The organism is Streptomyces sp. NPDC058257, assembly GCF_042881845.1.
Taxonomy (GTDB): domain Bacteria; phylum Actinomycetota; class Actinomycetes; order Streptomycetales; family Streptomycetaceae; genus Streptomyces.
Window position 1 is genome coordinate 1 of sequence record NZ_JBHVXJ010000003.1, and the last position, 113556, is coordinate 113556.

At 70.1% G+C, this 113556-nt stretch carries 103 protein-coding genes and 1 tRNA gene (1 of these 104 only partly in view); 45 read left to right on the forward strand and 59 right to left on the reverse strand.

The genetic code is table 11. The features are described from left to right. Positions 1-265 precede the first annotated feature (265 nt). Positions 266-1222 carry a methylmalonyl Co-A mutase-associated GTPase MeaB gene (gene meaB, locus ACFVXC_RS08920; protein ID WP_389903070.1) on the reverse strand — a complete coding sequence of 319 codons (957 nt, stop codon included), beginning with the start codon at positions 1220-1222 and terminating at the stop codon, positions 266-268. A gap of 79 nt (positions 1223-1301) precedes the next feature. After that, on the reverse strand, positions 1302-2504 hold the full coding sequence (locus ACFVXC_RS08925; protein ID WP_389903073.1) for an acetyl-CoA C-acetyltransferase: 1203 nt from the start codon (positions 2502-2504) through the stop codon (positions 1302-1304). A gap of 136 nt (positions 2505-2640) precedes the next feature. Here ACFVXC_RS08925 and mce point away from each other — a divergent pair, with 136 nt between their 5' ends. The 7 genes from mce to ACFVXC_RS08960 all read left to right on the forward strand — a co-directional run bounded on the left by mce (position 2641) and on the right by ACFVXC_RS08960 (position 12580). Further along, complete coding sequence (gene mce, locus ACFVXC_RS08930; RefSeq protein ID WP_389903076.1) at positions 2641-3081, forward strand: methylmalonyl-CoA epimerase; 441 nt, start codon at positions 2641-2643, stop codon at positions 3079-3081. A 305-nt stretch (positions 3082-3386) separates the two neighbouring features. Beyond that, positions 3387-7271, forward strand: coding sequence for a polarized growth protein Scy (gene scy / locus ACFVXC_RS08935; RefSeq protein WP_389904373.1), 3885 nt, complete (start codon positions 3387-3389; stop codon positions 7269-7271). 182 nt (positions 7272-7453) lie between these two features. After that, a complete protein-coding gene (locus tag ACFVXC_RS08940; protein WP_361833664.1) occupies positions 7454-8389 on the forward strand; it encodes a cellulose-binding protein in 936 nt (311 codons plus the stop codon). A gap of 112 nt (positions 8390-8501) precedes the next feature. Continuing rightward, positions 8502-9506, forward strand: a complete 1005-nt coding sequence (locus ACFVXC_RS08945) for an ABC transporter ATP-binding protein (RefSeq protein WP_389903079.1) — start codon at positions 8502-8504, stop codon at positions 9504-9506. 3 nt (positions 9507-9509) lie between these two features. Further along, positions 9510-10280 carry an ABC transporter permease gene (locus tag ACFVXC_RS08950; RefSeq protein ID WP_389903082.1) on the forward strand — a complete coding sequence of 257 codons (771 nt, stop codon included), beginning with the start codon at positions 9510-9512 and terminating at the stop codon, positions 10278-10280. A 141-nt stretch (positions 10281-10421) separates the two neighbouring features. After that, positions 10422-11642: an ABC transporter ATP-binding protein gene (locus tag ACFVXC_RS08955; protein ID WP_389903084.1), complete on the forward strand. Its 1221-nt coding sequence runs from the start codon at positions 10422-10424 to the stop codon at positions 11640-11642. 101 nt (positions 11643-11743) lie between these two features. Beyond that, the gene (locus ACFVXC_RS08960; protein ID WP_389904375.1) at positions 11744-12580 is read left to right on the forward strand and encodes an ABC transporter permease; all 837 of its coding nucleotides are present in this window, start codon (positions 11744-11746) and stop codon (positions 12578-12580) included. Positions 12581-12617: 37 nt separating this feature from the next. Here ACFVXC_RS08960 and ACFVXC_RS08965 read toward each other — a convergent pair whose 3' ends face one another. Continuing rightward, entirely contained in the window at positions 12618-12950 is a 333-nt protein-coding gene (locus ACFVXC_RS08965; RefSeq protein WP_389903087.1) for an ATP/GTP-binding protein, read from the reverse strand. Positions 12951-13160: 210 nt separating this feature from the next. Between ACFVXC_RS08965 and ACFVXC_RS08970 the strand changes: the two genes are divergently transcribed. Further along, positions 13161-14213, forward strand: a complete 1053-nt coding sequence (locus tag ACFVXC_RS08970) for an LLM class flavin-dependent oxidoreductase (protein ID WP_389903089.1) — start codon at positions 13161-13163, stop codon at positions 14211-14213. A gap of 67 nt (positions 14214-14280) precedes the next feature. Here the strand turns inward: ACFVXC_RS08970 and ACFVXC_RS08975 are convergent, their stop codons facing one another. Next, positions 14281-14673, reverse strand: coding sequence for an SCO5389 family protein (locus ACFVXC_RS08975; protein ID WP_361181384.1), 393 nt, complete (start codon positions 14671-14673; stop codon positions 14281-14283). 212 nt (positions 14674-14885) lie between these two features. Between ACFVXC_RS08975 and nucS the strand changes: the two genes are divergently transcribed. Continuing rightward, the gene (nucS, locus tag ACFVXC_RS08980) at positions 14886-15557 is read left to right on the forward strand and encodes an endonuclease NucS (RefSeq protein WP_389903092.1); all 672 of its coding nucleotides are present in this window, start codon (positions 14886-14888) and stop codon (positions 15555-15557) included. Between the two features lie 100 nt (positions 15558-15657). Here the strand turns inward: nucS and ACFVXC_RS08985 are convergent, their stop codons facing one another. The 4 genes from ACFVXC_RS08985 to ACFVXC_RS09000 all read right to left on the reverse strand — a co-directional run bounded on the left by ACFVXC_RS08985 (position 15658) and on the right by ACFVXC_RS09000 (position 20576). Next, positions 15658-18147: an ATP-binding protein gene (locus ACFVXC_RS08985; RefSeq protein ID WP_389903094.1), complete on the reverse strand. Its 2490-nt coding sequence runs from the start codon at positions 18145-18147 to the stop codon at positions 15658-15660. Positions 18148-18452: 305 nt separating this feature from the next. Then, complete coding sequence (locus ACFVXC_RS08990) at positions 18453-18776, reverse strand: STAS domain-containing protein (RefSeq protein WP_160507247.1); 324 nt, start codon at positions 18774-18776, stop codon at positions 18453-18455. A gap of 162 nt (positions 18777-18938) precedes the next feature. Next, a complete protein-coding gene (locus tag ACFVXC_RS08995; protein WP_389903097.1) occupies positions 18939-19787 on the reverse strand; it encodes a 3-hydroxyacyl-CoA dehydrogenase family protein in 849 nt (282 codons plus the stop codon). A gap of 147 nt (positions 19788-19934) precedes the next feature. Continuing rightward, positions 19935-20576, reverse strand: coding sequence for a TetR/AcrR family transcriptional regulator (locus ACFVXC_RS09000; protein WP_389903099.1), 642 nt, complete (start codon positions 20574-20576; stop codon positions 19935-19937). A gap of 102 nt (positions 20577-20678) precedes the next feature. Between ACFVXC_RS09000 and ACFVXC_RS09005 the strand changes: the two genes are divergently transcribed. From ACFVXC_RS09005 to ACFVXC_RS09015, 3 genes are read left to right on the forward strand one after another with little or no spacing between them, the layout of a single operon-like run. Beyond that, positions 20679-21461 carry an ABC transporter ATP-binding protein gene (locus ACFVXC_RS09005; RefSeq protein WP_389903101.1) on the forward strand — a complete coding sequence of 261 codons (783 nt, stop codon included), beginning with the start codon at positions 20679-20681 and terminating at the stop codon, positions 21459-21461. 26 nt (positions 21462-21487) lie between these two features. Next, positions 21488-22243, forward strand: coding sequence for an ABC transporter permease (locus ACFVXC_RS09010; RefSeq protein ID WP_389903103.1), 756 nt, complete (start codon positions 21488-21490; stop codon positions 22241-22243). A gap of 13 nt (positions 22244-22256) precedes the next feature. Continuing rightward, positions 22257-22829 carry a cob(I)yrinic acid a,c-diamide adenosyltransferase gene (locus tag ACFVXC_RS09015; protein ID WP_389903105.1) on the forward strand — a complete coding sequence of 191 codons (573 nt, stop codon included), beginning with the start codon at positions 22257-22259 and terminating at the stop codon, positions 22827-22829. Here ACFVXC_RS09015 and ACFVXC_RS09020 read toward each other — a convergent pair. Next, positions 22826-23380 carry a hypothetical protein gene (locus ACFVXC_RS09020; protein ID WP_389903107.1) on the reverse strand — a complete coding sequence of 185 codons (555 nt, stop codon included), beginning with the start codon at positions 23378-23380 and terminating at the stop codon, positions 22826-22828. The two genes, ACFVXC_RS09015 and ACFVXC_RS09020, sit on opposite strands and share 4 nt — an antisense overlap. A gap of 153 nt (positions 23381-23533) precedes the next feature. Between ACFVXC_RS09020 and ACFVXC_RS09025 the strand changes: the two genes are divergently transcribed. The 3 genes from ACFVXC_RS09025 (at position 23534) to ACFVXC_RS09035 (ending at position 27434) form a co-directional block, all read left to right on the forward strand. Continuing rightward, positions 23534-24754 (forward strand): sensor histidine kinase, encoded by a 1221-nt coding sequence (locus ACFVXC_RS09025; protein WP_389903110.1) that lies wholly within the window; start codon positions 23534-23536, stop codon positions 24752-24754. Further along, on the forward strand, positions 24751-25407 hold the full coding sequence (locus ACFVXC_RS09030) for a response regulator (protein ID WP_389903113.1): 657 nt from the start codon (positions 24751-24753) through the stop codon (positions 25405-25407). The genes ACFVXC_RS09025 and ACFVXC_RS09030 overlap by 4 nt, the downstream gene beginning before the upstream one ends. 191 nt (positions 25408-25598) lie before the next feature. Beyond that, on the forward strand, positions 25599-27434 hold the full coding sequence (locus ACFVXC_RS09035) for a glycosyl hydrolase family 18 protein (protein WP_389904378.1): 1836 nt from the start codon (positions 25599-25601) through the stop codon (positions 27432-27434). A 135-nt stretch (positions 27435-27569) separates the two neighbouring features. Here the strand turns inward: ACFVXC_RS09035 and ACFVXC_RS09040 are convergent, their stop codons facing one another. The 25 genes from ACFVXC_RS09040 to ACFVXC_RS09160 form a co-directional block, all read right to left on the reverse strand. Further along, positions 27570-28019 carry a DUF2550 domain-containing protein gene (locus tag ACFVXC_RS09040; protein WP_389903116.1) on the reverse strand — a complete coding sequence of 150 codons (450 nt, stop codon included), beginning with the start codon at positions 28017-28019 and terminating at the stop codon, positions 27570-27572. A gap of 129 nt (positions 28020-28148) precedes the next feature. After that, positions 28149-28523 (reverse strand): F0F1 ATP synthase subunit epsilon, encoded by a 375-nt coding sequence (locus tag ACFVXC_RS09045; protein WP_389903119.1) that lies wholly within the window; start codon positions 28521-28523, stop codon positions 28149-28151. A gap of 109 nt (positions 28524-28632) precedes the next feature. Next, positions 28633-30075, reverse strand: coding sequence for a F0F1 ATP synthase subunit beta (atpD, locus tag ACFVXC_RS09050; protein ID WP_389903120.1), 1443 nt, complete (start codon positions 30073-30075; stop codon positions 28633-28635). Beyond that, complete coding sequence (locus ACFVXC_RS09055; protein ID WP_389903122.1) at positions 30075-30992, reverse strand: F0F1 ATP synthase subunit gamma; 918 nt, start codon at positions 30990-30992, stop codon at positions 30075-30077. Before ACFVXC_RS09055 ends, atpD begins: the two co-directional genes overlap by 1 nt. A 20-nt stretch (positions 30993-31012) precedes the next feature. Next, positions 31013-32611: a F0F1 ATP synthase subunit alpha gene (gene atpA / locus ACFVXC_RS09060; protein ID WP_389903124.1), complete on the reverse strand. Its 1599-nt coding sequence runs from the start codon at positions 32609-32611 to the stop codon at positions 31013-31015. 127 nt (positions 32612-32738) lie between these two features. Next, positions 32739-33560 carry a F0F1 ATP synthase subunit delta gene (locus ACFVXC_RS09065; RefSeq protein WP_389903127.1) on the reverse strand — a complete coding sequence of 274 codons (822 nt, stop codon included), beginning with the start codon at positions 33558-33560 and terminating at the stop codon, positions 32739-32741. After that, a complete protein-coding gene (locus tag ACFVXC_RS09070) occupies positions 33557-34111 on the reverse strand; it encodes a F0F1 ATP synthase subunit B (protein ID WP_389903130.1) in 555 nt (184 codons plus the stop codon). The genes ACFVXC_RS09065 and ACFVXC_RS09070 overlap by 4 nt, the downstream gene beginning before the upstream one ends. 41 nt (positions 34112-34152) lie before the next feature. Then, positions 34153-34398 carry an ATP synthase F0 subunit C gene (atpE, locus tag ACFVXC_RS09075; RefSeq protein ID WP_190081937.1) on the reverse strand — a complete coding sequence of 82 codons (246 nt, stop codon included), beginning with the start codon at positions 34396-34398 and terminating at the stop codon, positions 34153-34155. Between the two features lie 75 nt (positions 34399-34473). Beyond that, entirely contained in the window at positions 34474-35244 is a 771-nt protein-coding gene (gene atpB, locus ACFVXC_RS09080) for a F0F1 ATP synthase subunit A (protein WP_389904380.1), read from the reverse strand. Between the two features lie 276 nt (positions 35245-35520). After that, on the reverse strand, positions 35521-35958 hold the full coding sequence (locus tag ACFVXC_RS09085; RefSeq protein ID WP_389903133.1) for a hypothetical protein: 438 nt from the start codon (positions 35956-35958) through the stop codon (positions 35521-35523). 260 nt (positions 35959-36218) lie between these two features. Beyond that, complete coding sequence (locus ACFVXC_RS09090; RefSeq protein ID WP_389903135.1) at positions 36219-37553, reverse strand: MraY family glycosyltransferase; 1335 nt, start codon at positions 37551-37553, stop codon at positions 36219-36221. A 130-nt stretch (positions 37554-37683) separates the two neighbouring features. Then, positions 37684-38955, reverse strand: a complete 1272-nt coding sequence (gene glyA / locus ACFVXC_RS09095; protein ID WP_389903138.1) for a serine hydroxymethyltransferase — start codon at positions 38953-38955, stop codon at positions 37684-37686. A gap of 153 nt (positions 38956-39108) precedes the next feature. Further along, on the reverse strand, positions 39109-39750 hold the full coding sequence (locus tag ACFVXC_RS09100) for a protein-tyrosine-phosphatase (RefSeq protein WP_389903140.1): 642 nt from the start codon (positions 39748-39750) through the stop codon (positions 39109-39111). Beyond that, on the reverse strand, positions 39747-40394 hold the full coding sequence (locus ACFVXC_RS09105) for an L-threonylcarbamoyladenylate synthase (protein WP_389903143.1): 648 nt from the start codon (positions 40392-40394) through the stop codon (positions 39747-39749). Before ACFVXC_RS09105 ends, ACFVXC_RS09100 begins: the two co-directional genes overlap by 4 nt. A gap of 47 nt (positions 40395-40441) precedes the next feature. Next, positions 40442-41287, reverse strand: coding sequence for a peptide chain release factor N(5)-glutamine methyltransferase (gene prmC, locus ACFVXC_RS09110; protein WP_383278520.1), 846 nt, complete (start codon positions 41285-41287; stop codon positions 40442-40444). A gap of 48 nt (positions 41288-41335) precedes the next feature. Beyond that, positions 41336-42412: a peptide chain release factor 1 gene (prfA, locus tag ACFVXC_RS09115; RefSeq protein ID WP_389903146.1), complete on the reverse strand. Its 1077-nt coding sequence runs from the start codon at positions 42410-42412 to the stop codon at positions 41336-41338. Between the two features lie 129 nt (positions 42413-42541). Next, on the reverse strand, positions 42542-42763 hold the full coding sequence (gene rpmE, locus ACFVXC_RS09120) for a 50S ribosomal protein L31 (protein WP_389903149.1): 222 nt from the start codon (positions 42761-42763) through the stop codon (positions 42542-42544). 178 nt (positions 42764-42941) lie between these two features. Then, positions 42942-44057: an LCP family protein gene (locus tag ACFVXC_RS09125; RefSeq protein WP_389903151.1), complete on the reverse strand. Its 1116-nt coding sequence runs from the start codon at positions 44055-44057 to the stop codon at positions 42942-42944. A 357-nt stretch (positions 44058-44414) separates the two neighbouring features. Next, a complete protein-coding gene (rho, locus tag ACFVXC_RS09130) occupies positions 44415-46511 on the reverse strand; it encodes a transcription termination factor Rho (RefSeq protein WP_389903154.1) in 2097 nt (698 codons plus the stop codon). A gap of 373 nt (positions 46512-46884) precedes the next feature. Next, positions 46885-47802, reverse strand: coding sequence for a homoserine kinase (gene thrB / locus ACFVXC_RS09135; protein WP_389903156.1), 918 nt, complete (start codon positions 47800-47802; stop codon positions 46885-46887). 260 nt (positions 47803-48062) lie between these two features. Then, a complete protein-coding gene (gene thrC, locus ACFVXC_RS09140; RefSeq protein WP_389903158.1) occupies positions 48063-49121 on the reverse strand; it encodes a threonine synthase in 1059 nt (352 codons plus the stop codon). A 6-nt stretch (positions 49122-49127) separates the two neighbouring features. Continuing rightward, on the reverse strand, positions 49128-50417 hold the full coding sequence (locus tag ACFVXC_RS09145; RefSeq protein ID WP_389904383.1) for a homoserine dehydrogenase: 1290 nt from the start codon (positions 50415-50417) through the stop codon (positions 49128-49130). Positions 50418-50559: 142 nt separating this feature from the next. Then, complete coding sequence (lysA, locus tag ACFVXC_RS09150; RefSeq protein ID WP_389903161.1) at positions 50560-51951, reverse strand: diaminopimelate decarboxylase; 1392 nt, start codon at positions 51949-51951, stop codon at positions 50560-50562. Between the two features lie 44 nt (positions 51952-51995). Further along, positions 51996-53123 (reverse strand): ArgS-related anticodon-binding protein NrtL, encoded by a 1128-nt coding sequence (nrtL, locus tag ACFVXC_RS09155; protein ID WP_389903164.1) that lies wholly within the window; start codon positions 53121-53123, stop codon positions 51996-51998. Positions 53124-53273: 150 nt separating this feature from the next. After that, entirely contained in the window at positions 53274-53738 is a 465-nt protein-coding gene (locus ACFVXC_RS09160) for a response regulator (protein WP_389903166.1), read from the reverse strand. A 263-nt stretch (positions 53739-54001) separates the two neighbouring features. Here ACFVXC_RS09160 and ACFVXC_RS09165 point away from each other — a divergent pair. Beyond that, positions 54002-54073: transfer RNA gene (locus ACFVXC_RS09165), tRNA-Arg, on the forward strand. A gap of 127 nt (positions 54074-54200) precedes the next feature. Here ACFVXC_RS09165 and ACFVXC_RS09170 read toward each other — a convergent pair. Then, positions 54201-54779, reverse strand: a complete 579-nt coding sequence (locus tag ACFVXC_RS09170; protein ID WP_389903169.1) for a TetR/AcrR family transcriptional regulator — start codon at positions 54777-54779, stop codon at positions 54201-54203. Between the two features lie 105 nt (positions 54780-54884). Between ACFVXC_RS09170 and ACFVXC_RS09175 the strand changes: the two genes are divergently transcribed. Together ACFVXC_RS09175 and ACFVXC_RS09180 are read left to right on the forward strand one after the other, a co-directional pair. Beyond that, positions 54885-55472, forward strand: a complete 588-nt coding sequence (locus tag ACFVXC_RS09175; protein WP_389904385.1) for an FAD-dependent monooxygenase — start codon at positions 54885-54887, stop codon at positions 55470-55472. Further along, complete coding sequence (locus tag ACFVXC_RS09180) at positions 55372-56649, forward strand: erythromycin esterase family protein (protein WP_389903172.1); 1278 nt, start codon at positions 55372-55374, stop codon at positions 56647-56649. Before ACFVXC_RS09175 ends, ACFVXC_RS09180 begins: the two co-directional genes overlap by 101 nt. A gap of 132 nt (positions 56650-56781) precedes the next feature. Here ACFVXC_RS09180 and ACFVXC_RS09185 read toward each other — a convergent pair whose 3' ends face one another. After that, on the reverse strand, positions 56782-57459 hold the full coding sequence (locus tag ACFVXC_RS09185) for a response regulator (protein ID WP_389903175.1): 678 nt from the start codon (positions 57457-57459) through the stop codon (positions 56782-56784). After that, complete coding sequence (locus ACFVXC_RS09190) at positions 57459-58454, reverse strand: HAMP domain-containing sensor histidine kinase (protein ID WP_389903177.1); 996 nt, start codon at positions 58452-58454, stop codon at positions 57459-57461. The genes ACFVXC_RS09185 and ACFVXC_RS09190 overlap by 1 nt, the downstream gene beginning before the upstream one ends. 365 nt (positions 58455-58819) lie before the next feature. Between ACFVXC_RS09190 and ACFVXC_RS09195 the strand changes: the two genes are divergently transcribed. From ACFVXC_RS09195 to ACFVXC_RS09210, 4 genes are all read left to right on the forward strand, one after another. Then, positions 58820-59173: a TraR/DksA family transcriptional regulator gene (locus ACFVXC_RS09195; RefSeq protein ID WP_389903179.1), complete on the forward strand. Its 354-nt coding sequence runs from the start codon at positions 58820-58822 to the stop codon at positions 59171-59173. Between the two features lie 84 nt (positions 59174-59257). After that, positions 59258-59614, forward strand: coding sequence for a TraR/DksA family transcriptional regulator (locus ACFVXC_RS09200; RefSeq protein WP_389903181.1), 357 nt, complete (start codon positions 59258-59260; stop codon positions 59612-59614). Further along, positions 59611-60393 (forward strand): rod shape-determining protein, encoded by a 783-nt coding sequence (locus ACFVXC_RS09205; RefSeq protein WP_389903183.1) that lies wholly within the window; start codon positions 59611-59613, stop codon positions 60391-60393. Before ACFVXC_RS09200 ends, ACFVXC_RS09205 begins: the two co-directional genes overlap by 4 nt. Positions 60394-60429: 36 nt before the next feature. Next, the gene (locus ACFVXC_RS09210) at positions 60430-61083 is read left to right on the forward strand and encodes a hypothetical protein (protein WP_389903185.1); all 654 of its coding nucleotides are present in this window, start codon (positions 60430-60432) and stop codon (positions 61081-61083) included. Here ACFVXC_RS09210 and ACFVXC_RS09215 read toward each other — a convergent pair. From ACFVXC_RS09215 to ACFVXC_RS09225, 3 genes are all read right to left on the reverse strand, one after another. Next, complete coding sequence (locus ACFVXC_RS09215; RefSeq protein WP_389903188.1) at positions 61080-62426, reverse strand: DUF1254 domain-containing protein; 1347 nt, start codon at positions 62424-62426, stop codon at positions 61080-61082. The two genes, ACFVXC_RS09210 and ACFVXC_RS09215, sit on opposite strands and share 4 nt — an antisense overlap. Positions 62427-62599: 173 nt before the next feature. Next, positions 62600-62872 carry a type B 50S ribosomal protein L31 gene (locus ACFVXC_RS09220; RefSeq protein WP_389903191.1) on the reverse strand — a complete coding sequence of 91 codons (273 nt, stop codon included), beginning with the start codon at positions 62870-62872 and terminating at the stop codon, positions 62600-62602. A 191-nt stretch (positions 62873-63063) separates the two neighbouring features. Continuing rightward, on the reverse strand, positions 63064-64137 hold the full coding sequence (locus tag ACFVXC_RS09225; protein ID WP_389903194.1) for a Ku protein: 1074 nt from the start codon (positions 64135-64137) through the stop codon (positions 63064-63066). 73 nt (positions 64138-64210) lie between these two features. Here ACFVXC_RS09225 and ligD point away from each other — a divergent pair, with 73 nt between their 5' ends. The 3 genes from ligD to ACFVXC_RS09240 all read left to right on the forward strand — a co-directional run bounded on the left by ligD (position 64211) and on the right by ACFVXC_RS09240 (position 66574). Beyond that, positions 64211-65113: a non-homologous end-joining DNA ligase gene (gene ligD, locus ACFVXC_RS09230; RefSeq protein WP_389903197.1), complete on the forward strand. Its 903-nt coding sequence runs from the start codon at positions 64211-64213 to the stop codon at positions 65111-65113. After that, positions 65110-65991: an ATP-dependent DNA ligase gene (locus tag ACFVXC_RS09235; RefSeq protein ID WP_389903200.1), complete on the forward strand. Its 882-nt coding sequence runs from the start codon at positions 65110-65112 to the stop codon at positions 65989-65991. The genes ligD and ACFVXC_RS09235 overlap by 4 nt, the downstream gene beginning before the upstream one ends. Before the next feature lie 142 nt (positions 65992-66133). Continuing rightward, positions 66134-66574: a nuclear transport factor 2 family protein gene (locus tag ACFVXC_RS09240; protein ID WP_389903203.1), complete on the forward strand. Its 441-nt coding sequence runs from the start codon at positions 66134-66136 to the stop codon at positions 66572-66574. Positions 66575-66601: 27 nt separating this feature from the next. On the opposite strand, the gene ACFVXC_RS09245 is transcribed toward ACFVXC_RS09240, so the two are convergent. Continuing rightward, positions 66602-67405 carry a nuclease-related domain-containing protein gene (locus ACFVXC_RS09245; RefSeq protein ID WP_389903205.1) on the reverse strand — a complete coding sequence of 268 codons (804 nt, stop codon included), beginning with the start codon at positions 67403-67405 and terminating at the stop codon, positions 66602-66604. A 294-nt stretch (positions 67406-67699) separates the two neighbouring features. Between ACFVXC_RS09245 and ACFVXC_RS09250 the strand changes: the two genes are divergently transcribed. The 7 genes from ACFVXC_RS09250 to ACFVXC_RS09280 all read left to right on the forward strand — a co-directional run bounded on the left by ACFVXC_RS09250 (position 67700) and on the right by ACFVXC_RS09280 (position 74366). After that, entirely contained in the window at positions 67700-68059 is a 360-nt protein-coding gene (locus tag ACFVXC_RS09250) for a hypothetical protein (RefSeq protein WP_389903208.1), read from the forward strand. Between the two features lie 57 nt (positions 68060-68116). Then, complete coding sequence (locus tag ACFVXC_RS09255) at positions 68117-68740, forward strand: class F sortase (RefSeq protein ID WP_389903210.1); 624 nt, start codon at positions 68117-68119, stop codon at positions 68738-68740. Positions 68741-68782: 42 nt separating this feature from the next. After that, positions 68783-69610 (forward strand): hypothetical protein, encoded by an 828-nt coding sequence (locus ACFVXC_RS09260; protein WP_389903213.1) that lies wholly within the window; start codon positions 68783-68785, stop codon positions 69608-69610. 16 nt (positions 69611-69626) lie between these two features. Continuing rightward, positions 69627-70928: an ATP-binding protein gene (locus ACFVXC_RS09265; protein ID WP_389903216.1), complete on the forward strand. Its 1302-nt coding sequence runs from the start codon at positions 69627-69629 to the stop codon at positions 70926-70928. A 193-nt stretch (positions 70929-71121) separates the two neighbouring features. Beyond that, positions 71122-71481, forward strand: a complete 360-nt coding sequence (locus ACFVXC_RS09270) for an SH3 domain-containing protein (protein WP_389903218.1) — start codon at positions 71122-71124, stop codon at positions 71479-71481. A gap of 63 nt (positions 71482-71544) precedes the next feature. After that, positions 71545-72909 carry an FtsW/RodA/SpoVE family cell cycle protein gene (locus tag ACFVXC_RS09275; protein ID WP_389903221.1) on the forward strand — a complete coding sequence of 455 codons (1365 nt, stop codon included), beginning with the start codon at positions 71545-71547 and terminating at the stop codon, positions 72907-72909. Further along, positions 72906-74366 carry a penicillin-binding transpeptidase domain-containing protein gene (locus tag ACFVXC_RS09280; protein ID WP_389903224.1) on the forward strand — a complete coding sequence of 487 codons (1461 nt, stop codon included), beginning with the start codon at positions 72906-72908 and terminating at the stop codon, positions 74364-74366. Before ACFVXC_RS09275 ends, ACFVXC_RS09280 begins: the two co-directional genes overlap by 4 nt. Before the next feature lie 197 nt (positions 74367-74563). Here ACFVXC_RS09280 and ACFVXC_RS09285 read toward each other — a convergent pair whose 3' ends face one another. Further along, positions 74564-75676 (reverse strand): ferritin-like domain-containing protein, encoded by a 1113-nt coding sequence (locus ACFVXC_RS09285; protein ID WP_389903227.1) that lies wholly within the window; start codon positions 75674-75676, stop codon positions 74564-74566. A 239-nt stretch (positions 75677-75915) separates the two neighbouring features. On the opposite strand from ACFVXC_RS09285, the gene ACFVXC_RS09290 reads away from it, so the two are divergent. The 4 genes from ACFVXC_RS09290 to ACFVXC_RS09305 all read left to right on the forward strand — a co-directional run bounded on the left by ACFVXC_RS09290 (position 75916) and on the right by ACFVXC_RS09305 (position 79422). Then, the gene (locus ACFVXC_RS09290; RefSeq protein ID WP_389903230.1) at positions 75916-76854 is read left to right on the forward strand and encodes a diiron oxygenase; all 939 of its coding nucleotides are present in this window, start codon (positions 75916-75918) and stop codon (positions 76852-76854) included. A gap of 141 nt (positions 76855-76995) precedes the next feature. Then, entirely contained in the window at positions 76996-77724 is a 729-nt protein-coding gene (locus ACFVXC_RS09295) for a TetR/AcrR family transcriptional regulator (RefSeq protein ID WP_389903232.1), read from the forward strand. Between the two features lie 24 nt (positions 77725-77748). Next, the gene (locus tag ACFVXC_RS09300; RefSeq protein ID WP_389903235.1) at positions 77749-78036 is read left to right on the forward strand and encodes a hypothetical protein; all 288 of its coding nucleotides are present in this window, start codon (positions 77749-77751) and stop codon (positions 78034-78036) included. A gap of 162 nt (positions 78037-78198) precedes the next feature. Then, on the forward strand, positions 78199-79422 hold the full coding sequence (locus ACFVXC_RS09305; RefSeq protein ID WP_389903237.1) for an NlpC/P60 family protein: 1224 nt from the start codon (positions 78199-78201) through the stop codon (positions 79420-79422). Between the two features lie 51 nt (positions 79423-79473). Here ACFVXC_RS09305 and ACFVXC_RS09310 read toward each other — a convergent pair whose 3' ends face one another. From ACFVXC_RS09310 to ACFVXC_RS09330, 5 genes are all read right to left on the reverse strand, one after another. Continuing rightward, positions 79474-80706, reverse strand: a complete 1233-nt coding sequence (locus ACFVXC_RS09310) for a styrene monooxygenase/indole monooxygenase family protein (RefSeq protein WP_389903240.1) — start codon at positions 80704-80706, stop codon at positions 79474-79476. Positions 80707-80780: 74 nt separating this feature from the next. Then, positions 80781-81410: an ATP/GTP-binding protein gene (locus ACFVXC_RS09315; protein ID WP_389903242.1), complete on the reverse strand. Its 630-nt coding sequence runs from the start codon at positions 81408-81410 to the stop codon at positions 80781-80783. Beyond that, positions 81391-81795 carry a DUF742 domain-containing protein gene (locus ACFVXC_RS09320; RefSeq protein ID WP_389903243.1) on the reverse strand — a complete coding sequence of 135 codons (405 nt, stop codon included), beginning with the start codon at positions 81793-81795 and terminating at the stop codon, positions 81391-81393. Before ACFVXC_RS09320 ends, ACFVXC_RS09315 begins: the two co-directional genes overlap by 20 nt. Further along, entirely contained in the window at positions 81792-82328 is a 537-nt protein-coding gene (locus tag ACFVXC_RS09325) for a roadblock/LC7 domain-containing protein (RefSeq protein WP_389903245.1), read from the reverse strand. The genes ACFVXC_RS09320 and ACFVXC_RS09325 overlap by 4 nt, the downstream gene beginning before the upstream one ends. Then, on the reverse strand, positions 82325-85405 hold the full coding sequence (locus tag ACFVXC_RS09330; RefSeq protein ID WP_389903247.1) for a nitrate- and nitrite sensing domain-containing protein: 3081 nt from the start codon (positions 85403-85405) through the stop codon (positions 82325-82327). Before ACFVXC_RS09330 ends, ACFVXC_RS09325 begins: the two co-directional genes overlap by 4 nt. A gap of 357 nt (positions 85406-85762) precedes the next feature. Between ACFVXC_RS09330 and ACFVXC_RS09335 the strand changes: the two genes are divergently transcribed. After that, the gene (locus tag ACFVXC_RS09335; RefSeq protein ID WP_389903249.1) at positions 85763-86608 is read left to right on the forward strand and encodes a protein phosphatase 2C domain-containing protein; all 846 of its coding nucleotides are present in this window, start codon (positions 85763-85765) and stop codon (positions 86606-86608) included. Between the two features lie 44 nt (positions 86609-86652). Here the strand turns inward: ACFVXC_RS09335 and ACFVXC_RS09340 are convergent, their stop codons facing one another. Continuing rightward, a complete protein-coding gene (locus tag ACFVXC_RS09340) occupies positions 86653-87177 on the reverse strand; it encodes a MarR family winged helix-turn-helix transcriptional regulator (protein WP_389903251.1) in 525 nt (174 codons plus the stop codon). Between the two features lie 247 nt (positions 87178-87424). Between ACFVXC_RS09340 and ACFVXC_RS09345 the strand changes: the two genes are divergently transcribed. Beyond that, positions 87425-88267: a lysozyme gene (locus tag ACFVXC_RS09345; RefSeq protein WP_389903253.1), complete on the forward strand. Its 843-nt coding sequence runs from the start codon at positions 87425-87427 to the stop codon at positions 88265-88267. Positions 88268-88371: 104 nt separating this feature from the next. Here ACFVXC_RS09345 and lon read toward each other — a convergent pair whose 3' ends face one another. Then, positions 88372-90792 (reverse strand): endopeptidase La, encoded by a 2421-nt coding sequence (lon, locus tag ACFVXC_RS09350; protein ID WP_389903254.1) that lies wholly within the window; start codon positions 90790-90792, stop codon positions 88372-88374. Positions 90793-90881: 89 nt separating this feature from the next. After that, positions 90882-91682, reverse strand: coding sequence for a rhomboid-like protein (locus ACFVXC_RS09355; protein WP_389903256.1), 801 nt, complete (start codon positions 91680-91682; stop codon positions 90882-90884). Between the two features lie 179 nt (positions 91683-91861). Between ACFVXC_RS09355 and ACFVXC_RS09360 the strand changes: the two genes are divergently transcribed. From ACFVXC_RS09360 to ACFVXC_RS09375, 4 genes are all read left to right on the forward strand, one after another. Continuing rightward, positions 91862-92566 (forward strand): spermidine synthase, encoded by a 705-nt coding sequence (locus tag ACFVXC_RS09360; protein ID WP_389903257.1) that lies wholly within the window; start codon positions 91862-91864, stop codon positions 92564-92566. A 65-nt stretch (positions 92567-92631) separates the two neighbouring features. Then, the gene (locus tag ACFVXC_RS09365) at positions 92632-93372 is read left to right on the forward strand and encodes a response regulator transcription factor (protein WP_383269477.1); all 741 of its coding nucleotides are present in this window, start codon (positions 92632-92634) and stop codon (positions 93370-93372) included. Positions 93373-93385: 13 nt separating this feature from the next. Next, positions 93386-94471 (forward strand): ATP-binding protein, encoded by a 1086-nt coding sequence (locus ACFVXC_RS09370; protein ID WP_389903260.1) that lies wholly within the window; start codon positions 93386-93388, stop codon positions 94469-94471. A 259-nt stretch (positions 94472-94730) separates the two neighbouring features. Then, the gene (locus ACFVXC_RS09375) at positions 94731-98504 is read left to right on the forward strand and encodes a multifunctional oxoglutarate decarboxylase/oxoglutarate dehydrogenase thiamine pyrophosphate-binding subunit/dihydrolipoyllysine-residue succinyltransferase subunit (RefSeq protein ID WP_389903262.1); all 3774 of its coding nucleotides are present in this window, start codon (positions 94731-94733) and stop codon (positions 98502-98504) included. Positions 98505-98598: 94 nt separating this feature from the next. Here ACFVXC_RS09375 and fxsT read toward each other — a convergent pair whose 3' ends face one another. From fxsT to ACFVXC_RS09410, 7 genes are all read right to left on the reverse strand, one after another. Beyond that, positions 98599-101625, reverse strand: coding sequence for an FxSxx-COOH system tetratricopeptide repeat protein (gene fxsT, locus ACFVXC_RS09380; protein ID WP_389903264.1), 3027 nt, complete (start codon positions 101623-101625; stop codon positions 98599-98601). 55 nt (positions 101626-101680) lie between these two features. Next, positions 101681-102958 carry an aKG-HExxH-type peptide beta-hydroxylase gene (locus ACFVXC_RS09385; RefSeq protein WP_389903267.1) on the reverse strand — a complete coding sequence of 426 codons (1278 nt, stop codon included), beginning with the start codon at positions 102956-102958 and terminating at the stop codon, positions 101681-101683. Next, entirely contained in the window at positions 102955-103209 is a 255-nt protein-coding gene (locus ACFVXC_RS09390) for a hypothetical protein (protein ID WP_389903269.1), read from the reverse strand. The genes ACFVXC_RS09385 and ACFVXC_RS09390 overlap by 4 nt, the downstream gene beginning before the upstream one ends. Before the next feature lie 136 nt (positions 103210-103345). Further along, positions 103346-106456 (reverse strand): SAV_2336 N-terminal domain-related protein, encoded by a 3111-nt coding sequence (locus tag ACFVXC_RS09395; RefSeq protein ID WP_389903271.1) that lies wholly within the window; start codon positions 106454-106456, stop codon positions 103346-103348. A 7-nt stretch (positions 106457-106463) separates the two neighbouring features. Continuing rightward, positions 106464-107477, reverse strand: a complete 1014-nt coding sequence (locus tag ACFVXC_RS09400; RefSeq protein ID WP_389903273.1) for an AAA family ATPase — start codon at positions 107475-107477, stop codon at positions 106464-106466. A gap of 120 nt (positions 107478-107597) precedes the next feature. Further along, positions 107598-109685: a trypsin-like peptidase domain-containing protein gene (locus ACFVXC_RS09405; RefSeq protein WP_389903274.1), complete on the reverse strand. Its 2088-nt coding sequence runs from the start codon at positions 109683-109685 to the stop codon at positions 107598-107600. Then, positions 109682-110032 (reverse strand): CU044_2847 family protein, encoded by a 351-nt coding sequence (locus ACFVXC_RS09410; RefSeq protein WP_389903276.1) that lies wholly within the window; start codon positions 110030-110032, stop codon positions 109682-109684. The genes ACFVXC_RS09405 and ACFVXC_RS09410 overlap by 4 nt, the downstream gene beginning before the upstream one ends. Before the next feature lie 123 nt (positions 110033-110155). Here ACFVXC_RS09410 and ACFVXC_RS09415 point away from each other — a divergent pair, with 123 nt between their 5' ends. Next, a complete protein-coding gene (locus tag ACFVXC_RS09415; RefSeq protein WP_003961784.1) occupies positions 110156-110338 on the forward strand; it encodes a DUF6104 family protein in 183 nt (60 codons plus the stop codon). A gap of 9 nt (positions 110339-110347) precedes the next feature. Here the strand turns inward: ACFVXC_RS09415 and ACFVXC_RS09420 are convergent, their stop codons facing one another. Continuing rightward, positions 110348-111250: a TIGR03620 family F420-dependent LLM class oxidoreductase gene (locus ACFVXC_RS09420; RefSeq protein ID WP_389903278.1), complete on the reverse strand. Its 903-nt coding sequence runs from the start codon at positions 111248-111250 to the stop codon at positions 110348-110350. 105 nt (positions 111251-111355) lie between these two features. On the opposite strand from ACFVXC_RS09420, the gene ACFVXC_RS09425 reads away from it, so the two are divergent. Then, positions 111356-111991 carry a TetR/AcrR family transcriptional regulator gene (locus tag ACFVXC_RS09425; protein WP_389903281.1) on the forward strand — a complete coding sequence of 212 codons (636 nt, stop codon included), beginning with the start codon at positions 111356-111358 and terminating at the stop codon, positions 111989-111991. A 151-nt stretch (positions 111992-112142) separates the two neighbouring features. Here the strand turns inward: ACFVXC_RS09425 and ACFVXC_RS09430 are convergent, their stop codons facing one another. Next, on the reverse strand, positions 112143-113000 hold the full coding sequence (locus ACFVXC_RS09430; protein WP_389903284.1) for a hypothetical protein: 858 nt from the start codon (positions 112998-113000) through the stop codon (positions 112143-112145). Positions 113001-113136: 136 nt separating this feature from the next. Here ACFVXC_RS09430 and ACFVXC_RS09435 point away from each other — a divergent pair, with 136 nt between their 5' ends. Continuing rightward, a protein-coding gene (locus ACFVXC_RS09435; RefSeq protein WP_389903286.1) for a DUF4097 domain-containing protein crosses the window boundary here: on the forward strand, positions 113137-113556 show its 5' portion. 483 nt of this gene lie beyond the right edge of the window; the window shows 420 of its 903 coding nt (coding positions 1-420); its start codon is at positions 113137-113139; its stop codon lies beyond the right edge, outside the window.

A 113556-nucleotide genomic window follows, 5' to 3' on the forward strand; every position in this document is an offset into this window, starting at 1 on the left:
GCCCCGCAGGGATCTCCCTGCGGGGCCCGCCCGCGTTGCGGGTGCACACTGAACCGCCGCTTCGCGACGGATATTTTCCCGCCCACCCACCCGAGCACCCCGGGTAATCGGTTGGGTGGGCGGGAGAAAATCTCCGCGAAGCGGCGGCTAGTCCGTCGCCGGAACCAGAGGGCCCCGTAGGGCCAGCCAGGCCCGCCAGGCCTGCGCGCAAGCCGCCGAGCTGCCGAGCCGCCGAGCCGCCTGCGTAACCGAGGTGGCCGCCCCCTCAGCTCGCCGTCAAGTTGTCGATCAGTTCGTCCGCCGCCGAGTACGGGTCGGTCTCCCCCGCCACGATCCGTTCCGCGAGGGCCGAGAGACGTGCGTGGCCGCGCAGGTCCCCGATCCGCTCCCGCAGGGCCGTCACCGCGATCGTCTCCACCTCGTGAGCGGCACGTGCGGCGCGCCGCTCGGCGAGTACGCCCCGCTCCTCCATCCACGCCCGGTGCTTCTCCAAGGCCTCGACGACCTCGTCGATGCCCTCGCCCCGCGCGGCCACCGTCTTCACGATGGGCGGGCGCCAGTCACCGGCCGCGCGGGACTCTCCGAGTCCCAGCATGTGGTTCAGTTCGCGCGCGGTCGCGTCCGCGCCGTCCCGGTCCGCCTTGTTGACGACGTACACATCGCCGATCTCCAGGATCCCGGCCTTCGCCGCCTGGATCCCGTCGCCCATGCCGGGGGCGAGCAGCACCACCGACGTGTCCGCCTGCGATGCGATCTCCACCTCGGACTGGCCCACTCCGACCGTCTCCACGAGGATGACGTCGCAGCCCGCCGCGTCCAGGACCCGGATCGCCTGCGGAGCCGACCACGCGAGGCCGCCGAGGTGGCCGCGCGTCGCCATGGAGCGGATGTAGACCCCGGGGTCGGACGCGTGCTCCGACATCCGGACCCGGTCGCCGAGCAGCGCGCCCCCGGAGAAGGGGGACGAGGGGTCGACGGCCAGGACGCCGACCCGCTTGCCCGTCCTGCGGTACGCGGACACGAGCGCCGACGTCGAAGTCGACTTGCCGACACCGGGGGATCCCGTGAGGCCCACCACGTACGCGTGGCCCGCCAGTGGAGCGAGCGCCGCCATGACTTCGCGGAGCTGCGGTGACGCCCCCTCGACCAGTGAGATCAGCCGGGCCACGGCCCGTGGCCTGCCCTCGCGGGCCTGTGCCACCAGGGAGGGGACGTCCTGCATGTCAGACAGCTCCGTTCCTAGACGTAGACGTAGAGGTAGGTAGACGTACCCGCGCGAAGCGCGTCAGGCCCTCAGGCCCTCAGGCCTTCGCCACCTTCACGATCAGCGCGTCACCCTGCCCGCCGCCACCGCACAGCGCCGCCGCGCCCACGCCGCCGCCCCGCCGCTTCAGTTCGAGGGCGAGGTGCAGCACGACGCGTGCGCCGGACATCCCGATCGGGTGACCCAGGGCGATGGCGCCGCCGTTGACGTTCACCTTCTCCGAGGAGACCCCGAGGTCCTTCATCGACTGCACCGCGACCGCGGCGAAGGCCTCGTTGATCTCGATCAGGTCGAGGTCGGCGACGCCGAGGCCCTCCTTCTTCAGGGCGTGCTGGATCGCGTTCGACGGCTGCGACTGGAGCGAGTTGTCCGGGCCCGCCACGTTGCCGTGTGCCCCGATCTCCGCGAGCCACGTCAGGCCGAGCTCCTCGGCCTTGGCCTTCGACATCACCACGACCGCCGCGGCGCCGTCGGAGATCTGCGAGGACGTGCCCGCCGTGATCGTGCCGTCCTTGGCGAAGGCCGGGCGCAGCTTGGCGAGGGACTCCGTGGTCGTCTCGGCGCGGATGCCCTCGTCCTTGGAGAACAGGACCGGGTCGCCCTTGCGCTGCGGGATCTCGACCGGGGTGATCTCGGCCTCGAAGGTGCCGTTCTTCTGCGCGGCGGCGGCCCGCTGGTGCGAGGCGGCGGCGATCTCGTCCTGCTCGGGGCGTGCGATGCCCAGGCGGGTGTTGTGCTTCTCCGTGGACTCGCCCATGGCGATGTTCTCGATGGAGTCGGTCAGGCCGTCGTACGCCATGGAGTCGAGCATCTCGATGGCGCCGTACTTGAAGCCCTCGCGCGACTTCGGGAGGAGGTGCGGCGCGTTCGTCATCGACTCCTGGCCGCCTGCGACGACGATGTCGAACTCGCCCGCGCGGATCAGCTGGTCGGCGAGCGCGATCGCGTCGAGCCCGGAGAGACACACCTTGTTGACGGTGAGCGCGGGGACGTTCATGGGGATGCCCGCCTTGACGGCGGCCTGACGCGCCGGGATCTGCCCTGCCCCGGCCGTGAGGACCTGCCCCATGATCACGTACTGCACCTGGTCGCCACCGATGCCGGCCCGGTCGAGCGCGGCCTTGATCGCGAACCCGCCCAGGTCCGCGCCGGAGAAGGACTTCAGGGAGCCGAGCAGGCGGCCCATGGGCGTTCGAGCGCCCGCGACGATCACTGAGGTGGTACCGGTCGTTCCAGACATGTGCCACGGCCCCTTGGGAGGAGGAGTTAATGAGGGTTTACTTGAATGTACTGAGCGGTACGCCGCGCGTCACCGGGCGCTCGGTGTGATCGCGCGCACGTTGCGTAATCACCGCCGGAAGGGCTGCACTTAGACCATGCTGACGCGAATCGATCACATCGGGATCGCCTGTTTCGACCTCGACAAGACCGTCGAGTTCTACCGGCAGACGTACGGCTTCACGGTGTTCCACACCGAAGTCAATGAGGAGCAAGGCGTGCGCGAGGCCATGCTCAAGATCAACGAGACGAGTGACGGCGGCGCCTCCTACCTGCAGCTCCTCGAACCCACTCGCGACGACTCCGCCGTGGGCAAGTGGCTGAAGAAGAACGGCGAGGGCGTGCACCACATCGCCTTCGGCACCGCGGACGTGGACGCCGACGCCGCCGCCGTCAAGGAAAAGGGCGTACGCGTCCTTTATGAGGAGCCCAGGATCGGGTCCATGGGATCCCGTATCACCTTCCTGCACCCCAAGGACTGTCACGGTGTACTGACCGAACTGGTCACCTCGGCAGCTCAGGAGTCACCGGAGCACTGACCTCCGCATACTTGGGCCGGTAAGGTTGGGGTCGGCCGTCCGAAGTATGGGCGGCCGGTCGTCCGTACGCTGGGCGACCGTTTGCCGGGGTCCGGGTTTCGGGGGACGAGCGTCAGGGCAGCGGCCCACACTCTGCTGTTGATCTGACACCATTCCCCATGAGCCCCGTTCGGCGGATGGACAGGGCTCTTACGAAGAGGCTTGCGACCAGAGTGGGGTATCCCCTGCTCGATCGAAGTTGAGCTTGGAGTGGGGTATCCCCTGCTCGAACGAAGTTGAGAGCCTGGGGAAGGATGGACCGCGCAGTGCGGGGCTACGAACGCCAAGAGAGCTCGCGGGCTGAGACGGACCATCTTTCGCGGTTCGAGGCCGAGATGGACCGGCTGAAGACCGAGCGAGAGAAGGCTGTTCAGCACGCCGAAGACCTCGGCTACCAGGTCGAGGTGTTGCGCGCCAAGCTTCACGAGGCGCGCCGCAACCTCGCGTCCCGCCCTGCCTACGACGGCGCGGACATCGGCTATCAGGCCGAGCAGTTGCTCCGTAATGCCCAGGTTCAGGCCGACCAGCTGCGCCAGGACGCCGAGCGGGAGCTGCGCGACGCCCGTGCGCAGACCCAGCGCATCCTCCAGGAGCACGCCGAGCAGCAGTCCAGGCTCCAGTCCGAGCTGCACTCCGAGGCGGTGTCACGCCGTCAGCAGCTCGATCAGGAGCTGTCCGAGCGCCGCCAGACCGTCGAGTCGCACGTCAACGAGAACGTGGCATGGGCCGAACAACTCCGTGCGCGTACGGAACAGCAGGCGCGCCGCCTGCTCGACGAGTCGCGCGCCGAGGCCGACCAGGCCCTCGCCGCCGCCCGCGCCGAGGCCGAGCGGGTGGCCGAAGAAGCCCGCCAGCGCCTGGCGAGCGACGCAGAGTCGGCCCGCGCCGAGGCCGAGGCGACCCTGCGCCGTGCCCGCGCGGACGCCGAGCGCCTCCTGAACGCCGCTTCCACGCAGGCGCAGGAGGCCACCGACCACGCGGAGCAGCTGCGCTCCACCACGGCCACCGAGTCCGAGCAGGCGCGCCGCCAGGCGAGCGAGGCGGGCCGGGCCGCCGAGCAGCGCATGGCGGAGGCCGAGACGGCTCTGCGCGAGGCGCGCGCCGAGGCCGACAAGGTCGTCGCCGAGGCGAAGGAAACCGCGTCCAAACAGCTGTCGGCCGCCGAGGGCGCCAACGAACAGCGCACGCGTACGGCCAAGGAGCAGGTCGCGCGCCTGGTCGGCGAGGCGACGAAGGAAGCCGAGGTCACCAAGGCCGAGGCCGAGCAGCTCGTCACCGACGCCAAGGCCGAAGCCGAGCAGCTGATCAAGGACGCCTCCGAGAAGGCGCGCACGATCACCGCCGAGGAGACGGCCGGCCAGCTCGCCAAGGCCGCCCGCACCGCGGAGGACGTACTCGACAAGGCGTCCAAGAACGCCAAGGAGACGACCAAGACCGCCACCGAAGAGGCCGAGCGGATCCGCACCGAGGCCGAGACCGAGGCGGACCGGCTGCGCGCCGAGGCGCACGACATCGCCGAGGAGCTCAAGGGCACGGCGAAGGACGACACCAAGGAGTACCGCGCCAAGACCGTCGAGCTGCAGGAGGAGGCGCGCCGCCTGCGCGGCGAGGCCGAGCAGCTGCGGGCCGACGCGGTCACCGAGGGCGAGCGGATCCGCAGCGAGGCCAGGCGCGAGGCCGTCCAGCAGATCGAGGAGGCGGCCAAGTCCGCCGAGGAGCTGCTCGCCAAGGCGAAGGCCGACGGCGATGAGCTGAAGACGGCGGCGGCCGCCGAGAGCGACCGGGTCCGCTCCGAAGCCGTCGAGCGCGCCACGACCCTGCGCAAACAGGCCGAGGAGACCCTGGAGCGCACCCGCGCGGAGGCCGAGCGGCACCGCGAGGAGGCCGCCGAGCAGGCCGAGACCACGAAGTCCGAGGCGAAGGACGCCGCGCGGGCCCTGCACGAGGAGACCGAGCGGGCCATAGCGGCACGTCAGGCCGAGGCCGCCGACGAGCTGGCCCGCCTGCACACGGAGGCCGAGGAGCGTCTCGCCTCCGCCGAGCAGGCGCTGACCGAAGCCCGCGCCGAGGCCGAGCGGCTGCGCAAGGAGGCGTCGGACGAGACGGACCGCCTCCGCACGGAGTCCACCGAGCGGATCCGCACCCTCCAGTCGCAGGCCGAGACCGAGGCCGAGCGGCTGCGCACCGAGGCCGCAGCCGACGCGTCGCAGGCGCGCGCCGAGGGCGAGAACGTCGCCGTGCGGCTGCGCACGGACGCCGCCGCCGAGGCCGAGCGCCTCAAGACCGAGGCCCAGGAGTCGGCCGACCGCCTGCGCTCCGAGGCCGCAGCCGCCGCCGAGCGTGTGGGCACGGAGGCCGCCGAGGCGCTGTCCGCCGCCCAGGAGGAGGCCGCGAGGCGTCGCAGGGAGGCCGAGGAGACCCTCAGCTCCGCGCGCGGCGAGGCCGACCAGGAGCGCGAGCGGGCCCGCGAGCAGAGCGAGGAACTGCTCGCCACCGCCCGCAAGCGCGTCGAAGAGGCCCAGGCCGAGGCCGTCCGCCTCGTCGAGGAGGCCGACCGCAGGGCGACCGAGATGGTCTCCAGCGCCGAGCAGACCGCGCAGTCCGTACGGGATTCCGTGTCGGGCATGCAGGAGTCGGCGCAGGAGGAGATCGCGGGCCTGCGCAGCGCCGCCGAGCATGCCGCGGGGCGTACGAAGACCGAGGCGCAGGAGGAGGCGGACCGCGTCCGCGCCGACGCCTACGCCGAGCGGGAGCGCGCCGCCGAGGACGCGGGCCGCACCCGGCGCGAGGCCAACGAAGAGGCCGAGGCCGCCAAGTCGCTTGCCGAGCGCACCGTTTCGGAGGCGATCTCGGAGGCCGAGCGGCTGCGCTCGGACGCTTCCGAGTACGCCCAGCGTTCGCGCACGGAGGCCTCGGACACGATCGCGTCGGCCGAGCAGGACGCGTCCCGCACCCGCGCCGACGCCCGCGAGGACGCCAACCGCATCCGCAGCGACGCGGCGAGCCAGGCCGACCAGCTGATCGGCGAGGCGCGCAGCGAGGCGGAGCGGCTGCAGACCGAGACGGTCGCGGAGGCCGACCGGCTGCGGACCGAGACGACCACCGAGGCCGAGCGGGTACGCGCGGAGTCGGTGGCCAAGGCCGAGAAGCTCATCTCGGACGCCACGGGCGACGCCGAGCGGCTTCGCGCGGACGCCGCGGAGACGGTCGGCTCCGCCCAGCAGCACGCCGAGCGCATCCGGTCCGACGCCGAGCGCGTGAAGGCGGAGGCCGCCGCCGAGGCCGAGCGGCTCACGTCGCGGGCGCGGGACGAGGCCGAACACACCCTGGACGAGGCGCGCCAGGCGGCCAACAAGCGCCGCTCCGAGGCGGCCGAGCAGGTCGACACGCTCATCACGGAAGCGGTGTCCGAGGCCGAGAACCTCACCAACGACGCCCAGGAGAAGGCGCTCAAGGCCACCACGGAGGCGGAGGCGCAGGCCGACACGATGGTCGGCGCGGCCCGTACGGAGGCCGAACGGCTTGTCTCCGACGCGACGGTCGAGGGCAACTCCCTGGTGGAGAAGGCCCGTACGGACGCGGACGAACTGCTCATCGGCGCCCGCAGGGACGCGACGGCCATAAGGGAACGCTCCGAGGAGCAGCGCGACCGCCTCACCGCCGAGATCGAGGAGCTGCACGAGCGTGCGCGCCGCGAGTCCGCCGAGGCGATGAAGTCCGCGGGCGAGCGATGTGACGCCTTGGTGAAGGCCGCGGAGGAACAGCGCGCCGAGGCCGAGGCGGCGGCCAAGGAGATGGTGTCGGACGCGAGTTCCGAGGCCGGCAAGGTGCGGATCTCCGCCGTGAAGCGGGCCGAGGCGCTGCTCAAGGAGGCCGAGACGAAGGTGGCCGAGCTGGTGCGCGACGCCGAGCGCGTCAAGGCGGAGGCGGAGGCCGAGGCCGAGCGCACGGTTGACGAGGGCAGACGCGAGCTGGAGGTTCTCGTCCGGCGCCGTGAGGACATCAACGCCGAGATTTCCCGTGTCCAGGACGTGTTGGAGGCGTTGGAGTCTTTTGAGGCCCCACCGATCGCCGGGGCGAAGGACGGTGGCGTCAAGGCCGGTGCGGCGGCGGGGTCAACTCGATCGAGTGGCAAGCCGTCTGAGGGGTAGCCAAAGAACATCCGCCGTGCTTGTAAAGGACCTTCGGCACTGTCGCTGGCAAGTCCTCTGGCGGTTAGCCACTCAAAAGGGGTGTCATTCTCCAGATCAAACGGGCATCCGCTCGATGACACGCCGCTTTGACCCCTAGGATTCCCCCTATCACCTCACCGGTCTCATTCGACAGGAACCCCATGAGCGACACTTCCCCCTACGGCTTCGAGCTTGTGCGGCGTGGGTACGACCGCGCTCAGGTGGACGAACGTATCTCCAAGCTCGTCTCCGACCGTGACAGCGCTCTCGCTCGTATCACTGCTCTGGAAAAGCGCATTGAGGAGCTGCACCTCGAGACGCAGAACGCGCAGGCACAGGTAGCCGACGCCGAACCGTCGTACGCGGGCCTCGGTGCCCGCGTCGAGAAGATCCTCCGCCTCGCCGAGGAGGAGGCGAAGGACCTGCGCGAGGAGGCCCGTCGCGCAGCCGAGCAGCACCGCGAGCTCGCCGAGTCGGCGGCCCAGCAGGTGCGTAACGACGCCGAGTCGTTCGCGGCCGAGCGCAAGGCCAAGGCGGAGGACGAAGGCGTCCGGATCGTCGAGAAGGCCAAGGGCGAGGCCGGCACGCTGCGCAGCGAGGCTCAGAAGGACGCGCAGCAGAAGCGCGAGGAGGCGGACGCCCTCTTCGAGGAGACCCGCGCCAAGGCCGCCCAGGCCGCGGCCGACTTCGAGACGAACCTCGCCAAGCGCCGTGAGCAGTCGGAGCGTGACCTGGCCTCGCGTCAGGCCAAGGCCGAGAAGCGTCTCGCGGAGATCGAGCACCGTGCGGAGCAGCTGCGCCTCGAAGCGGAGAAGCTGCGTACGGACGCCGAGCGTCGCGCCCGTCAGACGGTGGAGACCGCTCAGCGTCAGGCCGAGGACATCGTCGCCGACGCGAACGCCAAGGCCGACCGGATTCGCAGCGAATCCGAGCGGGAGCTCGCGGCGCTGACGAATCGTCGCGACTCGATCAACGCGCAGCTCACCAATGTGCGGGAGATGCTGGCCACGCTCACGGGTGCGGCCGTCGCCGCCGCGGGTACGCCCGCCGACGACGAGCCCGTCTCCCGCGGGGTTCCGGCTCAGCAGACCCGCTGATGTCGTAGGGACCCGCGGACCGGTTGTGGCTGGTCGCGCGGCTCCCCGCGCCCCTTACGGGAAGCCCCCTGCCCAAGTGGCAGGGGGCTCTGTCCCGTTTTAGCGTGGCCGCATGATCGAGCTCGAGGGGCTGACCAAGCGGTACGGCGAGAAACTGGCCGTCAACGACCTCACCTTCACCGTGCACCCTGGTGTCGTCACCGGCTTCCTCGGGCCGAACGGCGCGGGCAAGTCCACGACGATGCGGATGATGCTCGGGCTCGACAACCCCACGGCGGGTGCCGCGCGGATCGACGGCAAGCGGTACGCCCAGCTGAAGGACCCGCTGAAGTACATCGGCGCCCTGCTCGACGCCAAGGCCATGCACGGCGGGCGCAGCGCCTTCAACCACCTCCTCTGCCTCGCGCAGAGCAACGGCATCCCGCGCGCCCGCGTCCACGAGGTCCTCGACACCGTCGGCCTGACGCAGGTCGCCAAGAAGAAGGCCAAGGGCTTCTCGCTCGGCATGGGCCAGCGGCTCGGCATCGCGGGCGCGCTGCTCGGCGACCCCGAGATCCTGATGTTCGACGAGCCGGTCAACGGACTGGACCCCGAGGGCATCCACTGGATCCGGAACCTGATGAAGTCCCTCGCCTCGCAGGGCCGTACGGTCTTCGTCTCCTCCCACCTGATGAGCGAGATGGCGCTGACCGCCGAGCACCTCGTCGTCATCGGACAGGGACGGCTCCTCGCCGACACCTCCATGGCGGACTTCATCCGGCAGAACTCGCGCAGTTACGTCCGACTGCGCTCCCCGCAGCGCGAGCGCCTCTTGGACGTGCTGCACCAAGAGGGCATCACCGCCGTCGAGGCGGGCAACGGCACCCTCGAAGTCGACGGCACCCCCTCGGAGGATCTCGGCGAACTCGCCGCACGCCATCAGCTCGTACTCCATGAGCTCAGCCCCCAGCAGGCCTCGCTCGAAGAGGCCTTCATGCAGCTCACCGCGGAGTCGGTGGAGTACCACGCGCACACCGATCACGCCGACCGCGCGGCCACTGGTGCCGCCCCGCCTCCCCCCGAGCAGGCCGAGGGCTGGGGCGGGAGCTGGCAGCAGCAGCAGAAGAAGGGGGCCTGAGCGATGGCCGCGACGCAGGTACTGAAGTCGGAGTGGACCAAGATCCGCTCGGTCTCGTCGACCGTGTGGACGCTGGGTCTGGCCCTGGTCGTCACGGTCGGGCTCGGCCTGTTGATCAGCATTCTGGCGAAGAACGACTACGACAGCCTCAACGCCCAGGACCGGCAGGTCTTCGACCCCACCTACACCAGTTTCGCCGGTATGAGCCTCGGCCAGCTCGCGATGATCGTCTTCGGTGTGCTCGTCGTCTCGAACGAGTACAGCACCGGCATGATCCGCACCTCGCTCTCCGCGGTCCCGCAGCGTGCGACGTTCATGACCGGCAAGGTCGTGGTCGCCACCGTGCTCTGCCTGGTGGTGGGGCTCGTCACGAGCTTCATCACGTTCTTCCTCGGGCAGGCGATGCTCGGCGAGCACAAGGCCATGATCGGCGATCCGGGAGTGCTGCGTGCGGTGATCGGCGGCGGGCTCTACATGACGCTGATCGCGATGTTCTCGATGGGCGTCGCCACGATGCTGCGCAGTCCCATGCTGTCGCTCGGCATCCTGATGCCGTTCTTCTTCCTGATCTCCAGCATCCTGGGCAACGTCTCGGCGACGAAGAAGATCGGCCGGTTCCTCCCCGACCAGGCGGGCAACAGGATCATGCAGGTGAAGACGCCGCTTGACGACGACATCCCGTACGGGCCCTGGGGCGGGCTCGCCATCATGGTGGTATGGGTCGCTGTCGCGCTGATCGGCGGCTATGTGCTGCTGAAGAAGCGAGACGCGTGACGCTCCGCTGAGGTCGGAGACGGATCCGTACGCGCGAAGAGTTTGCCTGCTCTTGGCTGGAACCGTCAGCTCCCCGTTATCCTCCTAACCCTTACGGGGGCGTGTGCCCCGACGTCCTGAACCATTCGATGGGTGCGGAGAATGATCGAGGCAGTCGGCCTGACGAAGCGCTACGGCGCCAAGACAGCCGTGTACAACCTTTCCTTTCAGGTGCGACCCGGCACGGTCACCGGCTTCCTGGGCCCGAACGGCTCCGGCAAGTCGACGACCATGCGCATGATCCTCGGGCTCGACCAACCCACCACGGGCCAGGTGACGATCGGCGGCTACCCGTACCGCAAGCTCCCCAACGCTCCCCGCCAGGTCGGCGCGCTGCTCGACGCCAAGGCGGTGCACGGCGGCAGGCACGCCCGCAACCACCTCCTGTGCCTCGCGCAGCTCTCCGGCATCCCCGCCCGCCGGGTCGACGAGGTGCTCGGCGTCGTGGGCCTCCAGGAAGTGGCGAAGAAGCGCTCCAAGGGCTTCTCGCTCGGCATGGGCCAGCGCCTCGGCATCGCCGCCGCGCTGCTCGGCGACCCGCAGGTGCTGCTCTTCGACGAGCCGGTCAACGGTCTCGACCCCGAGGGCATCCTCTGGGTGCGGAACCTGATGAAGTCGCTCGCCGCCGAGGGGCGCACCGTCTTCGTCTCCTCCCACCTGATGAGCGAGATGGCGCTCACCGCGGAGCACCTGATCGTGATCGGCCGCGGGCAGCTGCTCGCGGACATGAGCGTCAAGGACTTCATCTCGAACAACTCCGCCGACTTCGCCCGGGTGCGTACGCCGGACACCGACCCCGGGCAGCGCGAGAAGCTCTCGGCCGCGCTGACCGAGGCCGGCGGCCAGGTCATGCCCGAGCAGGACGGCGCGCTGCGCGTGACCGGCCTTCCGCTCCCCCGCATCAGCGACCTCGCGCACGGCGCGGACGTCCGCGTGTGGGAGCTCTCCCCGCACCAGGCCTCGCTGGAAGAGGCCTACATGCGGATGACGCAGGGCGCCGTCGACTACCGCTCGACGGTCGACCAGCGCGCGGGGCTGCAGCAGCCCGTACAGCAGATGCCGCCCGGTGCGATGCCGCAGCAGCCGATGCCGGTGGCCGGACAGGGCCAGCCCGGGTGGTACGCGCCGCCGCCGCCCCAGCAGGGCGGCCAGCCGTTCGCGATGCCCCAGGGCGCTCCCCAGGGCGCTCCCGGGGCTCCTGGGGCCCCTGCCGCACCGCAGAGCGCGCCCAATCCGTACGCGGCCGCCCCGCAGGCGCCCGCCTCCGCCCCTGCTCCTGAGATGACAAAGCGCGCCACCGACAGCGAGGAAGCCCCCCGATGACCACGCCTCCGACTCCGCAGCCGCAGGCGCAGCCCCAGCAGGCGTACGCACAGGCCGGCGCCCCCATGCCGCAAGGTGGCCCGATGCCCCTGGGCGCCCCGATGGCTCCCCCGCCGATGGCCCCCGCGCCGCCCTCCGCGTGGCAGCAGGCGATGAACAACGCCTACACCTCACCGATCCCGGTCAAGAAGACCCACCTCGGCAACGCCCTGGCCTCCGAGTGGACGAAGATCAAGTCGGTCCGCTCGACGATGTGGACCCTCGGCGTCTTCTTCCTCCTGGTCGTCGGCATCGGCCTGCTCGTGGCCGGGAACACGCAGGACCGGGACTTCGCGGACGTGCCGTTCACGATCCCGGCGTTCTTCGGTCTCATCCTCGGCCAGATCTGCCTGATCACGCTCGGCGTCCTGGTGACGTCGTCCGAGTACGGCACGGGCATGATCCGCACGACGTTCACGGCGTCGCCGCAGCGCTATCGCGTGTTCGCCGCCAAGATCCTGATCTTCTTCGTGATCGCCTTCGTCGTCTCGGCGGGATCCATCCTGCTCGTGGGCCTGATGACATCGGGGATGCACAGCGGCCCCGAGGCGGGCGATGTCGCCTGGTCGGGCACGGTCCTCAAGGGCGGGCTCTACGTCTCGCTCCTTGGCGTCCTCGCACTCGCGGCGGGATCGATGCTGCGCCACTCGGCGGGCGCGATCACCGCGATGCTCGGCGTGGTCCTGGTGCCCGCGATCCTGCCCGTGTTCCTGATGATCTCCGAGGGCACCCGGCCCTTCGGCGAGAAGATGATGGACTACAACGCCATCAACTCCCTCGCCAAGATTTTCGAGATGGACGGGGAGGGCGGCGGCACCTCGCAGCTGCTGCTGCTCGTCGGCGTGACGGTGGCCGCGATCGTCGGCGCCTTCGCCCTTCTGGAGAAGCGCGACGTATAGCTCCGGGAACGGCCTCGGGAGACGTCAGGAACAGCCGTCAATATCTGGGCGCGTTACGGGACCGCTGCACCCGCGAGGTGCGGCGGTCCTTCGCGTTCCAGCAGGCCTTGTGCCAGTGCCTGCGCTCGTCCACGCCCGAGTGTTCGGGCCAGGCCACCACGTGCGCGACGCCGGACGGGATCTCCTGGTCGCAGCCGGGGCAGCGGTAGGTCTTGCCGACCGCGCTCGCGCCCGCGACATGGCGCAGGCTCCACTCCTCGCCCCGCCAGCTCTCGGTGGACTGGAAGCCGCCGTAGCGTCGCGCCGGTTCCCCGTCCATGCGCGGGCTGTCTTCTCCGCCGCCCTTCGGGCGGTTACGACGCGGGGACACGGGACACCTCACGGGATGTACGGGGACCAGGGTGCGGACAGCCTACGCGGCCTGCGCGGGAGCGGGCGCCCGTCACCAATCACCACAGATCCCCCCTGCATTTCGCAGAAAATCCGTCAATCTTCATGCCAAGCCGTGCCTTTGGCACGTGTCATGCGTTGTTGCCCGTAGGGGGAGTGCCTGCGTCGGCGCCAAGGAGGCAGGAGTGCGATGCGTGTAGGTAGTTTTGTTCTGGCCGCCCAGTTCCCGGGACAGGGGCAGGGGGAGGCGCTGCACCGTGCGGTGCGGTCCGCCGAGGTGGCCGAGGAGGCGGGCCTGGACTCCGTCTGGCTCGCCGAGCACCACTTCGTGCCGTACGGCACGTGTCCGTCCGCCGTGACCCTCGCCGCACTGCTCCTCGGGCGCACGCGGCACATCCGCGTCGGCACCGCGGTGAGCGTGCTGCCGACCGTTCATCCTGTCGCCCTGGGCGAGCAGGCCGCGCTGCTGCATCTGACGTCCGGCGGGCGCTTCTCGCTCGGCGTGGGGCGCGGCGGGCCGTGGGTGGACCTCGAAGTCTTCGGGGCCGGTCTCGACGCGTACGAGAAGGGGTTCCCGGAATCGCTCGACCTGCTGCTGCGGTGGCTGAGCGAGCCCCGGGTGGCGAGCGACGCGGACCGCTTCCCCTTCCGCGAGGTCACCGTGGTGCCACGGCCGCAGGAGGCGCTCGCAGGGCCGGTCGATGACACCGGGGAGAGCAGGGACGGCCCGGAGGTGATCGTCGCCTGCACCTCGCCGTCCAGCGTGCGCCTCGCGGCGGAACGCGGTCTGCCGATGCTGCTCGGCATGCATGTCGGCGACGAGGAGAAGGCCGAAATGGTGGCGTTGTGGCGTCGGCACGCGCGCGCCGCGGGGCGTACGCCGGACCAGGTCCACCGCGCCCCGCACGTGTCCGCCGGGGTCGCGCAGATCGCGGACCGGCGCCTGGACGCGGCGGAGACGCTGCAGAAGGCGATGCCGGGGTGGCTGAAGCAGGGTCTTGACGCACATGTCACGGTCGACGGCCGTACGCGGGCGATGCGGGACCCGCTCGCGTACACCGAACTGCTCTGTGGGATGCACCCGGTGGGCACCCCACAGGTGTGCGCAGACCGGATCGCGGCCACATCGGAGCGCACGGGGATCACCCGTTTCGCGCTCCTCGTCGAGGGCTCCGGCGATCTGGCGACGACGGAAGAGAACGTCCGAAGGCTCGGCGCCGAAGTACTGCCCCAGCTCGGCTGAGCCGCTGGGGAGGGCTGCCGCTCCGGTACTAGAACACCTCCCGCGTACGGAGCGGCAGCCCTGAGCGTCAGCAGTCCCGCAGCGTGGGCGACTGATTGAGCAGCTGGCCCCGGATCGAGGTGAACCGGGCGAGCCTGTCGTCCACAGACGCATCCAGCGGGAACACCGCCACACGGTGGCAGTTCTGGAAGGCGAGACGCACTCCGAAGTGGCGCTGCAGAGCGCCGCGAATCGCGTCACTCGCGAGCGCCCGCAGGAGCTGGCCGCGCGCCTGCTCGTTGGGCGGAGGCGTCTGGTTGTCGGCGAACTCGCCGCCGTCAACCTTCAGCTGGGCCACCAGGGAGCTGATCATCTCCCATGCGTAAGGCAGGGAGGTCCGGACGCAGTCGACGAATTCCGCTTCATCGACCTCGCCTCGCTCGGCCTGTTCCAACAGCGCCGGTGAGACGTCGAGCGACATGGGTTCTCCTCTCGCGCCCCCGGGGAGCGGGGGCTCACGGACAGGGAAGGAGTCCGTACACGCAGCGTGCACGCGCGGCGACCTCCTGCTTATACGTTAAGCATCCGACCCGCACTGCACCAGGAGATTGGGAACATAACCGGCCAGGATCGAACAGGCCCATCGATGGAGGAATCGCGCGCACCACCTGGGGTCGAGTAGCGTTGCGCCCCATGCGTCTCGTCATTGCCCGATGCTCCGTGGATTACGCGGGCAGGCTCACAGCCCATCTCCCGTCGGCCCCCCGCCTGATCCTTGTAAAGGCGGACGGCAGTGTCTCGATCCACGCGGACGACCGGGCCTACAAACCTCTCAACTGGATGTCCCCGCCCTGCACCTTGAAGGAGGGGAGCGGGGACGACGCGGGCGTCTGGACCGTCGTGAACAAGGGTGGCGAGAAACTCATCATCACGATGGAAGAGATCCTTCACGACTCCTCGCACGAATTGGGCGTCGATCCCGGCCTCATCAAGGACGGCGTGGAAGCACACCTTCAGGAGCTGCTCGCCGACCGGATCGAGACGCTCGGCGAGGGCTACTCACTCATCCGGCGCGAGTACATGACGGCGATCGGCCCGGTGGACATCCTCTGCCGCGACGCCGACGGGCAGACCGTCGCCGTGGAGATCAAGCGACGCGGCGAGATCGACGGCGTCGAGCAACTCACCCGCTACCTCGACCTGTTGAACCGCGACCCGCACCTGGCCCCCGTCAAGGGCATCTTCGCCGCCCAGGAGATCAAGCCCCAGGCCCGCGTGCTCGCCACGGACCGCGGCATCGGCTGCACCGTCCTGGACTACAACGCGATGCGCGGCATCGAGGACGACAAACTGCGGCTGTTCTAGGGGTTCCCGCACGGGGGTTCCTGCACAGGGGTTCTCGTACGGAGAAGGGGGCCGGGTCCTGGTGGACCCGGCCCCCTTCTCCGTACCTGCGTCAGATCGTCTACGTCGATTCGGACGCGCTGCCGCTCGTCACAGGCCCGCTCGCCGAGTTCGACGCGTCCACGGAGGACGGCGCGGAGTTCGACGACGGCGCGGAGTTCGACGACGGCGGATCCGGTGCGGGGTCCGAGGTCGGCGGCGGGGTCGTCGGCGGCGGGGTCGTCGGCGGCTTCGTCGTGGGCGGCTTGGTCGTGGGCGGCTTCGTCGTCGGGGGCTTCGTGGTCGGCGGCTTGGTCGTGGGCGGCTTCGTCGTCGGCTTGTCGCTCGGCTTGTCCGAGGTGTCGTCGGACGGCTTGCCGCTGTCGCTCGGCTTGTCCGACGGCGTGTCGCTGCCGCTCGGCTTCCCGTCGTCCGCGGTGCCGGGGATGTTGTCCGGGCCGTCGCCGCCCGGGCGGCTGGTCGAGTCCTCCGCCGGCTTGTCGGCGGTCAGGCCGCCGTCGTTCTGGTCCTCGCTCGCCGACTGTTCCGTCTTGACCTTGTCCGGCGGATTGTCGTTGTTGTTGTCGGACGTCGCACCGAGGGTCACCACGGTGCCGAGCACGGCGGCGAGGAGGGCTCCCGCGCCCGCTGCCACGAGGTTGCGCCGGGTGCCGTTGACGATGGAGCGGCGGGTCGGCGCCGGGCCCGCTCCCGCGGCGGGCGAGGCCTTGCGGGTGACCAGGGTCTCCGGCTCCGGGGGCGGTGTGGGCAGCGCGAACGCCGCCGGTACGCCGCCGGGGGGTGACGCCGACTCCTCATAGCGCGCGTCGGGCAGCTCTTCGCCCGCTGCCGGGCTCGCGGCGGGCAGCACGCCGCCCGAGCGGTCGGCGACCAGGGCGAGTGCCCTGCGGCCCGCGATCATGCCCCGCTTGTCGGCGAGCGCGCCGCGCAGGCCCACGGAGGCCTCCAGCTCGACGCGGGCCCGGTCGAGCTGGCCGCCGCAGAGCGCGAGGATGCCGAGCTCGTGGTGGAAGTACGCCTCTTCGGCGACCTCGCCCGCGGTCCGTGCCGCCTCCTGGCCCGAGCGCAGGGCACGCTCCCAGGCGCCCCAGTCGAGCCCTCCCGCGAAGGCCGGGGCGATCGTGCGGGCGAGCAGCACGGCGGCGCTGTCCTGCCCCGCCACAAGGACGCCGAGGGCCGCGAGTACCGCGTCCGCCTCGGCCACGACCCGCTCCGGGCCGACCGAGGGATGCCCCGCCCACCAGGCGTAGTGCTGGGCGGCGCTCCGGGCGCGCTCGGCGGTGTCGTCCGCGTACCCGGACGCCTCCAGCTGCGTACGCACACCGGCGGCGAGCCGGTAGTGCGAGCCGACCGCCGTGACCAGCGCGGTGGAGACCAGCTCGGCGAGGGCCGCGTCCGCGTGGGTGTCGCCCACGAGGGCGGGCAGATGCGCCTGGTGCGGCAGCTCACCGCCGAGCGCGACGGCGAACCGCAGGGTGGTGCGCGCCGACGGGCTCAGCCGCGATGCGAGCAGGGCCGCGGGCGCCGCGCCGTCGGCGAGCGAGGGCAGCGGGACCTCGCCGTCCTCGGCGCCGAAGGGCGCGTCGACAGGGGCGTCGTTGAAGTAGCCGTGCTCGTCGAAGGCGTGCGGGTCGGCGCGCAGCTGGTCGCGCTGGCGCAGCAGGGCGCCGGCCTGGACGAAGCGCAGGGGAAGCCCCTCCGACTCGAACCAGAGGTCGCCCGCCCAGCTCGCCTCGTCGTCGTTGAGGACGCGGCCGACGGCGCGCTCCAGGAGTTCGAGGCTGCCGCCGCGGCCCAGACCGCCGAGGAAGACCTCTTCGAGGTGCGAGTCGGGTGACGGCGCCGCGACGTCGGGGGTCGCGGCGATCAGGAAGGCGCACTCGGGTGTGGCGTCGAGCAGCTCTTCCAGGGCGGCGGCGCCGAACTCCAGGTCGTCGAGGACGACGACCGCGCCGATCTCGTGGACGAGTTCGAGCAGCAGGGCGCGGTCGGGGCGTTGCAGTGGGGCGTTGTAGACCACGCCGAAGAGGTCCTGGAGCACCTCGCCGGGCGTCTTGTGATACCCGGAGAGCCGAATGACGCCGTCCGGTGCGAGGTCGGCGCAGTCCTCGGCGACGGCGTTCAGGAGCGAGGTGCGCCCCGAGCCCGCGGGACCGGTGAGGCGTACCGAGCGCCCGCGTGCGAGCAGGCGCACGAGCCGCTCGCGCTCCTCCTGCCGCTCCAGGAGCGGGGGCCGGGGCAGTACGGGTCCCGGCGGCACGGGCGGCGCCGCGGCACGGCGCAGCTCGGCGCGCTCGGCGGCGGTGCGCTTGACGGGTCGGGCGGGTCGTTCGCCCGGCGGGCAGGGTTCGATCTCGCTGCCGTCGACGGGGTTCACGGTGAGCAGGAAGTCGCCCGACACGAGCTGAACGGTGCGGGCGAGTGTGGGCGCGGGCTGCCCGAAGTCCGGTGTCAGAGGATCACGTGGTGATCGCGCGGGACGCGCCGAATCGTGGTCGTCGATGATGTCGTCCTGGCCGTACTCTTCCGGTCCCCGGTTCATCGGGTCCATGGTCAAAGCCCCCCAGATGCGTCGTGTACACAGCCCCCTCCGGCCTTGTGCACACTGCGCTGTCGCTTCTGGTCCGGTGCCCCCGCTCGGGCGTCTGTCTTCGTCATGACGGTGGGCGACCGAACCCTAGACCTTTGCTCAGTATCTCCGAACGGGCGGGGTACCGCTCCGTCCGAGACGTCACAGTCTCGTGAGGATTGTGCGCGAGATGCGTTTCACACCCAGATCACCCAGATCCACAGAGACGACCCATTTGATCAGCTGTCGATCAGCTGTTGATCACTCATCGATCACACGCGTGTCGATCACACGCGAGGCAGTGATTCGACCCCGATGCCACCTTCGATGGCGAGGATCCGGTGCAGCCTGGTGGCCACGAGCAGACGTTGCATCTGGGGCGGCACACTGCGCAGCACGAGCCGGCGCCCGCACCGTCCCGCGCGTCGGTGGGCGCCCATGATGACGCCGAGTCCCGTGGCGTCCCACGAGTCGAGTTCGGACAGGTCGAGCACCAGGTCACCGGCTCCGTCGTCGACGGCCGAGTGCAGGACCGTTCGGGCGTCCGCCGCGCTGCGTACGTCGAGGCGTCCCCCGACGACCAGCTGGGCCTGGTCGCCCCTGATGTGCATATGCGCTCCCCGAGAGTGCTGAGTTTCGTGTGACGTCTGTTCCGTAAGTCGTCTGCGTATGTCACTGCAACTGACTGCCGCATGGGCAAGGAAGTTGCCGTCTGTAAGCGAACCGATACCGAATTCACTCCCAGGGGTGACCCCGCAGCCGAGGAGGAGTCGTCAGTGCTTGTAGAAGCCCTGCCCGCTCTTGCGGCCGATGTCACCGGCGTCAACCATCCGGCGCATCAGCTCGGGCGGTGCGAACTTCTCGTCCTGGGACTCCGTGTAGATGTTGCTCGTGGCGTGCAGCAGGATGTCGACGCCCGTCAGGTCGGCGGTCGCGAGCGGTCCCATGGCGTGCCCGAAGCCGAGCTTGCAGGCGATGTCGATGTCCTCGGCGGTGGCGACGCCCGACTCGTAGAGCTTCGCGGCCTCGACGACGAGCGCCGAGATCAGACGGGTCGTCACAAAGCCCGCGACGTCGCGGTTCACGACGATGCAGGTCTTGCCGACGGACTCGGCGAACTCGCGCGTGCGCTCAAGGGTCTCGTCGCTCGTCTTGTAGCCGCGCACCAGTTCGCACAGCTGCATCATCGGCACCGGCGAGAAGAAGTGCGCGCCCACGACCCGCTCCGGACGCTCCGTCACGGCCGCGATCTTCGTGATCGGGATGGCAGAGGTGTTCGACGCGAGCACGGCGTCGTCACGCACGATCCTGTCGAGCGTACGGAAGATCTCGTGCTTGACCTCAAGCTTCTCGAAGACGGCCTCGACGACGATGTCCGCGTCGGCGACGGCGTCCATGTCGGTGCTCGTCGTGATGCGCCCGAGCGCCGACTCGGCGTCCTCGGCGGCCAGCTTGCCCTTGCTCACGAACTTGTCGTACGACGCCTTGATCCCGTCGGTGCCACGGGTCAGAGCCTCATCGGTGACGTCGCGCAGAACGACGTCCCAGCCCGCCTGGGCGGAGACCTGAGCGATGCCGGACCCCATGAGTCCGGCTCCGATGACGGCAAGCTTCCGTGCCACTTTTCCGACTCCCCTACCGCTTATCACGCCTGGCTTACACGCTGTTTAGGTTTTTCCTTCCGGCGGACATTAGTCGCCGTGGGCGCGACTGTGTCGGCGAAGAGATGCGCGTCACGTCTCAAATGACGGACATCACACTGGTACGCGTCATTCGGCGTCGCGCACCGCGTAGTTGAGGACCTTCTCGCCGAGCAGGTCCTCCATCTCGTCGAGCAGCACGAGGGCATCACGTGACACTTCTGCGGGTTTACGGCACTTGACCATCTCATCGCCGATCCAGGCCATGAGCGTGCTGTGGATCCAGGAGAGCTGACCTGCCATCAGGCCGGGCAAGGGGTCGCCGTCGGCGGCGTTCGTCTCCTTGGCGAGGGTCTTCGTGAGGTGACCGAGCGCCTCCTGCTGGATCTCCCAGAGCCGGGAGCGCAGGGGGTGGGCGTCGGTGATGACCCTCATGAAGTCGGCCCAGCCCGGAAAGAGGCCGACGTGGGGCGATACGCCCTCGACGTCCGAGCGCAGTTCGCGCAGGACCGCGGCGGCGGCGGACTCCCCCGCGCGACGGCCCCGAACGTAACCGGAGAGCCGTTCGATGACGGCCTCGCCCCGGTCGAGGAAGAGGTCCTCCTTGACCGGGAAGTAGTTGTAGACCGTGTTCACGGAGACATCGGCGGCCTCCGCGACCTCCGCGACGGTCACCGTGACGAAGCCGTGCTCCAGGAAGAGCCCCGTCGCGATGTCCGAGATCCGCTGCTTGGTCTGCCGCTTCTTGCGCTCCCTGAGTCCTTCAGCCATGCGTCCACCCTACGGCCACTGGCTAGGGCGACTGAAAACTTGGAGCGCATTGAAAAATTGGTGTCATTGCAAAATTTAAGAGACTCTGTTTTTGTGGTCGCCATGGCAATCATCAGCACGGCCGGGCTCACCCGGACCTTCCGGACCAAGCGCGGCACCGTCGAGGCCGTGCGCGGCATCGACCTGACCGTCGCGCCCGGCGAGATCCTCGGCTTCCTCGGACCGAACGGCGCGGGCAAGACGACGACGCTGCGCATGCTCACCACGCTCCTGGCGCCCACTGGCGGCGCGGCCACCGTCGCGGGCGCCGACCTGGCCCGCGACCCGGCCGCCGTACGGCGCAGGATCGGTTACGTGGCCCAGTCCGGCGGCGTCGACCTCAACATCTCCCTGCGCGAGGAACTGATCACCCAGGGCCGCCTCTACCGCCTGACGAAGCCGCAGGCCACCGCACGCGCCGAGGAGTTGGCCGCCGACCTGGACCTCACCGACCTCCTCGACCGCACGTGCGCGACCCTCTCCGGCGGCCAGCGGCGGCGGCTCGACATCGCCATGGGCCTGATGCACCGGCCCGATGTGCTCTTCCTCGACGAACCCACCACGGGGCTCGACCCGGGCAGCAGGGCCGACCTGTGGGCGCTGGTGCGGCGGCTGCGCGACGACCACGGCACCACCGTCGTCCTGACCACGCACTACCTCGACGAGGCCGACGCGCTCTGCGATCGGCTCGTCGTCATCGACAAGGGCGTCGTGGTCGCCGAGGGCACGCCCGGCGCGCTCAAGCTCCGGTACGGCGGTTCCATCGACGCCTCGCTCCAGGACGCGTTCCTGGCCGTCACCGGGCGCGACCTCACCCCCAAGGACACGGCGCCGGTCGCCGTCTAAAGCCCTCGACCCCCAGGACCTCACCCATGTCTGCGTTTCTCTCCGACACCGCGCTGATCTTCGGGCGGTACGCCCGGCAGACCCTGCGCTCCAAGTTCCAGATCCTCTTCGGCGTCCTGATGCCGCTGCTCTATCTGCTCTTCTTCGGCCCGCTCCTGACCGACCTGCCGCTCGGCTCGCGCGGCGACTCCTGGCAGGTGCTCGTGCCGGGTCTGCTGCTCCAACTCGGCCTGTTCGGAGCCTCGTACAGCGGATTCGCGATCATCATCGAGAAGCAGTTCGGCGTGGTGGAGCGGATGCGGGTGACGCCGGTCAGCCGGCTCGCGCTGCTTCTGGGGCGGGTGCTCCGCGATGCCGTGCTCTTCGTCTTCCAGTCGGTGCTGCTCGTGCTCGCGGCCGTGGTGATGGGGCTGCGGGCGCCGCTCGCCGGCGTCCTCATCGGCTTCGCGTTCGTGGGCGTCCTGACGGTCGTCCTCGCGTCCCTCTCGTACGCGCTCGCCCTGCTCGTCTCCAAGGCGCACGAGTTCGGCCCCGTCATCAACGCGGTCAGCATGCCCTCGATGCTGCTCTCCGGCCTGATGCTGCCGATGGCGCTCGCGCCGGGCTGGCTGGACGTGCTCTCGCACTTCATGCCGTTCCGCTATCTCGTGGACGCGGTGCGGGCCGCCTACCTGGGCCAGTACGCGAGTACGGCGATGCTGTACGGCGTCCTGATGGCCGCCGCTCTCACGCTCGGGTCCGTGACGGTGGGCACACGTGTCTTCCGGAAGGCGGGCGCGTAACTAGGCTGACCTCATGGTCAATCTGACGCGCATCTACACCAGGACCGGCGACCAGGGCACGACGGCCCTCGGTGACATGAGCCGGACCGCCAAGACCGATCTGCGGATCTCGGCGTACGCCGACGCCAACGAGGCCAACGCGGCCATCGGCACGGCGATCGCCCTCGGTCGGCTCGACGAAGAGGTCGTGAAGGTCCTGGTCCGGGTCCAGAACGATCTCTTCGACGTGGGCGCCGACCTGTCCACGCCTGTCGTCCAGGACCCCAAGTACCCGCCGCTGCGCGTCGAGCAGTCCTACATCGACAAGCTGGAGGCGGACTGCGACAGCTTCCTCGACGATCTTGAGAAGCTGCGCAGCTTCATCCTGCCGGGCGGCACGCCTGGTGCGGCGCTGCTGCACCAGGCGTGCACGGTCGTGCGACGGGCCGAGCGGTCCACGTGGGCCGCGTTCGAGGTGCACGGGGAGGTCATGAACCCCTTGACGGCGACGTACCTGAACCGCCTCTCCGACCTCCTGTTCATCCTGGCCCGTACGGCCAACAAGGAGGTCGGAGACGTGCTGTGGGTCCCGGGCGGGGAGCGCTAGACACCCACCCCGGTCCGGTCGACAGGCGCCTTCTTCGGGAAGAGCGTGTACGTCCCCGCGATGATCACGTTGATGCCGATCAGCCACAGCATCCGCTGCTGCCACATCCGCAGCGAGCCGATGTCCCCGTCACCCCCGACGTACCAGACCGCTCCCTGGAGGAGCGCCATGGCGATCAGGGCGGCAAGCACCCAGCGGGCGGCGATCTTCCACTCGTGGACGGCACGGGCCGTGCCGTACTTGGGGGTGGACGGCGGCGGGCCGCCCGCGAAGCGGTGGGCGACGCGGACGTCCACCCACTTGATCGTGTAGTGGCCCAGTGCGATGGAGTAGCCGATGTAGACGGCGGCGAGGCCGTGCTTCCAGTCGGGCTCCGCGCCGTTCTTCAGGTCGATCGCGGTGACGACGAAGAGGACGACCTCCAGGATCGGCTCGCACAGCAGCACCGCGACACCGGCGCGCGGCATCTTCGCCGCGTAGCGCAGAGCGAGGCCGCCTGCCAGCAGCACCCAGAAGCCGGCCTCGCAGATGACGATCAGTGTGACGATCACGGTTCGCTCCTCTCGGTCACCTCTCCAGGCTCCCGCCGGACCGGCCGCGGATCATCGTCGTCAGTGACGAAGTGGGACTGCATCCTTCGATGTAGGGCGCAGTTCCTCCCCCAGGATCAGGCATCGCCCCGGCGCGCCGTGTTGGATGGACGCATGGCCCTGCCCCTGCCCCGCCCGCACCGCGTCGACGTTCAGATCTCCGTGGGCAGCGTGCTCGCCGGGCTCGCGCTGTGGGGTCTCGGGCTGTACACGCGCACGGACGACGACTGGCTGCTCGGCGGCACCTGGGCGCTGATCCCCCTCTTCGTCCTCGCGGGTCTGGAGCTGCTGCGCAGGAGCAATCCGCAGACCGCCCTGGTCGTCGGCACGCTCGCGCTGATCGCCGACCAGTTCACGGCGGGCAACCTGGCGTCCGTCCTGATGTTCACGGACATCATGTACGCGGCCGTGGTGTACGGGACTCCGGCCGCGGCCCGGCGCATCCCGGTCACCACGGGGCTGATCACGGTGGCGGTCACGATCGGGTTCCTGGCCTGGTTCAGGGATCCGCAGGCGATCCTCATCGGCGTCCTCACCGGCCTGGTCTCCTTCGCTCCCGCGACCACCGGCGTTCTCGTCCGCACCCACCGCGAGGCCGCCGTCGCCGCACGCCTGCGGGCCGAACAGACCGCGCTGCTCGCCGAGATGGACCGCGTGCAGGCCGTCACAGGCGAACGCGCGCGGATGGCCCGTGAGCTGCACGACATGGTCGCCAACCACCTCTCGGCGATCGCCATCCACTCCACGGCCGCGCTCTCCCTCGACGACCCGAAGACCACCAAGGACGCGCTCTGCGTCATCCGCGAGAACAGCGTCGAGGGCCTGGCCGAGATGCGCCGCCTCATCGGGATCCTCCGGGACTCCAGTGACGACCGGGAGCCCGCGGCCTCGCCCACCCTGGACGGCCTCGGCACCCTGGTCGGCAACGCCCGTACCAATGGTCTGGACGTCACCCTCGACGACACCCGCGCCCCGGACGATTCCAAGCTGCCCGCCCCGGTCGAGCTCGCGGCGTACCGCATCATCCAGGAGTCCCTGACCAACGCCCTCAAGCACGCGTCGCCCGGCCCGGTGACGGTGACACTCACCCAGCGGCGGCACGCCCTCGAAGTCCGCGTGACCAGCCCCTACGGCTCCGCCTCCGGCCCCCGCGCGCCGGGTTCCGGAGCCGGTCTCGTCGGCATGCGGGAACGCACCGAACTCCTGGGCGGCACCTTCGAGTCGGGGCCCGAGAGCAGCGACGCCCTCCACGACGGGAAGATCTGGAACGTACGCGCGACCCTGCCCGTGGACCCCTCAGACCTCGATCCCATTGACGAAGGAGTGACCGAATGATCCGAGTGCTCGTCGTCGAGGACCAGTCCGCCGTACGGGCGGGACTCGTCCTGATCCTGCGCAGCGCGCCGGACATCGAGGTGGTCGGCGAGGCGTCGGACGGCGAGGAGGCGGTGGCGCTCGCCCGTGAGCTGCGGCCCGATCTGGTGCTCATGGACATCCAGATGCCCCGCCTCGACGGGGTCTCCGCGACCCGGCAGGTCGTCACCGAGGGGCTCTCGGACGTGCTCGTCCTGACCACCTTCGACCTCGACGAGTACGTCTTCGGCGCGCTGCGCGCGGGCGCCTCCGGGTTCCTCCTGAAGAACACCGAGGCCAAGGACCTGCTCGACGCGGTCCGTACGGTCGGCCGCGGCGAGGGCCTGATCGCCCCGGCCGTCACACGGCGTCTGATCGCCGAGTTCGCGGCCCCGAGGAACACCAGGCCGCCACGCCGCGAGAACGGACCCGATCCCGCCATCCTCGACACCCTCACCCGCCGCGAGCGCGAGGTGCTCGCCTGCCTCGGCGAAGGACTCTCGAACGCGGAGATCGCGGGCCGTCTGGCCATGGCGGAGGCGACGGTGAAGACCCACGTCAGCCGACTCCTCGGGAAGCTGGAGCTGCGCAGCAGGGTGCAAGCCGCGGTTCTCGCTCAGGAGTTGGGCGTGTGAGACCGGATCCGGTGTGCCGGACCGGCGCGATCCGGCCAATGGTTCAGACCTCTTGACCGCTGGTCCAGACCTTTCTATTCTCACCGCACTGCGGTGAGCACTCCCCCACGTGTTCCACGTGCTCACGGGCGGCGCAGGGATCCACCCCTATGACCCCCCGGATCTCACCCGAGGAGCACACCTTGCGCACCTTGCGCTTCAGACACAGAGCCGTGGCAGGCCTCACCACCCTGCTGCTCCCGCTCGCCACCCTCGTCGCACTCGGCGGTCCCGCCGAAGCCGCGCCGGAAGCCGCCCCCGCGGCCACCGCCACGTACGCCAAGACCCAGGACTGGGGCAGCGGCTTCGAAGGCAAGTGGACCGTCAAGAACACCGGTACGACCTCCATCAGTTCCTGGAACGTCGAGTGGGACTTCCCCACCGGCACGAAGGTGACCTCCGCCTGGGACGCCACCGTCACCAACTCCGGCAACCACTGGACCGCCAAGAACCTCGGCTGGAACGGGACGCTCGCCCCCGGCGCCTCGGTCTCCTTCGGGTTCAACGGCTCGGGCCCCGGCTCCCCTGCCAACTGCACGCTCAACGGCGGCAGTTGTGACGGCGGCAGCGTTCCCGGCGACAACCCGCCGTCGGCACCCGGCGCTCCCACCGCGTCCGACATCACCAACACCTCGGTGAAGCTCGCCTGGAAGGCGGCCACCGACGACAAGGGCGTCAAGAACTACGACGTCCTGCGCGACGGCTCCAAGGTCGCGACCGTGACCGGCACCTCGTACGCCGACAGCGGCCTGACCGCCGGCACCGACTACTCGTACACGGTCCAGGCCCGCGACACCGCGGACCAGACGGGACCGGCCTCCGGCGCCGTCAAGGTCCACACGACGGGCGGCGGCGACCCGGGTCCGGGCCCCGGTGACAAGGTCAAGCTCGGCTACTTCGCCCAGTGGGGCGTCTACGGCCGCAACTACCACGTGAAGAACATCGACACGTCGGCCTCCGCCTCCAAGATCACCCACATCAACTACGCCTTCGGCAACGTCCAGGGCGGCAAGTGCACCATCGGCGACTCCTACGCCGACTACGACAAGGCCTACACCGCCGACCAGTCCGTCGACGGCGTCGCCGACACCTGGGACCAGCCCCTGCGCGGCAACTTCAACCAGCTGCGCAAGCTCAAGGCCAAGCACCCGAACCTCAAGGTCCTCTGGTCCTTCGGCGGCTGGACCTGGTCCGGCGGCTTCACCGAAGCGATGAAGAACCCGGCCGCCTTCGCCAAGTCCTGCCACGACCTGGTGGAGGACCCGCGCTGGGCCGACGTCTTCGACGGCATCGACCTGGACTGGGAGTACCCCAACGCCTGCGGCCTGACCTGCGACACCAGCGGCGCGGCCACCATGAAGACCATGGTGCAGGCGTTCCGCACCGAGTTCGGCAAGAACAACCTGGTCACGGCCGCCATCACCGCTGACGGCTCGAACGGCGGCAAGATCGACGCGGCCGACTACGGCGGCGCGTCGCAGTACGCGGACTGGTTCAACGTCATGACGTACGACTTCTTCGGCGGCTGGGACGCCAAGGGCCCGACCGCCCCGCACTCCCCGCTCACCTCCTACTCCGGCATCCCGAAGGAGGGCTTCAACTCCGCCGACGCGATCACGAAGCTGAAGGCCAAGGGCGTCCCCGCCGCCAAGCTCCTGCTCGGCATCGGCTTCTACGGCCGCGGCTGGACGGGCGTGACGCAGAAGGAGCCGGGCGGCACGGCCACCGGCGCGGCGCCCGGCACGTACGAGGCGGGCATCGAGGACTACAAGGTCCTGAAGAACTCCTGCCCCTCCAACGGCACGATCGCCGGTACGGCCTACGCCCACTGCGGAACCAACTGGTGGTCGTACGACACCCCGGCGACGGTCAAGAGCAAGATGGCCTGGTCGAAGCAGCAGGGCCTGGGAGGCGCCTTCTTCTGGGAGTTCAGCGGTGACACCGCCAACGGCGAGTTGGTCTCTGCCATCAACGACGGTCTGAAGTAACAGCCGTCCCGCACAGACGAAGCCGGGAAGACAAGTTCGCCCCTTGTCTTCCCGGCTTCTTCATCTGTCTTCCCGGCGTCTTCGTCTGTCTTCCCGGCGTCTTCATCGCGTGCTGCCGGTATACCGCCATGAGGACTACGCCACGTTGACCCGCTGGCCAGGAGGCGCCGCCTCCAGCCAGGCCAGGAACCCGGTGAGCGCGTCCTCGCCCATCGCCAGCTCAAGGCGCACGCCTCGATGCAGACAGCCGAGCACGATCGCGTCCGAGAGCAGCGCGAGCTCCTCCTCGCCGTCCGGAGCGCGCCGGTCGACGACCTCGATGGCCGAGCGTTCGAGGACCCGGCGCGGCCGGGGGGCGTACGAGAAGACGCGGTACCACTCGATCCGGTCGCCGTTGTAGCGGGCGACGCCGTACCCCCAGCCTTTGCCGGAGGTGTCGCCCTTCTCCGGGGCGTCCCAGCGCAGGCTGCAGTCGAAGGTGCCGCCGGAGCGCTGGATGAGCCGGCGCCTCAGTCCGAAGACGAAGAGCCCCACCAACACCAGAACGACCAACACGAGTCCGCACACGAGCAGAGTGAGGATCATCGGCACCGACCTCCTCGCCTCTTCGAAACGGACCAACAGAATTGCACCCGCATTGCCTCAGCCGCGACCCGGTCCGGATTGCTCCGGACCTGGCCGCGGCTGAGTCACGTCAACGCCGTCGCGCAGGTTTCAGCGCGACGAAACCGCCCGCAGTCGGACGTCCGCACGACGCTCGGCGGAGGCGTCTGCCTCCGACTTCGCGCGCTCGAGCGCCCGCTCCGCACGCTGTACATCGATCTCGTCCGACAGCTCGACGATCTCAGCAAGCAGTGACAGCTTGTTGTCCGCGAAGGAGACAAATCCTCCGTGGACGGCAGCGACGACAGTGTCGCCGTCACTCGTACGAATGGTCACCGGGCCCGACTCCAGCACACCGAGCAGCGGCTGGTGACCGGGCATGACGCCGATGTCGCCGGACGTGGTGCGCGCGACGACCAGGGTGGCCTCGCCGGACCAGACGCTACGGTCCGCGGCGACCAGCTCGACATGCAGCTCAGCAGCCAAGGGTGGCTCCTCGGGTCACCACCCGGCGGCTTCGCCGGGTGTTGGGTCAAATTCTAGTGGGCGTATCGGGAGGGGCGGGACGCGCCCACCCCTCCCGGGAGTCACAGACTCAGGAGACGCCGAGTTCCTTGGCGTTCGCCTTCAGGTCCTCGATGCCACCGCACATGAAGAACGCCTGCTCGGGGAAGTGGTCGTAGTCGCCGTCGATGATCGCGTTGAACGCGGTGATCGACTCCTCCAGCGGCACGTCCGAACCGTCAAGACCGGTGAACTGCTTGGCGGCGTGGGTGTTCTGCGACAGGAAGCGCTCGACGCGACGGGCGCGCTGAACGACCAGCTTGTCCTCTTCGCTGAGCTCGTCGATGCCGAGAATCGCGATGATGTCCTGGAGGTCCTTGTACTTCTGCAGGGTGCCCTTGACACGCATGGCGGTGTCGTAGTGGTCCTGCGCGATGTAGCGCGGGTCCAGGATGCGGGACGTCGAGTCCAGCGGGTCGACCGCCGGGTAGATGCCCTTCTCCGAGATCGGACGCGACAGCACGGTCGTCGCGTCGAGGTGCGCGAAGGTCGTGGCCGGGGCCGGGTCGGTGAGGTCGTCCGCGGGGACGTAGATCGCCTGCATCGAGGTGATCGAGTGACCACGCGTCGAGGTGATGCGCTCCTGGAGGAGGCCCATCTCGTCGGCGAGGTTCGGCTGGTAGCCCACCGCGGAGGGCATACGGCCGAGCAGCGTCGAGACCTCGGAACCGGCCTGCGTGAAGCGGAAGATGTTGTCGATGAAGAACAGCACGTCCTGCTTCTGCACATCGCGGAAGTACTCCGCCATGGTCAGACCGGCGAGGGCCACGCGCAGACGCGTGCCCGGCGGCTCGTCCATCTGGCCGAAGACCAGGGCGGTCTTGTCCAGAACGCCCGACTCCTGCATCTCGTCGATGAGGTCGTTGCCCTCACGGGTGCGCTCGCCGACACCGGCGAACACGGAAACGCCCTCGTGCAGCTTGGCCACACGCATGATCATTTCCTGGATGAGGACGGTCTTGCCGACGCCCGCTCCACCGAACAGACCGATCTTTCCACCCTTGACGTACGGGGTGAGAAGGTCGACGACCTTCAGGCCGGTCTCGAACATCTCGGTCTTGGACTCGAGCTGGTCGAAGGCCGGGGCCTTGCGGTGGATCGGCCAGCGCTCGGTGACCTGAGCCTCCGCCTCCGGCTCGTTCAGGATCGCACCGAGGGTGTTGAACACCTTGCCCTTGGTGATGTCACCGACGGGGACGGTGATGCCCTCGCCCGTGTTGGTCACCGCGGCCTGGCGGACCAGGCCGTCGGTGGGCTGCATGGAGATGGCGCGGACGATGCCGTCGCCGAGGTGCTGGGCGACCTCGAGCGTCAGCGTCTTCTTCTCGCCGTCCTTGGCCGGGTCGGCCACCTCGACGTGAAGCGCGTTGTAGATGTCCGGCATCGCGTCGACGGGGAACTCCACGTCGACGACCGGGCCGATCACCCGGGCGACGCGGCCCGTGGCAACGGCCGTATCAACAGTGGTCGTCATTACTTGTCACTCCCCGCAGAAGCGTCGGCCAGGGCACTGGAGCCACCGACGATCTCGCTGATTTCCTGGGTGATTTCGGCCTGGCGGGCCGCGTTGGCAGAACGGGTGAGAGCGTTGATCAGGTCACCCGCGTTGTCGGTCGCCGACTTCATCGCGCGGCGCGTGGCGGCGTGCTTGGAAGCAGCCGACTGGAGCAGCGCGTTGTAGATACGGCTCTCGACGTAGCGCGGCAGGAGGGCGTCGAGGACGTCCTCCGCCGACGGCTCGAAGTCGTACAGCGGGCGGGCCTGGTCCGTCGTGCCCGCCTCCTCCGCGACCTGCTCGAGGCTGAGCGGGAGCAGCCGGGAACCGGTCGCTTCCTGCGTCATCATCGAGATGAACTCGGTGTAGACGATGTGGAGTTCATCCACGCCGCCCTCGGCCGAGTCCGTCTCGATGGCCTCGATCAGGGGCGCGGCGATCGTCTTGGCATCCGCGTAGGAAGGGGCATCGGTGAAGCCCGTCCACTGCCCGGCGATCTTCCGCTCACGGAAGTTGTAGTGCGCGATGCCACGGCGGCCGACGATGTACGTGTCGACCTCCTTGCCCTCGTCCTGCAACTTCTTGGTGAGCTTCTCCGCGGCCTTGATGGCGTTGGAGTTGAAGGCGCCGGCCAGACCGCGGTCGCTCGAAAGGAGCAGGACAGCGGCCCGGGTCGGAGCCTCGGCCTCGGTGGTCAGCGGGTGCTTGTCGTTGGCACCCGTGGCCACCGCGGTGACCGCGCGGGTCAGCTCGGTCGCGTACGGCATGGAGGCGGTCACCTTGCGCTGTGCCTTGACGACACGCGAGGCGGCGATCATCTCCATCGCCTTGGTGATCTTCTTGGTCGCGGTGACGGATTTGATGCGACGCTTGTAGACCCGGAGCTGGGCTCCCATGAGTCAGGTCCCTTCCGTCGTCACTTGGACGCGTCGACGGCAGCCGGAGCGTCCTCGCCGAGCAGCTTGCCGTCCGAGGTCTCGAACTGCTTCTTGAACTCGGCGACGGCGTCGGCGATGGCCGTGATCGTGTCGTCGGACATCTTGGCGCCCTCCTTGATGGAGGTCATCAGGCCCTGCTCCTTGCGGTGCAGGTAGTCGAGCAGCTCGCGCTCGAAGCGCCGGATGTCGGCGACCGGTACCTCGTCCATGCGGCCCGTGGTGCCGGCCCAGATGGAGATGACCTGGTCCTCGGTGGCCATCGGCTGGTACTGAGCCTGCTTGAGCAGCTCGACCATGCGCGAACCGCGCTCGAGGGAGGCCTTCGACGCGGCGTCCAGGTCGGAACCGAAGGCGGCGAACGCCTCGAGCTCACGGAACTGGGCGAGGTCCACGCGGAGGCGGCCCGACACCTGGCGGATCGCCTTGTGCTGTGCGGAGCCACCGACACGGGAGACGGAGATACCGACGTTCAGCGCGGGGCGCTGACCGGCGTTGAAGAGGTCCGACTCAAGGAAGCACTGGCCGTCGGTGATGGAGATGACGTTGGTCGGAATGAACGCCGACACGTCGTTCGCCTTCGTCTCGACGATCGGCAGACCCGTCATCGAGCCCTTGCCCATCTCGTCCGAGAGCTTCGCGCAGCGCTCGAGCAGACGCGAGTGCAGGTAGAAGACGTCACCCGGGTAGGCCTCGCGCCCCGGCGGGCGGCGGAGCAGCAGGGACACGGCGCGGTAGGCGTCGGCCTGCTTCGAGAGGTCGTCGAAGATGATGAGGACGTGCTTGCCCTCGTACATCCACTGCTGGCCGATGGCCGAACCGGTGTAGGGCGCCAGGTACTTGAAGCCCGCCGGGTCGGACGCCGGGGCGGCGACGATGGTCGTGTACTCAAGCGCGCCGGCCTCTTCGAGGGCACCGCGCACGGAGGCGATGGTGGAACCCTTCTGACCGACGGCGACGTAGATGCAGCGCACCTGCTTGTTCACGTCGCCCGAGCGCCAGTTGTCGCGCTGGTTGATGATCGTGTCGACGGCCAGGGCGGTCTTGCCCGTCTGGCGGTCGCCGATGATCAGCTGACGCTGGCCACGGCCGATCGGGGTCATCGCGTCGACGGCCTTGTAGCCGGTCTCCATCGGCTCGTGGACCGACTTGCGGTCCATGACCGTGGGGGCCTGCAGCTCAAGGGCGCGGCGGCCGGACGTCTCGATCTCGCCGAGGCCGTCGATCGGGGCGCCGAGCGGGTCGACGACGCGGCCGAGGTAGCCCTCGCCCACCGCGACGGACAGGACCTCGCCGGTACGGGTGACCGGCTGGCCCTCTTCGATGCCGCTGAACTCGCCGAGTACGACGGCGCCGATCTCGCGCTCCTCAAGGTTGAGGGCGAGACCGAGGGTGCCGTCCTCGAACTTCAGCAGCTCGTTGGCCATGGCCGAGGGGAGGCCCTCGACCTTCGCGATACCGTCACCGGCGACGGTGACCGAACCGACCTCCTCGCGCGAGGCCGCGTCCGGCTTGTACGCCTGGACAAAGTTCTCCAGTGCGTCCCGGATCTCCTCCGGCCGGATCGTGAGCTCCGCCATCTGGGTTCCCTGCTCTCCTTGTTGGGCCCGAAGTTTCACTTTGGGGGTCTGGGGACTCCCCCCAAGTAAGAGGTGAATCCTCTGCACGGCCCAACTAGGGCCGTAATGACAACGTTTTGATTTACTACTAGCTCGCCATGCGGCGGTGCGCGTCCTCGAGTCGGTCCGCGATGCTGCCGTTGATGATCTCGTCGCCGACCTGCACCGTGATCCCGCCGAGGACCTCGGGGTCCACGTCGAGGTTCAGGTGCATCTGGCGGCCGTAGACCTTCGCGAGGGCGGCACCGAGGCGCTGCTTCTGCTGGTCCGAAAGCGGAACAGCCGAAGTGACGACGGCGACCATGCGGTTCCGGCGGTCCGCGGCAAGCTTGGACAGGGACTCGAGTCCCGCTTCCAGGCTACGTCCACGGGGCGCGGTCACAAGGCGCTCGACGAGCCGCTCCGTCACCGCGTCGGCACGGCCGCCGAGCAGGCTGCGCAGCAGCTCGCTCTTGGCCGCGCCCGTGGCGGCGCGGTCGGTCAGCGCGGAACGCAGGCCGGTGTTCGAGGAGACGATCCGGCCGAACCGGAACAGCTCGTCCTCGACGTCGTCCAGCGCGCCGGACTTCTGCGCACCGGTCAGCTCGGCGAGGTTGGTGAGCTCCTCCAGGGCGTCCACCAGGTCACGCGACTGCGACCAGCGCGAGCGGACCAGGCCGGCCACCAGGTCGGCGGTCTCACCGCTGACCTGCCCGCCGAGCAGCCGCCCGGCGAGCTCGGCCTTGGCCTCACCGGCCTGCGACGGGTCGGTCAGGACCCGGCGCAGTGAGACCTCGCGGTTGAACAGCGCGGTGACCTGGGCCAGCTCGTCCGCGAGCTGCCGCACGTCCACCGAGGTGTTGTCGATCAGCGCGTCAAGACGCTCGCGCGCGGCGGCCAGGGCCTCGCGGCTAGCTCCGTGGGCTGTCATCGAGCAGCCTCGGCCTTCTCCTCGAGGTCATCGAGGAAACGGTCGATCGTGCGGCTCTGCCGTGCGGAGTCCTCAAGGGACTCACCGACGAGCTTGCCGGCCAGGTCGGTGGCCAGCTGGCCCACGTCCTGACGCAGCGACTGCGCGGCGGCCTTGCGGTCGGCGGCGAGCTGCGTGTGACCGGCGGCGACGATCTCCTCGCGCTGCCGCTGGCCTTCGGCGCGCATCTCGGCGATGAGCGTGGCGCCCTGCTCCTGCGCCTCCTGGCGCAGACGCGCGGCCTCGTGCCGTGCCTCGGCGAGCTGAGCCTTGTACTGCTCAAGAACGCTCTGGGCCTCGGTCTGAGCGGCCTCGGCCTTCTCAATACCGCCTTCGATCGCCTCCCGGCGCTCGTCCAGAACCTTGTTGATGTTCGGGAGGAGCTTCTTCCAGAAGAAGAAGAAGACGATGGCGAAGGCGATGGCGCCGACGAGCAGCTCGGGGCCGGGCGGGATGAGCGGGTTCTGCTCCTCCGCGTGCTCGGCCGCCAGCTGTACCAGGTTGGCGATCACATCATTGCCTTTCGTCGAACGGGGCTAATCGTCTTCGGCGATCAGGAGCCGTAGACGAACGGCATGACGATGCCGATGAGGGCGAGCGCCTCACAGAAGGCGAAACCAAGGATCTGGTTGGCACGGATCAGGCCGGCGGCTTCGGGCTGACGGGCCAGGGCCTCGGTGCCCTTACCGAAGACGATGCCAACACCGATGCCGGGACCGATCGCGGCGAGACCGTAGCCGATGGAGCCGAGGGCCTTGATGTCACCGGTGACGGCGGCGAGTTCGAGAGTCGCGGACATGCCGTTACTTCCTTCTCTTTCATGGACCGGTGGGGGTTGGCCACCGGGCGCTTAGGGGGTTACTACGGGGGGTGCTCAGTGCTGCTTGGCGAGAGCGCCCTGAATGTACGAGCAGGCAAGGAGCACGAAGACGTACGCCTGAACAGCCTGCACGAAGAGCTCGAAGAGGATCATGGCCATGGTCATCACGAACGAGACACCGGCGGCCGGGATCAGGAAACTGTTCAGCAGGTACCAGGAGGCGACGGTGAACATCACCAGCATCAGGTGACCGGCGAACATGTTGGCGAAGAGTCGCACCGCGTGCGTGAAGGGGCGCACAAGGAGGTTCGAGAAGAACTCGATGAACGACACGAGCCACTTGATCGGACCGAGCGAATTGTCGTAACCGGTGATGTTCTTCCAGCCACCGACGAAGCCGTGCTTCTTGAAGGTGAGCGGCACCCAGATGAAGTACACGATGACCGCGAGGACCACCGGGTACGCGAAGATCGAGGACACCGGGAACTGGGTCAGTGGAATGACCGACCAGATGTTCATGATCCAGATGAAGAAGAACAGCGAGACCATGAGGGGGACGTACTTCTCGCCGTCCTTCTTGCCCATCGTCTCGTAGACGATGCCGCGGCGTACGAAGTCGTAACCGGCCTCGGCCGCCATCTGCAGCTTGCCCGGAACAACCTTCGCCTTGCCGAAAGCGGCGTAGAAGAAGGTGATGACGACGAGCGTGGTCAACAGGGCGAGCAGCATGACCTTGTTGAACTCGAACCCGCCGACCTCGAAGATCGGCTTGAAGAGGAACGAGTGCAAGCCCGGAGCCGGGAAGCCACAGCCGTTGTCGGACATGATCCGACAGCTCCAGTCAAAGGCGAGCTCAGTTTGGTCAGCACTCACCGCGGGCTCCTTCGGCGTGACGCATAGGTACGGCAACCTCGTTGTCGTGTCGGCGCGGCGCGCAGCCGCGGTTCGGCACCAGACTGGTGTTTCGGATGTGGGCGCGGCGTTCAGGCATCGAGCCTCGCGATCGTGCAGGCGTCAGCTCAGATGCCCGCGCCAGCAGTGCCGCAGTTGGCACCGGACGATAGCAGTATCTCGATCGCGCATTTATCCCGGCCCTACCCCTCACGTCGATGACCCCGAGTTCTCCGGCTTGTTGCTCTGCTCGGAGTCGGGTTCAACGTAAAGGATCTTGGCCTTCATGTGCGCACGAGCCTGCGAAGCCATCCACGCAACGGTCGCCACGACGAGCGCGACGGCGAAGGCCTTGGGATTGAAGAGCGTGGTGTCCTTGAACAGGCTCATGAAGATGAGGAGCAGCAGAAGCTGGGCGACGTAGAGCATCATGCCCATCGCCTGGAACAGCTGCGGGAGCGATTTCGCCGTCCGCTGCAGGATGAACATTCCGAGCCCCATAAACGCAATGACCACCGCAGCACCAATGACAGCACCGAGCGCCCCCTTGCCACCCGCGACCACACCACTGACCACGGCGGCGATCGCGCCGACAGCAGCAGTAGGTACGGCGGACTGGAGGAGAGTTCGGGTGTCTTGAGACGGCATGGCGGCGCTCCGCTTACTGATGGGGGCAGGGTGTCGTCATGGACGAGCGTAGTCCGGGGTCGAGGGTGTACCTCGGGCCAATAGACCGTCGCACTACGGTCCTTCGGCTCTATCCCCTGGTTTCGTGAACGGTATCACAAACTATTTGATGAGGTCTTTACCTCGCAGGTGTGCTGGCCGTCACACATGAGAGTTAATCCGCGCGTCTGTGCACGCAGCGCGGCAACTTGTCTGGTATTGGGCAAGTTTGACGCCAGCGGTCAACTCGACGAACCGGCCTTGCGCCGATCTTCGAAGCGCGAGCGGGTGCCAACGGCCGTCGCTCCGTTGACGCCTGACCCGACCGGAGGACGGTCGTCCGCCTCCGCGTCGGGCTCGTCCGTCGCATCCGCCTCGTCCGTCGCGGAGACATCCGCCGCGGCTCCCCCGCGCCGCCTGTAACGCGGCGGCACGAAGGCCTCGGCCCAGCGCGGGATGTGCGGGGTGAACCGCGGCAGCATGAGCAGCACGAGACCCACCGCGCTCAGGGCGACGATCACGAACAGGATCCACATGCTGGCCGAGTGGACCGAGTAGGCCACCGTGCCGAAACCGATGAGCGCCGACCAGAAGTACATGATCAGCACCGCACGGCTGTGGGAGTGGCCGATCTCCAGGAGACGGTGGTGGAGGTGACCGCGGTCGGCGGCGAACGGCGACTTTCCGTTCCACGTACGCCGGACGATCGCGAGGACCAGGTCGGCGAACGGGATCGCGATGATCGTCAGCGGCATCAGGAGCGGGATGAAGACCGGGAGCATCGCGTGCGTGGCATCGCGGGCGCCTCCGAAGTTCAGGCTCAGGGCGTCGCCGTCGATCTGACCTGTGGCGGAGATCGCACCCGCGGCGAGGACCAGGCCGATCAGCATCGAGCCCGAGTCCCCCATGAAGATCCGGGCGGGATGGATGTTGTGCGGCAGGAAGCCCATGCACATGCCCATCAGGATCGCGGCGAAGAGCGTCGCGGGGGCCGCGGCCTCGATGCCGTACCCGTACCAGATGCGGTAGGCGTACAGGAAGAACGCCGTCGCCGCGATGCACACCATGCCCGCGGCGAGGCCGTCGAGGCCGTCCACGAAGTTCACCGCGTTGATGGTGATGACGACGAGCGCGACCGTCAGGAGCGTGCCCTGCCCCTGGTCCAGGAGGACCATGCCGTAGCCGGGGACCGGGATCCACAGGATCGTCAGGCCCTGGAGGACCATGACGCCCGCCGCGATCATCTGGCCGCCCAGCTTGATCAGGGCGTCGATCTCGAACTTGTCGTCGAGGACGCCGATGATCCAGATCAGCGCGGCACCGGAGAGCAGCGCGCGCGGCTCGTTCGACCGCTCGAAGACGTCACTCAGGTTCGGCAGGTGGTCGGCGACAAGCAGACCGGCGCACAGCCCGAAGAACATCGCGATGCCGCCGAGCCGGGGCGTGGGCTCCCGGTGTACGTCGCGGGCGCGGATCTCCGGCATGGCGCCGGCCACGATCGCGAACTTCCGCACCGGGCCGGTCAGCAGATAAGTCACCGCGGCCGTGATGCAGAGCGTCAGGAGGTATTCACGCACGGGCTTCCCCACAGGTGTCGCTGGCCATCTCAGCCCCACACACTAGCTCTGCGCGCATATGGTTGGGGACTTCCGGGTAGCGACGATGGTTGCACGAGTACGTGCGGTTCCTTGACGCACCTGCCCCGGCCTAGGCCGGATACGGCGGAAATCTGCCCACCAGTTCACGCACTTCCTCTCGTATTTTCGAGCCCTTCACGTCTTTGGATTCATCGCGCACCGCTTCGGCGACGAGCCCCGCGATCCGTACCATCTCCGCGTCCTTCATGCCCTGTGTGCTGACGGCGGCCGTTCCGAGTCGCAGTCCGCGGCCGTCGGCGCGGGGCAGGGCGCAGGTGTCGAGGACGAGGCCGCGGGCGGCGAGTCTGCCCCGGGCCGTGTGCGCGTCGACGCCCAGGGGCGCGGGGTCGGCGAGGATCAGGTGGGTGTCGGTGCCGCCGGTGGTGATCGCGCAGCCCGCCGCAGCGAGGGATTCCGCCAGAACGCGGGCGTTCGCGACGACCTGGTGGGCGTACGCGGTGAAGGCCGGGGTCGCCGCCTCGCCGAACGCGACGGCCTTCGCGGCGATCGCGTGCATCTGCGCGCCGCCCTGCGTGAAGGGGAACACGGCCCGGTCGATACGTGGAGCGAGCTCGGCCCCGCACAGGATCAGGCCGCCGCGCGGGCCGCGGAGCACCTTGTGGGTCGTGGCGCACACGACGTCGGCGTACGGCACAGGGCTGGGGGCCGCTCCCCCGGCGATCAGGCCGAGCGGGTGGGCCGCGTCGGCGATGAGGTACGCGCCCACGTCGTCGGCGATGTCGCGGAAGGCCGCGTAGTCGATGTGCCGGGGGTAGGCGATGGAGCCGCAGACGATCGCCTTCGGCTGGTGCGAGCGGGCCAGGGAGCGCACCTCGTCGTAGTCGATGAGGCCGCTGTCCGGGTCGACGCCGTAGCCCACGAAGTCGAACCAGCGCCCCGAGAAGTTCGCGGGCGAGCCGTGCGTGAGGTGGCCGCCGTACGGCAGGCCCATGGCCAGGACGGTGTCCCCGGGGCGCAGCAGTGCGGCGTACGCGGCGAGGACCGCGGAGGAGCCGGAGTGCGGCTGCACGTTGGCGTGCTCGGCGCCGAAGAGGGCCTTGGCGCGGTCGATGGCGATGCGCTCCGCGACGTCCACCAGCTCGCAGCCGCCGTGGTGGCGGGCGCCCGGATACCCCTCGGCGTACTTGTTGGCGAGCGGGGAGCCGAGGGCGGCGAGCACCGCGGGCGAGGTGAAGTTCTCGGCGGCGATGAGCTGGAGGCAGGACCCCTGGCGGTCCTGTTCGGCGAGGAGGATCTCCGCCATCTGGGGATCCGCGCGGCGGAGCGCGGCGAAGTCAGCGGGCGCCGTCGACGCGGCGGTGGGTGCGGTGCTGACCGGCATCTTCGGCTCCGGGCCTCGCGAGGAGTGAGGGTCCCTCCCAGGAGAGTCCCTCCGATGAGGGCCCTCTCTTGAGGGTCTCTTCAATGTAGGCCCGCCACACGGTGCCCGCGCGGTGTCGCGGGCGGATGATCCGCCCACCGTGCACAGAAAGGTTTACGCCTTGGCCCGCACGCCCGTCAGCGCCGTCACCACCGGATCGAGCGCCTCGTTGATCTCGTCACCCACCGAGCGGAAGAAGGGCAGCGGCGCCCCATAGGGGTCGTACACCTCGTCCGCCTCGGCCGTGGGCGCCAGGAGCCAGCCACGCAGCGCCGCGGCGGCCCGTACCAGGGCCCTGGCCCGCTCCACGACACCTCCGTCGGGGTCCGGCAGGGTCGCCGGGTCTATGGCCCGTACAAGGCGCGTGAACTCCTTGAGCGTGAACGTGCGAAGCCCGGCCGAGTGGCCCATCGAGATGACCTGCGCCCGGTGGTCCCGGGTCGCCGTCAGGACGAGGTCCGCGCGGATGACGTGCTCGTCGAGGAGCTCGCGCCCTTTGAACCCGGAGGCGTCCGCGCCGAAGTCCGCGAGCACCGCCTCGGCGTTGGTCTCCATGGGGGCGCCCTCGTGCCCCCACGTACCCGCGCTCTCCACGATCAGACCACCGGTGAAGGGATCGCCCAGGCGGTCGGCCAGGGCATGCCTGGTCAGCCGCTCGGTGATCGGCGAGCGGCACACGTTGCCGGTGCTGACGTGGAGGATGCGGAACGAGTCGGGAGAAGCCGCTATGCCACGCCCCGTCTCAGGGGCTGTCAATTCGCCACCTCGAGGTCGGGTACCACCTTGCGGAGCTCCTCCGCGTCCAGGGCACCCGCGCGCAGCAGTACGGGCACCTTGCCGGTGACGTCCACGATCGAGGAGGGGATGATGCCGGGCGTCCTGCCGCCGTCCAGGTACACGGAGACGGAGTCTCCGAGCATCTCCTGAGCGGCGTCACAGTCCTCCGGGGAGGGGTGCCCGGTGAGGTTCGCCGATGAGACCGCCATGGGGCCGACCTCGGTGAGCAGCTCGATGGCGACGGGGTGCAGCGGCATCCGGATCGCGACGGTGCCACGGGTGTCCCCGAGGTCCCACTGGAGCGACGGCTGCTGCTTGGCGACCAGGGTCAGCGCACCGGGCCAGAAGGCGTCGACGAGCTCCCAGGCCGACTCGGAGAAGTCGGTGACCAGGCCGTGCAGGGTGTTCGGGGAGCCGATGAGGACGGGCGTGGGCATGTTGCGGCCCCGGCCCTTGGCGTCGAGCAGGTCGGCACACGCCTCCGGGGTGAAGGCGTCGGCACCGATGCCGTAGACGGTGTCGGTGGGCAGGACGACCAGCTCGCCACGGCGGACGGCCGACGCGGCCTCGCGCAGACCGGTCGTACGGTCGGTCGCGTCATTGGTGTCGTATCGCCGTGCCATCTAGCGGGCCTCCTCGTACACGAACGGCTGGCTTGAAGTGGGAGTGCTCACGGCATCGCCTTGCGGGCGGTCGCGAACCTCGGCCGGTTGTTGAGGTCGGGGTGATCGGCCGCGTCGGCCCAGCCCCGCTCCTCGGTGAAGATCCACGGCACCTGGCCGCCCTGGGTGTCGGCGTGCTCGATGACGACGACACCTCCGGGCCGCAGGAGGCGGTGTGCGGTGCGCTCGATGCCGCGGATCAGGTCGAGGCCGTCCTCGCCGGAGAAGAGCGAGAGTTGCGGGTCGTAGTCGCGGGCCTCGGGAGCCACGTACTCCCACTCGGTGAGCGGGATGTACGGCGGGTTCGAGACGACGAGGTCGACCTGGCCGTCGAGCTCGGGGAGGGCGTCGCGCGCGTCGCCCTGGGAGAGCTTGACCCTGGATCCCTCGACGTTCTTGCGCGTCCACTTCAGGGCGTCCTCGGACAGCTCCACGGCGTACACCCGCGAGCGCGGGACCTCCTGGGCCATGGCGAGCGCGATGGCGCCGGAACCCGTACAGAGATCGACGATGAGCGGCTCGACGACGTCCATCGCGCGCACGGCGTCTATGGCCCACCCGACGACCGACTCGGTCTCCGGGCGCGGTACGAAGACACCGGGGCCGACCTGCAGTTCGAGGTAGCGGAAGAAGGCGCGCGCGGTGATGTGCTGGAGCGGCTCGCGGGCCTCACGGCGCGCGATCGTCTCCCAGTAGCGGGCGTCGAAGTCCGAGTCCTTGACGGAGTGCAGCTCGCCCCGCTTCACGCCGTGCACGAAGGCGGCGAGCTCCTCCGCGTCGTTGCGCGGCGAGGGCACGCCGGCGTCGGCCAGCCGCTGGGTGGCCTGGGCCACTTCCGCGAGCAGCAGGTTCACGCTGGTCCTCCGGGGCTGAGCTGAGCGATGGGCGGGTGCGGTCGGGTCTCAGGCTGCCGCGAGCTTGGCTGCCGAGTCCGCGTCGACGCAGGCCTGGATGACCGCGTCGAGGTCCCCGTCGAGCACCTGGTCCAAGTTGTACGCCTTGAAGCCGACGCGGTGGTCCGAGATCCGGTTTTCCGGGAAGTTGTACGTCCGGATCTTCTCGGAGCGGTCGACGGTGCGGACCTGGCTGCGACGGGCGTCCGCGGCCTTGCTCTCCGCTTCCTCCTGAGCCGCGGCGAGGAGCCTGGAGCGCAGAATACGCATCGCCTGCTCCTTGTTCTGCAGCTGGCTCTTCTCGTTCTGGCAGGAGGCCACGACTCCGGTGGGCAGGTGCGTGATGCGCACCGCGGAGTCGGTGGTGTTGACCGACTGGCCGCCGGGGCCCGACGAGCGGTAGACATCGATGCGCAGGTCGTTGGCGAGGATCTCGACGTCGACCTCCTCGGCCTCGGGCGTCACCAGGACGCCGGCGGCGGAGGTGTGGATCCGGCCCTGCGACTCGGTCGAGGGCACGCGCTGCACGCGGTGCACGCCGCCCTCGTACTTCATCCGCGCCCAGACGCCCTGTCCCGGCTCGGTCGCGCCGTTGCCGCCCTTGGTCTTCACGGCGACCTGGACGTCCTTGTAGCCGCCCAGCTCGGACTCGGTGGCGTCGATGATCTCGGTCTTCCAGCCGACGCGCTCCGCGTACCGCAGGTACATGCGCAGGAGGTCGCCCGCGAAGAGCGCCGACTCGTCGCCGCCCGCGCCCGCCTTGACCTCAAGGATGACGTCCTTGTCGTCGCTGGGGTCGCGGGGCACCAGGAGGAGCCGCAGCTTCTCGGTGATCTCCTCGCGCTGCTTCTCCATGTCCTTGACCTCGGCGGCGAACTCGGGGTCCTCCGCGGCCAGTTCACGGGCCGTCGCGATGTCCTCGCCGGTCTGCTTCCAGGCGCGGTACGTCGAGACGATCGGGGTCAGCTCGGCGTAGCGCTTGTTGAGCTTGCGCGCGTTGGCCTGGTCGGCGTGGACCGAGGGGTCCGCGAGCTTCGTCTCCAGATCGGCGTGCTCGCCGATCAGTTCCTCGACCGCCTCGAACATCGGGGTCTCCTGGTTTTCTGCGTTTCTACGCGAAGGTTCTACGCGAAAAATGGCTGCTGCGTCAGACGGCAAAGCGCCGGTCCCAACCGCCCCCTCCCGAGGGCGGCCGAAGACCGGCGCAGTGGCTCGCTACTTGTTGGCGGCGGCAGCCTTGCCGAAGCGGGCCTCGAAGCGGGCCACGCGGCCACCGGTGTCGAGGATCTTCTGCTTGCCCGTGTAGAACGGGTGGCACTCCGAGCAGACCTCGGCGCGGACGGTGCCGCTGGAGATCGTGCTGCGGGTGGTGAATTCGGCGCCACAGGTGCAGCTGACCTGGGTCTCGGTGTACTCGGGGTGGATCTCGCGCTTCAAGGTGTCTCCTAGTTTCGGGAGGGCTCCGGGTCGTACGCGCGGATTGCTCGTACGTGAACCGGGACCGACGGACCAGTCTGCCAGGACTGGTCGCATCTGCCCAAACCGGGGTGGGTTCCGTTCTATTCCCGGCGGGCCGCGAACGGCGCTGCTTGCCGCCGTCTGTCGCTGTTCGCCGCTACTTCACGACGTCGCTCGCGTCGCCCTTGTCGCCCGCGGACTTCTCGGTGGCGGACTTGGGGATGGCCTTGTCGGCCTTGAGCGCCGCCCAGACCTGCTGGTCGGCCTTCTCCAGGGGCAGGACGCGGTTGGGGTCGTTGGGGTCGTACTGGATGGGCAGCGTGACCATCTTCATGTCGCCCCCGCCGATGCCCTTGAGCCCGCTCGCGAAGCTCGCGAGGCTCTTGACGTCGTTCAGGTCGGAGTCGGTGGTGATGGCGCTGGTCGCGTCGTTCGCGAGGTCGTAGAGCTTCTTCGGGTTGCTGAAGACACCGACGTCCTCGACCTGCTTGAGCAGGGCCTTGATGAAGGCCTGCTGCAGCTGGATGCGGCCGAGGTCGCTGCCGTCGCCGACGCCGTGCCGGGTGCGGACGAGACCGAGTGCCTGCTCGCCGGTGAGCTGGTGCGTGCCCGCGCCGAGGTCCAGATGGCTGTCCTTGTCGTGGATGGCCTTCTTGGTGGTGATCTCGACGCCGCCGAGGGTGTTGATGAGCTTCTTGAAGCCCGTGAAGTCGACCTCTACGTAGTGGTCCATCCGGATGCCGGACATCTTCTCCACGGTCTTGACGGCGCAGGCGGGGCCGCCGACCTCGTACGCCGTGTTGAACATCTGGCGCTCGCCGCCCGGATCCGTCCGGTCGTCGTCCGTCTTGCACTCGGGGCGGGATATGAGCGTGTCGCGGGGTATGGAGACGACGCTCGCCGTCTTGTGGCCCTTGTTCACGTGCACGATCATCGCCGTGTCCGAGCGGGCGGCGCCCTCGTCCTTGCCGTACTTGGCGTTGTCGCCCGAGCGGGAGTCGGAGCCCAGGACGAGGATGTCCTGCGAGCCGTTGTCGACGTTCTTGGGGCGGTCCGTGCCGAGCGCCGCGTTGATGTCGACGCCCTTGATGTTGCCGTTGAGCTTGAAGTACACGAAGCCGAGGCCCGCACCGCCGAGGACGATCACCGATGCCGCGGTCCACGCGGTGATGACGAGGACCTTGCGGCGCTTGTCGCGCGGCTTGCGACGCCGACCGCCACCGCCTCGGTGCCGCTTCGGTGCCGTGTCCCCCGATGTGCTCTCGTCGCGCATGTTCTCCTCTGTCCTCGTCGGGTCGGTTACCCCCTGCTTTCAGGGTCAGTCGCAAACAGTCGCGGTCTGTCGTTACTTGTCAGACGTGGAAACCGAAAGAAGGGTTGCACAGCCACTTATGCGCGCCCCGGCGCGCGCCCGTGACGCATCGTGCACTCCTGCCCCGCCTTTCCCGCTCCTCACCTGCGTTTTTCTCCGTCATGGGGCTACTGCCCGTGACCATAAGAATCTCTTAGGGGTGTGGCCAAGGTCATTCAGCGCCCCTTTCACACCCCACCCGCACCTCGCGCTCCCCGCAACGCGGAAGGCCGCCCCCGTCGCGTGACGGGAGCGGCCTTCTGCGTACGTACGCGAGGACTAGTCGTTGCCGTTGCCCGGCGTCGGCGTCGTCTTCGCGATCTGCATGAGGAACTCGGCGTTCGACTTCGTCTGCTTCATCTTGTCGAGGAGCAGCTCGATGGCCTGCTGCGAGTCGAGCGCGTGCAGCACCCGGCGCAGCTTCCAGACGATCGCGAGCTCTTCGCTGTTGAGCAGGATCTCTTCCTTACGGGTGGAGGACGCGTCGACGTCCACCGCCGGGAAGATGCGCTTGTCGGAGAGCTTCCGGTCGAGCTTGAGCTCCATGTTGCCGGTGCCCTTGAACTCCTCGAAGATCACCTCGTCCATGCGCGAACCGGTGTCGACCAGCGCGGTGGCGAGGATGGTCAGCGAGCCGCCGTCCTCGATGTTGCGCGCCGCACCGAAGAAGCGCTTCGGCGGGTAGAGCGCGGTCGAGTCGACACCACCGGACAGGATGCGCCCGGAGGCCGGGGCCGCCAGGTTGTACGCACGGCCCAGGCGGGTGATCGAGTCGAGGAGCACGACCACGTCGTGGCCCAGCTCGACGAGACGCTTGGCGCGCTCGATGGCCAGCTCGGCGACCGTGGTGTGGTCCTCGGCCGGACGGTCGAAGGTCGAGGAGATGACCTCGCCCTTCACCGACCGCTGCATGTCGGTGACCTCTTCCGGACGCTCGTCGACCAGGACGACCATCAGGTGGCACTCGGGGCTGTTGACGGTGATCGCGTTCGCGACCGCCTGCAGGATCATGGTCTTGCCGGTCTTCGGCGGAGCCACGATCAGGCCTCGCTGGCCCTTGCCGATCGGCGCGACGAGGTCGATGATCCGGGTCGTGAGCACGCCCGGGTCGGTCTCCAGGCGGAGCCGGTCCTGCGGGTAAAGGGGCGTCAGCTTGTTGAACTCCGGCCGCCCGCGCCCGGATTCGGCCGCCATGCCGTTCGCCGAGTCGAGGCGCACGAGCGCGTTGAACTTCTCGCGGCGCTCGCCGTCCTTGGGCTGACGGACCGCGCCGGTGACGTGGTCACCCTTGCGCAGACCGTTCTTGCGGACCTGGGCGAGCGACACGTACACGTCGTTCGGGCCCGGGAGGTATCCCGACGTACGGATGAACGCGTAGTTGTCGAGGATGTCCAGGATGCCCGCGACGGGGATCAGTACGTCGTCGTCGGCGACCTGCGGCTCGTTGGCGCCGCCGAACTCGTCGCGGCCACGGCGGCCACGGCGGTCGCGGTAACGGCCACGGCGGCCGCGGCGGCCACCCGCCTCGTCGTCGAAGTCGTCCTGCGGTCCGTTGTCCCGCTGGTCCCGCTGCTGACGGTCGCCACGGTCCTGGCGGTCGCCGCGGTCCTGCCGGTCCTGGCGGCCGCCGCCCTGCTGGCGGTTGCCGCCCTGTCCCTGCTGGTCGTCGCCCTTGTTGCCACGGCGGTCGCGGTCGCGGCCACGGCCCTGGCGGTCTCGGCCCTGGCGGTCACGGCGGCCTTCGGCGTTGTCGCCGGAACCGTCGCCCTTGGCCTCGGACGGCGCGTCCGTCCTGGCCTCGTTCTTGGCGTCGTTCTTGGCGTCGTTCTTCGGCTCGCCCTTCGCCTCGGCGGCGGGCGTCTCGGGGCTGCCCGCGTCCGCGGTGGCACGGCGACGGCCGCGACGCTCGCCCTTGTCGGCACCCGCGGGCTGGCCCGGGATGTCGATCTGCTGCTGGGCGGCCTCTTCGGCCGTGGTGCCCACGGTCGGCTCGGCCTTGGCGGCCTTGCTCGCCTTGGCGGCCTTCTCCGTGCTCGCTGCGGTGTCCTCGCCCGTCCGGGCCTTCGAGGTCGCGCGGCGCTTGGGCTTCGTCTCGGTTTCGGCGGACGAAGCGGACGCGGCACTCTTCGCGGGGCTGCTGCCCCCGCCGGCCTGCGCCTCCTTGATGACCTCGATCAGCTGGCTCTTGCGCATGCGCGCGGTGCCCTTGATACCGAGGCCGGATGCGACCTGCTGCAGTTCCGCCAGCACCATGCCATCGAGGCCGGTGCCGCGGCGCCGCCGGGACCCGGCCGAAGCACCGGTGGCAGGCGCCGCAGAGGCGTCCGTCGCGGGCGTGTCGGCAGTCACGCCCATCAGATCGGTGGTGTCGCTCACGAAGGGTCCTTCCCTGGAGCGGACGTCGGCCTGTCTGGCTCGGCGACCGGTTGTGCTGTCCGGAGGTCCTCTGGTGTGTGGACCGTGCCGGGGCGGTGGTCCGCCAACGCGCGGCGGAAGAATTCACTGGTGATGGCGAGTCCCGGTGAGGTGCCACTCATGTGCGGTGTCACTCGACTCGGTCACGCCGGTTCCGGAGCGTGCTCGGCACCGCTCAGTGCGGGGCACAGAGCAGTTTTGGAGGCTCCCGGAAGGATGGATGTCCCGGACGGGGACACGAAGCACCTCGCCATGGTGGGGTCGGGTGCAGACTTGAGGTTAACACTACCGGATCCAACAAACATTCCCCCTCTCCTAATCCGGCTAACGGGTGTCAGGGCGCGAGCGGCAGCACACTCGCACCGGTCGCGTCGAGCGCCAGACGGTTGGCCGCCCAGCCCTCGCCTGCGAGGCGTGCGACCTTGTCCGCCGCACTCTCGTCCACCAGCGCCAGGACCGTGGGCCCCGCGCCGGAAATCGTTGCCGGGACACCGTCCGCGCGCAGGCGTTCCACCAGAGCGGCGCTCTCGGGCATGGCGGGCGCGCGGTACTCCTGGTGGAGCCGGTCCTCGGTCGCGGGAAGCAGCAGTTCCGGGCGTCTGGTCAGGGCCTCGACGAGCAGTGCGGCGCGGCCCGCGTTGGCGGCCGCGTCGACGTGCGGGACGGTGCGTGGGAGCAGTCCGCGCGCCGTCTCGGTGAGGACGGACTTTCCGGGTACGAAGACCACCGGAACGATGGAACCGGCGGGCTCCATCCTGATCGCCCGCGCCGCTCCCCCGTCCATCCAGGAGAGCGTGAAACCGCCGAGCAGACAGGCGGCGACGTTGTCGGGGTGGCCCTCGATCTCGGTGGCGAGTTCGAGCAGGGCGTTGTCGTCGAGCCGGGCGTCACCGCCTATCGTCACGGCGCGCGCGGCGACGATGCCCGCGCAGATGGCGGCGGACGAGGAGCCGAGGCCCCGGCCGTGCGGAATGCGGTTGGCGCAGACGATTTCGAGCCCGCGCGGCTGTCCGCCGAGCAGGTCGAAGGCGGTGCGCAGGGAACGTACAAGCAGATGCGACTCGTCGCGCGGGAGCGTCTCGCTGCCCTCACCTGCGATGTCGATGTTCAGTCCGGTGTCGGCCACCCGCACGACGACATCGTCGTACAGACCCAGCGACAGGCCTAGGGCGTCGAAGCCCGGGCCGAGGTTGGCGCTGGTGGCGGGGACGCGCACCCGGACGGCGGCGGCGCGGAACGCGGGACCGGCCATCGCTCGATGACTCTCCTTGAGCTGCGATCTTTTGAGGACTTGCCACGTGATGAGGCACTACCCGAAGGCCGCTCTGCGGCAGCACCGCGGCATATGCGGCGGGGCGGGTTCGGTACAGCCTATCGAAGGAAGGTTCTGTGGCGACATAGGGCGCACAGGAGGCGCACGATGCGTGTCGTAAGCCCCCTGTGCACCCCCTATGCGGGAGTTGCGGGATTTCCAGACGGATATGCCCGCCGTTCAGCTGCGATTACCCCAGGTTATGCGAGACCGAGGCGCTCGGCCGCGGCGGCCGAGTCGACCGGGACCGTGACCGGCTGCGGAGCGCCCGCGACGGCCCAGTCCGGGTCCTTGAGGCCGTTTCCGGTGACGGTGCAGACGATGCGCTGCCCCTTGTCGACCTTGCCCTGCTCGGCCGCCTTCAGCAGACCGGCGACGGAAGCGGCCGACGCCGGCTCGACGAAGACACCCTCCTGGGACGCCAACAGCTTGTAGGCGCGCAGGATCTCACGGTCCGTCACCTCGTCGATGAAGCCGTCCGACTCGTCCCGCGCGTCGAGGGCGTACTGCCACGAAGCGGGGTTGCCGATGCGAATCGCGGTGGCGATGGTCGACGGGTCCTTGACGATCTCACCGCGCACGATGGGCGCGGAACCGGAAGCCTGGAATCCCCACATGCGGGGGGTGCGCGACGAGATCGAGTCGGCGGCGTACTCCTTGTAGCCCTTCCAGTAGGCCGTGATGTTGCCCGCGTTCCCCACCGGCAGGACGTGGATGTCGGGGGCGTCACCGAGCGCGTCCACGATCTCGAACGCGGCCGTCTTCTGGCCCTCGATGCGGAACGGGTTGACCGAATTGACCAGCGCCACCGGATAGTTCTCGGAGAGGGCGCGGGCGAGGTTCAGGCAGTCGTCGAAGTTGCCGTCGACCTGGAGGATCTTCGAGCCGTAGACGAGCGCCTGGCCCATCTTGCCGAGCGCGATCTTGCCCTGCGGCACGAGGACGGCGCAGACCATCCCCGCGCGTACGGCGTAGGCGGCGGCGGAGGCCGACGTGTTGCCGGTGGAGGCGCAGATGACGGCCTTTGCGCCCTCCTCCTTGGCCTTCGTGATCGCCATCGTCATGCCGCGGTCCTTGAAGGACCCGGTCGGGTTGGCGCCCTCGACCTTGAGATGGACCTCGCAGCCGGTGCGCTCGGAGAGCACCTGCGCGGGGACGAGCGGCGTGCCGCCCTCGCGGAGCGTCACGACCGGCGTCGTGTCGGAGACGGGAAGACGGTCCCGGTACTCCTCGATGATTCCGCGCCATTGGTGGGTCATTACTGACTACTCCCCTTCAACCCGCATGATGCTGGCGACACCACGCACGGTGTCGAGATTCCGCAGTGCCTCGACGGTGCCGGTGAGGGCGGCGTCGGGCGCGCGGTGGGTGACGACGACGAGGGAGGCCTCGCCGTCCTTGCCCGTCTGACGGACCGTATCGATCGATACGCCGTGCTCGGCGAAGACCGTCGCGACCTGGGCGAGGACACCCGGCTTGTCGGCTACGTCGAGGCTGATGTGGTAGCGCGTGACGACCGCGCCCATGGAACTCACGGGCAGCTGGGTGTACGCGGATTCGCCGGGCCCCGTGGACTCGGCGAGCTTGTTCCGGCAGACGGCTACGAGGTCGCCGAGAACGGCCGACGCGGTGGGGGCGCCGCCCGCGCCGGGACCGTAGAACATGAGCTGTCCGGCGGCCTCGGCCTCGACGAACACGGCGTTGTACGCCTCGCGGACCGACGCCAGCGGATGGCTGAGCGGAATCATCGCGGGGTGCACGCGCGCGGTGACGGACCCGCCGTCGGCGGCACGCTCACAGATGGCGAGCAGCTTGATGGTGCAGCCCATGCGCTTCGCGGACGCGAAGTCGGCGCCGGTCACCTCGGTCATGCCCTCGCGGTACACGTCGTCGAGACGCACGCGCGTGTGGAAGGCGATACCGGCGAGGATCGCGGCCTTGGCGGCGGCGTCGAAGCCTTCGACGTCGGCGGTCGGGTCGGCCTCGGCATACCCGAGGGCGGTGGCCTCGTCGAGCGCTTCCTGGTACCCGGCACCCGTCGTGTCCATGGCGTCGAGGATGAAGTTGGTGGTCCCGTTGACGATGCCGAGAACGCGGTTGACCTTGTCGCCGACGAGGGACTCGCGCAGCGGCCGGATCAGCGGGATCGCACCGGCGACGGCAGCCTCGTAATAGAGGTCACGGCCGTGCTCCTCGGCGGCGGCGTGCAGCGCTGCGCCGTCCTGGGCGATGAGCGCCTTGTTCGCGGAGACGACGGACGCGCCGTGCTCGAAGGCGGTGGTGATGAGGCCCTTGGCGGGCTCGATCCCCCCGATGACCTCGACGACGACATCAATGTCACCGCGTTTGACCAGCGCGGTGGCGTCGGTGGTGACGAGGGAGGGGTCGATGCCCTCGCGCACCTTCGACGGGCGGCGGACGGCGACACCGGCGAGCTCCACCGGTGCACCGATCCGGGCCGTGAGGTCGTCGGCGTGCGTCGTCATGATGCGCGCCACCTCTGAGCCGACAACCCCACAGCCCAGCAGCGCCACCTTCAGCGGACGCGTACGCATCATCCGACCTCACTTCTCATACATCTACAGTGGGACCAGTCTCACCCACCGGATCGCGGTTTCTATCCACGGTCCGGATCGTGAGACACACATTTCACTGGCCGATACTCTGCCACGCTCTGTCTCTCGGCCGGTTTTTTCCTCAGCCGACATCGAGACGCAGGAGATCTTCCTCCGTCTCGCGCCGGACGATGACCCGCGCCTCACCGTTCCGCACGGCGACGACCGGCGGACGAAGGGCGTGGTTGTAGTTGCTCGCCATGGAGCGGCAGTACGCACCGGTCGCGGGCACGGCGATCAGATCACCGGGAGCGAGGTCCGCCGGAAGGAACGCGTCCTTCACCACGATGTCCCCGCTCTCGCAGTGCTTGCCGACGACGCGGACGAGCATGGGCTCGGCGTCGGACTTCCGCGAGACGAGCGCGACGCTGTACTCGGCGTCGTAGAGCGCGGTACGGATGTTGTCGGACATGCCGCCGTCGACGGAGACGTACGTACGCAGTCCTTCGAGCGGCTTGACGGTGCCGACCTCGTAGAGGGTGAAGGCGGTGGGCCCGACGATGGCGCGTCCCGGCTCGACGGAGATACGGGGAGTGCGCAGATCGGCGGCCTCGCACTCCCGCGTCACGATCTCGCCGAGCGACTTGGCGATCTCGTGCGGCTCGCGGGGGTCGTCGTCGGAGGTGTAGGCGATGCCGAGCCCACCACCGAGGTCGATCTCGGGAAGCTCGACGCCGTGCTCGTCACGGATCTCGGCGAGCAGCTGCACCACGCGGCGCGCCGAGACCTCGAACCCGGCCATGTCGAAGATCTGCGACCCGATGTGCGAGTGCACTCCGGTGAGCTCCAGACCGTCGAGCTGCAGGGCCCGCCGCACGGCCTCGGCGGCCTGTCCCCCGGCGAGGGCGATGCCGAACTTCTGGTCCTCGTGGGCGGTGGCGATGAACTCGTGGGTGTGGGCCTCGACGCCGACGGTCACCCGGATCTGCACGCGCTGACGGACACCGATCCGGTCGGCGATGTGCGCGACGCGCACGATCTCCTGGAAGGAGTCGAGAACGATGCGCCCGACACCGGCGGTGACCGCCCGCTCGATCTCGTCCTCGGTCTTGTTGTTGCCGTGGAAGGCGATGCGGTCGGCGGGCATACCGGCGTCGAGAGCGGTGGCGAGCTCACCAGCGCTGCACACGTCGAGGTTGAGCCCTTCCTCGTGCAGCCACCGGACGACGGCACGCGAGAGGAAGGCCTTACCGGCGTAGAACACGTCGGCGTCCGAGCCGAAGGCGCCGCGCCAGGCGTGGCAGCGGGCGCGGAAGTCGTCCTCGTCGAGGAAGTAGGCGGGGGTACCGAACTCCTCGGCGAGCCGGGTCACCTCGATCCCGCCGACGGTGACGACACCGTCCGCGGAGCGATCGACTGTCTGCGACCAGACCTTGGGGTCGAGGGAGTTCAGATCGGCGGCCGGGGCGGTGTAGTGCCCTTCGGGCACCACGTCGGCGTGGCGGGGTCCGGCGGGGTGTGCGGAGCGGCTCATGTCGCGTTCGTCTCTCTCACTTCATTCACGTCTGTCTTCACGTGTCACAAGTACTCGGGGGCACTGATGCCGAGCAGGGACAGGCCGCCTGCCAGCACCGTCCCGGCGGCTTCGGCGAGCGCGAGCCGGGCGCGGTGGGCGGCCGAGGGTTTCTCGTCACCTGGCGGAAGGACGGCGGGCTGGAAGGCGAGGAAGGCATCGGCGGTGACGACGAGATGCCGGGCCAGACGGTCGGGGGCACGGTGGTGGTCGGCGGCGGCGAGGACGCGGGGGTGGTCGGCGAGGGCGTCAAGGAGCTCCCGCGCCGCTGTTTCCGCTGTTCCCGCCACGTCGCCGGGGGCACCGGCGAAGCCGAGAGCGGCGGCGTTGCGGGTGAGGGCGCGGGTGCGGGAGTGGGCGTACCGCACGCGGAAGAGGGGGTTGCCCGCGCGCTGGAGCAGGTGCTCTTCGCTGATGCGGGGCCGGTCGTGGGCGGCCGGGTGCAGGAGGGCCCAGCGGGCGGCGTCGCGGCCGAGGAAGGTGGGGTCGGCCGGGGCGGGGACGGGGCGCAGCGTGCTGACGGAGGCGGGAGGCCGCCCATGTCCGTCCACCTGGACGCCGAGGGCGTCCCAGCCGGGGTCGGGGGCCTCGTCGCAAGTGATGCGTACGTTCTGTGCGGGGGCGCCCTGGGAGATGAGGATGCGGCGCAGGGAGTCGGCGAGGACGGCGGCGCGGACTTCGCGGGCCACGTGCAGGTGGCGGGCTTCGCTGTCGCCGGTGCCGCCGGTTCCGCCGGACCCCGGGCGGGCGTGACCGTAGCGGTCGCCGCGGGTGAGGACGTCATGGACGAGGGCCGCGGAGAGGCTCCCGGCACGCCCCTGGCTGCCGCCCCGGTCGAGCGTGATGTTGAGGAAGCCGGGCCCGGTGATGTCGATGGCGGCGATGCCGGGCTCCCGGGCGAGCCGCGGGGACAGCACTTCGGCGACCTGGAGGGGCGTCCGCCCGGCGGCGCGGGCGACTTGCAGGGCCACGTTGGTGGCGTAGTCCCCGGACCCGCCGGGCCTGGGCCGTTCGACGACGACTCGCCGGGTCATGTCCACGTCACTCGCGTCATCGAGGGCACTGAGCTCGCCGTCATCGACGGCACGGCGCATGGCGCGCAGCACGGTGCGGGAGAGCTCGACGGGGGTCACAGGTCAAGCGTATGGGAGGAGGGGGGTGGGCACGCGACCTGGTTTCCCGGATGGTCCGGGATGTGGACGGGGAGGGGGTCCGCGCGGTCAGGGGGCGGCGGAACGGGGCAACCGGACCAGTGGCCGTCGGCTCCTGCGGCAGCGGCTGGATCAGCCGCCGGATCGACCGGCGCGCTCAGCTTCTCCGGCGGCCCCACGCTCATTGCCGAGGGCGCCACGCGCGCCCCCGCCACCACCGCCCCCGTCCTCCATCAACTGCCGTACTATCCCGAGTAGTTCGGAAGGTTCAAAGGGCTTGGCGAGGAACGCGTCCACGCCTACTTCGAGCCCGCTCTCGACCTCGTACTGAGTACAGGCGCTGACAATGACGATGGGCAGGTTCCGGGTCCGCGGATCGGAGCGCAGCCGGGCGGAGGTACGCAGCCCGTCAAGGCGGGGCATCACGACGTCGAGGGTGATGACATCGGGTCTGACCTGATTCACCACGTCCAGGCACTCGGCACCATCAGCCGCGGTCACCACCTCGAAGCCCTCCAGCTCGAGGTTGACCCTGATCAGTTGCCGGATGACCTTGTTGTCGTCCACAACAAGCACGCGGCCGGACACACCTGACACAACTCGAGAGTAGGTCCGCGCCCGCCGCCGCGTCCGGGTTTTCCCTACTTCCGCACCTTGCGGGGAAGCGGGAGATGGATCTGGTGCGGGTCAGGCGAGGGTCGGGCGGTACAGCCGAGGGCGACCTCCGGGACGCAGGGTGCGCAAGCGACGACCCCGACGCCCCCCCCCCCCACAGCCACGGAGGTGCGGAAATACCTGTTCCTGGAGAGCCGTTCGGAGCTGGTAGGGTTCAACACGTCGCCGCGAAGCAGCGCTGACACGCCCCCGTAGCTCAGGGGATAGAGCATCGGCCTCCGGAGCCGGGTGCGCAGGTTCGAATCCTGCCGGGGGCACCTTGTATAAGGTGTCCGAGGACCCCGTCACCAGCGGAAACGCTGAGAACGGGGTCTTCGCGTATGTGCGGGCGGATGCAGCCGTCCGCCATGGAGGGCCGCTGCGTCCGCTACGAAGGGCCGTCTTTCACGGTCGTGGTCCCATTCCGGTGAAGAGCGCTTCGAGGATCCCGTCGACGTACTCATGACTCAGTGGTTCCTGTGTGATCAGGAACTGGAAGTACAGCGGACCGGACAGGATCGCCATCGCCAGGTTCAGGTCGAAAGCGGGCGACAGCTGACCCTGGTCCTGGGCCGACTTCAGGCGTGCGACGGTCTTCTCCACCTGCGGGGCGATGAAGCGCTCATTGAGCGCCGCCGCGACCTTGGGGTCGTGCTGGGCCTCGCCGATCAAGGCCCGGAAGAGGTGGCTGAACGGCCCCCGGGCCATGAGGTCGACGGCCGCGTGGATCTGCTCGCGCAGGTCGGCCATGACGTCGCCCGTGTCGGGATAGTCCAGGGCCGGTCCGTTGAGCGACATCAGCGAGTCGAGCAGCAGGGCCCCCTTCGAGGGCCACCGGCGGTAGATGGTGTGCTTCCCCGCGCCGGCGCGGGCGGCGACCGCCTCGATGCTGAGCTTGGCGTAGCCGATCTCCTGTCCCAGCTCCATCGTGGTTCGCATGATGGCTTCGGTCAGGTCGGAGCCACGACGGCGGGCATTGGTCATGCCTCCACAGTAGCGGTACGGCACGGCACGTGCCGTACCTTATGGGAGGGGGTGGGGCGCATGGACACCGACGTGATCGTCGTGGGTGCGGGTCCTACGGGCCTGATGCCGACCGCGGAACCGCGCACCTGCGGCGTACGCCCCCTTGTCCAGAGCGGCAATCACAGCCTCGCGAGACGCCGTCATGAGGTCGTCGGGGTGATCCAGGACCACGAGGGCGTGAGCGCGCGAGTACGGTGCGCGGACGGACCGCGCCGGGTGACCGCCCGCTACCTGGTCGGCTGCGACGGGCGCGCGCAGCCGTGTGCGCGACATGGCGCGCATCCCGTTTCCGGGGACCAGCCCTCCGACGCCCTCGCGCCCCCGCTGCGAGGAGCGCTCACCGCCTGGTGCGGAGACCCGCGCGAGCCCGGAGACCCGCGCGAGAACGAGGGGCCCGCGCGAGAACGGGGGACCGGGCCACCGACCGACCGCCACCGACCGACCACCGACCGGCCACGGCCCACCCACCGATGGCCCACTGATGACCCGTACTTGATGAGGAATCCCCCCCCGCACCCTCCCCAGTTCCCCACGCGGAAGAGCCACCAGCATGCCTGTTACAACCGACCACACGCCGTTCGCCGACTGGCTCCGCGGCCATGCCGTCCCGCTCGGCCACCTCGACCCGGCGGCGCCCCTGGACGACCTTGAGCCGCTGCGCGACATCCTCGACGGGGTCCGCGTTGTGGCCCTCGGCGAGCACTCCCACTTCATCGCCGAGTTCGTCCAGATGCGCCAGCGCATCCTGCGGTTCCTGGTCGAACGCTGCGGGTTCACCGTCCTGGCCTTCGAGTACGGCTTCAGCGAAGGCTTCCCCCTCGACGCCTGGGCGCGGGGCCAGGGAACCGACGACGATCTCTGCGCCCACCTCGCGGGAACGGTCCCCATCGGGCTCCAGGAGCCGCTGCGCTTCCTGCGCGGGCACAACCGCACCGCCACGCCGCCGGTCAGTTTCGCGGGGATCGACATCCCGGCGGCGGGCGGATCGTTGCTTCCCGCCCTGGCCCCGGTCGCCGACTATCTCCGCGAGGTCGACCCGGAATCGCTGCCGACGGTCCGGGCCGCGACGGCGATCGCCGAATCCTTCGCCGGTGACTCCGCGGCCGTGGCCGCACCCGCGTGGGCCCGCCTGACCACCGCCGAACAGGACACCCTCAGCGCGCTCCTGGCACGCCTGCTCATCCGGTTCCGCTCCCTGAAACCGCTGTACCTCTCCCGCGCAGACCGGCGCGGCTACGACATCGCCCTGCGGCGCCTCGAAGGCGCCTGCCACGGCGACTACACCTTCCGCGCCATGGCAGGCCTCTTCGCCGGGGACGGCCTCACCGCCGACACCTCGGCCCGCGACCTCTACATGGCCCAATCACTCCTGTGGCACCTGAACCGCCTCGAACCCGACGCCCGCGTCGTGCTCGCGGCCCACAACGCCCACATCCAGAAGACACCGATCGCCTTCGACGGTCACCTCACGGGGCTCCCGATGGGACAGCACCTGCACAACGCCCTCGGCGACGCGTACTTCGCCCTCGGCCTGACAAGCGCCACGGGGCACACAGCCAAGATGCACCGCGACGAGAAGGCCGCCTTCGGGTTCACCATCGCCGACACCCCGCTGGGGCCGCCCGAGCCCGGAAGCATCGAAGCGGCCTTCCTCGACACCGGTGTCGGACTCGGCATGGCCGACCTCCGCCGGGCACGAGCCGAGAACGTCAGCGGCCCCGACCGCATCCGGCTGCAGAGCGTCTACGTGCACACCCCCGTCCTCGACGCGTTCGACGGCGTCCTCAGCACCCCGGCCTCCACCGTCGCTGATATCGCCCCGAGTTGAGGCACGCGTATCCGTACCGCGCCGCCACCCGACCGCTGCCGGGAGGCGGCGCGGTTTCAGACCCGGGCGGGCGATGGGGACGGTCCGGCGGCGGGGCTCCTGGCGGGCTCGCGGGTACGCCGTAGGCAGCCCTCAGGGTTCGATGAGGCCCGCTCGAATCGCGTAGCGCGTGAGTTCGAGGCGGTTGCGCAGGCCCAGTTTGTGCAGCAGGTTCGCGCGGTGCCTGTGGACCGTCTTGATGCTGATGAAGAGCATCTCGGCGATCTCCTTGGAGGAATGGCCCTCCGCCACGAGCTTGAGGACCTCCTCCTCGCGCGCCGTAAGGACCTGGTCGGGCGGTTCCTCGCCGTGGTGGACGCGGTCGAGGTAGTTGCGGATGAGGGCCGTGACCGCTCCCGGGTACAGGAACGGCTCGTCCCGCATCGCCGCCCGGCAGGCGGCCACCAGGTCCCGGTCGGCCACCGACTTCAGTACGTATCCGCTGGCGCCCGCCTTCAGCGCCTGGAAGAAGTACTGCTCGTTGTCGTGCATCGTCAGCATCAGGACGCGGACGCCCGGCTTCAGGGCGGCGAGTTCGCGCGCGGCCTGCAAGCCGGTCATCCGGGGCATCGCGATGTCCAGCACTGCCAGGTCGACCTCGTGCGTGCGGGCCAGGGCGACGGCCTCCGCGCCGTCCCCCGCCTCGGCGACGACTTCGAGGTCCCGCTCGCCGTCGAGGATCAGCCGTACCCCGCGACGTACCAGCGCGTGGTCGTCGGCGAGGAGGATGCGGGTCCTGTCCGGCTTCGACGCGTCGGCGGCCGTACTCATCAGTGCTTCCCGGGCGTGGGAGTGGGCGTGAGGGTGGGGGCGGTGCGGTCAGGGGCGGGGAGCGGGACCGTCAGCCGGACCCGCGTACCGGTGTTCGGCTCCGAGGTGACGTCCAGCGATGCCCCGATGAACAGAGCCCGTTCCCGCATCCCGCGGATTCCCGCGCCCTCGTGCGCGACCCCGGTCCCGCGGCCGTCGTCCGCGACGGTCAGCGCGACCGCGCCGCCGGCGCGGCAGAGACTGAGCTCGACCTTGCCCGCCTCGGCGTGGCGGGCCGCGTTGGTCAGGGCCTCCTGGGCCACCCGGTACAGGACGAGTTCCGCCTGCTCGTCGAGTGGTGGCAGGTCCGGGTCGTAACGGCGCACCACCCGCAGTCCGGCGTGCGTGGCGAACTCGGTGGTCAGCGACGTCAGGGCGCTGATCAGACCGAGGTCGTCCAGTACGCCGGGACGCAGCCTGCGCACCAGACGGCGTACTTCGTCCAGGCTCCCCCGGGTGATCTCCTGCGCCTGCTGGAGCTCACCGCGCAGGGGTTCGTCCGCCTCGTCCGACGCCCTCTTCAGGGCGAGCAGGACCGCGGTCATGGTCTGGCCGACCTCGTCGTGGAGTTCCTGGGCGATACGGCGCCGCTCGGATTCCTGCGCGAGGAGGACGCGGGCGCTGCTGGCGGCCCGTTCCTGCTCAAGTCGTTCCAGCATGGCGTTGAAGGTGCGGATCAGCTCCGCGGTCTCGCCGCGGCCCTGTTCCGGGAGGCGGTGTCCTGGGCGCAGCAGGTCGACGGTGGTCATCAGCCGGGTGAGCCGTTCCAGCGGGGCGAGGCCGATCCGTAGCAGAGCCGCGTTGGCGACCAGCATGACGGCCATGCCGACCACGAGGATGACCGCCTCGGTCAGCACCACCGGCACGGAGACGGTGACCGGCGCCCACAGCAGCAGCGCGGTGGCGCTTCCCAGCACTACCGCGTTGAGCGCGAAGATCCGCCAGAACAGGGACAACGGGTGGTGCCTTTCTCGTACGCGCTTGTATGCGCTTGTATGCGCTTGTATGCGTGCTCTCGTGCGCGCTTGCCTGCGTGCTCTCGTACGCGCTTGCCTGCGTGCTCTCGTACGCGCTTGCCTGCGTGCTCTCGTGCGCGCGGGCTCACTCGTTCCCGTACGCGCGTGATCTTGACCGGTTCGCCGTCCAGCCTGCCCGTTTCCCTTCCGTCCGTCGATGGGGTGCAATGCCCATTTTCCCGCTCCGGTCGGCCCACGACCCGATGGGGTCCGGGAGACGGCAGAGATGGGTATCGCGCCCGATGGGTTTTGCGCGGCGTAGCGGCGACTGTGGGAGCGGAAGCCCGGCGAAGGAAGGATCCGCCATGTCGCTCGACACCCGCACTCCCCCGGTCGAGGCCCGCCCCCAGCGGGTGACCCCGCGCGAGGCGCGCCGACTCCTGGAACACGAACGTGCCTCCCGGCTTACGCAGCTCCAGGCCATGGGCGAGGCCGGGCAGGAGGCGCGGGCGGTGGAGGAGGCGGACGAGGCGCAGGTGATGGCGGCGCAGAAGGACACCATCGAGCGGGTCCTCATCGAGATCGATGACGCGCTCGGCCGCGTCCAGGACGGCAGCTACGGGACCTGTCCGGGCTGCTCCAAGCCCATCCCCGTCGAGCGCCTGGAGATCCTGCCGTACACGCGGTTCTGCGTTCCCTGTCAGCGCAAAGCCGACTGACCAGCGCTCTCCTCTCTGCCCTGTCTGCCCCCTGTCCCTCCGCCCTGTCCGCCCCGTCTCCCGCCCTGCCCGAGGGGTGAAGTGATGAACCATCAGCTCATCGACCTGTCGTCCGACGACCTCGCCGCGCTCCGCGAGAACCTGCGTGAGCAGTTCCTGTTCCGCCGGGAACAGCTGCAACAGCTCTCCGCCTCCGCGATGCCCCGCGCGGACACGCGTCTCGACCGGCACAGCGCCGCGAGGACCGAGGTCCGCGTCAAGCTCGCCGCCTCCGCCCGCATGGTCCTCGCCGACGTCGAGGCCGCTCTGGGGCGCATGGACAGCGGCGACTACGGCGCCTGCCGCCTGTGCCGGCGGCCCATCGCCCGCGAGCGCCTGATGATCGTGCCGCAGGCCTGCTTCTGCGCCCGCTGCCAGCAGGTCCAAGGGGCCGGCCGATGACCGGCATCGCCCTCGACCTGGGCAGCGCGCGGACCCGTGCCTGGACGTCAGGACGCCGGATGATCCTCGACGTTCCCACGGTGACTTTCCACGGCGGCGGTGCCGTGTACCCCATCCGGCGCGGTGCCATCGTCGACACCCCCGGGACCGCCCGCATGCTCGACCGGCTGCTGGGCCACCGCCTGCCCCGCTTCGGCCGGCCCCTGCTCATCCTGACCGCGCCCGTACTGGGCGGAGTCGCCTACCGTGCCGAAGCCCGCGTCGCCGTCGAGGTCCTGCGTCCGCGCACCGTTCTGACCATCCCCACCGCGCGTGCCGTGGCCGCGGCCGCCGACGCCGATCTGACGCGTCCTCTGCTCGTCGTGGACATCGGCGCCCACCTCACCGAGGTCGCGCTCCTCGCCGACGGCGCGGTGGTCGACGCCCGCCACACCGCCCTGGGAACGAGCGACGTGGACGGCGTGACCTCGTCCCCGCCCGTTTCGATCACCGACTGCGTCGTCGCGATGGTGACCGCGATGCTCGAACAGGACCGTACGTCCCGGACCCTCGAAGCCCTCCGGCGGGGCGCGCTGCTCGCCGGCGGGGGCGCTCTGCTCCCCGACGTCAGCTACGGCCTCACCGGGCAACTGCACGCTCCCGTCCAGGTGGTGCCCGCCCCGCACACGGCCGCGGTGCGTGGCGCCGCGAAGCTTCTCCGGGCGGCGCACGCCCATCCCTCCGCGACCGAAGGCACCGCAGGCACCGCAGGCTCCGCAGGCACCGGGCACACCGACTAGGCCCCACCCCATCACCCACGCTCAAGGAGAGATCCCGTGGCCGGCCCCGTACCTCCGGCACAGCCGCCCCCCGAGCGGCCCCCGCACGGCGAGCGGCCCCCGCACAGCAAGCGGCCCCCGCGCGGACCGCACACCCTGTCGTGGCGCTGGCGTCGCAATCCGCTGCGCCGCCCCACCGACCTCGTGCAGGCGTGGATCGCCGTCGGTCTGTTCCTCGCCGTCCTGACCGCCACCCCGGCCGCCGTCGTCCTGGTCGGCGACGCGGCCCGCCGTCACACCGAACAGGCCGCCCGGCAGCAGGCGGACACCCGGCACCGCACCGACGCCGTCCTCGTCCATGACGCGCCCCGGCACCCCAAGCCCTGGTCGGCACAGGCGCAGAAGGCCCGGTACCCGGCCACCGTCCGCTTCACCGACCGCAACGGAACCATCCGTACCGCGGAAGCGGACGTCGAGCCCGCCCTGCCCGCCGGGAACACCGTCCCCGTATGGGTCGGCGACGAAGGAGAACTCACCGACCCGCCCCTGACCAAGGCCGATGTCCGCGACCACACCAAGGGCTACGTCGTCCTGACGGCCATCGCCGTACCCCTCATGGGCACCGCCGCCTATGTCTGCGCGCACCGCAGGCTTGAGCGGCGCAACCTCGCCCAATGGGGAGCGGCCTGGGCCCGTACCGGAAGGCCCTAGCTCCGGCGGATCGGCGGCAGCTCGTACGTCCCGTCGAAGACCGCGGCGCGGGGCGTGTACATCCGCAGGACCGGGCGGAAGCGTCCGCCGGGGGTGGGCAGCCAGTTCGCGGCCGTCTTGTCGTCGGCGGGGCGTCGCGGCTGGAGGCGGAGGGTGAGGGAGCCGTCGTCGTCATAGCTCAGGCCCGGGGTGCGGTCGCCGACGGAGTAACGGTCGACGGGGTTGGCCACCAGGTGCCGGTCCGGCAGGTCGTAGACCGTGACCGACCAGAACGCGTCCACGGGCGGCGGCTTCTCGAAGCGCAGGGTGTAGGACTGCTCGCCCTCCAGGGGGCTGCCGTCGCTGTCGTTCCACGCCATCGCGTACGCCGCTTCGTAGCCGTGCTTGCCCCAGAGCGCGGTGTGGGCCGTCGTGGCGCGCAGCGTACGTCCCAACTCCCGGTCGGCGCAGATCCATTGGGGGTCCTTGAGCGTGCCGACCTCGAAGTGGTCGGCGTTGTAGTCGAAGGCGTGGTAGCTCAGCTTCCAGCCGTTCTGCTCGGCGCCGTCCGCGAGGGCGGATGCCTGCTCGACCTTCTCTTTGCCCGCGGCGTAGCCCGCGCGCAGCGCCTGGGCGAGGTCAGGGGCAGGCTGCGCGTAGGGGCCCTGCGCGTCCAACAGTCCCAGTCGGGCGAACCGTTGCTGGTAGGTCAGGTCCGCCTGCGCTGGCGGGAAGGCTGCCATCCGGATCCGCAGCTTCTCGTAGAAGAGCAGCTCCGGTTCGTCGTCGGAGATGTACGTGTGGGTCGGCAGGCCGCGCGGCTCGCCGGAGGCCGTCCAGTACGGCTCCAGGTGCGTGTCCTCCTGGAGGGCTTGTACCGCCGCCACGTCGTCCTGCCCCGTGCAGGCCCACCGCCCGATGACCGTCGCCACCTCGGTCGGTGCGGCGATGCGGGTGGCGCCCAGCGGGACCTCCTCGTCCCAGCCGGGTGGCGTCAGGAGGTAGCTGGCCGCGCCGGTGCCGGTGGCGCGGCGGCCCACGTACGCGAAGTTGTTGGTCCACGCGTCCACGAACTGCAGGACGTAGTAGCGATCGCCGGTGTCCGGGACGGTCAGGAGCAGGGCGCCGCCGGACAGGTCGAGCTGAGCGATCGAGTAGATGGTGTCAGGGTTGGCGTCCGAGGAGGGGTCGTCCGGCCCCGCGAGCCTGCTGCCGTGGCTGAACTCGTTGAACGGCGCGGGGGCCACCGAGCCCATGCCCTTGCGGGAGAAGCGGTCGACTTCGTCGACGTTGAGCACCATCGGGTAGCCGTAGATGTACGCCTCTGCCGCCAGCGCCTGGAGATCGATCGTGCCGTCGGTCATGCCCGCCGCCTTCTCGTGATCAAGCTCGTTCGTCGTTCGCCGTGCGTCGCTCGTCGTGCGTCGCCCGCCGTTCGTGATCAAGGTGCTACGGACATCGTCGGGCCGCCGTGGTCCTCCTGCCACTCCTGCGGGTTACGCGGCGTGGCGCGGGCGGGGCGGAGGACGGCGGCTCATCACTCCGGTGTGGCCGGGGGCGCCTGATCGCCGTAGCGGCGCTCGAACTTGGCCACCTGGCCCTCGGAGTCCACCACGCGGGCCCTGCCGGTGTAGAAGGGGTGGCTCTCGGAGGAGATCTCCACTTCCACCAGGGGGTACGTCTCGCCGTCGTCCCACTCGATGGTCTGGTCGCTCGCCGCGGTGGAGCGGGTGAGGAAGGCGTAGCCCGCGGAGCGGTCCCGGAAGACCACGGGGCGGTAGTCGCTGTCCCTGTTCTTTTCCTGAGTCATTTCTCAAGGTTCGCCGGGTATGGGCGCCGGGGCGAGCCTGGGGGCTCCACGCGGGGTATTTCCGGTACCGAACAGGCCTCTCCCACTCACCCGATCGCCCCGTGTCATCAGGGCGGGTGCCCTGCACGGCAGGGGGCGGCCAGGTCAGCCGGGGAGCGGTGGGTGGCCCACATGGCCGAGAATCGTCCGTCCTACGCCGAAGATGCCCGCTTCTTCGCGGGAGCCTTCTTCGCCTGCGTCTTCTTCGCCCGCGTTCTGCTCGCCGGCGTTCTGCTCGCCGCCGCCTTCGACGTCGACTTCTTCGGCTCCGTCTTCTTTGCTGCCGAGGACTTCGTCGAGGACTTCTTCGCCGTCGACTTCTTGCCCCCCACCTCCTTCGGCGCCGTCGCCGCAGTCCGCTTCCGTCCGCCCCTCGCCAGCGGTGTCACCTCCGCCTCCTCCTCCGCCCCCTTCTCTCCCTTCTCTCCCTTTTCCGCCCTCTTCTCCCCCTTCTTCGCCGCGCGCACACTGTTCTCCAGCGCGGCCATCAGGTCGATCACCTTGCCCCCGCCCTCCTCATCGGCCTCCCCGGCCGGCTCCGCCGGGCTCGTGCCGTCGGTCTTGGCGGTGATGAGTTCCTCCACCGCCGTGCGGTAGTCGTCGTGCAGGGAGGACAGCTCGACCTCCCCCAGCGTGTCCATCAGCGCGTCCGCCAGGTCCAGCTCCGCGTCCCGCACCTTGACCTGGGAATCCGGGGCCACCCCCTCCGACGTACGGATCTCGTCCGGCCACAGCAGCCCGTGCATCGCGATCACGTCGTCCACCACCCGCAGCATCCCAAGACGCTCCCGCCCCCGCAGCGCGAACTTGGCCACCGCCACCTTCTCGCTCCGCTTCAACGCCTCCCGCAGCAGCGTGTACGGCTTTGTCGCTGGCACCCCGTTGGCCGACAGGTAGTACGCCGTGTCCATCTGCATCGGATCGATCCGGTCCACCGGCACGAAGGCGACGATCTCGATCGTCTTGGCCGTCGGAATCGGCAGGGCGGCCAGATCCTCGTCCGTGATCGGGATGATCGAGCCGTCCGCGTCCTCGTACCCCTTGCCGATCTCGGCGGGCGTCACCTCCCGCTCCTCCAGCTCGCACACCTTGCGATAGCGGATCCGGCCCCCGTCCTCCGTATGGATCTGCCGGAAGGAGACCGAGTGGTTCTCGGTGGCGTTCACGAGCTTGATCGGGATGCTGACCAAGCCGAAGGAGATCGCACCGTTCCATATGGATCGCACGTCAGGCACCTCTCAGCAGCAGCCGAGTGTCGAAATTCGGGTGGTTAGTCACCATTCGTGGGATTCTCATCGTATGACGCCGATCACCGACGTGGAGGGGCGGCGGCTGACCCTCAGCAACCTCGACAAGGTGCTGTACACCGCGTCCGGCTTCACCAAAGGCGAGATGCTGCACTACTACGCCAGTACGGCCGGGGCCCTGCTCACCCATCTCCGCAATCGCCCCCTCTCCTTCCTCCGTTTTCCGGACGGGCCGAACGGCCAGCACTTCTTCGCCAAGAACGTGCCGCCCGGCACCCCCACCTGGGTGCACACCGCCGACGTACCGCGCTCACGCTCGGACGGGAACGCCCGGCAGGTCGTCGTGAACGATCTCGCCAGCCTGATGTGGGCCGCCAACCTCGTGACCGAGTTCCACACACCCCAGTGGCAGGCGGACGCCCCCGCCATGGCCGACCGGCTCGTCCTCGACCTGGACCCCGGCGCCCCCGCCACCATCGTCGAGTGCTGCCGGGCGGGCCTCTGGCTGCGCGAGCGCCTCCGGGCCGACGGCCTGCGCGTCCACGCGAAGACCTCGGGATCCAAGGGCCTGCATCTGCTCTGCCCCCTGGAGCCGACCCCCTCCGAGCAGGTCACCGCGTACGCGAAGGAGCTCGCCAAGGAGGCCGAGGCCGAGCTGCCCGACCTCGTCGTCCATCGCATGACGCGCAGCCTGCGCCCCGGCAAGGTCTTCGTCGACTTCAGCCAGAACGCCGCCGCGAAGACGACCGCCACTCCCTACACCCTCCGCGCCCGCGAGGAACCGACCGTCTCGACCCCCGTGACCTGGGAGGAGGTCGAGGCGTGCGGCAACCCGGCGGACCTCGTCTTCCTGGCCGGCGACATCGCGCCCCGCCTCACGGAGTACGGGGACCTCCTGGGCCCGCTCACCGACCCGGACCGGGCCCGGCCCCTCCCCCGTACGGCCGGATCATGATCACCCCGCCCCTCCGGGTCGCCCTCGCCGATTCCGTCACCGCGCTGCCGCAGGGCGGCGGCTGGGCCTACGAGCCGAAGTTCGACGGCCACCGTCTGGTCGTCTTCGCCGACGGCCACCGCGTGCGGCTGCAGGCCCGCTCAGGCCGCCTCGTCACCACCGCGTTCCCCGAGCTCGCCGAGGCCGCCAAGCGGTTGCCCGGCGGAACCGTGCTCGACGGCGAGGTGGTCGTCTGGGCCGACGGCCGCATCGACTTCGGTGCCGTCCAGCAGCGCGCCGCCGCCACCCGCTCGCACGCCACCCACCTCGCGCGCACGCTCCCCGCTTCGTACGCCGCGTTCGATCTGCTCGCCGAACAGGGCGAGGACTGCCGCGCCCTGCCCTACGAGGAACGGCGCGCACGCCTCGTACGCATCCTCGAACCGCTCGGCCCGCCGCTACAGGCCGTACCGATGACGACCGACCGCGAAACGGCCCTGACCTGGTACGAGACCCTGCCCGCCACCGGCATCGAAGGGCTGGTGGTCAAGCGGCTCGACGGCGCCTACCGGGGTGCGGCACGCGCGTGGCTGAAGCTGCGGCACAGCGACACCCGGGACGCGGTGGTGGTCGGCTTCACCGGGAGCAGGGGCCGCCCGCAGGCACTCGTGCTCGTCCTGCCGGGGGACGGCACTCCCGTGGTGTCGTCACCGCTCGCCCCCGCGCTGCGGACGGCGGCCGTCGCCGCGCTGCCGGAGGCGAAGGGCGAAGGGACCGCGATCGCCATCGGGATCGGTGAGGTCACCTATGCCGCCCTGCCGACGGAGCCGCCCGTGACGGTGGAGGTGCGGCAGAACACGACCCGGCACGCGACCGCGGTGGTCGTCCGCTTCCGTTGAGCTCTCACGGACACGCGCACGTATGCACGCACGCATGACTACAGGTGTGACCGGCGTCACTTCTAATCAAGTTTGACCAGAAGGAAAATCGAGCATACCTTTCTCCGCACGGCAAGCTAGTCAAACTTGATCAGGAGTGTGCATGACCGTTCTGCCCGAGACCGGATACGTCCCGACCGACGAGGACCGCGCGAGCCTGGCCGCCTGGTTCGCCGAGTACGACGCACACAGCGCGAAGCGCGATGTGGAGCGCATGGCCGACCTGGCCGTCTTCCCGCTCAACCTGGTCAGCGACGACTCCGCGGGTGACGGGCGCTCCGCGCAGTGGGACCGGGAGCAGTTCGTCGCGACCATGACGCACGTGATGGGGGACGGGAGCGGGGACGGGAGCGGGGACATCACCTTCGAGTCCACGCGCACGCCCGTCTTCCTCTCCCCCGCCATGGCCGTGGTCTTCACCGACTCGGTGATGACCACGAACGGCGAGAGCCAGCAGTTGAGGTACGCCGACATCCTGCTCAAGCGCGGCGGGGCCTGGGCGTTCCAGACCATGGTCCAGGGCGGCTGGGGCGACAACCTCTGACGCCCCGGAGGGGGACCAAGGGGAGGACTAGACCCGCAGCCACGTACGCCGGTCGCGCGCCATCGCGTGCAGCGCCTCGACATCGGCCGGTTTCAGTACGCCGCCGACGCTCGCGATGGCCGCCACCTCCACGTCGCGCACGATCCGCACGTCACGCGGCGGGCCGGTGACGTCGAGGTCCGTCGACCCGGAGAGCGCGAGGACCGGGCGGATCTCGGCCGTCAGCGCGAAGGACGCCCGGTCCGCGTCGGCGCGGATCTCCCTCACGAGTGGACGCGGGTCCGCGCGGCCGACCGTCACCATCGGATCGGCGACGCGGACCCGCTGCTTGCGGACGGCGAGCGTGTGCACGCTAAAGAGACCGCCAGGCCCGATCAGGAGGTGGTGGATGCGGGCGCCGCCCGGCAGCGGCACCGAGTGCAGGGTGTGCCAGCCCGCGCCTTCGAGGCCGTCGAGCACATCACCGATGGCCTGTTCGGCGACGAGCGCCCGCTGCCGCGGGTCGGCGCGTAACCGTCGGGCGGGGGCCGGGTCGCGGTCCAGGGCGATCAGGAGGGCCTCACCAGGGCGGTTCGGGGCCAGGTCGTCGTCCGGATGGAGGGCGAGGCGGGCCAGCTCGGCGGGGGTGGGGACGGGCGGCGGGCCGACTGAGAAGCCGCCGGTCAGGAAGGGGGCGAGGGCGCGCAGGACGGCACCCCTGTGCTCCTCGCTCAGCAGATTCACGCGGGACGACTGCCTCTCGTACCACGCCAGGCTCCTGCCGTCCGCGAGGCAGACATACAGCCGCTCCTGCCCGTGCCGCCAGGCCGGTATGACGCGCAATCCGCTCATGCACCATCACCCCACCGCCCATGGGAGCAGCAAGGACACGCCTGGGGCAAGAAGCTGTGCGGTGCGGACGGAAGCGCGGACGGAAGTTGAGCCATCCGTAACGGCACCGCCTGCGCGGTGATGGCCAGCTGTTACATAGTCGACGAATCGCCGCAATGGCGGACATCTAGCTTCAGAGGTGCCCCTTCCCATTCGTCGCTCCCCCGCGGCGACCAGCCGTTGGCCACCAGCCGTTGGCCGCCGACCACCGGCCGCCAGTTGCCAGTTGCCGGCCGCCAGCCGTTAGGACCGCCCGTGAGCATCCATCGCCGCCGCGCCACCCTCCGCACCGCCGCCGTGACCGCCGTCGCCACAAGCGCGCTCCTCGCACCGGCCGTCTCCGCCGTCGCCGCCGTCCCGGACGCACCGGCGCACGCCAAGGCCGCCACGAAGGACACGAGGGGCATGAAGGGCATGAAGGGCATGAAAGACACGGAGAACCTCGCGCCGGGCGCGCCCGTCACCCAGGTCGCGCCCAAGGGAAGCGTCAAGGCGGGCACTGAGGGGTTCAACAGCGGCGACCCCGTATTCATCGCCGCCGGTGGCGCCATGGCGGCGGCCGGTGCGGCCGGTCTCGGGTACTCGATGATGCGCCGCGGCCGCAGCGACGCCTGAGCCCGCCCAGCCCCACTCCCCCAGCACGGCACCGCAAGGCCACACCCAGGAGCCCCCGTGAGCACCCCCACCAAGCGCCGCCACCCCACCCGCATCGCAGCCGCCGCCACGCTGACCGCCGCCCTCGGCGTCGGCCTGATCGCCTGCGGCCAGGGTTCCGGCGACCCCGCGCCCGACGTCAAGGTCGACAACGCCGCCGCCGCACCCGCCGCCCGCCCCCACGCCCCGCTGGAGAAGTCCCGGCCCACGGGCCTGCGGATACCCGCGGCCGGTGTCAACGCCACATCGATGCTCGACCTCGGCGTGGCCGCGGACGGCGCGCTCGACGTGCCACCCGTGGACAAGGCGGACGAGCCGGGCTGGTGGACCGGCGGCGTCACCCCGGGCGAGAAGGGGACGGCCGTCCTGGTCGCGCACTACGACACCGCGGAGGGGCCCGCGCTGATGAAGAACGTGGCAAAGGTGAGAATGGGGGACAAGATCGAGGTGCCGCGAGCGGACGGGAGTACCGCGACGTTCAAGGTGCGCGAGATCGAACAGGTGAACAAAGGGAACTTCCCCACCCATAAGGTGTACGGGGTGACCGATCGACCCGAGCTGCGCCTGCTGACCTGCGGTGGCCCGATCAAGGACGGCCACCGCACCGACAACATCATTCTCTACGCCGACCTCGCGCCGTAGCCGAGCCGCCCCCGGGTCGCTCCGCCGGCAGGCAGGAGTGCAGTGCACCGCAGCCGTATCGCGCTCGCCGCGGGCCTCGTCGCGTCCGGGGCCCTGCTGGCCGGTGGCTGCGGCGACCCGGGTGAGCTGCGCAGCGCGGGCTCGACACCCACCGCGGAGGCACCCACGCGCCTGTGGCCGAAGCTGCCGCCTCCGTCGGCGCCCGCCGAGGACTACGGCACGATGGAGAGCGTGCCGGTCAAGGGCGTGGACGTACCGGGCGGGGACCTGCGCAAGGTGGACCCGGTCACCGTCGCCAAGGCCGATTTCGCCAAGAATCCGGGGATGTACAGCCGTTCGGACGCGGTCTACAAGGAGACCGCCCAGAAGCTGGCCGAATGCGAACCCGGACACAGCACCAGCACCGGCACCGGCCAACACTCCGCCGCCGACGACAAGTGCCCCGTCCTCAACGCCTACTACCGCGACCTCACCGGTGACGGCAAGGACGACCTCATCGTCGGCATCCGGCTGGCCCAAGGGCACGCCGAGAATCTCGACATCCGCGCCTATGCCGTGGAGAAGCAGAAGTTGACGCAGATCATGGAGATGGGGGACGCGGTGATCGGCGTCGAGCTCGCCGGACACGAGGTGATCGTCCGCGCCGTCTCCGGCATGCGGGGGTACGAGTACCGCACCGTCTGGTCCTGGGACTCCCACCAGAAGACCATGCTGCCGACGACCGACGAGATCGTCCGTTCCCCGAACGCGCCGTCGGGCAAGCCGTCGAGCAAGCCCTCCCGCAAGCCCGAGCCCGCGGCCAGCTTCCGCCCCGTACCTTCCACCTCCGCCGCCTCCTCGCCCTCGCCGTCCCCGAGCGGAAACCCATGAGCCACAGGATGAGCCGATGAGCCACCGGCTGCCGCGCGGGCTTCGGCCCCCCGCCTGGACGGCGACGCTGACCTGGAAGGCCGCGGTCTTCATCACCGTCATGTGCTGCGCGCTCGCCGCGCTGCTCGGCGCGCTCGTCCATGTCTCGGTGACCAACCAGACCGTGGGCCAGGCCCGCGACCACGCCCTCACCCGGCTCGACGACGCCACCGAGGCGTACGAGGCGGGCGACGACCTCGGCCCCGCCGCGGGGGTCGACCCGGCGGGCCTTCCCGTGCGGCTGCGGCATCTCGCGGTGAGCGGGGAGCGCGGGACGATGGTCGACACCCAGGAGTCCCGGCCGACGATGTGGGCCGCCGGACCCACCACGGACCGGCGCGCCATCGCCGTCCAGGTCGACTACTCCCAGGGCGCCCGCACCATCGACGGTCTCGACCGGGCCATCCTCGGCTCATCGGCGCTCGCGATCGGGGCGACGCTCCTGGTCGGGGCGTTCGCGGTGACGCGTGTGACGCGGCGCCTGCACCAGACGGCGAGGGTGGCTCGCCGGATCAGCACGGGCGACCTCGACGCCCGTGTGAACGACCCGCGCACCCGCGAGCCCGACCGCCGCCAGGACGAGGTGGCGGCGGTATCCGGCGCCCTCGACACGATGGCGTCCTCGTTGCAGGGCAAGCTCCAGAGCGAGCAGCGGTTCACCGCGGACGTGGCGCACGAGCTGCGCACACCGCTGACCGGCCTGCACGCGGCGGCCGAACTGTTGCCGCCGGGGCGTCCCACGGAGCTGGTGCGCGACCGGGTCGCCGCCCTGCGCACCCTCACCGAGGACCTTCTGGAGATCTCCCGGCTCGACGCGAAGAGCGAGCGCGTCGACCTGGACGACCACCGTCTCGCCCCACTGGCCGAGCGCGCGGCGCGGGGTTCGGGAGTCGGTGCCGAGCTGGTCGTCCTGCGCGATGTCTGTGTGGTGACCGACCGGCGGCGCCTTGAGCGGGTGCTCGGAAATCTCATCGCCAACGCGGACAAGCACGGACGGCGGCCCGTCGTCCTCACCGTCGACGGGCCGGTGGTCTCGGTGCGCGACCACGGCGCCGGATACCCGGATTACCTGGTGGAACACGGGCCGCAGCGGTTCCGTACGGAGGGGACGTCCCGGGGGCACGGGCTCGGTCTGACGATCGCGCTCGGCCAGACGGCGGTGCTCGGCGGGCGGCTCACGTTCGCGAACGCGGCGGACGGCGGGGCGGTGGCGACGCTGACACTGCCGTACGACGAGTCGGCTCGGGGCGATGCCAGGGATGCCGACGGGGCGGCTTGAGGGCGGTTCCAGGGGCGGTTTGACGCCGCGTGACCTTTTGCGCACGCCACATGCCGATTTTAATGTGAAGTGCGGCCTATGCCCCGAGTTCCACCACCTCAGTCCTCAAGGCCTCAAAGCCTCAAGGACCTCAAGGTGTCAGGACCTCAAGGCCTCAGGACCGCTTCGCATCCGCCTCCCAGAGGAGACCCCGATGTCCCTTCGGCCCACCGCGACCGGCACCCGGCTCGGCATACTCGTCGCCGGCGGCGCGCTCGCCGCCCTGACCCTCACCGCCCCCGCCGCCACCGCGGCCGACGACGCCACCAACAACCCGCGCGTCTACAAGGGCCGCGTCACCGCCAAGCACGGACTGCTGCTCCGCACCGCCCCCACCCGGGGCAGCCGCGTGGTCCGCAGCGTGCCGTACGGCAGGGTCGTCTCCATCTACTGCAAGACGACCGGCGACCACGTCAGCGGCAACAACCGCTGGTACCTGCTGACCAACGGCACCTGGGCATGGGGCGCCGCGCACTACATCTCCAACATCGGGCCCGCGCCGCGCTGGTGCTGACGCACCTCCAGCACACGGTGACATAAACGGACATCAAGGCCTATCGCTTGCTACGTTCCGGGCATGACAGGAACAGCAGCGGCGCCCCCGTCCGTACCCGCTGTTCGCGTACCCAGGCGCCGTGGCACCGAAGTCGCCCTGACCGTCGTGGCCGTCCTGCTCTCGGTCTACGGCTACTGCGACGTCGGCCTCGCCAAGAACGGCACCGTCCCGCCCGGCGCCGCCGGTTACGGCGCCGGGCTCGGCGTGCTCGCGCTCCTCGCCCATCTCGCGGTCCGCTTCCGCGCGCCGTACGCCGACCCGCTGCTCCTGCCGATCGCGGTGCTCCTCAACGGCCTGGGCCTCGTCCTGATCTACCGCCTCGACCTGGAGACCCCCGGCGACGAGGCGGCGCCCACGCAACTCGTCTGGTCCACCGTCGGCGTGGCGCTCTTCATCGGCGTCGTGCTCTTCCTGCGCGACCACAGGGTCCTCCAGCGGTACGCGTACATCTGCGTCGTCGCCGCGCTCGTCCTGATGATCGTGCCGATCTTCTTCCCGGCCGTGAACGGCGCCCGGATCTGGATCAGGATCGGCGGATTCTCCATCCAGCCGGGCGAGTTCGCGAAGATCCTGCTCGCGATCTTCTTCGCCAGCTACCTGGCCGCCAACCGCAACGCCCTCGCCTACACCGGCCGTACGGTCTGGAGACTGACGAAGCTCCAGCTGCCGACCGGGCGCGTGCTCGGGCCCATCGTCGCCATCTGGCTGCTCAGCGTCGGGGTCCTCGTCCTCGAACGGGACCTCGGCACCTCACTGCTCTTCTTCGGACTCTTCGTGGTCCTGCTGTACGTCGCCACGGGGCGCACCGGGTGGATCGCGGTCGGCCTGGTGCTCGCCGGGATCGGCGCGTTCGCGGTGGGCTCGCTCGAACCCCACGTGCACAGCCGCGTCGAGGACTGGCTGCACCCCTTCGCCTCCATCGACGCGGGCGAAGGACCCAACCAACTCGCCCAGTCGCTCTTCGCGTTCGCGGCGGGCGGGATGCTCGGCACCGGGCTCGGTCTCGGGCACTCCATCCTCATCGGCTTCGCCGCCAAGTCCGACTTCATCCTGGCGACGGCGGGCGAGGAGCTCGGCCTCGCCGGTCTCGCGGCGATCTTCCTCCTCTACGCGCTCCTGGTGGAGCGCGGCTACCGGGCCGGGCTCGCCCTGCGGGACTCCTTCGGGCGGCTCCTCGCGGTGGGGCTCGCCTCGATCGTCGCGCTCCAGGTGTTCGTGATCGCGGGCGGGGTGAGCGGGCTCATTCCGCTGACCGGTATGGCGATGCCCTTCCTGGCACAGGGCGGTTCGTCGGTCGTGACCAACTGGATCATCGTGGCGCTGCTCATCCGGATCAGCGATTCGGCGCGCGGCCAGCCCGCGGGGCCCCTGAAGGAGGACGCGTGACCAGGTACATCCGCCATGCCGCCGCGTTCTGCGCGCTGCTCCTGATCGCCCTGCTCGTGAACGCGACCCGCGTCCAGGTCGTCCAGGCCGGGCGCCTCGACGACAACCCCGCCAACCGCCGCCAGGCCATCACCCGCTTCGGCCAGCCGCGCGGCGACATCATGGTCGACGGCCGCGAGATCACCGGGTCCAAGGACACCGGGGAGCAGCTCCGCTACGAACGGACGTACACGAACGGCCCGTTGTACGCCCCGGTGACCGGCTACGCGTCCCAGGTCTACGGCACCACCCTCCTGGAGAACGCCGAGGACGACATCCTCTCCGGCAGCGACCCGATGCTCGCGCCGCTCCCGCTGTGGAACGACATCAGCCGCACCCAGAACCCGGGCGGCAAGGTGCGGACCACCATCAAGGCGGCGGCGCAGCAGGCCGCGTACGCCGGGCTGGGCGGCAAGAAGGGCGCGGTGGCCGCGATCGAGCCGTCGACCGGGAAGATCCTCGCCCTGGTCAGCACCCCTTCGTACGATCCCGGGCGGCTCTCCGGCACCAGTGGGTCGGTGGCGGAGTCCTGGGCCTCGCTGAACGGCAGCTCAAGGAAGCCGATGCTGAACCGGGCGATCCGCCAGACGTACCCGCCCGGCTCCACGTTCAAGGTGGTGACGGCCGCGGCGGCGCTCGACGCGGGCACGGTCACGGACCTGGACGCCGCCACCAAGTCCCCCAACCCCTACACGCTGCCCGGCACGACCACGCAGCTGACGAACGAGGTCGACGGCTGCACGAACGCGCCCCTGCGCTACGCCTTCGAGTGGTCCTGCAACACGGTCTTCGCCAAGCTGGGCGCGGACACCGGCCTGAGCGACATGCTGGGCACGGCACGGAACTTCGGCTTCAACGACACCGGTCTGAAGATCCCCTCGTCGGTGGCGGCGAGCAACTTCGACACGTCCATGGACGACGCGCAGCTCGCGCTCTCCTCGATCGGCCAGTACGACACGAGGGCGACGCCACTGCAGATGGCGATGGTGTCGGCGGCGGTGGCCAACGGCGGCCAGGTCCAGTCCCCGCACCTGGTGGACGAGACCACGACCGACGACGGCGACGTGGTGGAGAACACCGGCACCGACTCCCTCCACCAGGCGATGAACCCGGCCACGGCGATGCAGCTGCGGGAGCTGATGACGGACGTGGTGGAGAAAGGAACCGGCGGCAACGCGGCGATCCCCGGCGCGACGGTCGGCGGCAAGACGGGCACGGCCCAGCACGGCATCGACAACTCCGGCACGCCGTACGCCTGGTTCATCTCCTGGGCCCAGAAGTCCGGCGAAGGACAGCCGTCGGTGTCGGTTGCGGTGGTGGTCGAGGACGCGGCGGCGGACCGGGGCGACATCAGCGGCGGCGGGAGCGCGGCGCCGGTGGCGAAGGCGGTGATGGAGGCGGTGCTCGACGGGTCGTAGGACGGGCTGCCACCTCCATCACGTGGCGGGGGGGGGCTGTCAGGGCTCCGGTGTCAGGGGATCGGGGTGGTAGGGGCTCGGGGTGGCAAGGGCCCGGGGCGGCAGGGGCCCGGGGCGGCAGAGGTCCGGGGTGGCAGAGGTCCGGGGTGGCAGAGGCTCGCGGTTTCAGAGGGTCGCGGTTTCAGAGGCTCGCGGTTTCAGAGTGTCTGAGCGCCGCCCGAGGCGATCATGTTCTCGACCTCCGCGACCCGCTCCCCCTCCTCCGCCGCGAACCGCTCCGCGTCCAGTTTCTCGGCGATCTCCTCGTCCTGGGCCATCAGCTGGTCGAGGTTGGCGTTGCCCATGTCGAAGACGCCCATGTCGACGTACGCCTCCTGCAGCCGCTTGCCCCACAGGCCGATGTCCTTGACGCACGGAACGATGCGGCTGAAGAGCAGCTGGCGGAAGAGTGCGAGGAACTCGGAGTTCTCGCTGCACTCCTCGGCCTCCGCCTTGGGGATGCCGAAGTTCTCCAGGACCTCGACGCCACGCAGACGGTCGCGCATCAAGTAGCAGCCCTCGATGACGAATTCCTCGCGCTCGCGCAGTTCCGCGTCGGAGAGCTGCTTGTAGTAGTCGCGCAGGGCCATGCGGCCGAAGGCCACGTGCCGGGCCTCGTCCTGCATGACGTAGGCGAGGATCTGTTTCGGCAGCGGCTTGTCCGTCGTGTCGCGGATCATGCCGAAGGCGGCGAGCGCGAGGCCCTCGATGAGGACCTGCATGCCGAGGTAGGGCATGTCCCAGCGGGAGTCGCGCAGGGTGTCGCCGAGCAGCGACTTGAGGTTGTCGTTGATCGGGTAGAGCATGCCGATCTTGTCGTGCAGGAAGCGGCTGTAGACCTCCGCGTGCCGCGCCTCGTCCATGGTCTGGGTCGCCGAGTAGAACTTGGCGTCCAGGTCGGGGACGGACTCCACGATGCGCGCCGCGCACACCATCGCGCCCTGCTCGCCGTGCAGGAACTGGCTGAACTGCCAGGAGGCGTAGTGCTTGCGCAGCTCGCCCTTGTCGCGGTCGGTCATCTTCGCCCAGTGGCGGGTTCCGTAGAGCGACATGGACTCGTCGGGGGTGCCCAGGGGGTCGTACGGGTCGACCTCCAGATCCCAGGCGATGCGCTTGGCGCCGTCCCACTGCTTGTCCTTGCCCTTCTGGTAGAGGGCGAGCAGCCGGGCGCGGCCCTCGTCGTACTCCCAGCTGAAGCGGGCCGCGCCGTTCGCCGGTACCTGCCAGATGTTCTCGTCCGGGGCGTGCGTGTACAGCTCGTGCGTCGACACTGACGGCTCCTAAGAAATCGGCCTCGGTCTGCTCCGTAATCGCCTGGCGTCGTCCTGACTCGCCTGGCGTTGTCCTGGTGCTGCTTTCGACTGCCTTGTACCGCTTGGTAATTGGCAGGCTCACACGTTCGTAGACGTGGGGTCAACAAGTCGTGCGCAAGGGATTGACGGCCTTGCTGACGAGCAGTCTCATAAGTCGTGACCGCCGGTAACTCTGACGACGAGGCAGGGGCAGAGTCATGACGACCATCACGGAGGACGCGGCGATCGAAGGGCTGCGGGACGCGCTGGGACTGCTCAAGGACCGGGAGCAGGTGGCCGAGCGGCTGCTCGATTCCTCCGCCAAGCACTCCTTCGACCCCGACAAGGAACTTGACTGGGAGGCACCGTTCGAGGAGGGCAAGTGGTTCTGGCCCCCGGAGCTGGTGTCCTTGTACGGCACGCCGATGTGGCAGCGGATGAGCGAGGAGCAGCGCATCGCGCTCTCCCAGCACGAGGCCGCCGCGCTCGCCTCACTCGGCATCTGGTTCGAACTGATCCTGATGCAGCTGCTCGTACGGCACATCTACGACAAGCCCGCCACGAGCTCCCACGTGCGGTACGCGCTGACGGAGATCGAGGACGAGTGCCGGCACTCGAAGATGTTCGCGCGCCTGATCACCCGCGGGGACACCCCGTACTACCCGGTCAGCACCGTGCACCGGAACCTCGGCCGCCTCTTCAAGACCATCTCGACGACACCCGGTTCGTTCACGGCGACGCTGCTCGGCGAGGAGATCCTCGACTGGATGCAGCGCCTGACGTTCGCGGACGAGCGCGTCCAGACCCTCGTGCGCGGCGTCACGCGGATCCACGTCGTGGAGGAGGCACGCCACGTGCGGTACGCCCGTGAGGAGCTGCGGCGCCAGATGGTGACGGCACCGCGCTGGTCCCAGGAGTTCACCCGCCTCACCTCCGGCGAGTTCGCCCGCGTCTTCTCCGTCGCCTTCATCAACCCCGAGGTCTACACGAACGTAGGACTGGACAGGCGGGAGGCCATGGCGCAGGTCAAGGCGAGTGCGCACCGCCGCGAGATCATGCAGACCGGGGCCAAGCGCCTGACGGACTTCCTTGACGACATCGGGGTGCTGCGCGGCGCGGGGCGGCGGCTGTGGAAGAGCTCGGGGCTGCTGGCGTAGCCGTCATAGCTGTCGGAGCCGTCGCGGCCTGTCGGAGCTGTCGGGCCTGTCGGAGCTGTCGGAGCTGTCGGAGCTGTCGCAGTGAAGAGGGTACGTAGGGTTCCGGCGCGTTTGTTCGACAGGGCGGATACGCTGCGAGGCATGACCTCGCCTGCTCCCACCCGCGCGTACCGGCGCCTCAGTGTCGAAGAGCGGCAGCGGCAGCTCAAGGAGGCCGCCCTGTCCCTCTTCGCGGTGCGCGCACCCGACGAGGTCTCCCTCGACGACGTCGCGGAGGCCGCCGGCGTCTCCCGGCCGCTCGTCTACCGCTACTTCCCGGGCGGCAAGCAGCAGTTGTACGAGGCCGCGCTGCGCTCCGCCGCCGACGAGCTGGAGCAGTGCTTCGACGAGCCGCCGGAGGGCCCGCTCACGCAGCGCCTCGCGAACGCCCTCGACCGCTATCTCGCCTTCGTCGACCAGCACGACGCGGGCTTCAGTGCGCTCCTCCAGGGCGGCAGCGTCGTGGAGACCTCGCGGACGACCGCCATCGTGGACGAGGTGCGCAGGACGGCCGCCGATCACATCCTGGCCCACCTGGAGGTCGTCGGTGCCACGGGCCCGCGCCTGAGGATGACCGTGCGGATGTGGATCACCTCCGTCGAGGCGGCGTCCCTGATCTGGCTCGACGAGGAGAAGCAGCCGTCGCTCGACGAACTGCGGGACTGGCTCGTCGAGCAGTTCATGGCGGTCCTGGTGGCCTCCGCGGGCCGCGACCCGCAGACGGCGGAGGCGGTACGGGGCGCACTGGCCATGGAGACGGCGGACGGCCCCGCGGGCTCGCTCGCCCGGCGAGTCCTTCCGGTGGTGAGCGACGCGGCGCACCTGCTGTGACGCCGGTGCTGTGACACTGGGCGGGTGAAGAGCGAAGACACCCCCTTCGTGGGTGGCCCCCTGGACGGCCGCGTACTGCCCATCCTGCTCGGCCCGACCGGCCACCCCCCGAAGGTGTACCGGGTCCCCGTGCCGGACGAGGCGGGCGGCCCGCCCACCGTGCTCGTGTACCGCCGAGCGGCCAAGGCCCCGGGGCGGCGGCTGGGGCTGCACCAGGGCTGGAAGTACGAGTACGACCCCGAGGGCGACAAGGCCGGGTCCGGCCTGAAGTGGCCGTGGTCGAAGCCGGGCGGGGCGAGCGCGGCGGACTGAGCGCGCCGACTGAGCGCGGTCGGGGCAAGGGCGGCGCGCCGTGAGGCCCTGGACGAGTGACCGCATTGCGCCGCCCGCGCACCTTCCGGAGGCGGACCGCGCCGGGGCGGCCGATGCTCGCGGTGCGGGGCGGACCTACCGCCGCGCACCGGAGGTGATGGCATGTCAGGCAGGCTGCTGCGGTGGGTCGGTACGGGAGCCGCGGTCGGGGCGTTGCTGGCGACGGCGTCTCCGGCGTACGCCGTCCCGGAGCCCGACGGCACCACCGAGCGCCCGGTCTCCGAGCTCCTGACAGACCTTCAGGAGCTGTACCGGAAGGCCGAGGAGTCGACGGAGACGTACAACGCGACGGCGCAGAAGCTCAAGGAGCAGCGCGCCGAGGTGACCCGTCTGAACGGCAGCCTGGCCCGCGCCCGCACATCGGTGCACGCCGGCAAGGGCGCGGCGGGCCGCTTCGCACGGCAGCAGTACCAAGGCACCACGGAGATCTCCCCCTACGTACGCCTCCTCCTGGCCCGCGACCCGCAGCAGGCCCTCGACCAGGGGCATGTGATCGGCCGCGTGGCGGCGGAGCGGGCGGCGACGGTGCGGCGCCTGGTCGGCGGCGAGAAGACGGCGGCCACGCTGGCAACCACGGCCAAGAGCGCCCTCGCGGCCCAAGTCGCGCTCGCCGCCCAGCAGAAGGAGGAGCGGAACACGGTCAAGGGGCAGCTGAAGGAGGTCGAGGAACTGCTCGCCTCGCTGAGCACGGAGCAGCTTGCGGAGCTCGCGCGGGCGGAGGAGGAGGGGATGGCCGACGCACAGCGGAAGTTCCTGGCATCGGGCTCACTGAGCGCGACGCCCGGATCTCAGGGATCTCAGGGATCTCAGGGATCTCCGGGTTCTCCCGGTTCTCGGGGTTCCGCACCGTCGCGTCCGCCGTCCAAGCGTGGGGATTCGGCGCTCGACTACGCCGTGCGGCAGATCGGCAAGCCGTACAAGTGGGGCGCGGAGGGACCCAAGTCCTTCGACTGCTCCGGGCTCACCTCAAAGGCATGGGCGAAGGCCGGGAAGACGATCCCGCGTACGTCGCAGGAGCAGTGGGCGCAACTGCGGCGGGTCTCACTGCGGAAGCTGCGCCCGGGTGACCTGATCGTCTACTTCCCCAAGGCCACGCACGTGGCGATCTACCTGGGCGACGGCATGGTGATCCAGGCCCCCCGGCCCGGGTCCCGGGTAAAGGTCTCCCCCATCGCGGCGAACCCCGTGCTGGGAGCGGTACGCCCGGACCCCTCGGCGGAAGCGATGAAGGACTACACCCCGCCGAAGTTGCCTCGCGGGGCGATGAAGGGCGGGGACGCGGGGTACGGGCGGGCGGGGGCACCGAACGCTGGGCGCGGGGCCTGACAGTCTGACCGGGGGCTCTGTCGGGGCCCCCGGCCCGCCCCCGGGTGCGAGCTAACCCGCAAGTCCCGCCAGGTACGCCCCCGTCTTCTCCGGCTCGTAGAAGAAGTTCTCGAAGTCCGTCGGGTCGTTGAAGCCGTTCGCGAAACGATCCGCCACCGGCTGCAGCTGGCCCGCCGCGCCGATCAGGTTCAGGACGTGCTCCGGCGGCGGCGACAGCATCGCGTTCGTCCACTTGGTGGTGTGCTGAGCCGTCTCCCAGTAACCGTCGAACGTGGACTGCATCCAGGCCTCGTCGAACGGCTTGTCGCCGTGCGAGACGATCGACGAGAGGTACGACGCCGCGCACTTCGAGGCCGAGTTGGACCCCTGTCCCGTGATCGGGTCGTTGGCGACGACCACGTCGGCGACGCCGAGGACGAGGCCACCGCTGGGCAGCCGTCCGATCGGCTTGCGGACCGTCGGCGCGTAGCGGCCGGACAACGTGCCGCCCGCGTCCGTCAGTTCGACCTTGGTCGCCCGCGCGTACTCCCACGGCGTGAACTTCTCCATGAGCTCCAGCGTCAGCGCCAGGTGCTCGGAGGGATCCTTGATCCCCTGGAAGACGTCGAGGGGGCCGCCGGGCAGGCCCTCCCAGAACAGGATGTCCGCGCGCCCTGACGTCGTCAGAGTCGGCATGACGAAGAGCTCGCCCACGCCCGGCACCAGGTTGCACCGCACCGCTTCGAACTCGGGGTGCTCGGGCCGCGGCCCCATCCCGTGGACGTAGGAGACGGCCAGGGCGCGCTGCGGCACGTCGTAGGGGGAACGCGAGGCGTCCCGCTCGAACATCGAGACGAGCTCACCCTTGCCCGCGGCGACGAGCACCAGGTCGTACGTACGGGAGAAGTAGTCGAGGTCGGAGACCGCCGCGCCGTGGATGACCAGCTGGCCGCCCCGCTGCGCGAACGTCTCCATCCAGCCCGCCATCTTCACGCGCTGATCGACGGACTGGGCGAATCCGTCCAGCTTGCCGACCCAGTCGATGAAACGCGACGAGTCGGGCCCGGCGACCGAGACGCCGGCGCCCTCGATCTTCGGCGCCTGCGACTCCCAGAAGTTCAGCTGGAGGTCGCGCTCGTGCTGCAGCGCGGTGTGGAACATGCACTGCGTGGACATGACACGGCCGGACCTGACCTCGTCCGCCGTGCGGTTGGACATCAGGGTGACCTCGTACCCCTGTGACTGGAGTCCGAGAGCGATCTGGAGCCCGGCCTGACCGGCTCCGACGACGAGTATCTTCCGCATGCGGCTACTTCTCCTACGTGCTGGTACGTATTGATACGTACTGATACGTACTGACGTGCTCAAACCAGAAAGAGCTATTCGGGGGTTACTGCGAGGGCGTGGCCGACCAGCGTGAGCAGGGACTCGATCGCCGAGATCCGCTGCCTCGCATCCATGATCAGCACCGGTATGTGCGCGGGGACCGTCAGTGCGTCGCGGACGTCCGCGGGCTCGAACTCCTCGGTGCCGTCGAAGTGGTTGACGGCCACGATGTACGGCAGACCGCAGCTCTCGAAGTAGTCGAGCGCGGGGAAGCAGTCGGCGAGCCTGCGGGTGTCGGCGAGGACGACGGCGCCGATCGCGCCGCGCACCAGGTCGTCCCACATGAACCAGAAGCGCTGCTGCCCCGGCGTACCGAAGAGGTAGAGCACGAGGTCGTCGTCGAGCGTGATCCGGCCGAAGTCCATGGCGACCGTGGTCGTGGTCTTGTCCGGGGTCGACGTGAGGTCGTCCGTGCCCTCGCTCGCCTGCGTCATCAGCGCCTCCGTCTGGAGGGGTGTGATCTCGGAGACCGAGGTGACCAGGGTCGTCTTGCCGACGCCGAAACCGCCCGCCACCACGATCTTCGTCGCGATCGGGGCCCGGGTGCGGTCCGTCTGCCAGGCTTGCAGGTTCTCGTCCGGGTCGGGGCCCGGGTGGTGGAGGTCAGAGACGGCGGAGTCCACTGAGCACCCTTTCCAGCAGCGCGCGGTCCGGCTGTCCCGGGCCGTGGCCCGTGCCGTACACGCGGATCTTTCCCTGGTCTGCGAGGTCGCTGAGCAGTACGCGGACCACTCCGAGCGGCATCTTCAAAAGCGCGGCGATCTCCGCGACCGTACGCATACGGCGGCAGATCTCGACGATGGCCCGCATCTCCGGCATGACGCGCGCGATGGCGTCGCCCTGCGGCAGTTCGCGGCGCTCCTCGGGAGCCTCGAGCGCGGCCACGAACGTCTCCACGAGCAGGACGTGACCGAATCGGGTGCGCCCGCCGGTGAGCGAATAGGGCCGGACTCGGGCCGGTTTGCGGTCGCCGCCCCGTTGGGGGAGCTTGCCGGGCTTACTGCTCATCGGACGCTCTCCATCGACTGGCGCAGCTCACTGCGGAGTTCGGGGGTGAGGACATGCCCGGCGCGGCCCACGAAGAGCGCCATGTGATACGCGACGACGGTCATGTCGCAGTCCGGGGTGGCGTGCACTCCGAGCAGCGAACCGTCGCTGATCGACATCACGAAGAGGCTGCCCTCCTCCATGGCGACGACGGTCTGCTTGACCGGCCCCGAGTCCATCAGCTTGGAGGCCCCGATGCAGAGGGAACCGACACCGGACACGATGGTGGCGAGGTCCGCGCTGGAGCCTTTGGGGCCCGAACTGTTGTCGACCGCCTGCTCGTTGTTGCGTGCGGGGTCGGAGGAGAGCAGGAGCAGTCCGTCGGAGGAGACCACGGCCACCGAGAGCAGCCCCGGCACATCCTCGACGAGGTTGGTGAGCAGCCAGTGCAGGTTGCGTGCTTCGCTGCTCAGGCCGAACCCGGCGGTTCTCTCACCGCCGGTGGAAGTACTGCTTCCGGTGGATGAACCGGGTGAGCGCATGGGCGCAGTCAACTACTTGCCTCCTCGACTGTGTCCCCCATGTTTTCTTCGGTCTCTTGGGTCTCTTGGGTCTCTTCGGTCTCTTTGGTCTCTTTGGTCTCTTTGGTCTCGCCGTTGCGGTCGTTCAGTTCGGCCTCTACGTCGCGACGGCCGCTTATCGCTCCCTGGTGGAAGCCCCCCAGGCGCTTGCGCAGCGCTTCGGCGTCCACGGAGCCGCTGCGCGCCTTGGGCACGGTGGGCTCGGGTGCGGTGATCTTGGGCGTGCGCTTGGGGAGCCCCTTGTCGGTGACGCGCTCCCACTTGGGGGTGGGCACCGGCGCGGGGTCACGGTCGGGCTCGGCTTCCGGCGCCTCCGCTTCCGGGACTTCCGGAGTCTCCGGGACCGGCGGAAGGGCAAGCTCCATGGTCGTCTCGGGCGAAGGCTCGGGATCAGCCTGGGACTCGGCCTCGGGCTCCGCCTGGGCCTCGGGACCAGCGTCAAGCTCCGGCTCCGCTTCACGCACCGCCTGCTCCGCAGCCGCGATCAGCGGATCCGCGCCGGAGGTCACCGCCGCGGCCTCCGCCGCACGCCCCGGCAGCACATTGGAGTTCGCCTCGGCCTCGGAGCCGGGCAGATGCAGCGCGGGGGCCGTCCCGGCGACCGGAACACCCATCGGCGGCGTACCCACCGCGGGCGCCGCGGCGAGGATCGACTTCGGCAGGACCACGACGGCCGCGATGCCGCCCTGCTTCTGCTCGCGCAGCCGGACCCGCGCACCGTGCCGCGCGGCGAGCCGGGCCACGACATAGAGGCCGAGCCCGAGCCCGTCCCCGCTCTCCTGGTCGTACGCGTCATCCGGACGGAACTGCGCCAGGCGGGTGTTGAGCTCGTCCATGCGGTCCGGTGTGACCCCTATGCCCTCGTCCTGCACGGAGAGCATGACCTCGCCGCTCTCCAGGAGCCAGCCGGAGACCTCGACGGAGGCGTCCGGCGGCGAGAACGAGGTCGCGTTCTCCAGGAGCTCGGCGACCAGGTGGCTGATGTCGTCCGCGGCGAAGCCCGCGACGTGCGCGTGCGGCGGCAGCGTGGCGATACGCACCCGCTCGTACCGCTCGATCTCACTGACGGCGGCGCGTACGACGTCGACCAGCGGGACCGGGCCCGGGTGCTGGTGGCCGTGCTCGGCCCCGGCGAGGACCAGGAGGTTCTCGCTGTGGCGGCGCATGACCGTGGCGAAGTGGTCGAGCTTGAAGAGCGTGGCGAGGCGGTCGGGGTCCTGCTCGCGGTCCTCGAGGTTCTCGATGACGGCGAGCTGCCGCTCGACCAGGCCCAGGGTGCGCAGGGCCAGGTTGACGAACGTGCCGTGGATGGACTGCCGCACCCGCTCCAAGTGCTGGGCGGCCTCGGCCAGTTCGGCGCGCAGCTTCTCGCGCTCGTCGGCCATGGACGTGCGCTGGCCGATGAGGTGCTTGCGGTCCGCTTCGAGCGTGGTCTGGCGCTCGGTGAGGGCGGCCGCGTGCTCATGCAGCGCGTTGACGGACCGTACGACCTGGGCGAACTCGTCGTCGCGGCCCGTGAAGCGGATCGGCTCCTGGGGCGCGGGCTCGGTGGCGAGGCGGGCCGAGCCGATACGCAGGACGGCGAGGGGACGGGTCAGGCTGCGGGCCATGCCCATGGAGACGCCGACCGCCACGAGCAGCGTGACGCCGATGAGCGCGACGCGGATCTCCAGGGCCGTCACGTCGTCGTCGCGCAGCTTGGCGAGATCCTTGGTGCGCTGCACCGTGAGGGCGGACTCGGCGCCGCGCATCATCTCGATGCGGGCGGAGAGCGCGGTGTCGAGCTTCTTGCGGTCGTACCGCTGCTCGGCGGTGGAGAGCGTGGGCTGGTCGGTGAGGCGGGAGAGGTACTTCTCCGCCGTCGTCACCTCGTTGCCCGTGACCGTCGAGTCGTACGTGCTGCGGGCGCCGTCCGTGGCCGCGTCCCGGAAGTCGGCGATGGCCGCCTGTTCGCGCACGTGGGCCTGCTGGGCTGCGGTACTGAGGCCGTCGCGGCGCTTGTCGTACGCGGAGGACTCGTCGACCACGGTGGTGGGCAGACCGGTGATGGGGTCGAGGGCCGTGCTCGTCTCCGTGGAACGCGGGACGGCGAGGGTGGCGAGGAGCAGGCCGCGGGCGCTTGCCGCCTGCTCTACGGCGTGGTCGAGATCGGCGAGCGCGTAGGCGCCGGAGCCCGCGCGGGGCGGGGTCTCCTCGGCGAGTTCACGGGTGAGGCCGTGCAGTTCGGTGATGGCCTTCGAGTACGCCGTGTGGGCTTCCAGGGCAGTGCCCTTGCCAGTGAGCGCCGCTCTGCGCACGGCGCCGATGTTGTCGAGTTCGGCGCGCAGGGACAGTGACCCGTCGACCGTCCGCAACTCGGCGACCTGGCGGTCCACGCGGGCGCTGCGGCTCTCGGAGAGCCCTTTGCCCTGCGGGCGGCCCGCCGCGATGAACGAGGTGACCTCGTCGCGCTCGTCGGCCAGCGAGTGACCGAGGGACACGGCGTCCTGGGTGCGCTCGGCGAGGGTCACCAGGCTCTGCGCGTCGCTCAGTTGCCCGGAGGCGGCGACGATCGCGGGCGCTCCGGCGCCGGCGATCGCGGCGGCCACGACGGCGACGGCGACGAGCAGCCGATTGCGTACGCGCGCGGTGGGTTTGGAGTTGACGGACTTCACCGGCTGCACGGGCTTGGAGGGCTGCTGCGCGGACTGCTGCACGGGCTTGGAGGGCTGCTGCGCGGACTGCTGCACGGGCTTGGAAGGCTGCTGCACGGACTGCTGCACGGGCTTGGAAGGCTTCGCGGGGTCTGCGTCGACGGCCTGCGCGGCAGGCTTCTCCGTCTCCGTGGAGTTCTGCCCCGCGGAGTTCCACCCTGCGGAGTCGGAGCCCTCTCCGGCCGCGGGTCCTGTCGCCGCGGCCGCCGCGCTCTCTCCCGCCGCGTGCTCGGACGAACCCTCTGACGAACGCTCTGACGAGCGCTCTGTAGGGGTGGTCGCGCCCGGCGTGGCCCCTTCAGGAGCCGTCTGCTTGCCCTTGCGCCCAGGCCGCATCTTCTGCACCGGTGCTCGCATTCTTGTTTCTTCGTCTGCCCATGAGCCCGGGTGACGATCCGTCAACACACGCGCCCCCCGGTACGGCTCCAGACCCTTCCAGTGCCGATGGGTGGCAGTCGTGCATCACATGCCTGGCCACCCGAAGGAGTGAACATCGGCGGGGAGTTGGCGAGCAAGTCCCGAAGTGGACCGAAAGTACCGGCCACGGCGAGCCGGTTGGACGCCGACCGCAGGCTTTGGCAGGATGCGCTGCCACACGCCGCCGGAAGTGATTATTCCGACCGAAATCCGGCGTCTGACCTGCCGGTCCGGGCCGACCCCCGCCCGCCTTCGACCACCGGGTGACCTTGTGAAGGCCTCGTGCAGACTGGCGGAATGCGTATCGAACTCGCCACCGAGCCCGGAGACCCCGCACGCCCCAACGAGGACTATGCCGCGGTCATGCTTCCCGCATCCGGACAGGGCGGATCGCTCGTCCTTCTCGACGGGGTGACTCCGCCTGCCGGAGATGACGGCTGTCTGCATTCCGTCCCTTGGTTCACGGCGCGACTCGGGGGCGCGCTGGGGGAACTGTCCGTTTCGCGACGGGATATGACGCTCACTGAGGTCCTCGCGGCGGCGATCGTGCGCACCGCGGACGCCCATGGTCAAACCTGTGACCTTTCTCACCCGCGTACACCTCAGGCGACCGTGGTTCTGGTGCGTTGGGACGACGAACGGGTCGAGCACCTCGTCCTGTCCGACTCCGCGCTCCTGATCTCGGGCCCCGACGGTTCGGTCACGCCCGTGCTCGACGAGCGCCTCGCGGAACTGCCGCCGCGGATCCGCGAGATGCGCGACGCCGTCCGCGCACTGCCCCGCGGCTCCGCCGAACGCGAGGTCGCGGGCCGCGCGTACGGCGCCGCGGTCGAGGCACTGCGCAACGCGGAGGACGGCTTCTTCACGGCGGCGGCGGACCCGTCGGCGGCGGCACGTGCGGTCACCGGCACGTCGCCCCGCGCGGAGGTGTCCGCGGTGGCGGCCCTGACGGACGGGGTCGGCCGCTGGGTGGAGACGTTCCGTGCGGGCGACTGGGCGGAATGCTTCGACCTGCTGCGGAAGGACGGACCGCAGCGGCTGCTGGACCGGGTGCGGGAGTTGGAGCGTGCGGACCCGGAGGGCGCGGCGTTCCCCCGGGGCAAGCGGCATGACGACGCGGCGGTCGTTTACGCGGAGTTGTGACCCGGGGCCACCCTGCCTCCCGGGCTCGACAGGCTCGACGTCCCTCAGGACTCCGCGGACTCGTTCAGCTGACGCAACAAGCGCGCGAGCTCCGCCACCTCCGCCCGGTCCCACCCGGAAAGCTGCCGCACGTACTGCTCCCTGCGCCCCGCCCGCACCTCGCGGAACCGCGTCCCGCCCTCCTCGGTGAGGTGGACGAGCCAGGCCCGGCCGTCGGCGGGGTCGGGCTCGCGGGCGACGAGGCCCAGATCCTCCAGGGCCCGCAGCTGCCGGCTCATCGTCGCCTTGCCGACGCCGATGTACGCGGCGAGGTGCGTGGCCCGCTGCGGGCCCGAGTCGTCGAGACAGACCAGGAGTCCGTACGCGGCGGGTTCCAGGTCGGGGTGGACCTGGCGCGCCATCTCTCCGGACGAGGCACGTGCCCGGCGCAGGAGCAGCGTCAGCTCCCGCTCCAGGGAGAGGAACTCACGGTCCACCAGCCTCTCCACACCCTGCCGGTTCACGTCGGCTCGACCGTCGTTCACGTCGACCCCACCGTCGTTCTCGCCCTCGTGCACTTCAGCACCCATGGCACGCTTTCTTTCCGGATCATGAGAATTCTCCATCGCCGCAGCTCGACCAGTATTTCGTAACGCCCTGTGTGACCGCGCCGAGCACGCCGCCGCAGGAGTAGACCAACGGCAGGCACAGGAACCCCTTCCCAGCCACGGGTCTACGTGCGTAGCGTCGTACGTGACATGTTCACACCACGAACCTGTCGACAGGTCCCCCCATGAGCTCCATCGAGCTCGATCGAGGCCTAACGGAGGCACGCACATGCCCGTGCACAGACCCGGAACGCCCCGCCGCTCTCGTTGGTCAGCGGCCGGAATCCTGCTCTCAGTCCTCTCCGCCCTCTCCCTCCTCCTCACGCTGCCAGGCGCCGCACAGGCCGCCGGTGGTGACGACATACCGGCCCGCGGCACCGCCCGCATGGGCCAGGGCGTCATCGAGCACGACGGGCAGGGCAGTCTCCCGCCCGGTGGTGACGCCGTTCAGACCGAAGGCGTCGACGTCAGCAGCCACCAGGGCAACGTCGCCTGGTCGACCCTCTGGAACAGCGGCGTGAAGTGGTCCTATGTGAAGGCCACCGAAGGCACGTACTACAAGAACCCCTACTTCGCCCAGCAGTACAACGGTTCGTACAACGCGGGCATGATCCGCGGCTCCTACCACTTCGCGACGCCCGACACGACGAGCGGCGCCACCCAGGCCAACTACTTCGTGGACAACGGCGGCGGCTGGTCGCGTGACGGCAAGACGCTGCCGGGCGCGCTCGACATCGAGTGGAACCCGTACGGGGCGGCCTGCTTCGGCAAGTCCCAGTCCGCGATGGTCACCTGGATCCGTGACTTCCTGAACCAGTACAAGGCGCGCACCGGACGCGACGCCGTGATCTACACGGCCACCAGCTGGTGGAAGCAGTGCACCGGCAACTACGGAGGCTTCGCCGCCAACAACCCGCTCTGGATCGCCCGTTACGCCAGCGCCCCGGGCGAGCTACCCGCGGGATGGGGAGTCCAGACGATGTGGCAGTACACCTCCACCGGACCGACGGTCGGGGACCACAACAAGTTCAACGGCGCACTCGACCGGGTGCAGGCACTCGCCAACGGCTGAGCCGCCCCTCTCGCACACGCGTCTCTCACGCACACGCGCCTCTCACGCACGCGGGCCCGGGACCCCTCGCGGGGCCCCGGGCCTGCACGCACCGGCCGCCTCCGTCACGCGGCGGCCGGAACCCTCACCTCGGCCTCGGTCAGGGCCAGTTCGAGCACCTGACGGACGTCCGTCACCGGGTGCACGTCCAGCTTCTGCAGGATCTCGGCCGGGACGTCGTCCAGGTCGGCCTCGTTCCGCTTCGGGATGATCACCGTGGTGATCCCGGCGCGGTGCGCGGCGAGCAGCTTCTGCTTGACGCCGCCGATCGGCAGGACGCGCCCGGTCAGCGAGACCTCACCGGTCATGGCCACATCCGTACGGACGAGACGTCCGCTGAGCAGCGACGCGAGTGCGGTCGTCATGGTGACGCCCGCGCTCGGCCCGTCCTTGGGGACCGCGCCCGCCGGGAAGTGGATGTGCACGCCGCGTTCCTTCAGGTCGGCGACGGGCAGCTCCAGTTCGGCGCCGCGCGAGCGCAGGAAGGAGAGGGCGATCTGCGCGGACTCCTTCATCACGTCGCCGAGCTGACCGGTGAGGGTGAGTCCCGCGGCGCCGGTCTCCGGATCGGCCAGCGACGCCTCCACGAAGAGGACGTCACCTCCCGCGCCGGTGACCGCGAGCCCGGTCGCCACGCCCGGCACCGCCGTACGCCGCTCGGCCGGGTCCTGCGCCGACTCGGGCACGTGGTGCGGACGCCCGATGAGAGCCCGCAGATTGTCCTCGCCGACGGTGAACGGCAGCTCCTGCTCGCCCAGTTCGTGCTTGGCCGCGACCTTGCGGAGCAGCCGCGCGACGGACCGCTCCAGGTTGCGTACGCCCGCTTCCCGGGTGTACTCCCCCGCGAGCTTGCGCAGCGCGCTCTCGTCCAGGGCCACCTCGTCCGTCTTCAGGCCCGCCCGCTCCAGCTGGCGCGGGAGCAGGTGGTCGCGGGCGATGACGACCTTCTCGTCCTCGGTGTATCCGTCGAGGCGCACGAGCTCCATACGGTCGAGCAGTGCCTCGGGGATGGCTTCGATGACGTTCGCCGTCGCCAGGAACACCACGTCGCTCAGGTCGAGCTCGACCTCCAGGTAGTGGTCACGGAAGGTGTGGTTCTGCGCCGGGTCGAGGACTTCGAGCAGGGCCGCCGCCGGGTCGCCGCGGAAGTCGGAGCCCACCTTGTCGATCTCGTCGAGGAGCACGACCGGGTTCATGGACCCCGCCTCCTTGATGGCCCGCACGATGCGTCCGGGCAGCGCCCCCACATACGTACGACGGTGTCCGCGGATCTCCGCCTCGTCCCGCACGCCGCCGAGCGCGACCCGCACGAACTTGCGACCCATGGCGTGCGCGACGCTTTCGCCGAGACTCGTCTTTCCGACGCCGGGAGGGCCGACCAGGGCGAGTACGGCGCCACCGCGCCGCCCGCCGACGACCCCGAGGCCGCGGTCGGCGCGCCGCTTGCGCACCGCGAGGTACTCGGTGATGCGCTCCTTCACGTCCTCAAGACCCGCGTGCTCGGCGTCGAGGACGTTCTGGGCGCCCTTGATGTCGTACTCGTCCTCGGTGCGTTCGTTCCAGGGGAGTTCGAGGACGGTGTCCAGCCAGGTCCTGATCCAGGAGCCCTCGGGCGACTGGTCGCTGGAACGCTCCAGCTTGTCGACCTCCTTGAGGGCGGCCTCGCGGACGTGTCCGGGAAGCTCGGCGGCCTCGACCCGGGTGCGGTAGTCGTCGGGCTCCTCGGCTGCGTCCTTGCTGTCGCCGTTGATCTCGCGCAGTTCCTTGCGCACGGCGTCGAGCTGGCGCCGCAGCAGGAACTCGCGCTGCTGCTTGTCGACGCCTTCCTGTACGTCCTTGGCGATGGACTCGGCGACGTCCTGCTCGGCGAGGTGCTCGCGCAGCTGCTCGGTGGCGAGCTTGAGGCGGGCGGCCGGGTCGTCGGTCTCCAGGAGCTCGATCTTCTGCTCCGTGGAGAGGAAGGGGGAGTATCCGGAGTTGTCGGCGAGGGCGGAGACGTCGTCGATCTGCGTGACGCGGTCGACGACCTGCCAGGCTCCCCGCTTCTTCAGCCAGCTGGTGGCGAGGGCCTTGTACTCCTTGACCAGCTCGGCGAGGGCGCCGGGCAGGGGGTCGGGCACGGTCTCCTCGACCTTGATCCCCTCCACCCAGAGCGCGGCACCGGGCCCGGTCGTCCCGGCACCGATCCGCACCCGGGAACGGCCGCGGATGAGGGCGCCGGGGTCGCCGTCGGAGAGACGCCCGACCTGCTCGACGGTGCCGAGGACACCGGTCGCGGCGTACGTCCCGTCGACGCGCGGAACAAGAAGGACCTGCGGTTTGCTGCTGCCAGTGGAGCGGGCCGCCGCCTGGGCGGCCTCGACGGCGGCGCGTACGTCGGTGTCGGACAGGTCGAACGGAACCACCATGCCGGGCAGGACAACCTCGTCGTCGAGCGGCAGCACGGGCAGCGTAAGTGGTGTGGACGCCTTGGACTCAGAAGTCATGATCTCCCCTTCGGCATTCAAGTTGAGCTATATGGACTCAATGCTCATGAGTCCTTGAATGTTCCCCAGGGGGTGTTCGCTGTGAGCGATCACTTGAACGCGGGCGGACGGCGCCGCAGCAGCGGCCACGTGGCGACACCGAGCGAGAGCGCGAGGAGATGGCCCCAGTTCGTCATCGGGTCCGTGAACGCGATCAGGTCGTCGAGCAGCATGCCGCCGAACCCGGCGAGCACGAGCCACCGCAGCCACGGCCTGAACAGTCCCGCCAGCGCGCCGACGCTCGCCGCGACGCCGAAGCTGATGCCGTAGTCGAGCCGGTGCAGCGAGCTGTCGGGAAGGTGGCCCGCGAGGACCGAGAGGCCGACCGGGACCTCGGTGGCGAGCGTGGCCACCATGTGACCGAGCAGGAAGACACCCGCCGTGCGCAGCGCGCCGATGCGGCGCTCCAGGGCCGTGAGGACCAGCAGGAAACCGATGGCGTACGGCGACGCGATGCCGCCCGCGATCCACAGCGCGCTGGCCACCAGGACGAGGAACGGCTCCTGCGTCAGGTGCGCGACGTCCGTGCTGGAGTGCCGGTGCAGGGTCGAGATCAGGGACGGGTCCGCGTGCTGCGTCAGGAGTGACGTCGCGGCGAGGATCGCGGCGTAGCCGAAGGTGAAGGGCGTACCCGTGGGAGTCGGCAGGAGGCGCCAGGGGCGCAGACGGCTCGGGCTCAGGCCTCTCAGGCCAAGGCGGCCCTGAGGGGCGGCGCCGTTCACCGCCCGAGGCCCGGGGGCAGCCGCCTCGGCCGCACCGGGCCCGTGCTCCCGCTGGCGCGGGATGCCGTCAAGGGCGGGCGGGGCGGTCTCCTCGGGTGCCGCGGGGGCAGCCGGCACACTGCGGTTCACGGTGAGGCGCTCCTTTTGTTCCGTCCACCCTTGGCCGCTTCCTCCGGCGCTGTCTATGACCCGGGCCACGTGTAGCGCGAATCACATCAACCTCACAGGTCACGGATGCGTCCGCGTCGGGCCGCGCCGCGTTCCGAGTCTCCCCACGAGGCCGGGCCCGCACTCATACGCTGGGAGGCATGCGCACCGACACCACCGCTCCCGTCGTCATCGACCGGCGTGAGGGGCCGTACGGCGAGGTCGTGCTGCGGCGCCACGGTGCGCTTCTGCAGATCATCGCGAACGGCTGTTTCCTCATGGACACCTCGGACGGCCGCTCGGAGCGGCTGCTCGTGGACGCGGCGTACGACGCGCTTGACGGGCGCCCGGAGCCGGCCATCCTCATCGGCGGTCTGGGTGTCGGTTTCTCCCTCGCCCACGCGGCGGCCGACCGGCGCTGGGGCCGTATCACCGTCGTGGAGCGGGAGCGGGCCGTCATCGACTGGCACCTCTCGGGGACGGATGCCCCGCTGGCCGGGCTCTCCGGCGCCGCGCTCGCCGATCCGCGTACGGAGATCCTGCACACAGACCTCGTGGCCCACCTGTCCGGCGCCGACTCCTCTGGCGGCACCAGGAAAACGTACGACGCCCTCTGTCTGGACATCGACAACGGCCCGGCCTGGACGGTGACGGAGGACAACAACTCCCTCTATTCTCCCGCCGGTCTGGCGGCCTGTCAGGCTCGCCTCAACCCCGGCGGTGTGCTCGCCGTGTGGTCCGCCCAGCCCTCGTCCGCTTTCGACGACGCTCTACGGAATGCCGGATTCCAGTCGGTACGGACGGAAGAGGTCGCCGTTGCCCGAGGCGTACCGGACGTGGTTCATCTCGGCGTAAGCGCTGCGTAGCCGAGGTGCCTTCGCGACCCGTACCCTGCTGGTCGAACACAAGCGATCAGTGTCAGGGGCGGGCGATGGAGCAGACACACACCTCCCACAACGGTGCGACGGCGGCGATGCCAGGCGCCCAGCGCCGGGTTCTGGTGGTCGAGGACGACCCGACGATCGTCGACGCCATCGCCGCCCGGCTACGTGCCGAGGGTTTCGTCGTGCAAACGGCGGTGGACGGCCCTTCGGCGGTCGACACCGCACAGGCTTGGCAGCCCGATCTGCTGATCCTGGACATCATGCTGCCGGGCTTCGACGGGCTCGAAGTGTGCCGCCGGGTACAGGCCCAGCGGCCGGTTCCCGTCCTCATGCTGACGGCTCGCGACGACGAGACGGACATGCTGGTCGGGCTCGGCGTCGGCGCCGACGACTACATGACCAAGCCGTTCTCCATGCGGGAGCTCGCGGCCCGCGTGCACGTCCTGCTGCGCAGGGTCGAGCGGGCCGCGCTCGCGGCGACCACGCCGCGCAGCGGGATCCTGCGGCTCGGCGAGCTGGAGATCGACCATGCGCAGCGCCGGGTCAGGGTCCGCAGCGAGGACGTACATCTGACGCCGACGGAGTTCGATCTGCTCGTCTGCCTGGCCAATACGCCGCGTGCGGTGCTCTCGCGCGAGCAGCTGCTCGCCGAGGTGTGGGACTGGGCGGACGCGTCGGGCACCCGGACCGTCGACAGTCACATCAAGGCACTGCGCCGGAAGATCGGCGCCGAGCGGATCCGTACGGTGCACGGCGTCGGATACGCCCTGGAGACCCCGACCCCGTGAGGCGGGCCGTCCGATGAGTGGTCCCTTCGGCGGCCTGCGGCCGTTCTCCATCAAGACCAAGCTCGGCACCCTGGTGGTCGTCTCGGTCTTCATCACCACGGGTCTGCTGATGGTGGCGATGAAGACGGAGACGGAGCTGCGCTTCATCACCGTCTTCTCGGTGATCGCCACGCTGCTGATCACGCAGTTCGTGGCGCACAGCCTCACGGCGCCCCTGGACGAGATGAACTCCGTGGCGCGCGCCGTCTCGCACGGCGACTACACGCGCCGTGTGCGCGGCGCCGACCGCCGGGACGAGCTGGGCGACGTGGCCACCACGATCAACCGCATGGCGGACGACCTGGAGGCCCAGGACCAGCAGCGCAAGGAACTGGTCGCCAACGTCTCGCACGAGCTGCGCACCCCCATCGCCGGCCTGCGCGCGGTCCTGGAGAACGTCGTCGACGGAGTCTCCGCCGCCGACCCGGAGACCATGCGTACGGCCCTGAAGCAGACGGAGCGCCTCGGGCGGCTCGTGGAGACCCTGCTCGACCTCTCCCGCCTGGACAACGGCGTCGTACCGCTGCGGGCCCGCCGCTTCGAGGTGTGGCCCTACCTGTCGGGCGTCCTGAAGGAGGCCAACATGGTGGCCTCCGCCCGCGCGGGTATCGCGTCAGGCTCCGGCAGCCACACGCGTACGGACGTGCATCTGCACCTGGACGTCACACCGCCCGAGCTGACCGCGCACGCGGACGCCGAGCGGCTGCACCAGGTCGTGGCCAACCTCATCGACAACGCGGTCAAGCACAGCCCGCCGCACGGCCGCGTCACCGTACGCGCCCGGCGCGGCCTCTACCCCGAGTCCCTGGACCTGGAGGTCCTCGACGAGGGCCCCGGCATCCCGGAGTCCGAGTGGCACCGGGTCTTCGAGCGCTTCAACCGCGGCAGCCACGCCAACACCCCGCCGCAGGGCCCCGGCAGCGACGGCGGCACCGGACTCGGGCTCGCCATCGCGCGCTGGGCGGTCGATCTGCACGGCGGACACATCGGAGTGGCCGAATCCCCTCGCGGCTGCCGCATCCAGGTCACCCTTCCGGGCCAGCCCGAAGTGCGAAGTTGACGTAGGGTTCGAAAAGGAAGCGATTCGCGGGCGCATCGGAAGCGCGCTCGGGTGACGCAGCCGCGCCGGGCAGGCCCCGCGCGGCCATCTGGCGTTGCAGAACCTCGCTTGTTTCCCGCCATTTACGTCGCCGAAACCCTCTATCCAGTGTGACTTACGCGACGGATGACGGGGCCGGTCTGCACCTGGCGGCGATGGAGGCGTAGCCTTAATTCCCGCTGTCCATCACCTTGTGAAGCGGAAGAGGGCGGTTACCGCCGTGTCGTCACAGTCCCCCAGTAGCTCGAGCATCTCGACCGACCAAGACGGTCAGGGCAAGGACCCTGCTGCTGCCTTCGGTCCCAATGAGTGGCTCGTCGACGAGATCTATCAGCAGTACCTCCAGGACCCGAATTCGGTCGACCGAGCCTGGTGGGACTTCTTCGCCGACTACAAGCCAGGAGCGGGCGCGTCCGTCGCCACCCCTCCGGCCAAGCCGGCGGGTGACGCGGCCACGGGGGCTGCGGCCACCGCGTCCCCCGCCGCACCCGCGGCGGCTCCGGCCGCTCCGGCTGCCCCCGCGGCTCCGGCCGCGAAGCCCGCGGCAGCGGCCCCGGCCCCCGCTGCGAAGCCCGCGGCCGCAAAGCCCGCCGCCAAGGCGGAGCCCGCGACAGAGGCCCCGGCAGGGCCCGAGTACGTGACGCTGCGCGGCCCCGCCGCCGCGGTCGCGAAGAACATGAACGCCTCGGTGGAGGTCCCGACGGCCACGTCGGTCCGCGCCGTCCCGGTGAAGCTGCTCTTCGACAACCGCATCGTCATCAACAACCACCTCAAGCGCGCCCGCGGCGGGAAGATCTCCTTCACGCACCTCATCGGGTACGCGATGGTGCAGGCCATCAAGGCCATGCCGTCGATGAACTACTCCTTCGTGGAGAAGGACGGCAAGCCGACCCTGGTCAAGCCGGAGCACGTGAACTTCGGCCTCGCCATCGACCTGGTGAAGCCCAACGGCGACCGCCAGCTGGTCGTCGCGGGCATCAAGAAGGCCGAGACGCTGAACTTCTTCGAGTTCTGGCAGGCCTACGAGGACATCGTCCGTCGCGCCCGCGACAACAAGCTGACGATGGACGACTTCACCGGCGTCACGGTCTCGCTGACCAACCCCGGCGGCCTCGGCACCGTCCACTCGGTCCCCCGCCTGATGCCCGGACAGTCGGTCATCATGGGCGTCGGCTCGATGGACTACCCCGCGGAGTTCCAGGGCACGTCCCAGGACACCCTGAACAAGCTCGGCATCTCGAAGGTCATGACGCTCACGTCGACCTACGACCACCGGGTGATCCAGGGCGCCGCGTCCGGCGAGTTCCTGCGCAACGTCGCGAACCTGCTGCTCGGCGAGTCCGAGTTCTACGACGAGATCTTCAAGGCGCTGCGCATCCCCTACGAGCCGGTCCGCTGGCTCAAGGACATCGACGCCTCGCACGACGACGACGTCACGAAGGCCGCCCGCGTCTTCGAGCTGATCCACTCCTACCGCGTCCGCGGCCACGTCATGGCCGACACGGACCCGCTGGAGTACAAGCAGCGCAAGCACCCCGACCTGGACATCACCGAGCACGGCCTCACCCTGTGGGACCTGGAGCGGGAGTTCGCGGTCGGCGGCTTCGCCGGCAAGTCGATGATGAAGCTGCGCGACGTCCTGGGCGTCCTGCGCGACTCGTACTGCCGCACCACCGGCATCGAGTTCATGCACATCCAGGACCCGAAGCAGCGCAAGTGGCTCCAGGACCGCATCGAGCGCACGCACGCCACGAAGCCCGAGCGCGAGGAGCAGCTGCGCATCCTGCGCAGGCTGAACGCCGCCGAGGCCTTCGAGACGTTCCTGCAGACGAAGTACGTCGGCCAGAAGCGCTTCTCCCTGGAGGGCGGCGAGTCCGTCATCCCGCTGCTCGACGCCGTCATCGACAGCGCCGCGGAGTCCCGCCTTGACGAGGTCGTCATCGGCATGGCCCACCGTGGCCGCCTCAACGTCCTCGCGAACATCGTGGGCAAGTCGTACGCCCAGATCTTCCGCGAGTTCGAGGGCAACATGGACCCCAAGTCCATGCACGGCTCCGGCGACGTGAAGTACCACCTGGGCGCCGAGGGCACCTTCACCGGTCTGGACGGCGAGCAGATCAACGTCTCGCTCGCCGCGAACCCGTCCCACCTGGAGACGGTCGACCCGATCATCGAGGGCATCGTCCGCGCCAAGCAGGACATCATCAACAAGGGCGGCACGGACTTCACGGTCCTGCCGGTCGCCCTGCACGGTGACGCGGCCTTCGCGGGCCAGGGTGTGGTCGCCGAGACGCTCAACATGTCGCAGCTGCGCGGCTACCGCACGGGCGGCACGGTCCACATCGTCATCAACAACCAGGTCGGCTTCACCGCCGCCCCGGAGTCGTCGCGCTCCTCCATGTACGCCACCGACGTGGCCCGCATGATCGAGGCGCCGATCTTCCACGTGAACGGCGACGACCCCGAGGCCGTCGTGCGCATCGCGCGCCTGGCCTTCGAGTTCCGCCAGGCGTTCAACAAGGATGTGGTCATCGACCTCATCTGCTACCGCCGCCGCGGTCACAACGAGTCGGACAACCCGGCGTTCACGCAGCCGCTGATGTACGACCTGATCGACAAGAAGCGCTCGGTGCGCAAGCTCTACACCGAGTCCCTCATCGGTCGCGGTGACATCACCCTGGAAGAGGCCGAGCAGGCCCTGCAGGACTTCCAGGGGCAACTGGAGAAGGTCTTCACGGAGGTCCGCGAGGCCATCTCGCAGCCCGCCGAGGCCGAGGTCCCGGCCCCCGAGGCCGAGTTCCCGGTGAACGTCGACACGTCGATCACCCAGGAAGTCGTCAAGCGGATCGCCGAGTCCCAGGTCAACATCCCCGACCGGGTCACCGTCCACCCGCGTCTGCTGCCGCAGCTGCAGCGCCGCATGTCCATGGTCGAGGAAGGCACGATCGACTGGGGCATGGGCGAGACCCTCGCCATCGGTTCGCTGCTGCTCGAAGGCACGCCGGTCCGCCTGTCGGGCCAGGACTCGCGCCGTGGCACGTTCGGTCAGCGTCACGCGGTCCTCATCGACCGTGAGACGGGCGAGGACTTCACGCCGCTCCTGTACCTCTCCGAGGACCAGGCTCGCTACAACGTCTACGACTCGCTCCTCTCCGAGTACGCGGTCATGGGCTTCGAGTACGGCTACTCGCTGGCCCGTCCCGAGTCCCTCGTGATGTGGGAGGCGCAGTTCGGCGACTTCGTCAACGGCGCGCAGACGGTGGTGGACGAGTACATCTCGGCCGCCGAGCAGAAGTGGAACCAGCACTCCGGCGTCACGCTGCTGCTGCCGCACGGCTACGAGGGCCAGGGCCCGGACCACTCGTCCGCCCGTATCGAGCGCTTCCTCCAGCTGTGCGCGCAGAACAACATGACGGTCGCGATGCCGACCCTTCCGTCGAACTACTTCCACCTCCTGCGGTGGCAGGTGCACAACCCGCACCACAAGCCGCTGGTGGTCTTCACCCCGAAGTCGATGCTGCGCCTGAAGGCGGCGGCCTCGAAGACGGAGGAGTTCACCACGGGTGGCTTCCGCCCGGTCATCGGCGACGACTCGGTCGAGGCGTCGGCGGTCCGCAAGGTCGTCTTCTGCTCCGGCAAGCTGTACTACGACCTTGAGGCCGACCGGAAGAAGCGCGAGGTCACGGACACCGCGATCATCCGCATCGAGCGCCTGTACCCGCTGCCGGGTGCCGAGCTCCAGGCGGAGATCGCCAAGTACCCGAACGCCGAGAAGTACCTGTGGGCGCAGGAGGAGCCGGCGAACCAGGGCGCATGGCCCTTCATCGCCCTCAACCTCATCGACCACCTGGACCTGGCGGTCGGCGCGGACATCCCGCACGGCGAGCGCCTGCGCCGCATCTCGCGGCCGCACGGCTCGTCCCCGGCGGTGGGTTCGAAGAAGCGGCATGAGCAGGAGCAGGAAGCACTGCTCCGCGAGGTCTTCGAGGCCTGAGTTCCTGAGGCCTGAGTTCCTGAGGCTTGAGTTCCCGAGCGACGGGCCCGGCACCCCCTGGAAGGGGTGCCGGGCCCGTCGTCGTCTCTTCCTGCTATCCCAGGTAGGCCTCGAAGTCCCAGTACGGACGGTTGCGCTGGCGTGCCGAGAGGGTGTGCGGATGTTGGGCGCCGAGCGTCCTGGTCAGCGCCAGCAGGCCGTCCTCCTCCAACTTCTCGGCCTCTTCCCGTTCCCGCAGCGCCCGCAGGTCGGCGGCGAGCGCCAGCTGACAGGACAGGGTCAGCGGATGCCCGTCACCGAGCGTGTGGCGGGCCCGCCGCAGGGTCTCCCGGCTCAGCTCGGAGGCTTCCACGATGCGGCCGTTGAAGTTGCGCGCACCGGACGCGTTGAGCGCGCAGCCGAGCACCCAGGGGTGGTCGGCGCCGAGCGTGGCCGTGAGACCGCCGAGCGCGGACTCGAACATCGCCATGGCCTCGGCGCGTTCACCGGCGGCCTGCATGATCAGCCCGGTGTTGGCGACCATGCCGGTGGCGACGGGGTGTGCGGGGCCGAGGAGGGCGCGGTATCCGGACTCCGCCTCGGCGATCAGGTCTCTGGCCTGGCTCAGATCCCCGTGCTCGCGCAGATAGCTGCCGTAGTCCGTGATGAACGACAGCGTGCGGTAGTGGCCGCGTCCGTGCACCTGCTCCAGCTGGTCGAGGAGACTGGCCATCATGGTCCCGACGTCCTGCCCGAAGCCGCCCTCGCGGCGGCGGCAGAGTGCCAGTTGGGCGCGGGCGTTCAGGGTCTGCGGGTGCTGCGGCCCGAGCACCTGTACGTGGAGACGCAGCACGGAATCCTGGCGGGCCACCGCGTCGCGGTAGCGACCGAGCAGCCGCAGGTCGTGGGCGCAGGCATTGCCGGAGTGGAGGGTGTTGATGTGCCGGGCGCGCAGGATGCTCTCGCGCCGGGTGAGCGTCTCGACGTCGACGTCGTACGCCTCCTGATAGCGGCCGAGGAGCCGCAGGCCGACGCCGAGGTTGTGCCTGGCGATGAGGGTGAGGATCTCGTCGTTCCCAAGGAGGCGTTGGGCGTCCGCGAGCACCTTCGACTGGAGCTTGCCGGCCTCCTCGTACTGCCCGAGGTGGCGCAGACTGTTGGCGATATTGGTGTGGGTGAGCAGTTCACCGAACTCGTTGCGAGGCTCTGCGGCGCGCAGCCGTTCGATGAGGTTCCCGTCGAGGTCGTAGGCGTCCCGAAAGCGGCCGCTGGCCCGCAGGATGTTGCTCTCCTGGGCGGTCAGGTCCAGCATCGGCTGGGCCAACGCGTCCATGAACCCGGACCATCGGTGGCGGATCTGCTCGGCCAGCTGGAGCCCGGCCTTGAACTCGCCGCTGCGGAAGCAGTAGCGCAGGCAGTTGAGTACGGCGACCTGGACCCGTTCCCTGGTGCTGTCGAGAGCGCCGGAGGGCTCCAGGTGGGGCAGCAGCTCCGCGTACCGGGGCCAGTGCCTGCTGTCCATGGGGTTGCCTGGGTCGGCCTCGGCGAGCAGCGCGTGAACGGCCTTGCGGTGCAGCGCACGGTCTTCGTCACTGGTGAGCTTGGTGACGATGTCGTGGACGAGCCGGTGCATGTGCACCGACTCCTGATGGGGACCCATGTCGGTGTTGGCCGGCCCCCGCATCTCCCGGGTGAGTACCGAGTAGTTGACAAGCGTGTCCAGGGCCCTGGACCAAGCGGGCAGATCGGTGGCCATCCAGCGCAGGTCCTCGGGCAGCTCCGCCTGCGGATAGGCGCGGATCAGTCCGAGCGGGATCCGTCCTGGGGCGAAGGACGTACACAGGCTGAGGACTTCGATGGTCTGCGGCTGCGACCGACGGAGCCGGTTGAGCAGTATCGACCAAGAGGTCAGGGACGCGTGGGGCAAGCCGTCACCGATGGACGCCTCGTCGGTGGCGGACAGCCGTCGTTCCCGCACCATCCTTAGGTACTCGGGCACTTCCATGCCCGACTCGCCCAGCCAGGAGGCCGCCTGCACCAGTGGCAGGGGCACATCACCGAACTCGACGGCCACCTCGTCGGCCTGTTCCGCGGTCACGTGCGGGGCCCGGCGCATCAGATAGCCCGTGGACTCTGACCGGTCGAAGCTGGGCACTTCGAGTACGTCGGTGTGGTCGGCCCAGCCTCGGTTGCGCGAGGTGATCAGCACGTGTCCGGGACCGTTCGGCAGCAGGACGTTCGCGGCCTCGATGTCGTCCCAGCCGTCGAAGATGACGAGCCAGCGGGAGTGCGGTTCGCCGCGTCGCAGCGCGTCGCGAACCGCGCGGATGCGCTCGCCGGGCTCGCTTCCGCTGTTCAGCCCGAGCGCGACGGCCAGTTCACCGAACCGGTCGCGCTGGATGTTGCGATCGTCGGAGTTGACCCACCAGACCGCGTCGTAGTCGGGGCGGAAGCGGTTGGCGTACTCGGCTGCGGTCTGGGTCTTGCCGATGCCGGACATACCGACGAGCGTGCAGGCCGCGTCGCCCCGTTCGGCGTCGGTCAGCCGCTGGTGGAGTTCGAGGAGCAGGTCGTCCCGTCCGGTGAACCGGGAGTTACGGCGCGGTACTTCGCCCCAGATCTCGGGCTGGGTCTCCGGGAAGCGGACGCTGCGGCCGGGGACGGTCCTGCGCGCGACGGGCCGCAGGTCCAGGCCGAGCCGGCTGAGGAGACGTTGTTCGGCTTCCTCTTCGCCGAGACCCCACAGGGCGGCCGGTTCGAGGACGGCGGTGGAAGGCAGGAGGGGACGGTTCGTGAGGTTGACGGCGGCGAACCGGTCCGCGTTGGCGGCCACGAAACCGCGCAGAACGTCGTTCCACTCGCTGGCGGGCCGCGGTCCCAGTTCGAAGAACCAGTCGTTGAGAACGAGGAGCACCCGCCCCCGGGCGAGCAGCAGGTCGCCGAGCGCGTCCTCAAGCGGGTCGTCGCGGCGCGGGTCCCAGCGCTGCAGCGTGGCCTGGTGGCCGTGGCTCTCCAGGCGGTGAGCGATCCAGGCGGCCCACGGCCGGTGGTAGCCGGGGAAGACCACCAGGAAACGCTCCGGCTCGGTCGTGCCGCCCCGGTCCGACGCACCGGCACCGCCCGACCGCCGCTGTTCCGCCATCAGAACTCCCTATCGCACCTGTACCTGCACAACGTCACTTCGTGTGGACACAGTGTCACCCAAGGGTCCGGGAGGTCCGCCCCAGGCTCGCGTGATGCCTGTCCATTTCCTGGGCGAACTTCCGCCCCGCAAAGGTCAGTTCATCGGATTCAAGCAGGATGGACAAGGCTCCTTCGACCTGTTCGCGGTATATATCGAACTGCTCTGTGGCCCGCCGCCGCCACGGTTCGGCCAAACCGGTCCCCGCACGCACCCGTCGCCACAGGTCGGTGAGCGCAAGATGGGCGTAGACGCCCTGAAGGACGCCCGCTATGGGACGGAGGTCGGGGCGCCAGCCGACGCGGTGCACGGCATCCCCCGCCGGCTCGCACAGCGGCACGAGTTCTTGGAAGGCGGCCAGTTTGGTGTGGTGCGCCTCATGGACCAGGACCTCCGCCATCTCCTCCGCTCCGGCGGGCAGTGACGTCAGTACGGCTCCGGGGGCGGCCCGAAGCGTCGCACTCATCGGGTGGTGACCGGCCCTCAGCGGGTCGGCGGAGAGGGGGACCACGGCACGCAGGACGGCCCCGATCTCGGCGGCCCGGTCGGGGTCGATGGCCGCGAGGAGTTCCTGGGCGCTGCGCCAGCGCCGGGCCCAGGGCCCGTAGAGGTCGTCCTTCCGCTCGGCGGCGGGAAGGGCCGCGGGTCCGACGCCGGAGGGCGGTACACGGTACGGATCGAGATCGTCCAGGACGACCGCGCCGCCGGGCAGGGTGCGCAGCCCGGACCAGTGGGAGCTGCCATCGCGCAGCCGACGGACACCGGACCGCGCGTACAGCACAACGTCCTCGGAAGGTCCGCTGTCCGTGATCCGCAGCCGCCCGGCCCCCATGTGCAGCCGGGCCCGACCGGCCGGGCAGCGCAGCACACCGAGACCGGGGAGTGCGAGCAGGCCCTCGGGGACCTCCACGTCCATGGTCACCCGACAGCCGGCACGCACGGCTGCCGTGGCGGCGACCGCGCCGAAGTGCGCGAGGTGCCGCTCGAAGGCGTGGCCCTCGGGAGCGGCGAGGATCTCGGCGAGCCAGGCGCCTGCCATGGGGTAGTTCACGACGTCGCGGACGGCAGCGGGGTCGGCCTCCTCGGCCCGCTCCAGCACGCTCCAGTCACGGTCGAACCGGTGGCGTACGGCGGGGTCCAACCGGTCTCGCTGCCGGTCGATGCGGGCGAGGAGAGACTTGAGGAGTAGCAGACGGCGGGCGCGCAGCCCGGCACTCAGTGCCGCCGTACCTGCCTCGGTCGGCCTGGTCCTGGCGAGCTCCGCCAGGACGGAGGTTGCCGACGCCAGGGTCACCCCGCCCTTTCCTCACGGTGCCGCGACGCACCACTTCCGGCTGGAACCATGCGCCCGGTGTGTGCTTCGTCGACATAGGTGGGGCCGTCGCCGCTGAACCAGGAATCGCCCAGCTCCCGGGAGTGGGCGAGCACCCGCTCGACCGCTTCGGCGAGCCGTGGATCGTCCATGGCACGCAATGTCCGCAGGTCGACATGGGCCAGATCGGGCAGGAGCAGCGCTCGCCCGTGACCCTCTGCGGGGCCAGCCACCCATTCCCCCTGCTCCGACACCATCAGCTCCCCTCTCACGCCGTCCGCCCCGTACGACCGTCGCGGCTGCACGGTTCTTCCCGAGGTCGGTGAAACAGAAACATGTTCGACTTAACTCCGGCCACACGCCTCCCTATTACGCGGTGATCACTGCCCGCACCCCTCCCCAGGCGCACCACGGTGGGGACGCCCGGTCCCAGTCCTCGTCGGACGACCGGTCGACACCGGGGAAGGCGGGCTCGTCCGCGTCGACGGCCGCCACTCGCGCGCGGGTCAACTCGACCTCCTGCCAGTCCACTTCACGCAGCACTCCGGTCAGCTGCCGCCACTCGTCGGCAGCAGACCGGTAAGCGGTACGCGCGGCGGCCGAGCGGCCCATCAGTTCCAGCACGCCGCCCTGCCCGTGCAGCGCACGCGCGGCCGTCACCGACCCCGGTGCGCGACCGTACGCGATGCGGGCTTCCTGTTCGGCGTACTCATAGGACTGCAAGGCCTCGGCGAGTACCGGAGTGCCCGTACGGCGCCTCAACTCGACTATGACACGGCCCAGTTGGAGCCGCCCCTCAGCACGTACCCCCGCGTCGTGCGTGCCCCGGATCGCCTGCCCGAGCAGATGGCGGCTCTCGAACAGGTCGGGCAGGAAGCCGAGATGACGGAAGCGCTGGGCGAGCGCGCCGCCCACCAGGCCGAGCAGCCTGCCGCGGTCGGGGGCGCGCGCGGGCAGCGCCGTGAGCGCCTCGCGCAGCACGTTCTCGGCGCGGTCGACGATCACCGCACCGGTGTCCGCGGCGGCGCGGCGCAGGAGCGATTCGCCCCAGAGGGTGAGCAGCCGCCCGCGGCGGGCGCTGTCGGGCGGCGCGAGACCGACGGCGGCTTCGTAGGCACGGTCGGCGTCCTGGTGGGCGCCGGTCGCTTCGTGGAAGGCCGCCTGGGCGGAGAGGCAGCGCAGACGCAGGCCCGGGTCCCCGCCCGCGGCCTGCTCCGCCCTGGCGAACACGGCGGCGGTCGCTTCGGGAGTGTCGATGCCGCGCAGGGCCTCGGCCAGGTCGAGCAGGGCGGGGCAGCGGACGCCGTCAGGAGCGCCCTCGGCGTCCAACAGGTCGCAGGCGACCCGGAGGTCACGGGCGGCGGCGGCCGGATTCCCGTCGGCGAGCAGGAGCCGCCCGCGGCGGAGCAGCAGGGCACGGCGGCGGTCCGCGGGCCACTGTGCGGCATTACCGGGCAGCGCGGCGAGTGCCTGCCGCAGAAAGTGCGTGTCCTGGGTGGCGTGCCACAACTCATGTTGCACCGCGGCGAGTTCGAGCGCGGCATCGGCGTGGGCCACGCTGCCGTCGGCAGCCGCGCCCAGGGCCTCGGCCAGTACGGCGGCGGCCTCGTGCAGCAGGGTGAGGCGGCGCCCGGCCCCCCGGGCGCGGGACGTGGTGGACTCGGCACGCAGCACCCGGCCCAGGACCAGCCGGGCCCGTACGCCCCTGTCGGCATCCCCGGCGGCGCCGCCGTGCAGCGCCACCTCGGCCTGCGTCCGCGCCCGGAGCAGCACGGAGGGATCCGCCTGGTCGTGCCACCTGGCGAGGAGGCGCTCGGCCTCCAGGAGGGGCTCGGCGGCCACCAGATCCGGTTGGTAGAAGCGCAGCACGCGCGCGGGGACCGTGGCGAACAGCTCGGACTCGACCCCGGTGGGCGTCGTGGCCGTGCCGCCCTCGTCGGCGCCGGGTGCGGGGCCCGGTTCCTGCCCGTCCTGCTCGCCCTGCCCGTCGAGCCGGGCCGCGGCGAGGGCGGCGAAGTTGCGAGTGCCCCGGTCGAAGTGGCGTTCCACATAGGCGGAGCAGTGCTTGAGGACAAGTCCGGCGGCGGCCCGGCCGAGGGAGCTGAGGAGCAGTTCCTGGACGCGTGCGGGGTAGACGAAACAGGGCCGGGCCTCGGTCCCGGGGAGCTGCCTGAGCAGCCCGCCGAGCAGGACCTCGGCCAGCTCCATGGGCCCGGTGTCGGGCAGCATGGTGCGCTGGACGAGCTGCATGACGGGCAGCGAGAGCGGGGCCGCCGCGAGGCAGACGGCGAGCCGCAGAGCGCCGGGCGACACGGTGGCCCTGAAGGCCCGAAGGAGTTCGTCGTCGCTGCGCCCCGCGGGTGGCGCGGGGGCGAGCGGGCTGCCGGAGCCGTCGGACGCCGGTCCCACCCAGGCCGCCCAGCCGCGCACCGGGCCCCCTTGACCGGACAGCAGCCGCGCCCAGGCCGCGAACGCCTCGGGGATCGGCTGCAGTACGGGGACCGCCTTGACGCCCGGAGGCCGCGGCTCCCACGGCTCGTCGTCGGGATCGAAGACGGTGCGTCCGCCCGGTTCCGGCCTGCGCATGAGAAGCCCCGGCTCGGCGGGCAGCGCCGTACGCGTCCACAGCCGGGACGGCAGCGGCTGGACCACGGCGATCGGCGAGCCGACCGGCCAGGAGTGCAGCAGCCGCTGGGCCGCGCCGCGCTGCCACAGCGGGCCCACGCAGTCGCTGACGATCAGGGTGAGGCGGCGGCCCGCGGGGTCGTGCAGCTGGTTGGCCGAGCGCAGGCGGGTGCGGCTGTGCGGTCCCGTGGTGGTGCCGACGAGCAGGCCGCCGTCGCCGTTGTCGTACAGCTGGTGGACCTGGACGTCGCGGAAGACTCCCGACTGCTCGCAGGCCTGGCGCAGTTCCTCGACCAACTGCTCCCATACGGCCATCGCGGGCCCGGTGTCCATGAGCAGCTGGACGTCGGCGTTCCGGTGGCGTGCGGCGCGCAGGACGGGGATGAGGAGGCCTGTCACGGCGGAGCGTTCGGCGGTGGCTTCCTCGTCGATACCGCCGTCCATGGAGTGGTCGGGGTACGGGGCGTAGCGCCGCAGGGGGCGCAGTGCCTGCTGCAATCCGAGCAGTCCGGGCAGTGCGGCCGCCGCCGGGGCCCGTACGGGAAGGCCGGGGCCCGCGCCGCCGGAGTCCGCCGTGCCGCCGGGCAGATGCAGGGGTACGTCGGCGGGCGTGGCCGCCCGGTGCGAGGGGTCGGGATCCGCGCCGCGGGTGCCTTCGGCGCCCTCCCGCACCGGGTCCCGGGTGTCGTCGGACCGCGGCGGGACGGGGGCCGACGAGGCGCCCGGCTCGCCGGGCCTGGAGGCGCGCGGTAACCACTGGGCGAGCCAGACGGCGTCGGCCACCTCCTCGGCGGTGGGGTCCAGGCCGCCGTCCCTGAGCCTGCCGATGAGCTCTCCCAGATGCGTCCGCGGCATCCGGCCATCACCTCGAACGGTCGAGGGGCCGCATGAGCAAAGAGGCGATCCGCTCCCGGGTGAGGCGCTCGGCGTGCGGGGTGTGCTGGGTGAGATAGAGGGCGTTGAGAAGCTGGTCGGCGGCGATGACCTCGCCGGGCTCGCGCTCCAGGAACCGGTCGATCAGATCCCGGCCCTCGGTGGCGCCCGCGCCACCGAGGTGGGCCTCGACCATGGACTTGAGCTGTTCCTCGCCCGGCGGCTCGAGTTCGAGCTGGACGCAGCGCCTGAGCAGCGGAGCCGGGAAGTCCCGCTCGCCGTTGGAGGTGAGCACGATGAACGGGAACGTGGTGCAGGCGATCCGGCCACCGGTGACGGTCACCTTGCGGCCGTCGTCGGTGAGCACCTGGACGGAGGGTTCACGGTCCGCGATGCGTTCGAGCTCCGGAATGGCGAACTCGCCCTCCTCCAGGGCGTTCAGCAGGTCGTTGGGGAGGTCGAGATCGCTCTTGTCGAGCTCGTCGATGAGCAGCACGCGTGGCACGTCGGAGGGGAGCAGCGCGGTGCCCAGCGGCCCGAGACGGATGTACGAGCCGATGCCGGACGTGGCCGTCTGGCTTCCCGACTCGCCTTGAGCACGGTCCAGTTGGACGTCCTGGAGGCGGCCGATGGCGTCGTAGCGGTAGAGACCGTCCCGCAGGGTGGAGCGGCTCACGATGGGCCAGCGCAGCACCCGGCCCAGGCCCAGCTCGTGGGCGACGGCGTAGGCGAGGGTGGATTTTCCGGTGCCGGGGTTGCCGGTGGCCAGGAGTGGGCGGCGCAGGTACAGCGCGGCGTTGACGGCGTCGGTCTCGGCGGGCCGGGGCGCGTAGTTCTCGACGAGGGTGCGCTGGAAGCCGAGCCTGCGGGCCGTGCTCGGGTCGGTGTCCGCAGCCGCGTCCCGTTCCGAGGCCGCGAAGTCGCGCCAGGGGGGCGGAGGGGGTAACCGCTGCACTCCGTCGTGCGGCTCACCGACACCTCGGTAGATCCGCCAGTCATTCACCTTGGGCTCCTCCCGGCTCTGGTGAGGCCGCGCAGCGGGTACAGGCGACGAAGAGACTACCGCGCTTCAGTCCACACCGCAGACCCCGATCCCGGGCCGCTTCAGGAGTTTGACGGCTCATCAGTTCTCCATGGGCGGCGGGGAGACGGCTTCGGTGCCGTAGGGCGGACGGTCGGGCGGGTCGAACAGAAAGGCGACGCCGTCGGCCCACCCGGAGTCGACGGCCAGCTCAGGCGCGCTGGCGTGGACGCGCAGTTCCTGGATGCGGTCGCGGAGTCCGGCCGCGCTGCCGGCCTTGGCCAGAAAGCCACCGGCCCGGCGGTGGAACTCCTGGCAGTCGCTGTGGTTCTGGCCGTTGCGACGCCACAGAACCAGCGGGTGTCCGGCGGCGAGCGCGGTGGCCATGGCGGCGAAGCCGTCGCCATGGCCGACATGTCCGCAGTAGACGGGGACGGAACCGCGCTCGGCCCCCATGAGTCTGCCGAACGCCGCGGGCTTGCTCTCGCGGCGTACGGACGGGGCATGGCCCGACATCGCGGCCTCGTCGCGCAACGGCACGGCGGCCAGCGGACCGTCGGCTGCGGCGCTCCACATCCGCCGCCACTCGGGAATGGCGTCTCTCACGTTGCGCCTGCGGTCGCGGATGACGACGACCCTGCGCCGGCCGAGGGGCATGTAGGGCGGGTCCCACTCGTCGTACACGTCCTCGTCGGCCCCGTCGGGTATCAGACGCCAGGCGTCGAGCGGTTCGTCGAACAACTGCCGGGGCAGCAGGGCCTCCACGGCGGCGAGGTTCTCCCCGCTGTCGCCCTTGCGCAGCGCGTCGGCGAGAGGTTCGCGCAGGGTCTCGCGCAGCCGGGAGCGCGGCACGCCGCGGTCGTCGCCGTCCAGCGGGCTCACGTCCCGGCCGTCGAACAGCAGCTTGACGCTCCACGGGTAGCGGTCGCCGTAGCCGGGGTCGCCGATCTCGACGAGGACGTCCGCACGGGCCTGGGGGCGGGCCTCCCGCACGGAGGCGACAGACAGGGCATGGGCGCCGTTGCCGTTGCCGTTGCCGTTGCCGTTGCCGTTCAGGATCGGGGCGAGGGCGAGGGCGATCTCCTCGGCGATCGGACCACGGGCCATCCCGGACCGGTACGTCAGCCAGTCGGCGAGGTCGCGCAGGACGCCCGCGGGGGCCGCTTCACGGCGGGCGAGCGTGGTGTGCCGGGCGACCTTCGCGGCATACAACAGCACTGCGTCCAGGTCGAGTTCGCGTGAGTTCGCCGTGCCCCGGATGTCGGGCAGGTCGTGCAGGAGTCCGGCGCCCTCACGCCAGGTGCGCGGGTCGTACTCGATCGGTGAGCGGTAATCATCGGCGAGCACACGGCACTTGACCTCATGGACGAGGTCCATGACCTCGCCGGGGCCGCTGGGCGGCGGGAGTTCGGCGAGGAGGCCGTAGAGGTGCACCCGCAGGTCCGGGGTGAGTCCTGGTGCGCCGCGGGTGCGCAGCCGGAGCTGGGCGCGCGTCCAGTCGTCGGGGCCGCCCGCGCGGTAGCGGCGCAGGTGATGGCGTTCGTGTTCACGCAGGACCGTGTGCAGTACATCGCCGCCCGGGAGGTCGTACAGCTCGTGCAGGGCGGTGACCGGGACGGCGGCGCCCTCGCTGCGGCCGACGCCTTTGACCAGCGCGACGACGGCTCCGGACTCCCGGTCGACGACGGGGCCGCCGGACACCCCCTCGACGGGCAGGATGCCGGTCAGGAGCAACGCACTGGTGTCGAGCGCCTGGGCCGTGCCGAGCCCGTCGCGCACTCCGAGGTCGCCGGTCTCCCTCGACCAGCCGTGCAGGCTGATCTCGGCGGGGATGGACGGGGGCCGTTCGCTCAGCCAGACGCACGGGGCGTCGCGCGCACCCGGGACGTGAACCAGGGCGATGTCGGGGAGCTCCCAGCGCGGCCGGTTCTCCTCGGGGACCGAAGGCCGGGGCTTGGCGAGGACGACCCTGCCCGTGGCGGTACCGCCTTGCCAGACGACGCCGACGGCGTCTTCGTTCCGCCACACTGCCGCTCCCCCCTTTCCCACGACGTGGGCGCAGGTCAGCAACCAGCCAGGGGCGATGAAGAAGCCCGAACCCCAGTAGTGGTCACCGTGCTGCTCATACCCCCCGCCAGGCTCCACGATGCGCGCGAGCGAGGGGCGCACTATCCCCTGGAAGGCGCTCATTGCGCGCCAGTCGCCGTGGCCGCGGGTTCCGTCCAGGTCAGCGACACGGACACGGACGCCTTGCCGCTGCCGTCGGCGAGGACGCTGATGACCTTGCCGGACTGTGCGGACAGTTCGATGCCGAAGTTCACGGCGACCTCGACGGAGCCGGTGGGTCCCAGCCCCGAACGCAGGGAGGCCACCACCCCGCTCACGATGTCGCCGAGTCCACTGGCCATGTCGATGACGCGGTCACCGACCCCGGTGTCCCGATAGCCGCCGCCGCTGTCGATTTCCTGTGCCTCGGTGATGCGCGCCCAGACGGCGGTGCCGTCGTCGAGCCGAATTTGTGCGATCCCGTCCGTCACAAAAGACCCCCGTTCCCCCCATGACAAGGAGAAGCAGGCTAACTCCATGCAGGGGGCAAGGGACAGGGAATGCCCCGTATCCTGAAATGAGACAGAGCCTTTTCGAGTCCAGCGGAGCCCCCTTTGTACTTCACCGACCGTGGCATCGAGGAGCTGGAGAAGCGGCGCGGCGAGGAGGAAGTCACCTTCGAGTGGCTCGCCGAGCAACTCCGCACCTTCGTGGACCTCAACCCCGACTTCGAGGTCCCGGTCGAGCGCCTCGCGACCTGGCTGGCCCGTCTGGACGACGAGGACGAGGACGAGTAGGACGGCCCGTCACCCGGTGAGCGCGGGGGCGAGCTCGCGCCACTCCCGCAGCGGCAGCGCACCCGGTTGCGTACCGAGCACCTGTACGCAGACATGGTCGGCGCCCGCCGCGAAGTGCTCCCGCACGCGCGCGTGGAGGGCGCCGACGTCTCCGTAGGCGACGATCGCGTCCACCAGTCGGCGGCTCGGCCCGCCCGCGGTGTCTTCGTCGCCGAACCCCATCCGCCGTACGTTCGCGGCCTGGTGGGGCGCGTTGGACACGTAGCTCGTGACATGCGCGGCGGCCACTTCACGGGCCCGCCCGATATCGGTGTCCAGTACGACGGCCTGCTCGACCCCCAGGAACGCGTCCGGCCCCATGATCTCGCGTGCGAGCGCGGTGTGCTCGGCGGTCACGAAGTACGGGTGGGCGCCCCAGGTGCGCTCCGCGGCGAGCCCCAGCATCTTGGGGCCGAGCGCGGCGAGCACACGCTTCGGGGCGGGGTCGGGGACGGGGCCGCGCGAGGGGGCCGCGTCCATGGCATCGAGGTAGCGGCGCATGGTCGTCAGCGCCTTGCCGCGCGTGGGGATGGGGAAACCGTCCACCTCGGAGACCCTCTCGTCGATCCGGTGCCCGCCGAGCCCCAGGAGATACCGCCCCGGGAAGGCCTCGCCGAGGGTGCGCTCCGCGGTGGCCATGACGAGCGGCTCCCGGAAGGCGATGTTGGCGATGCCGGACGCGACGACGATGCGCCGCGTCGCCCCGAGGAGCAGCCAGGCCTGCCCCACCGCGTCACGCCCGAAGGCCTCCCCGTACCAGAGGGCTCCGTACCCCAACTCCTCGATCTCCGCTGCTGCTTCCCGTACGCGCCCGGCGGGCTCCCCTTCGAAGTCGAAGGTCCAGATCCCCACGCGCCCCAGCGAACCGGTCATCCCGCACTCCCCACAGACCTAACCGGAGAACCTCTCCGGATACTGCCGGGCTACGATACGGAGAACTTCTCCAGTTAGCCACCCTCATCGGCGAGAGGACGCTCCATGACCGACGGCACCCAGGCGGAACCGGGGGTCCCCAGGCCCTCCGCCAAGTCCGCGAGGCAGCCCCGCGCGGACGCGCTGCGCAACCGCGAGCGGATCGTGACGGTCGCGCGGGAGACGTACGCCGAGTCGGGCCCCGAGGCATCCCTCAACGAGATCGCCCGCCGCGCGGGCGTGGGCCCCGGCACGCTCTACCGTCACTTCCCCAACCGTGCCGCTCTCCTGGCGGCGGTGCTGAAAGACCGCATCGACGCGCTGTGCGCCCGCGCCTCGGAACTCCTCGCCGCGGGCGGCGCCGACGACGCGCTGGACGACTGGCTCCGCGCGTTCCTGGCGCACGCGCGCGTGAACCAGGGCCTGGGCGGCGCCTTGCTGGTCGAGGAGCTGGAGAACACCGGCGCCCTGGGCTTCGACTGCCACCAGCGCATCCAGGACACGGCTACGAGCCTGCTGACCCGGGCGCAGGCCGAGGGCACGGCCCGCAAGGATCTGCACGCCGCCGACATGGTCCAACTAGTGGTGGGAATCGCCCTGTCGACCCCGCACGGCCCGCCCGATCGCGAACAGCCGGCACGCCTGCTTGACCTGGCACTGGATGCGATCCACGCGCGCCACCGGAGCCCGTCCGGCGATTGAGGGCCCGGGAGCCCTCAGCCCCGCCCGGGCCCTGTCGACCCCGCACGGCCCGCCCAATCGCGAACAGCCGGCACGCCTGCTTGACCTGGCACTGGATGCGATCCACGCGCGCCACCGGAGCCCGTCCGGCGATTGAGGGCCTGGAAGCCCTTCAGCCCCGCCCGGCCCCGGCGTCAGCCGCCCGCACTCTGTCGTACGCGAACCCCAGAGAACCGTGCACCATCAGCAGCGCGCCCGCCACGGCCCATCCTCCGCTGCGCCGCCGCACGGCCCACGCCACCAGCGGCAGCCCGGCAGCCATCTGCGCCACGGCGAGGGCGCGAGCCCGGGGGCCCCGTAGCCACGGCCCGAGGCGACCCCGCTCGACCACGTCAAGCTCCGCCCGGACCACGTCCCGCCATCCCGACCACTCGATCTCCCGCACCCCCCGCGCCGTCCCCGCCACCGCACGCAGCCGGTCCGCGGGCTCCCCGGGTCCGAGGCCGGTCGGCAGCGCCACCCCCGCCCGTGTGAGGACGGCGAGCAGGGCCAGGAGCCGGGCACGGGCGTCGGCCTCCGTGTCGGGGCGTCCCAGTGGCTCCAGGGACTGCAGGTCGAGGACGGGATCCAGGCCGAGCCGCGCGGCGAAGGTGCGCAGCGCCTCGTCCTCACCGACGGGCGTTCCGTTCGCCAGCCATACGTATTCGACGGTGCGCCGGAAGCCCGCCGCGAGAGTGCAGCCGGAGCGGTCGGAGTCCCACCACAGCGCGAGCACCGGCCAGGTCGACCCGACGGCGAGCGCGGTGGCCCACCCGGCCAGCACCCGGTCCACCGGCTCGTCACCGTGCACCCAGGGCTTGCCCTCGGGCACGAGCACGCTCCACCCGCGCCCCGCGGGAGCGAGCAGCATCCGTTCGCGCAACAGGCGGGCGGCGGGCTCGACCACGTCGGGTTCGGCCCGGCAGAGCAGCAGCGCACCGGCGGCGGCACGCTCGGAGGCGGAAGCGCGCTCGGAAGCATCGGACGACATGACCCCACGCTAGATCAAATCACCATATTCAGCGCAGAGAGGTGACGGTGTCTTGACTTTCCATTTCCGCGATATATCGTGTATCTCAGAGACGCGATATGGCGCGTTGATCAGCTCACCCGAGGAGGTCGGCCCGATGTCAGAGTGGTCAGTCGCCGAGCCCAGGAAGCTCACGTTCGACGCCCCCGTCACGACACTCCACGTGCGCGTCGTCAACGGAACAGTGAACGTCGTGGGCACGGACGAAGTTTCCGCCCGGCTCGAGGTCTCCGAGATCGAAGGGCCGCCCCTGACGGTCACGCACGCGGACGGCACCTTGTCGGTGGCGTACGACGACCTGCCCTGGCGGGGCTTCCTCAAGTGGCTCGACCGCAAGGGCTGGCGCCGCAGCGTGGTGGTCTCCCTGGCCGTCCCCGCGGGCACCCGCGTCGAGGTGGGCGTGGTCGGGGCGAACGCCGTGGTCTCGGGGATCGAGGGGCGCACGGAGGTCAAGGGCGTGACCGGCGACACGACCCTCGTCGGCCTAGCGGGCCCGGTCCGCGCCGACACGGTCTCG

What these genes read in the sequence shown, in the direction of transcription:
- ACFVXC_RS09275 (WP_389903221.1), top strand. Translation starts at nt 71,545, where the DNA reads ATGACAGGAACAGCAGCGGCGCCCCCGTCCGTACCCGCTGTTCGCGTA.
- atpE (WP_190081937.1), bottom strand. Translation starts at nt 34,398, where the DNA reads ATGTCCGCGACTCTCGAACTCGCCGCCGTCACCGGTGACATCAAGGCC.
- ACFVXC_RS09430 (WP_389903284.1), bottom strand. Translation starts at nt 113,000, where the DNA reads ATGTCGTCCGATGCTTCCGAGCGCGCTTCCGCCTCCGAGCGTGCCGCC.
- prfA (WP_389903146.1), bottom strand. Translation starts at nt 42,412, where the DNA reads ATGTTCGAGGCGGTCGAGGAACTGATCGGCGAGCACGCCGATCTGGAG.
- ACFVXC_RS08925 (WP_389903073.1), bottom strand. Translation starts at nt 2,504, where the DNA reads ATGTCTGGAACGACCGGTACCACCTCAGTGATCGTCGCGGGCGCTCGA.
- ACFVXC_RS09420 (WP_389903278.1), bottom strand. Translation starts at nt 111,250, where the DNA reads ATGACCGGTTCGCTGGGGCGCGTGGGGATCTGGACCTTCGACTTCGAA.
- ligD (WP_389903197.1), top strand. Translation starts at nt 64,211, where the DNA reads ATGACGCCGATCACCGACGTGGAGGGGCGGCGGCTGACCCTCAGCAAC.
- ACFVXC_RS09310 (WP_389903240.1), bottom strand. Translation starts at nt 80,706, where the DNA reads ATGCGGAAGATACTCGTCGTCGGAGCCGGTCAGGCCGGGCTCCAGATC.
- lon (WP_389903254.1), bottom strand. Translation starts at nt 90,792, where the DNA reads ATGACTTCTGAGTCCAAGGCGTCCACACCACTTACGCTGCCCGTGCTG.
- ACFVXC_RS09205 (WP_389903183.1), top strand. Translation starts at nt 59,611, where the DNA reads ATGACCGGCATCGCCCTCGACCTGGGCAGCGCGCGGACCCGTGCCTGG.
- ACFVXC_RS09175 (WP_389904385.1), top strand. Translation starts at nt 54,885, where the DNA reads ATGCCGACCGCGGAACCGCGCACCTGCGGCGTACGCCCCCTTGTCCAG.
- ACFVXC_RS09200 (WP_389903181.1), top strand. Translation starts at nt 59,258, where the DNA reads ATGAACCATCAGCTCATCGACCTGTCGTCCGACGACCTCGCCGCGCTC.
- ACFVXC_RS09000 (WP_389903099.1), bottom strand. Translation starts at nt 20,576, where the DNA reads ATGGCTGAAGGACTCAGGGAGCGCAAGAAGCGGCAGACCAAGCAGCGG.
- ACFVXC_RS09185 (WP_389903175.1), bottom strand. Translation starts at nt 57,459, where the DNA reads ATGAGTACGGCCGCCGACGCGTCGAAGCCGGACAGGACCCGCATCCTC.
- ACFVXC_RS09425 (WP_389903281.1), top strand. Translation starts at nt 111,356, where the DNA reads ATGACCGACGGCACCCAGGCGGAACCGGGGGTCCCCAGGCCCTCCGCC.
- ACFVXC_RS09360 (WP_389903257.1), top strand. Translation starts at nt 91,862, where the DNA reads ATGCGCACCGACACCACCGCTCCCGTCGTCATCGACCGGCGTGAGGGG.
- ACFVXC_RS08955 (WP_389903084.1), top strand. Translation starts at nt 10,422, where the DNA reads ATGATCGAGGCAGTCGGCCTGACGAAGCGCTACGGCGCCAAGACAGCC.
- ACFVXC_RS08950 (WP_389903082.1), top strand. Translation starts at nt 9,510, where the DNA reads ATGGCCGCGACGCAGGTACTGAAGTCGGAGTGGACCAAGATCCGCTCG.
- ACFVXC_RS08960 (WP_389904375.1), top strand. Translation starts at nt 11,744, where the DNA reads ATGGCTCCCCCGCCGATGGCCCCCGCGCCGCCCTCCGCGTGGCAGCAG.
- ACFVXC_RS09340 (WP_389903251.1), bottom strand. Translation starts at nt 87,177, where the DNA reads ATGGGTGCTGAAGTGCACGAGGGCGAGAACGACGGTGGGGTCGACGTG.
- ACFVXC_RS09235 (WP_389903200.1), top strand. Translation starts at nt 65,110, where the DNA reads ATGATCACCCCGCCCCTCCGGGTCGCCCTCGCCGATTCCGTCACCGCG.
- lysA (WP_389903161.1), bottom strand. Translation starts at nt 51,951, where the DNA reads ATGAGCCGCTCCGCACACCCCGCCGGACCCCGCCACGCCGACGTGGTG.
- ACFVXC_RS08975 (WP_361181384.1), bottom strand. Translation starts at nt 14,673, where the DNA reads ATGTCGCTCGACGTCTCACCGGCGCTGTTGGAACAGGCCGAGCGAGGC.
- ACFVXC_RS09145 (WP_389904383.1), bottom strand. Translation starts at nt 50,417, where the DNA reads ATGCGTACGCGTCCGCTGAAGGTGGCGCTGCTGGGCTGTGGGGTTGTC.
- ACFVXC_RS09305 (WP_389903237.1), top strand. Translation starts at nt 78,199, where the DNA reads ATGTCAGGCAGGCTGCTGCGGTGGGTCGGTACGGGAGCCGCGGTCGGG.
- ACFVXC_RS09055 (WP_389903122.1), bottom strand. Translation starts at nt 30,992, where the DNA reads ATGGGAGCCCAGCTCCGGGTCTACAAGCGTCGCATCAAATCCGTCACC.
- ACFVXC_RS09125 (WP_389903151.1), bottom strand. Translation starts at nt 44,057, where the DNA reads ATGCGCGACGAGAGCACATCGGGGGACACGGCACCGAAGCGGCACCGA.
- atpD (WP_389903120.1), bottom strand. Translation starts at nt 30,075, where the DNA reads ATGACGACCACTGTTGATACGGCCGTTGCCACGGGCCGCGTCGCCCGG.
- ACFVXC_RS09040 (WP_389903116.1), bottom strand. Translation starts at nt 28,019, where the DNA reads ATGATCCTCACTCTGCTCGTGTGCGGACTCGTGTTGGTCGTTCTGGTG.
- glyA (WP_389903138.1), bottom strand. Translation starts at nt 38,955, where the DNA reads ATGCCGGTCAGCACCGCACCCACCGCCGCGTCGACGGCGCCCGCTGAC.
- ACFVXC_RS09170 (WP_389903169.1), bottom strand. Translation starts at nt 54,779, where the DNA reads ATGACCAATGCCCGCCGTCGTGGCTCCGACCTGACCGAAGCCATCATG.
- ACFVXC_RS09085 (WP_389903133.1), bottom strand. Translation starts at nt 35,958, where the DNA reads ATGCCGTCTCAAGACACCCGAACTCTCCTCCAGTCCGCCGTACCTACT.
- ACFVXC_RS08985 (WP_389903094.1), bottom strand. Translation starts at nt 18,147, where the DNA reads ATGGACCCGATGAACCGGGGACCGGAAGAGTACGGCCAGGACGACATC.
- ACFVXC_RS09180 (WP_389903172.1), top strand. Translation starts at nt 55,372, where the DNA reads ATGCCTGTTACAACCGACCACACGCCGTTCGCCGACTGGCTCCGCGGC.
- thrB (WP_389903156.1), bottom strand. Translation starts at nt 47,802, where the DNA reads ATGGCCGGTCCCGCGTTCCGCGCCGCCGCCGTCCGGGTGCGCGTCCCC.
- ACFVXC_RS08970 (WP_389903089.1), top strand. Translation starts at nt 13,161, where the DNA reads ATGCGTGTAGGTAGTTTTGTTCTGGCCGCCCAGTTCCCGGGACAGGGG.
- ACFVXC_RS09195 (WP_389903179.1), top strand. Translation starts at nt 58,820, where the DNA reads ATGTCGCTCGACACCCGCACTCCCCCGGTCGAGGCCCGCCCCCAGCGG.
- meaB (WP_389903070.1), bottom strand. Translation starts at nt 1,222, where the DNA reads ATGCAGGACGTCCCCTCCCTGGTGGCACAGGCCCGCGAGGGCAGGCCA.
- ACFVXC_RS09105 (WP_389903143.1), bottom strand. Translation starts at nt 40,394, where the DNA reads ATGGCACGGCGATACGACACCAATGACGCGACCGACCGTACGACCGGT.
- nucS (WP_389903092.1), top strand. Translation starts at nt 14,886, where the DNA reads ATGCGTCTCGTCATTGCCCGATGCTCCGTGGATTACGCGGGCAGGCTC.
- fxsT (WP_389903264.1), bottom strand. Translation starts at nt 101,625, where the DNA reads ATGGCGGAACAGCGGCGGTCGGGCGGTGCCGGTGCGTCGGACCGGGGC.
- ACFVXC_RS09030 (WP_389903113.1), top strand. Translation starts at nt 24,751, where the DNA reads ATGATCCGAGTGCTCGTCGTCGAGGACCAGTCCGCCGTACGGGCGGGA.
- atpB (WP_389904380.1), bottom strand. Translation starts at nt 35,244, where the DNA reads ATGTCCGACAACGGCTGTGGCTTCCCGGCTCCGGGCTTGCACTCGTTC.
- ACFVXC_RS09015 (WP_389903105.1), top strand. Translation starts at nt 22,257, where the DNA reads ATGGTCAATCTGACGCGCATCTACACCAGGACCGGCGACCAGGGCACG.
- thrC (WP_389903158.1), bottom strand. Translation starts at nt 49,121, where the DNA reads ATGACCCACCAATGGCGCGGAATCATCGAGGAGTACCGGGACCGTCTT.
- ACFVXC_RS09065 (WP_389903127.1), bottom strand. Translation starts at nt 33,560, where the DNA reads ATGACAGCCCACGGAGCTAGCCGCGAGGCCCTGGCCGCCGCGCGCGAG.
- ACFVXC_RS09010 (WP_389903103.1), top strand. Translation starts at nt 21,488, where the DNA reads ATGTCTGCGTTTCTCTCCGACACCGCGCTGATCTTCGGGCGGTACGCC.
- ACFVXC_RS09365 (WP_383269477.1), top strand. Translation starts at nt 92,632, where the DNA reads ATGGAGCAGACACACACCTCCCACAACGGTGCGACGGCGGCGATGCCA.
- ACFVXC_RS09345 (WP_389903253.1), top strand. Translation starts at nt 87,425, where the DNA reads ATGCCCGTGCACAGACCCGGAACGCCCCGCCGCTCTCGTTGGTCAGCG.
- ACFVXC_RS09370 (WP_389903260.1), top strand. Translation starts at nt 93,386, where the DNA reads ATGAGTGGTCCCTTCGGCGGCCTGCGGCCGTTCTCCATCAAGACCAAG.
- ACFVXC_RS09265 (WP_389903216.1), top strand. Translation starts at nt 69,627, where the DNA reads ATGAGCCACCGGCTGCCGCGCGGGCTTCGGCCCCCCGCCTGGACGGCG.
- ACFVXC_RS09270 (WP_389903218.1), top strand. Translation starts at nt 71,122, where the DNA reads ATGTCCCTTCGGCCCACCGCGACCGGCACCCGGCTCGGCATACTCGTC.
- ACFVXC_RS09330 (WP_389903247.1), bottom strand. Translation starts at nt 85,405, where the DNA reads ATGCGAGCACCGGTGCAGAAGATGCGGCCTGGGCGCAAGGGCAAGCAG.
- ACFVXC_RS09220 (WP_389903191.1), bottom strand. Translation starts at nt 62,872, where the DNA reads ATGACTCAGGAAAAGAACAGGGACAGCGACTACCGCCCCGTGGTCTTC.
- ACFVXC_RS08990 (WP_160507247.1), bottom strand. Translation starts at nt 18,776, where the DNA reads ATGCACATCAGGGGCGACCAGGCCCAGCTGGTCGTCGGGGGACGCCTC.
- ACFVXC_RS09240 (WP_389903203.1), top strand. Translation starts at nt 66,134, where the DNA reads ATGACCGTTCTGCCCGAGACCGGATACGTCCCGACCGACGAGGACCGC.
- ACFVXC_RS09005 (WP_389903101.1), top strand. Translation starts at nt 20,679, where the DNA reads ATGGCAATCATCAGCACGGCCGGGCTCACCCGGACCTTCCGGACCAAG.
- ACFVXC_RS08945 (WP_389903079.1), top strand. Translation starts at nt 8,502, where the DNA reads ATGATCGAGCTCGAGGGGCTGACCAAGCGGTACGGCGAGAAACTGGCC.
- atpA (WP_389903124.1), bottom strand. Translation starts at nt 32,611, where the DNA reads ATGGCGGAGCTCACGATCCGGCCGGAGGAGATCCGGGACGCACTGGAG.
- ACFVXC_RS09320 (WP_389903243.1), bottom strand. Translation starts at nt 81,795, where the DNA reads ATGAGCAGTAAGCCCGGCAAGCTCCCCCAACGGGGCGGCGACCGCAAA.
- ACFVXC_RS09215 (WP_389903188.1), bottom strand. Translation starts at nt 62,426, where the DNA reads ATGACCGACGGCACGATCGATCTCCAGGCGCTGGCGGCAGAGGCGTAC.
- ACFVXC_RS09335 (WP_389903249.1), top strand. Translation starts at nt 85,763, where the DNA reads ATGCGTATCGAACTCGCCACCGAGCCCGGAGACCCCGCACGCCCCAAC.
- ACFVXC_RS09405 (WP_389903274.1), bottom strand. Translation starts at nt 109,685, where the DNA reads ATGAGCGCCTTCCAGGGGATAGTGCGCCCCTCGCTCGCGCGCATCGTG.
- ACFVXC_RS09290 (WP_389903230.1), top strand. Translation starts at nt 75,916, where the DNA reads ATGACGACCATCACGGAGGACGCGGCGATCGAAGGGCTGCGGGACGCG.
- ACFVXC_RS09245 (WP_389903205.1), bottom strand. Translation starts at nt 67,405, where the DNA reads ATGAGCGGATTGCGCGTCATACCGGCCTGGCGGCACGGGCAGGAGCGG.
- mce (WP_389903076.1), top strand. Translation starts at nt 2,641, where the DNA reads ATGCTGACGCGAATCGATCACATCGGGATCGCCTGTTTCGACCTCGAC.
- ACFVXC_RS09295 (WP_389903232.1), top strand. Translation starts at nt 76,996, where the DNA reads ATGACCTCGCCTGCTCCCACCCGCGCGTACCGGCGCCTCAGTGTCGAA.
- ACFVXC_RS09395 (WP_389903271.1), bottom strand. Translation starts at nt 106,456, where the DNA reads ATGCCGCGGACGCATCTGGGAGAGCTCATCGGCAGGCTCAGGGACGGC.
- ACFVXC_RS08940 (WP_361833664.1), top strand. Translation starts at nt 7,454, where the DNA reads ATGAGCGACACTTCCCCCTACGGCTTCGAGCTTGTGCGGCGTGGGTAC.
- ACFVXC_RS09025 (WP_389903110.1), top strand. Translation starts at nt 23,534, where the DNA reads ATGGCCCTGCCCCTGCCCCGCCCGCACCGCGTCGACGTTCAGATCTCC.